The 115153-nt window shown below is 37.4% G+C and carries 109 protein-coding genes, 6 pseudogenes and 3 riboswitches; of the genes and pseudogenes, 87 read left to right on the top strand and 28 right to left on the bottom strand.

The genetic code is table 11. The features are described 5' to 3' along the window. The 3 genes from EM808_RS29765 to EM808_RS11490 all read left to right on the top strand — a co-directional run. A partial coding sequence (locus EM808_RS29765; RefSeq protein WP_164849636.1) for an IS3 family transposase occupies positions 1-109 on the top strand: 109 nt, incomplete at its 5' end. A 147-nt stretch (positions 110-256) separates the two neighbouring features. Further along, the gene (locus EM808_RS29100; protein ID WP_235856597.1) at positions 257-367 is read left to right on the top strand and encodes an HNH endonuclease; all 111 of its coding nucleotides are present in this window, start codon (positions 257-259) and stop codon (positions 365-367) included. Further along, the gene (locus EM808_RS11490; RefSeq protein WP_127738339.1) at positions 364-852 is read left to right on the top strand and encodes an SMI1/KNR4 family protein; all 489 of its coding nucleotides are present in this window, start codon (positions 364-366) and stop codon (positions 850-852) included. The genes EM808_RS29100 and EM808_RS11490 overlap by 4 nt, the downstream gene beginning before the upstream one ends. An 83-nt stretch (positions 853-935) precedes the next feature. Here the strand turns inward: EM808_RS11490 and EM808_RS29095 are convergent. Beyond that, positions 936-1055: pseudogene (locus EM808_RS29095) on the bottom strand (recombinase family protein); the annotation flags it as partial. 29 nt (positions 1056-1084) lie between these two features. Here EM808_RS29095 and EM808_RS11480 point away from each other — a divergent pair. The 9 genes and pseudogenes from EM808_RS11480 to EM808_RS11435 form a co-directional block, all read left to right on the top strand. Beyond that, a pseudogene (locus tag EM808_RS11480) lies at positions 1085-1397 on the top strand (HNH/ENDO VII family nuclease); the annotation flags it as partial. Positions 1398-1426: 29 nt separating this feature from the next. Then, positions 1427-1954: pseudogene (locus EM808_RS11475) on the top strand (suppressor of fused domain protein). Between the two features lie 22 nt (positions 1955-1976). After that, positions 1977-2072: pseudogene (locus EM808_RS11470) on the top strand (endonuclease V); the annotation flags it as partial. 102 nt (positions 2073-2174) lie between these two features. Continuing rightward, a complete protein-coding gene (locus EM808_RS11460) occupies positions 2175-2645 on the top strand; it encodes an SMI1/KNR4 family protein (RefSeq protein ID WP_127738338.1) in 471 nt (156 codons plus the stop codon). 398 nt (positions 2646-3043) lie between these two features. Then, positions 3044-3265, top strand: a complete 222-nt coding sequence (locus EM808_RS11455) for a recombinase family protein (RefSeq protein WP_412973742.1) — start codon at positions 3044-3046, stop codon at positions 3263-3265. Continuing rightward, positions 3255-3638 (top strand): immunity 22 family protein, encoded by a 384-nt coding sequence (locus EM808_RS11450; protein WP_127738337.1) that lies wholly within the window; start codon positions 3255-3257, stop codon positions 3636-3638. Before EM808_RS11455 ends, EM808_RS11450 begins: the two co-directional genes overlap by 11 nt. Before the next feature lie 249 nt (positions 3639-3887). Further along, positions 3888-3995, top strand: a pseudogene (locus EM808_RS29090) (TIGR01741 family protein); the annotation flags it as partial. Positions 3996-4467: 472 nt separating this feature from the next. Then, positions 4468-4953, top strand: coding sequence for an immunity protein YezG family protein (locus EM808_RS11440; protein WP_127738336.1), 486 nt, complete (start codon positions 4468-4470; stop codon positions 4951-4953). Positions 4954-5445: 492 nt separating this feature from the next. After that, positions 5446-6726 (top strand): SGNH/GDSL hydrolase family protein, encoded by a 1281-nt coding sequence (locus EM808_RS11435; RefSeq protein ID WP_127738335.1) that lies wholly within the window; start codon positions 5446-5448, stop codon positions 6724-6726. A 280-nt stretch (positions 6727-7006) separates the two neighbouring features. Beyond that, a riboswitch (cyclic di-GMP riboswitch) is annotated at positions 7007-7088 on the top strand. Positions 7089-7400: 312 nt separating this feature from the next. Here the strand turns inward: EM808_RS11435 and EM808_RS11430 are convergent. Together EM808_RS11430 and EM808_RS11425 are read right to left on the bottom strand one after the other, a co-directional pair. Further along, complete coding sequence (locus EM808_RS11430; protein ID WP_164849635.1) at positions 7401-7880, bottom strand: hypothetical protein; 480 nt, start codon at positions 7878-7880, stop codon at positions 7401-7403. Positions 7881-7917: 37 nt separating this feature from the next. Beyond that, complete coding sequence (locus EM808_RS11425) at positions 7918-8133, bottom strand: hypothetical protein (RefSeq protein WP_127738333.1); 216 nt, start codon at positions 8131-8133, stop codon at positions 7918-7920. Between the two features lie 135 nt (positions 8134-8268). Here EM808_RS11425 and EM808_RS11420 point away from each other — a divergent pair, with 135 nt between their 5' ends. Beyond that, positions 8269-9138 (top strand): PhzF family phenazine biosynthesis protein, encoded by an 870-nt coding sequence (locus EM808_RS11420; RefSeq protein WP_127738332.1) that lies wholly within the window; start codon positions 8269-8271, stop codon positions 9136-9138. A 24-nt stretch (positions 9139-9162) separates the two neighbouring features. On the opposite strand, the gene EM808_RS11415 is transcribed toward EM808_RS11420, so the two are convergent. From EM808_RS11415 to EM808_RS11405, 3 genes are all read right to left on the bottom strand, one after another. Then, positions 9163-9465 carry a hypothetical protein gene (locus EM808_RS11415; protein ID WP_127738331.1) on the bottom strand — a complete coding sequence of 101 codons (303 nt, stop codon included), beginning with the start codon at positions 9463-9465 and terminating at the stop codon, positions 9163-9165. Positions 9466-9627: 162 nt separating this feature from the next. Continuing rightward, positions 9628-11307, bottom strand: a complete 1680-nt coding sequence (locus EM808_RS11410) for a methyl-accepting chemotaxis protein (RefSeq protein ID WP_127738330.1) — start codon at positions 11305-11307, stop codon at positions 9628-9630. A gap of 537 nt (positions 11308-11844) precedes the next feature. Further along, positions 11845-12621 (bottom strand): SGNH/GDSL hydrolase family protein, encoded by a 777-nt coding sequence (locus EM808_RS11405; RefSeq protein WP_127738329.1) that lies wholly within the window; start codon positions 12619-12621, stop codon positions 11845-11847. Between the two features lie 241 nt (positions 12622-12862). On the opposite strand from EM808_RS11405, the gene EM808_RS11400 reads away from it, so the two are divergent. The 16 genes and pseudogenes from EM808_RS11400 to EM808_RS11320 all read left to right on the top strand — a co-directional run bounded on the left by EM808_RS11400 (position 12863) and on the right by EM808_RS11320 (position 29306). Then, positions 12863-13594 (top strand): YveK family protein, encoded by a 732-nt coding sequence (locus EM808_RS11400; RefSeq protein ID WP_127738328.1) that lies wholly within the window; start codon positions 12863-12865, stop codon positions 13592-13594. After that, on the top strand, positions 13595-14299 hold the full coding sequence (locus tag EM808_RS11395; protein ID WP_127738327.1) for a CpsD/CapB family tyrosine-protein kinase: 705 nt from the start codon (positions 13595-13597) through the stop codon (positions 14297-14299). Positions 14300-14375: 76 nt separating this feature from the next. Next, a complete protein-coding gene (locus tag EM808_RS11390) occupies positions 14376-15140 on the top strand; it encodes a tyrosine-protein phosphatase (RefSeq protein ID WP_127738326.1) in 765 nt (254 codons plus the stop codon). A 61-nt stretch (positions 15141-15201) separates the two neighbouring features. Further along, positions 15202-15867 (top strand): sugar transferase, encoded by a 666-nt coding sequence (locus EM808_RS11385; RefSeq protein WP_235856600.1) that lies wholly within the window; start codon positions 15202-15204, stop codon positions 15865-15867. Positions 15868-15896: 29 nt separating this feature from the next. Continuing rightward, complete coding sequence (locus tag EM808_RS11380) at positions 15897-16901, top strand: glycosyltransferase family 2 protein (RefSeq protein WP_127738324.1); 1005 nt, start codon at positions 15897-15899, stop codon at positions 16899-16901. Positions 16902-16944: 43 nt separating this feature from the next. Beyond that, complete coding sequence (locus EM808_RS11375) at positions 16945-18033, top strand: EpsG family protein (RefSeq protein WP_127738323.1); 1089 nt, start codon at positions 16945-16947, stop codon at positions 18031-18033. A 17-nt stretch (positions 18034-18050) separates the two neighbouring features. Beyond that, on the top strand, positions 18051-18998 hold the full coding sequence (locus tag EM808_RS11370) for a glycosyltransferase family 2 protein (RefSeq protein ID WP_164849634.1): 948 nt from the start codon (positions 18051-18053) through the stop codon (positions 18996-18998). Between the two features lie 43 nt (positions 18999-19041). Continuing rightward, positions 19042-20160 (top strand): glycosyltransferase family 4 protein, encoded by a 1119-nt coding sequence (locus EM808_RS11365; RefSeq protein ID WP_127738321.1) that lies wholly within the window; start codon positions 19042-19044, stop codon positions 20158-20160. A gap of 21 nt (positions 20161-20181) precedes the next feature. Then, on the top strand, positions 20182-20664 hold the full coding sequence (locus EM808_RS11360; RefSeq protein ID WP_205685845.1) for an acyltransferase: 483 nt from the start codon (positions 20182-20184) through the stop codon (positions 20662-20664). Between the two features lie 38 nt (positions 20665-20702). Then, positions 20703-21968: a glycoside hydrolase family protein gene (locus tag EM808_RS11355; protein WP_127738320.1), complete on the top strand. Its 1266-nt coding sequence runs from the start codon at positions 20703-20705 to the stop codon at positions 21966-21968. Positions 21969-22005: 37 nt separating this feature from the next. Continuing rightward, on the top strand, positions 22006-23052 hold the full coding sequence (locus EM808_RS11350; protein WP_127738319.1) for a polysaccharide pyruvyl transferase family protein: 1047 nt from the start codon (positions 22006-22008) through the stop codon (positions 23050-23052). After that, positions 23049-24371 (top strand): lipopolysaccharide biosynthesis protein, encoded by a 1323-nt coding sequence (locus EM808_RS11345; RefSeq protein ID WP_127738318.1) that lies wholly within the window; start codon positions 23049-23051, stop codon positions 24369-24371. The genes EM808_RS11350 and EM808_RS11345 overlap by 4 nt, the downstream gene beginning before the upstream one ends. Before the next feature lie 354 nt (positions 24372-24725). Further along, positions 24726-26264 carry an IS21 family transposase gene (istA, locus tag EM808_RS11340; RefSeq protein WP_127738317.1) on the top strand — a complete coding sequence of 513 codons (1539 nt, stop codon included), beginning with the start codon at positions 24726-24728 and terminating at the stop codon, positions 26262-26264. After that, positions 26257-27009 carry an IS21-like element helper ATPase IstB gene (gene istB, locus EM808_RS11335; RefSeq protein WP_127738365.1) on the top strand — a complete coding sequence of 251 codons (753 nt, stop codon included), beginning with the start codon at positions 26257-26259 and terminating at the stop codon, positions 27007-27009. Before istA ends, istB begins: the two co-directional genes overlap by 8 nt. Before the next feature lie 77 nt (positions 27010-27086). Next, positions 27087-27923 (top strand): annotated as a pseudogene (locus tag EM808_RS29515) (transposase); the annotation flags it as partial. 195 nt (positions 27924-28118) lie between these two features. Beyond that, the gene (locus EM808_RS11320; protein WP_127738314.1) at positions 28119-29306 is read left to right on the top strand and encodes a nucleotidyltransferase domain-containing protein; all 1188 of its coding nucleotides are present in this window, start codon (positions 28119-28121) and stop codon (positions 29304-29306) included. A 46-nt stretch (positions 29307-29352) separates the two neighbouring features. Here the strand turns inward: EM808_RS11320 and EM808_RS11315 are convergent, their stop codons facing one another. Both EM808_RS11315 and EM808_RS11310 read right to left on the bottom strand, forming a co-directional pair. Continuing rightward, positions 29353-30288, bottom strand: coding sequence for a phosphoenolpyruvate carboxykinase (ATP) (locus EM808_RS11315; protein ID WP_127738313.1), 936 nt, complete (start codon positions 30286-30288; stop codon positions 29353-29355). Between the two features lie 74 nt (positions 30289-30362). Continuing rightward, positions 30363-30554, bottom strand: a complete 192-nt coding sequence (locus tag EM808_RS11310; protein WP_127738312.1) for a hypothetical protein — start codon at positions 30552-30554, stop codon at positions 30363-30365. A gap of 332 nt (positions 30555-30886) precedes the next feature. Between EM808_RS11310 and EM808_RS11305 the strand changes: the two genes are divergently transcribed. The 11 genes from EM808_RS11305 to EM808_RS11260 all read left to right on the top strand — a co-directional run bounded on the left by EM808_RS11305 (position 30887) and on the right by EM808_RS11260 (position 40414). Beyond that, positions 30887-32383, top strand: coding sequence for a BglG family transcription antiterminator (locus EM808_RS11305; protein WP_127738311.1), 1497 nt, complete (start codon positions 30887-30889; stop codon positions 32381-32383). Between the two features lie 30 nt (positions 32384-32413). Continuing rightward, a complete protein-coding gene (locus EM808_RS11300; protein WP_127738310.1) occupies positions 32414-32890 on the top strand; it encodes a PTS sugar transporter subunit IIA in 477 nt (158 codons plus the stop codon). A 15-nt stretch (positions 32891-32905) separates the two neighbouring features. Next, positions 32906-33223 (top strand): PTS fructose transporter subunit IIB, encoded by a 318-nt coding sequence (locus tag EM808_RS11295; RefSeq protein WP_127738309.1) that lies wholly within the window; start codon positions 32906-32908, stop codon positions 33221-33223. A gap of 16 nt (positions 33224-33239) precedes the next feature. Further along, positions 33240-34325, top strand: coding sequence for a PTS fructose transporter subunit IIC (locus EM808_RS11290; RefSeq protein WP_127738364.1), 1086 nt, complete (start codon positions 33240-33242; stop codon positions 34323-34325). Positions 34326-34343: 18 nt separating this feature from the next. Then, a complete protein-coding gene (locus EM808_RS11285) occupies positions 34344-35198 on the top strand; it encodes a class II fructose-bisphosphate aldolase (protein WP_127738308.1) in 855 nt (284 codons plus the stop codon). A 29-nt stretch (positions 35199-35227) separates the two neighbouring features. Then, positions 35228-36127 carry a ketose-bisphosphate aldolase gene (locus tag EM808_RS11280; RefSeq protein WP_127738307.1) on the top strand — a complete coding sequence of 300 codons (900 nt, stop codon included), beginning with the start codon at positions 35228-35230 and terminating at the stop codon, positions 36125-36127. Between the two features lie 606 nt (positions 36128-36733). Next, positions 36734-37300, top strand: a complete 567-nt coding sequence (locus tag EM808_RS11275) for a hypothetical protein (protein ID WP_127738306.1) — start codon at positions 36734-36736, stop codon at positions 37298-37300. Positions 37301-37380: 80 nt separating this feature from the next. After that, a complete protein-coding gene (locus EM808_RS11270) occupies positions 37381-37677 on the top strand; it encodes a hypothetical protein (protein WP_127738305.1) in 297 nt (98 codons plus the stop codon). Positions 37678-37904: 227 nt separating this feature from the next. Further along, entirely contained in the window at positions 37905-38051 is a 147-nt protein-coding gene (locus EM808_RS28555) for a hypothetical protein (RefSeq protein WP_164849632.1), read from the top strand. 518 nt (positions 38052-38569) lie between these two features. Further along, entirely contained in the window at positions 38570-39748 is a 1179-nt protein-coding gene (locus EM808_RS11265) for a processed acidic surface protein (RefSeq protein WP_127738304.1), read from the top strand. Between the two features lie 3 nt (positions 39749-39751). Continuing rightward, positions 39752-40414 (top strand): class D sortase, encoded by a 663-nt coding sequence (locus tag EM808_RS11260; protein WP_127738303.1) that lies wholly within the window; start codon positions 39752-39754, stop codon positions 40412-40414. A gap of 119 nt (positions 40415-40533) precedes the next feature. Here the strand turns inward: EM808_RS11260 and EM808_RS11255 are convergent, their stop codons facing one another. From EM808_RS11255 to EM808_RS29760, 4 genes are all read right to left on the bottom strand, one after another. Continuing rightward, a complete protein-coding gene (locus tag EM808_RS11255) occupies positions 40534-43617 on the bottom strand; it encodes an Ig-like domain-containing protein (protein WP_235856596.1) in 3084 nt (1027 codons plus the stop codon). 156 nt (positions 43618-43773) lie between these two features. Continuing rightward, positions 43774-44196, bottom strand: a complete 423-nt coding sequence (locus tag EM808_RS11250) for a hypothetical protein (protein WP_127738302.1) — start codon at positions 44194-44196, stop codon at positions 43774-43776. 62 nt (positions 44197-44258) lie between these two features. Beyond that, complete coding sequence (locus EM808_RS11245) at positions 44259-44741, bottom strand: competence protein ComK (protein ID WP_164849631.1); 483 nt, start codon at positions 44739-44741, stop codon at positions 44259-44261. Positions 44742-44900: 159 nt separating this feature from the next. Continuing rightward, positions 44901-45104, bottom strand: a complete 204-nt coding sequence (locus EM808_RS29760; RefSeq protein ID WP_412973743.1) for a helix-turn-helix domain-containing protein — start codon at positions 45102-45104, stop codon at positions 44901-44903. A 319-nt stretch (positions 45105-45423) separates the two neighbouring features. On the opposite strand from EM808_RS29760, the gene EM808_RS11235 reads away from it, so the two are divergent. Continuing rightward, on the top strand, positions 45424-46275 hold the full coding sequence (locus tag EM808_RS11235) for a hypothetical protein (RefSeq protein ID WP_127738299.1): 852 nt from the start codon (positions 45424-45426) through the stop codon (positions 46273-46275). A gap of 37 nt (positions 46276-46312) precedes the next feature. Here EM808_RS11235 and EM808_RS29510 read toward each other — a convergent pair whose 3' ends face one another. Further along, complete coding sequence (locus tag EM808_RS29510; protein ID WP_268926504.1) at positions 46313-46441, bottom strand: hypothetical protein; 129 nt, start codon at positions 46439-46441, stop codon at positions 46313-46315. 373 nt (positions 46442-46814) lie between these two features. On the opposite strand from EM808_RS29510, the gene EM808_RS11230 reads away from it, so the two are divergent. The 5 genes from EM808_RS11230 (at position 46815) to EM808_RS11210 (ending at position 52316) form a co-directional block, all read left to right on the top strand. Then, the gene (locus EM808_RS11230) at positions 46815-47792 is read left to right on the top strand and encodes a glycosyltransferase family 2 protein (protein ID WP_127738298.1); all 978 of its coding nucleotides are present in this window, start codon (positions 46815-46817) and stop codon (positions 47790-47792) included. A gap of 30 nt (positions 47793-47822) precedes the next feature. Beyond that, positions 47823-48911 (top strand): polysaccharide pyruvyl transferase family protein, encoded by a 1089-nt coding sequence (locus EM808_RS11225; protein ID WP_127738297.1) that lies wholly within the window; start codon positions 47823-47825, stop codon positions 48909-48911. A 12-nt stretch (positions 48912-48923) separates the two neighbouring features. Continuing rightward, positions 48924-50450: a lipopolysaccharide biosynthesis protein gene (locus EM808_RS11220; RefSeq protein WP_127738296.1), complete on the top strand. Its 1527-nt coding sequence runs from the start codon at positions 48924-48926 to the stop codon at positions 50448-50450. Positions 50451-50465: 15 nt separating this feature from the next. Further along, positions 50466-51788, top strand: a complete 1323-nt coding sequence (locus EM808_RS11215) for a glycosyltransferase family 2 protein (protein WP_164849630.1) — start codon at positions 50466-50468, stop codon at positions 51786-51788. Positions 51789-51977: 189 nt separating this feature from the next. Next, positions 51978-52316, top strand: a complete 339-nt coding sequence (locus EM808_RS11210; RefSeq protein ID WP_127738294.1) for a hypothetical protein — start codon at positions 51978-51980, stop codon at positions 52314-52316. Between the two features lie 366 nt (positions 52317-52682). Here EM808_RS11210 and EM808_RS11205 read toward each other — a convergent pair whose 3' ends face one another. Beyond that, entirely contained in the window at positions 52683-54071 is a 1389-nt protein-coding gene (locus tag EM808_RS11205; RefSeq protein ID WP_127738293.1) for an amino acid permease, read from the bottom strand. A 536-nt stretch (positions 54072-54607) separates the two neighbouring features. Here EM808_RS11205 and EM808_RS11200 point away from each other — a divergent pair. Continuing rightward, a complete protein-coding gene (locus EM808_RS11200) occupies positions 54608-55885 on the top strand; it encodes an ATP-binding protein (RefSeq protein WP_225314734.1) in 1278 nt (425 codons plus the stop codon). A 42-nt stretch (positions 55886-55927) separates the two neighbouring features. On the opposite strand, the gene EM808_RS28550 is transcribed toward EM808_RS11200, so the two are convergent. The 5 genes from EM808_RS28550 to EM808_RS11180 form a co-directional block, all read right to left on the bottom strand. Further along, the gene (locus EM808_RS28550) at positions 55928-56065 is read right to left on the bottom strand and encodes a hypothetical protein (RefSeq protein ID WP_164849629.1); all 138 of its coding nucleotides are present in this window, start codon (positions 56063-56065) and stop codon (positions 55928-55930) included. Positions 56066-56146: 81 nt separating this feature from the next. Then, the gene (locus EM808_RS11195) at positions 56147-58090 is read right to left on the bottom strand and encodes an ABC transporter permease (protein ID WP_127738292.1); all 1944 of its coding nucleotides are present in this window, start codon (positions 58088-58090) and stop codon (positions 56147-56149) included. Then, positions 58080-58841, bottom strand: coding sequence for an ABC transporter ATP-binding protein (locus EM808_RS11190; protein WP_127738291.1), 762 nt, complete (start codon positions 58839-58841; stop codon positions 58080-58082). Before EM808_RS11190 ends, EM808_RS11195 begins: the two co-directional genes overlap by 11 nt. Positions 58842-58968: 127 nt before the next feature. After that, a complete protein-coding gene (locus tag EM808_RS11185; RefSeq protein ID WP_127738290.1) occupies positions 58969-59973 on the bottom strand; it encodes a sensor histidine kinase in 1005 nt (334 codons plus the stop codon). Further along, positions 59970-60659 carry a response regulator transcription factor gene (locus EM808_RS11180; protein ID WP_127738289.1) on the bottom strand — a complete coding sequence of 230 codons (690 nt, stop codon included), beginning with the start codon at positions 60657-60659 and terminating at the stop codon, positions 59970-59972. The genes EM808_RS11185 and EM808_RS11180 overlap by 4 nt, the downstream gene beginning before the upstream one ends. A gap of 129 nt (positions 60660-60788) precedes the next feature. Here EM808_RS11180 and EM808_RS11175 point away from each other — a divergent pair, with 129 nt between their 5' ends. The 3 genes from EM808_RS11175 to EM808_RS11170 all read left to right on the top strand — a co-directional run bounded on the left by EM808_RS11175 (position 60789) and on the right by EM808_RS11170 (position 62055). Further along, the gene (locus tag EM808_RS11175) at positions 60789-61610 is read left to right on the top strand and encodes a methyl-accepting chemotaxis protein (protein WP_164849628.1); all 822 of its coding nucleotides are present in this window, start codon (positions 60789-60791) and stop codon (positions 61608-61610) included. A 76-nt stretch (positions 61611-61686) separates the two neighbouring features. Beyond that, on the top strand, positions 61687-61863 hold the full coding sequence (locus EM808_RS28545) for a hypothetical protein (protein ID WP_164849627.1): 177 nt from the start codon (positions 61687-61689) through the stop codon (positions 61861-61863). Continuing rightward, positions 61864-62055 carry a YwbE family protein gene (locus EM808_RS11170; protein ID WP_127738288.1) on the top strand — a complete coding sequence of 64 codons (192 nt, stop codon included), beginning with the start codon at positions 61864-61866 and terminating at the stop codon, positions 62053-62055. It abuts the gene before it with no gap. A 47-nt stretch (positions 62056-62102) separates the two neighbouring features. Here the strand turns inward: EM808_RS11170 and EM808_RS29755 are convergent, their stop codons facing one another. After that, positions 62103-62396 (bottom strand): UPF0715 family protein, encoded by a 294-nt coding sequence (locus EM808_RS29755; protein WP_225314751.1) that lies wholly within the window; start codon positions 62394-62396, stop codon positions 62103-62105. On the opposite strand from EM808_RS29755, the gene EM808_RS29505 reads away from it, so the two are divergent. From EM808_RS29505 to EM808_RS11145, 5 genes are all read left to right on the top strand, one after another. Continuing rightward, entirely contained in the window at positions 62350-62478 is a 129-nt protein-coding gene (locus EM808_RS29505; RefSeq protein ID WP_263642182.1) for a hypothetical protein, read from the top strand. The two genes, EM808_RS29755 and EM808_RS29505, sit on opposite strands and share 47 nt — an antisense overlap. Before the next feature lie 237 nt (positions 62479-62715). Then, complete coding sequence (locus EM808_RS11160) at positions 62716-63330, top strand: PH domain-containing protein (RefSeq protein ID WP_127738286.1); 615 nt, start codon at positions 62716-62718, stop codon at positions 63328-63330. 167 nt (positions 63331-63497) lie between these two features. After that, on the top strand, positions 63498-64304 hold the full coding sequence (locus EM808_RS11155; protein WP_127738285.1) for an alpha/beta fold hydrolase: 807 nt from the start codon (positions 63498-63500) through the stop codon (positions 64302-64304). A gap of 19 nt (positions 64305-64323) precedes the next feature. After that, on the top strand, positions 64324-65526 hold the full coding sequence (locus EM808_RS11150; protein WP_127738284.1) for a SpoIIE family protein phosphatase: 1203 nt from the start codon (positions 64324-64326) through the stop codon (positions 65524-65526). Positions 65527-65637: 111 nt separating this feature from the next. Beyond that, complete coding sequence (locus EM808_RS11145; protein ID WP_127738283.1) at positions 65638-66798, top strand: MFS transporter; 1161 nt, start codon at positions 65638-65640, stop codon at positions 66796-66798. A 364-nt stretch (positions 66799-67162) separates the two neighbouring features. Here the strand turns inward: EM808_RS11145 and EM808_RS11140 are convergent, their stop codons facing one another. Both EM808_RS11140 and EM808_RS11135 read right to left on the bottom strand, forming a co-directional pair. Then, a complete protein-coding gene (locus EM808_RS11140; RefSeq protein WP_127738282.1) occupies positions 67163-68884 on the bottom strand; it encodes a sensor histidine kinase in 1722 nt (573 codons plus the stop codon). Then, positions 68885-69586, bottom strand: a complete 702-nt coding sequence (locus EM808_RS11135) for a response regulator transcription factor (protein ID WP_127738281.1) — start codon at positions 69584-69586, stop codon at positions 68885-68887. Positions 69587-69737: 151 nt separating this feature from the next. Between EM808_RS11135 and EM808_RS11130 the strand changes: the two genes are divergently transcribed. From EM808_RS11130 to EM808_RS11095, 8 genes are all read left to right on the top strand, one after another. Beyond that, on the top strand, positions 69738-69920 hold the full coding sequence (locus EM808_RS11130; protein WP_127738280.1) for a hypothetical protein: 183 nt from the start codon (positions 69738-69740) through the stop codon (positions 69918-69920). Between the two features lie 65 nt (positions 69921-69985). After that, positions 69986-70675: an ABC transporter permease gene (locus EM808_RS11125; RefSeq protein WP_127738279.1), complete on the top strand. Its 690-nt coding sequence runs from the start codon at positions 69986-69988 to the stop codon at positions 70673-70675. Continuing rightward, positions 70675-71577: an ABC transporter ATP-binding protein gene (locus EM808_RS11120; RefSeq protein ID WP_127738278.1), complete on the top strand. Its 903-nt coding sequence runs from the start codon at positions 70675-70677 to the stop codon at positions 71575-71577. The genes EM808_RS11125 and EM808_RS11120 overlap by 1 nt, the downstream gene beginning before the upstream one ends. Before the next feature lie 317 nt (positions 71578-71894). Further along, positions 71895-77009 carry a PA14 domain-containing protein gene (locus EM808_RS11115; protein WP_127738277.1) on the top strand — a complete coding sequence of 1705 codons (5115 nt, stop codon included), beginning with the start codon at positions 71895-71897 and terminating at the stop codon, positions 77007-77009. Between the two features lie 183 nt (positions 77010-77192). Further along, positions 77193-77294: riboswitch (purine riboswitch) on the top strand. Between the two features lie 118 nt (positions 77295-77412). After that, positions 77413-78021: a xanthine phosphoribosyltransferase gene (locus EM808_RS11110; protein WP_127738276.1), complete on the top strand. Its 609-nt coding sequence runs from the start codon at positions 77413-77415 to the stop codon at positions 78019-78021. Continuing rightward, positions 78021-79316, top strand: coding sequence for a nucleobase:cation symporter-2 family protein (locus EM808_RS11105; RefSeq protein ID WP_127738275.1), 1296 nt, complete (start codon positions 78021-78023; stop codon positions 79314-79316). Before EM808_RS11110 ends, EM808_RS11105 begins: the two co-directional genes overlap by 1 nt. Positions 79317-80051: 735 nt before the next feature. Beyond that, complete coding sequence (locus EM808_RS11100; RefSeq protein WP_127738274.1) at positions 80052-81233, top strand: NupC/NupG family nucleoside CNT transporter; 1182 nt, start codon at positions 80052-80054, stop codon at positions 81231-81233. 143 nt (positions 81234-81376) lie between these two features. Continuing rightward, on the top strand, positions 81377-82435 hold the full coding sequence (locus tag EM808_RS11095) for a M42 family metallopeptidase (protein ID WP_127738273.1): 1059 nt from the start codon (positions 81377-81379) through the stop codon (positions 82433-82435). A 23-nt stretch (positions 82436-82458) separates the two neighbouring features. Here EM808_RS11095 and EM808_RS11090 read toward each other — a convergent pair whose 3' ends face one another. Further along, positions 82459-82965 (bottom strand): sigma-70 family RNA polymerase sigma factor, encoded by a 507-nt coding sequence (locus EM808_RS11090; protein ID WP_127738272.1) that lies wholly within the window; start codon positions 82963-82965, stop codon positions 82459-82461. A gap of 311 nt (positions 82966-83276) precedes the next feature. Here EM808_RS11090 and EM808_RS11085 point away from each other — a divergent pair, with 311 nt between their 5' ends. After that, positions 83277-84602 carry a UDP-glucose dehydrogenase family protein gene (locus EM808_RS11085; protein ID WP_127738271.1) on the top strand — a complete coding sequence of 442 codons (1326 nt, stop codon included), beginning with the start codon at positions 83277-83279 and terminating at the stop codon, positions 84600-84602. A 31-nt stretch (positions 84603-84633) separates the two neighbouring features. Here EM808_RS11085 and EM808_RS11080 read toward each other — a convergent pair whose 3' ends face one another. Beyond that, positions 84634-84840 carry a hypothetical protein gene (locus tag EM808_RS11080; protein WP_127738270.1) on the bottom strand — a complete coding sequence of 69 codons (207 nt, stop codon included), beginning with the start codon at positions 84838-84840 and terminating at the stop codon, positions 84634-84636. Between the two features lie 216 nt (positions 84841-85056). Between EM808_RS11080 and EM808_RS11075 the strand changes: the two genes are divergently transcribed. From EM808_RS11075 to EM808_RS11055, 5 genes are all read left to right on the top strand, one after another. After that, positions 85057-86769, top strand: a complete 1713-nt coding sequence (locus tag EM808_RS11075) for a spore germination protein (protein WP_127738269.1) — start codon at positions 85057-85059, stop codon at positions 86767-86769. After that, entirely contained in the window at positions 86766-87980 is a 1215-nt protein-coding gene (locus EM808_RS11070) for a Ger(x)C family spore germination protein (protein ID WP_127738268.1), read from the top strand. The genes EM808_RS11075 and EM808_RS11070 overlap by 4 nt, the downstream gene beginning before the upstream one ends. Next, on the top strand, positions 87977-89089 hold the full coding sequence (locus EM808_RS11065) for a GerAB/ArcD/ProY family transporter (RefSeq protein WP_127738267.1): 1113 nt from the start codon (positions 87977-87979) through the stop codon (positions 89087-89089). Before EM808_RS11070 ends, EM808_RS11065 begins: the two co-directional genes overlap by 4 nt. A gap of 269 nt (positions 89090-89358) precedes the next feature. Further along, positions 89359-89739, top strand: a complete 381-nt coding sequence (locus EM808_RS11060) for a VOC family protein (protein ID WP_127738266.1) — start codon at positions 89359-89361, stop codon at positions 89737-89739. 103 nt (positions 89740-89842) lie between these two features. Beyond that, entirely contained in the window at positions 89843-90313 is a 471-nt protein-coding gene (locus EM808_RS11055; protein WP_127738265.1) for a hypothetical protein, read from the top strand. Positions 90314-90451: 138 nt separating this feature from the next. On the opposite strand, the gene EM808_RS11050 is transcribed toward EM808_RS11055, so the two are convergent. Together EM808_RS11050 and EM808_RS11045 are read right to left on the bottom strand one after the other, a co-directional pair. After that, the gene (locus EM808_RS11050; protein WP_205685844.1) at positions 90452-91114 is read right to left on the bottom strand and encodes a methionine ABC transporter permease; all 663 of its coding nucleotides are present in this window, start codon (positions 91112-91114) and stop codon (positions 90452-90454) included. After that, on the bottom strand, positions 91111-92130 hold the full coding sequence (locus tag EM808_RS11045) for a methionine ABC transporter ATP-binding protein (protein ID WP_127738264.1): 1020 nt from the start codon (positions 92128-92130) through the stop codon (positions 91111-91113). The genes EM808_RS11050 and EM808_RS11045 overlap by 4 nt, the downstream gene beginning before the upstream one ends. A gap of 376 nt (positions 92131-92506) precedes the next feature. Here EM808_RS11045 and EM808_RS11040 point away from each other — a divergent pair, with 376 nt between their 5' ends. From EM808_RS11040 to EM808_RS10995, 10 genes are all read left to right on the top strand, one after another. Beyond that, complete coding sequence (locus tag EM808_RS11040; protein WP_127738263.1) at positions 92507-94036, top strand: glycosyltransferase family 2 protein; 1530 nt, start codon at positions 92507-92509, stop codon at positions 94034-94036. A gap of 209 nt (positions 94037-94245) precedes the next feature. Then, a complete protein-coding gene (locus tag EM808_RS11035; protein ID WP_127738262.1) occupies positions 94246-94977 on the top strand; it encodes a ZIP family metal transporter in 732 nt (243 codons plus the stop codon). Positions 94978-95054: 77 nt separating this feature from the next. After that, positions 95055-95906, top strand: a complete 852-nt coding sequence (locus tag EM808_RS11030) for an NAD(P)-dependent oxidoreductase (protein WP_127738261.1) — start codon at positions 95055-95057, stop codon at positions 95904-95906. 148 nt (positions 95907-96054) lie between these two features. Continuing rightward, positions 96055-96876: a MurR/RpiR family transcriptional regulator gene (locus EM808_RS11025; protein ID WP_127738260.1), complete on the top strand. Its 822-nt coding sequence runs from the start codon at positions 96055-96057 to the stop codon at positions 96874-96876. A 140-nt stretch (positions 96877-97016) separates the two neighbouring features. Continuing rightward, positions 97017-97463 carry a VanZ family protein gene (locus EM808_RS11020; RefSeq protein WP_127738259.1) on the top strand — a complete coding sequence of 149 codons (447 nt, stop codon included), beginning with the start codon at positions 97017-97019 and terminating at the stop codon, positions 97461-97463. Positions 97464-97688: 225 nt separating this feature from the next. Then, positions 97689-99893 carry a GAP1-M domain-containing protein gene (locus tag EM808_RS11015; protein WP_127738258.1) on the top strand — a complete coding sequence of 735 codons (2205 nt, stop codon included), beginning with the start codon at positions 97689-97691 and terminating at the stop codon, positions 99891-99893. Positions 99894-100047: 154 nt separating this feature from the next. Continuing rightward, positions 100048-101658 (top strand): gamma-glutamyltransferase family protein, encoded by a 1611-nt coding sequence (locus EM808_RS11010; RefSeq protein ID WP_127738257.1) that lies wholly within the window; start codon positions 100048-100050, stop codon positions 101656-101658. A 244-nt stretch (positions 101659-101902) separates the two neighbouring features. Next, positions 101903-102826, top strand: a complete 924-nt coding sequence (locus EM808_RS11005; protein ID WP_127738256.1) for an LCP family glycopolymer transferase — start codon at positions 101903-101905, stop codon at positions 102824-102826. 369 nt (positions 102827-103195) lie between these two features. After that, positions 103196-104629, top strand: coding sequence for an NAD-dependent succinate-semialdehyde dehydrogenase (locus tag EM808_RS11000; RefSeq protein ID WP_127738255.1), 1434 nt, complete (start codon positions 103196-103198; stop codon positions 104627-104629). A gap of 161 nt (positions 104630-104790) precedes the next feature. Beyond that, positions 104791-105405 (top strand): cysteine hydrolase family protein, encoded by a 615-nt coding sequence (locus EM808_RS10995; protein WP_235856595.1) that lies wholly within the window; start codon positions 104791-104793, stop codon positions 105403-105405. Between the two features lie 79 nt (positions 105406-105484). Here the strand turns inward: EM808_RS10995 and EM808_RS10990 are convergent, their stop codons facing one another. Next, entirely contained in the window at positions 105485-107185 is a 1701-nt protein-coding gene (locus EM808_RS10990; RefSeq protein ID WP_127738254.1) for a HAMP domain-containing methyl-accepting chemotaxis protein, read from the bottom strand. Positions 107186-107435: 250 nt separating this feature from the next. Between EM808_RS10990 and EM808_RS10985 the strand changes: the two genes are divergently transcribed. The 7 genes from EM808_RS10985 (at position 107436) to galU (ending at position 113648) form a co-directional block, all read left to right on the top strand. Continuing rightward, entirely contained in the window at positions 107436-107945 is a 510-nt protein-coding gene (locus EM808_RS10985; protein WP_127738253.1) for a cupin domain-containing protein, read from the top strand. A 121-nt stretch (positions 107946-108066) separates the two neighbouring features. Continuing rightward, on the top strand, positions 108067-109803 hold the full coding sequence (locus tag EM808_RS10980; protein WP_127738252.1) for a phospho-sugar mutase: 1737 nt from the start codon (positions 108067-108069) through the stop codon (positions 109801-109803). A gap of 222 nt (positions 109804-110025) precedes the next feature. Continuing rightward, complete coding sequence (gene ssb, locus EM808_RS10975) at positions 110026-110370, top strand: single-stranded DNA-binding protein (protein ID WP_127738251.1); 345 nt, start codon at positions 110026-110028, stop codon at positions 110368-110370. A gap of 31 nt (positions 110371-110401) precedes the next feature. Then, complete coding sequence (locus tag EM808_RS28540) at positions 110402-110566, top strand: hypothetical protein (protein ID WP_164849626.1); 165 nt, start codon at positions 110402-110404, stop codon at positions 110564-110566. Positions 110567-110877: 311 nt separating this feature from the next. Further along, positions 110878-111753 (top strand): ABC transporter permease subunit, encoded by an 876-nt coding sequence (locus tag EM808_RS10970; protein ID WP_127738358.1) that lies wholly within the window; start codon positions 110878-110880, stop codon positions 111751-111753. Further along, positions 111746-112666 carry an ABC transporter permease gene (locus EM808_RS10965; protein WP_127738250.1) on the top strand — a complete coding sequence of 307 codons (921 nt, stop codon included), beginning with the start codon at positions 111746-111748 and terminating at the stop codon, positions 112664-112666. The genes EM808_RS10970 and EM808_RS10965 overlap by 8 nt, the downstream gene beginning before the upstream one ends. 73 nt (positions 112667-112739) lie before the next feature. Beyond that, entirely contained in the window at positions 112740-113648 is a 909-nt protein-coding gene (gene galU / locus EM808_RS10960; RefSeq protein ID WP_127738249.1) for a UTP--glucose-1-phosphate uridylyltransferase GalU, read from the top strand. 135 nt (positions 113649-113783) lie between these two features. On the opposite strand, the gene EM808_RS10955 is transcribed toward galU, so the two are convergent. After that, positions 113784-113939 (bottom strand): anti-repressor SinI family protein, encoded by a 156-nt coding sequence (locus EM808_RS10955; protein ID WP_235856594.1) that lies wholly within the window; start codon positions 113937-113939, stop codon positions 113784-113786. Between the two features lie 27 nt (positions 113940-113966). Then, positions 113967-114054: riboswitch (cyclic di-GMP riboswitch) on the bottom strand. A gap of 226 nt (positions 114055-114280) precedes the next feature. Between EM808_RS10955 and EM808_RS10950 the strand changes: the two genes are divergently transcribed. Further along, positions 114281-115039: a WecB/TagA/CpsF family glycosyltransferase gene (locus tag EM808_RS10950; RefSeq protein WP_127738248.1), complete on the top strand. Its 759-nt coding sequence runs from the start codon at positions 114281-114283 to the stop codon at positions 115037-115039. Positions 115040-115153: the final 114 nt, after the last annotated feature.

Raw genomic sequence — 115153 nt, 5'->3', positions numbered from 1 at the left:
AGAATTCAGTGACTATGTTAACTGGTATAACAAGCTTCGAATCCATGGAACACTAGGTTATGTAAGCCCCATTGACTACAAACAATCGTCCCTTAAAAAAGCTGTTTGATTTAATGTTGACAATCCATGATACTCAATTTAAAGAATGTATAAAGTTATTAAAAGAAGCGATTAATCAAGGAAAGGTTATCTAAAGAATTATTCCCTTCAAAAACAACTTAGGGATATTGAAAATGGGGAAGCTAGAATTAAAGGCTTGAAATGGAATCATCATCAAGTGCTTGGTAAGATGCAACTTGTAGTATCTAAAACGCATAAAGTTAATCATTTAGGTGGGAATAAATTATGGGGAGATGGTATTAGATGAGTAATGTAAAATGGAGATCATGGGACGAACCAGTGACTAAAAAGGAAGTGGAGAATGTTGGAGAAACATTAGGAGTGAAATTTCCCTTAGATTATATAGAAGTTGCTATGAACTTCAACGGTGCACATGTTAGCCCTGAAATATTTCAAGTCGAAGGAAAAGAAAAGGTCTTCGGAACATTATTAACATATGACAGTGAAGATGATGAACATATTGTAGAAGTCTTCAATGATTACAAGGATACTCTTCCAGAGAAAATAATACCTTTTGCTTTTGACCCAGCAGGAAATTTAATATGCTTTGATTATAAAAATCATGAAGATAATCCAATTGTTGTCTTTTGGGAACATGAGAACGCTGCTGAAAAAGAAATGTTAATGGAAGAAGAAGGATTAACAGAAGAACAGGCTGAAGAGCGTGCAAGAGAAAATGTATTTTACGTTGCAGCAACATTTACAGAATTTCTGGATAAACTGCATGACTAAAATTGAAATAAGATAAGGCAAAATGTATTAATAATAGTCACAAAGGGTTGTTATTTTCTTGCTGTGATATTAAAAGCATCGAGCAGCCATTTTACAGTATCCTGCTTTCTGTAACCAAAAGTTGTCCTTCCTCCTGCATATCCACCTTCCTTTGCCTTCTTGTTTCTTCCCCTAGTTAGTTTAAGGGCGATTTCAAGCCGTTGAATTGATTAAGGGTAAAGGTAATCTTGATAAAAAATATAAAAGACCTTCTGGATATAGAAAAGGCGTTAGAGATGAAGTCTGGGAAAAAGCTAAAAATACAGATGGTAATGTAAGAGACCCACTTACTGACACACTTATGAATAAAGATGAGCCGTGGGATATGGGGCACAAACCAGGTTATGAATATTGAAAACACCAACAAAGTGCAATAGAACGAGGTATATCAAGGAAAGAATTTATAGATGAACATAATAATCCAGGGCCATTATTATCCAGAATTGCCTTCCTCAAATAGAAGTCATAAGGGAGAAGATTTAACAGATGATTATTTTGGTGATTAATAATTAATTATGATTGTAGGAGGTTTAGTATGAAAGTTACTAAAGCGAACAAAATTATTGCAAGAACAGCTTTAGAGCATTTGGGGGAAAACCTATTGTCTTAAAGTATTGGGATGAAGATAATGTGAGCAATGTTGATATCTTATCGACTATAGATAGACCTTATGAGGGTGTTACTTCTTATTCTACAATTGGTTTATCTGATTATTCAATTGGATACTCAATTGATGAAAAACCTTTGCGAGTGGAAATTGTGGGGGCTAGTGCAACCATGTTTGAACTCTTTCCGAATGTATTATCTACATGTGCTTTCAATATAATAAATACAAAGTTGCCTATCATACATGATGGAACATATATTATTTACTTCACCTTTTTTATGGGAAAAACTTATCTCCCTAGACTTTATAGATAAGAAAGTTACGTGGTTACTCGCAGTACCAATTTCTACAAAAGAGTTATTATTTGCTGAGAGATAAGGAACAGATGCCTTAGAAGACCTATTTGAAGAAAAAGACATAGATATATTTGATATAAGTAGAAATTCAGTCATATAACTATTATCTAACTCTGAATAGCCTTGCTTATCGTGAGTTGCCATTAGTAGTTGAAGCAGCAATGAAACTAGCAAATGAAACTGATTTGTATATGTTTGATGGAAATGGATATCTGCATTCCTCTTGGTATACACAATATTACTATTCATAATGGCGGTAGATCTACCGGAATGTGGGCAGATGTACCAAGATAGGATAGTCTAAAGAAAGGGGGAAAACAATGAAAATGAAACATGATACTATAGTTACGCCATTGCCTTCAGAAGAACTGATTAAAAAACATGAAAAGTTTTGGCGGCTGAGATTACCAGAGCCTTTTGTGAATTTTGTGAAGTTGTATAATGGAATAGAGGTTGAAGAAGCGACATTTGAATGCAACAATCGTGGTTATGCAATAGAAAGGTTTTTATGTATTCTTGATGATATAGAAAATAACACCAAAGGTATATATGACATAGATGTTGTGTTTTCTCAAATTGGTGAGAGATTAACCGACAATGAAGATTTGGTAGGAGCTGAGGTATTGCCTATCGCTAGTGTATTTGCGGGTGACTTCGTGTGCTTAGATTTTAGGCACAATAAAGAAAATCCATCTGTATGCGTGTGGTCTCATGAGGAATCAGGTGAATTTGAACCTATAACATTTAAAGTGGCAGATGATTTTGAAGAATTTTTAAAGTTCCTTGATTAGGAATAACATAGCATGATATTTTATAGCGCTTGATTGCATTTAAAGCATTAAGTGCTTTTTTGTGTGTAATATAGTTAATTGAGCGCAATAAATTATACCTGCTTGAAATAGAGACCCCATGGTGGCTATACCATCATGGGGTACGGTTGTAATACTTTAACTATTGAAAAAGTGCGAGAAACGAGGGAGATGACATTTTATATGGCAGGGATACTTATGATACTGCAAAGCACTTAAACTAACGAGATGACAATGCTCGTAGCGATAAACAATGGATAATTCAAAAGGTGATATTAACCAAACAGAATAAATATAAAGGGTTATTATTTTCTTGGAGAGAATCGTATAATACTCGCTATTCGCTAAATTGTAATTTTCGTAACGGAAGGGTGATGAAATTGAACGTTATTGGGTATATACGAGTTTCAACACAAGGACAAGCGAGAGATGGATATAGTTTGAAATATCAAGAAGAGGATATTATAGCATATTGTGATGAAAACAACTTGAACTTGATAAACGTTTTTAGAGATGAAGGAATCAGTGGTGCAAAACTGAATGAAGAATGGTGTTATGGATTTACTAGAGGGCTTAAGGAGGTAATAAATTATGAAAAATGATGTTTCTTTGTGGTTAGGAAACTTTCAAAACTTTGATGAGCTAGAAAAGTATACTGAAGTAAAATATGATGAAGATGGAGATAGTATTCCTTCAACTTTTGAAAAGGAATTTAAATTAGGCTATTATGATAGAGATTTAATAGAGAAGGATTGCATACCAGATGCTGAAGATGATATAGAAAAGCTTCTAATAGATTTTTCATATGATGATCAGCTGATAAAACAGTTTATAAATGTTAAATTAATTTCTAAGTATAATACCATTATTTTGATTTACAACTACAATTATGCTAACGATGGTAAAGCTATAAATTCAGTAAGCAATAATGAATACGAACTTAATTTTATAGGTACAGCTGAATATGTAGACTAGATTAATACATCTTCTTCGTACTATAAGGCACTTGGTTGTTAATACAACAGGTGCTTTTTTATGGCTAAATACGCAAATGGTAATTTACAATTAATTAAAAGAGAAAATAGACCTTCTCATAGTAGGAACACACTAGAAAAAGAAAAAGGAAAAGAAAAATACTATGAAGGAATTTGAATATATATTTAGTGATTTGCAGTAGATATAATTTCCATATGTATCGAATATGTGGGGCAAAAAGCTGATAAGGAAATGATTATATGGAAAAATAAATATTTAGGTGAGATTCCAACTGATGACAATTATAAAGCATTAATTGATAAGTATCATAGTGAATTTCCGAATAATCCTATTTAATTTAACAAGTAAGTTGGAAAAAAATAAATGGCTATATTTGCTCGTGGGTTTAAAGAAGGAAAGATTTATTATATATAGCAAACCATAAAGCGCTTGATGTTGCCGATTAGGTAACAAGTGCTTTTTTTATTAGACAATTATGTTTTGGGTAACATGAATGATGCTGATGCTATATTGAAATTCATAGCTCATAAAGGTAGAACCGCCTTGGAGTATTGATTTTATATTCGGATTTTGTGAGATGTACGATAAACAGAGAAGACGTTTTATATAGCGAGAGTAGTTATGACAGGGAGTTAACAAACCAATGAGAATGACAAAGCTTGTGGCGAAGAACAATGGGTAAGTTAAAGCGGCGTTGTTTTATTGTGTAAGAAAATTAATTCTGTAAGGCCCGTTACTTTAACATAAAATATAGAATTGATGGGAAAAAATTATAGCCAGTTTGAAAAATGTATATGGAGGAAAGTAAATGAATACAGAGAACTTGGAAAGTATTTATCAAAAAGTAGCTATGCAGTTAAACATTATTATTCCAGAACCATGGGAAAAAGTAATCGTATACTCTGAAGTTGATGAATATAGTGATTCGACGGTTTTTTTCTACTATCCAAAAAATAAGCAGGAACCGATATACAGTTTAGATATTGAAGATATGGAAGGGATTGATGAAGACGAGACTGATCGTCAATTAAATCTTCTTGACAGTATTTTTAGAGATCTATGGGAAGAATTTAAAAGAAATAAGCAGGAACCTTGGACTAATTTAACATTTGAGTTATATTCTACGGGTAAGTTTGATGTTGAATTTGATTATACATTATTAGCCGAAGAAAATAATTATAATCATTATGAGAGATTAATTATATGGAAGTATAAAAAGTTAGGAGTTTCTCCTGATGAAAAGAGAGAAAGTGATGTGAAACTTATTAGAGAATATATTAATAAACAAAAATGATCTCTACTAGAGTTAAAGATATAAGGTGTGTGAAAATAAAACTTCAAATGAATTCAATTGTCGATTTAACTAGTATCTATGGATGTGAATATTTGTTAGAAAACAGATAAATGATTTGTGTTTAATAAGTAAATGTTAATAGCTTTTGTAGTGATTTTAGCTTAATTTGAAAAAAGAGCAACTTTTCCCCTCTATAAATTAGAGGGTTTTTTGTATTTTATGGTGGTTACATATTCCGCTGTATCGGTATCCAAATAGTATTGGAAAGATTCTTAGTTACAAGTGAATTAGAAAAATAAAAAAAAAGATATGTCCGGAAAACTAATTTATTACTATGAGAAAAATACTTAGCCACCACTTAGAATGTATATTATCCATTGAGGGCTAGGACTAAAAGGCTGAGAGGAATCATATATTAGTTAAAATGTACTATACATATATTATGTCCGTGTGTTAATATCTCCAAGATAAGATAGAATAAGGGAGCAATATATGGGGAGAATTAAAGTAAATAAAACTTTATGGATACTACTGACATTATTCATAGTATTTGTGGCTGTACTCTGCCTTGGAATAAAATATCAATCACACAAAACAAAAGAAGTAACAGCAATTAATATAAATATTGAAGCAATTAATGATGAAAGAGCTAATAAAGATAGATTGCTGGAAGAAAAGATTAAGTGGATAAATCAATATATCGAGAACGAAAATATTGATCAACCTAAAAAAGAAATGACAGAGGCTGAATTTTTTGTGTTACTCTCAAAGGCTTATGGTGTTTCTCCCACGGTTACAGATACTTCAGAATATTGGGCAGCCGGATATTATCAGAAAGCAGTAGAGGAATATAAATATAAATCTCTAGATGTAAAACAAAGTAATAAAAAAATTAACCATTTACGTGCTGCAGAAATAGTAAATATGGTTCTTGGGGAAAAGAACAAGGGGAATGATAGCATCAATTTCCTTAACCAGAGTGGTTTTAATGACTTATTCGATCAAAATGCTCTATATAACAATGTAACTAGAAAAGAAGGAATAGAAATTATTAAGAGAACATTAGAAAATGGGTTTTACACTTTTCAAGAGCTTAATGAAAATAATAAAAGGACATTCATTTTTTTGGGAGACTCCATTTCATTAGGATGGAATGCTGATACTAATTCTCCAAAACATATGCCAACTAAGTATGGGTTTCCATACATAATCGGTAATCAATATGAAAATTTTCATATTGTTAATTTGGCGTCTCGTGGTGCAACTACTGGAAATTTATTGAATGATTTGGACAATCCTATCTATCAATCAAAAATCAGAAAATCTGACTTAATCTGCATTGATATTGGGAGTGTGGACCTATTAGGGGCTGCTAATGATTTTTTAGAAAAAGTACGAAGTGGAAACGGAGCATTACCTACAGTGAAGCAGATTAGTGCAATACAAGATGCCGCTAATCAAGCGATGATTAACTTAGATAACATAGTTGAGACGATTAGAAATAATACTAATTCACCAATATATATAGTGGGTTTATATAACCCAATCCCTGCAGGTACAACAGGAGATGAATTTGGTGATTTAATTATTAAAAAAATAAATAAACATTATGAGAATATAGCAATGAAAAATAAATCGGTGATGTACATTGATAGCTTCAGTACATTTAATGGGAAAGAAAGTGATTATGTAATTAGTGGAGAAATTCATCCAACCTACGAAGGGCAAAAAGTTTTAGCTACTTTGCTTTCTGAGGAATTACCTAAAGAATAATAGATTAATTAAGAAATTTATTAACATAAAAGACTAATGATACATAACTGTAAGTTCCCGCAAAACAATAGTACCCAACCCAAATCTATTGTTTTGATGTCATAGTTTTCTTTTCTAACCTTAAAAGCCCGATGTTCAATGGTGCTTTTAAGGTTTTTTTATTTTTTGAACACACGATGAACTACTAACTAGTTCTTATTATAAAGTTAACAATACTGTAATCTCTTGTTAATGGTAATAATATCTTCATAGTGTTAATATATCCATATTATCTTTCCAATCCAGACAAAGGCAAACCATATTGAAAAGATGGGACGCAAAGTCACAGGTCTAAGGAATTCTATGATGGCTGGACTACCTCGATTGAATAATCATCAAGGGGAGTGTCAACATGTTTTTCAAAGCGATAATTTGTCTATGTAAACGTAGACATAAATTCAGTTATTATACTGATAAGTGTGTTCGATGTGGAAAGAAGAGAAAGATCTCATAATAAGTTTAATGCCCATCTACTTTAAGAGAAGGGCTTTTTTTATTTTTTTTGAAAGACTGGGTTATATTACCACTATGCCTTAAGTATAGATGGTAATATAATACCATTTATAGGTCTTAAATCCTATCCAAGGTATCTTATGTTAAACTCACACACCGTTAGATACCTTGGTTTTAAATTTTCAAGAGGAATACTCCTGAAAAAGTCTTCTTAGAGATTCCTTCTTAAAATGAGAAACTGTAGGCTTTGCTTCTGTGTACAGCAGGAGTTCTGTATAAACAGCAAAAGGATTTTCATCAAGCAGACCGATTAACTCATTTAGGTCTTCCCTCACAATAACGGAAAAAGTAACAGCAGTCTGTTCCTTGAATTCTACTAAGCTGACACTGATATGCTCTAAAACCTCTATGTCTTCTTCAGCCATTGGTTCTGTGATTACTGCCTGTAACTTTATTATATTTTCAGATGTATCAAACTCTTCTGGTGTGTCTTTAAAAACCTCTTCTAAAAAAGGATAATCCGAAATCCTGCTTTTTCTATTGCAATCTTCAATAAGTAGAAATCCAATAACATAGTTCCAGCCATCTTCCTTTGTTTGCATAAGACGAAAAATTTCAAAGTTTTTCATCCTCAGCTCGCCAATTAGGTATACCTCTGGCATTTTCAAAGTATTACACCTTCTTTTTTTAGAATTTAATCTACTCGTAAAATGCTCTTTTGAACTGAAATGACAATCTAATAATATAGGCTTTGTCCACTTCATTGTCATAGTATCTTGAATATTCCCCTAAAACAGTCACATATCCTTTTTTGAAATGATAGATGAGCTGTTTATCATTTTCTTCACTTTCATATGCTAGTAGGTCATTGTGTAAGAATGCCTTTTTAGGTTTGTCATATAATAACGCGACCACCTATCTCCTTAAGGTTAAAGATAATAATAACAAAATAACAAATTGGTGTCTTCAAGGTAGTGAATAAATCAAAAACAATCTAAAATAGAAGCTAACGAGCATACAGGAAAGATAACTAAAGAGAGGTATAAAAAGATGAACATACAAGTATTTGTAGTAAATGCCTTTACGAAAAACAAAGCAGGAGGCAATCCTGCCGGAGTTGTAGTAGCGGGAGACGGACTGAGTGCCGGTGATATGCAGTACATCGCTACCGAAATGGGATTATCTGAAACTGCTTTTATTCAAAGCTCCGCAGCAGCTGATTATAAAATTAGATACTTCACACCAGCAGCAGAAGTAGATTTATGCGGTCATGCCACAATCGCAAGCTTTGCCCTTTTGGTACAAAAAAATATCATAAACAAAGGCAGCTTCACAATTGAAACAAAAGCTGGCATTCTACCAGTAAGAGTGGAAGGAGAAAAGGTATTTCTCACACAGAATAATCCTGAATTCAGCCAACAGTTGGACAAAAAGGATATTGCCCTGTCACTTAACATTTCAGAGACAGATATTATGGATGACCTGCCAATTGAAGTTGTCTCAACAGGCCTAAAGGATATCCTGATTCCAATCAAAAATAATGAAGTGCTGCAAAGCCTGCAGCCGGACTTTTATAAAATTGAAGAAATAAGTGCAAAGCATCAAGTTGTGGGCTACCACGTCTTTACATTAGATACTAATACAAAGGCAACAGCCTTTTGCCGTAATTTCGCACCACTCTATGATATTAACGAAGAAAGTGCAACAGGCACAGCTAGTGGAGCATTGACAGGCTATCTACATAAACACAGATTAATAGATCCAGCCAGCACAAGCCTAATATTTGAACAAGGTCATGCGATGAAAGCTACATCTGAAATTATCTCCCGTTTTAATGTGGATAGTCATAATAAAATACAAAATTTGGAGGTTGGGGGAGAGGGTATCTATATATCTTCTAAGTGGATAGAACTGCAATAAAAATAGGAGGGGGAGTCTCCCTCCTTAAGCAATAAAGTCATTAGGATAACTAGTCTGAAAATGATTGAGCAAAGAAGGCAATTGCTTTTGGAATGCAAGGCAGATCTGCTGTCCGGCAGGGTAAGGATAAATTGTCTTATTGCAAAAAATACAAATATCCTTTTCTTTAAAAATATGCATAACGTTTAAAGGGAATGGCCTCTTTTTGTTTCCCACTAGAAACTGATATAGATGATCATTAATGCGGAAATTTATTTGATAACCATCGAAGGAGCTTAAGTTGCTGATTTTTACGTCTTGATATGGTAACCCTTTAACATTTTGCATAAAGTGCATCTCCGTTTCCTCTAAGTAAGATATTTATATTTATTATATTATCAAAAGTAAGCGCGTTCAATTATTGTTAATTATGTTGTTTTTTTTTCTGTAAATGAACTTGAGATAAATAGCAAAAAGCCGCTTATCAGCGGCCTTCCTATTTTGAGTGTATTACAGTTTAAATTTGTCCATCGTATCATTGAGCTCTTTTGACATCTCATTAAGCTCATTAATCAATCTGCCGACTTGTTCATTAGTTGTAGTTTGGCTTTCAGAAGCAGAAGCGACAGCATTAACATGGTCCACATTTTCACTTGCGATTGCAGCTAATTCTTCAGAAGAGGCTGTTATTTCCTCAACACTTGCAGATAGCTCTTCAGAAGTAGTGGATATTTCTTGAATTTGAGCAACAATATTTTCAATGGAAGCAAGAATGTTTTTAAAGGCTAGTCCAGCATTATTAGCAGAGAACAAGCTGCTTTCCATTTCACTTTTACTTTTAAGAGTCGAAGTGACCGCAGTTTCTGTATCATGTTTAACTGCTTGAATCAAATCAGCAATTTCCTTTGCAGATTCCTTCGAGTTCTCCGCCAGCTTTCTAACCTCTGTCGCAACAACAGCAAACCCTTTACCGTGCTCACCAGCTCTTGCTGCTTCAATTGTCGCATTAAGAGCAAGCAGGTTGGTTTGCTCAGCAATATTAGTGATAACCTCCGAAATCGCGCCAATTCTGTTCGTTCTTTCTCCCAGGTTTTCCATAACAGATACTGTTTCAGTGACAGTTGTGTTAAGACCTTTTAACTCATCCAAAGTATTTTGGATAACTTTATTGCCTTCATTAGCAGCGTCATTCACACGTATAGAATAATCAGCGACAGATAACGATGAGCTTGCAATAAGTTCAATGCCTTTTGCCCCTTCAGCCATCGTAGCTGCCATATCATTAGCAGTATCCTTTTGAAGTAAAGAACCAGTTGTTACTTGTTCAAATGATTCTAAAATTCCCCTTGATTGTGCCTCTAAATCCTGTCTTGCTGTGAGCAATTGACTCGAAGTATCTAATAATCTACCTTCTGTCGTTTTAATGCGGTCAATCATGCCAACTAAGCTTGCGACCATTGTATTAACAGCAATGGCCAGCTGCTGGAACTCATCTCTGCTATTGAAATGAAGTGGTTCACCAGATAAATCATTATCACTGATTTGTGTAAGCCTTCCTTCAATTACTTTAATTGGTTTAACAACCGTATAGATTAACCAAGCTGCTACAGCAAGCGCTATAACAGCCGTCAAGACCGCCATAACCATAAATACATTCTTCTGGGCATGATTCTCAGAAATGATGTTATCACCAGTATTCGTTAGTTGCTGATCTACTGAATTCTTAATCTTGTCCCAAGCATCCATTGCATCTGACGACCAAACTTGGCAATATTGTTCCATTAACGGAATTGCCGCATCGAAACCGCCCTCTTCATATGCAGGAATTACTTGGTCGGTAATAAGATTATTCCATTTTTCCGTTTTAGCCACAGCATCTGCATAATCCGCATTATCTCCTATTAAATTTTCCATTTCCTCCATTAAAACAGCAGATTCTTTTGCATTCTCAGCAAACTGAGCTTTATAGTTTTCATCACCATATAACACATAACCACGAGCCATAATGACACGTTGCGATAAATTTTCCTCAAGGGTATTTGCTAAAGAAACAAGCTTATAATCTTTATCAATCAATTTGGTCATCTGATCATCGGCACGATCATTCCCCCAGTAACCGACTACCGCAAACCCTATAATAAACAATAATATTGCACCAAACCCAATAAACACTTTTCTTCTAATTCCCATTTTTGCCCCTCACGATACTTTTATTTGTATTTTTTGATTTTAAGAATTTTTAAACTGAGATATATCGTATAAAAAACGTCCTAATCGATAACGCTTCAAAGGACATTAAAGAAAGGTTATTCTTATGATTAAAGTCCTGTTTACCACCTCTTTTATTTCTTGAATAGATTAAGAAAATAATATAATAATGACTAAATACCCAAGTATTTCAGACTACAAACCTAAATGTAAGGTTTTTATAAAAAAATTTATTAATGAATTACATTTTATGTGGGAGTATAACGAGAAAGTGAGGATAAAGTTATATTTGTGTAACATAGCAGCGCTCAGAAAAAAATAGTGATATGTTTATATAAACATCATTTAAATAGTTGTATATATAATAGAAGAAACTAGGAAGCGTTTACATAAAATAGAAGAAAAACTGAGAATAAATTTACAAAAATTCTATTTACGAAAGGTTTTTATGATGTTATTATAAAACAAAACGTGCGTTATATAGAACAAAAAAGTCGATAATAGCGAGCTTTAAGCTCGCTATTTAGAAATAAGATACTCAGAGAGATAATCGCTCCAAAGCTTAAATCCAGAGTCATTAGGTCGTGCATCAGCATTCAAATAATCGTTTACTGTAATATCATTACCTGCTGGCCAAACTTCCCAATGATTTAAATATGTAAGGTTTTGATCAGCTGCATATTCTTGCAATGCAGCGACTTGCATAGGATATAGATTTGCATCATATATTTGATTTGGCGGTTGCAAAATAAATGTAACATCAGGCAGAGCCGCAGTTGTTTTTTCTATAATGGAGGAAATATTTGATATAGTGTCAGGGATTGCTACGATATTATTATCATTTAAAAGAAACGGTTCAAAAATAACCATATCAGGTTTTAAATCAACTAGCTTTTCACTTTCATGATTAAGTACATAATCAGTAGTTGTGTTTTCATAAACAATACTTTCTAGCTCTACATGTTTTTCATATTTTTTAAAAAGAGCTTCTTTTAACTTATCATTCAAACCTAAAGTATCACTGCCGATTGAATTAGAGCCAAGCAACACAATTTTGAATGTTTTATGGCTATTTAATTTGTTTTTTAATTGTTCCCTAGCTTTCTCTGGCCATTTAGCAGCAAGCTCCAAATAAAAATCCGTGTCTATTTCAGGCTCATGGTCTGTATTATTTACTGAATTGGTGACAGCTGGAGTAGAAGCTTGTTCAGGACTTTTGGAATTCCAATGAATATTACCAAATACAAGAACAGCTGCAAGTATTAAAGCAAGAAAGGTGACTATTAAAGTTTTCATTATAACCTCCAAACAAAATTAGGATATTTTAATTATGTAAAAAAGAAAATGAAAGGGAAATCCCTGTATTTTTAGGGAAAAATTTCCCAAGTTTAAATTAATACTATTAAAATAACAAAATCCTTGATAAAGTAAAAGAGCAAATGTAAGCAATCTACTAAAAGTATGTCAAGAATCGACAAATTTAGCAATTAATTATGGTATAATAATTCATGTTTTTATATTTTTATAGGAGGAAGCTATGGAAGAAACTATTAGTATTAAAGAATTATTTCAGACGTTAAGAAAAAGAATACTTTTAATAATAAGTGTAACTTTAATTGCAATGATTGTAAGTGGAGTTATTAGCTACTTTGTATTAACGCCTGAATACAAATCGTCAACGCAAATTCTTGTTAATCAATCTAAAGAAGATCAATCTGTTTATAATTATAATGAAGTTCAAACGAATGTTCAGTTAATTAGTACTTATAGTGTGATATTAAAAAGTGCAGCTATTCTTAATGAAGTAAAAAAAGAACTTAACTTAGATATAAGTGTTTCGGAGTTGAACAATAATATCTCAGTGGAAAGTACACAAAACTCTCAAATTATGACTGTTTCTGTTATTGATACAGATCCAGTTAATGCATTAAAGATTGCTAATATGGTTGCAGAAGTTTTTGAGAAGGAAATAAAAGAGATAATGAATGTAGACAATGTAACAATTTTACCACTAGCAAATGATCAAGAAAACAAGTCGCCTATAAGTCCAAATCCACCGTTAAATATAGCTATTGCTGCTGTAATTGGCCTGTTTCTCGGAGTGGCTATAGCATTATTGCTTGAATACTTAGACAATACTGTGAAAACCGAACAGGATATTGAAAAATTGCTTGGAATACCTGTACTTGGTGCTATAACAACAATTGATGAAAATTTTGATGCTAAAACAAGAGAAAAAAATAATGGAAGAATGAGAGGTGCTAGTTAATTGGCAACAAGTTCAAGTGGAAAGAAAAGACTGTTAGATAGTAAAAGAAAACTAGTGGCAAAATTTGACCCCAAGTCACCTATCTCAGAGCAATATCGTACTATTCGTACAAATATTTTATACTCTAGTGTGGATGAAGAAATCCGGTCTATAATGATTACTTCTTCAGGACCAGGTGAAGGGAAATCAACTACAACTGCAAATCTTGCTATTGTTTTTGCCCAGCAAGGGAAAACAGTTTTATTAGTAGATGCTGACTTGAGGAAACCAACTGTTCATTATACTTTTAAATTAACAAATACAACGGGCCTAACATCAATATTAACAAACCAAACAGAATTAATGGAAGCTGTCAATAAAACAGATGAGAGTAATTTGTTTGTATTACCAAGTGGTCCAATCCCACCAAATCCGTCTGAATTGCTAGGTTCTAAATCAATGCAATATTTTATGGAACGAGCTTTAGAGGAATTTGATTTAATTATTTTTGATACCCCACCTGTACTTGCCGTTACTGATGCACAAATATTAGGGAATTTATGCCAGGGTAGTGTTTTAGTAGTTAGTAGTGGTAAAACAGAAAAGGAAAATTTACTAAAAACAAAAGAACTTTTAACAGCTACTAACGGGCGTCTTTTGGGAGTCGTCTTAAATAATAAGAAGATAGATAAAAAAGGTAGTTATTATTATTATGGAACAAGTTAAAATATTTCGAGTTTTATTGTAATATTTATACTATTATATGAGCTAAAGAAATTAGAGGGGAAAAGGGTGTACAGTTATGATTGATATTCATTGTCATATTTTGCCGGGTGTAGATGATGGTCCAGTAACTACGGAAGAAAGTTTATTAATGGCAAGGGAAGCAGTAAAGGAAGGAATAAAGACCATAATTGCTACACCTCATCACCGAAATAATAAATACGAAAATAAGAAAGTTGATATACTAAAAAATGTAGACAAACTTAATAGGTTATTAAGGAAAGAAAATATTCCACTTGAAATTCTTCCAGGGCAGGAAAATCGAATTTTTGGGGAGATCCTAGAAGATTACCAAAAAGGAGAAATCCTAACACTTACCAATTCCAATTTTTTGTTTATCGAATTTCCAACAGCAAGTGTACCAAGATATGCTGAAAGATTACTATATGATATTCAAACTGAGGGTTTAACTCCAATTATTGTTCATCCAGAAAGAAATAAAGAGTTACTTGAAAATCCATCTATTTTATACAATTTAGTTAATAATGGAGCTCTTACTCAAGTAACAGCTGCCAGTGTAGTCGGATATTTTGGGAAATCTATAAAAAAATTTGCTTATCAATTAATAGAACATAATCTTACTCATTTTGTAGCATCTGATGCACATAACACTATTAATCGTACATTTAAACTAAATGAAGCTTTCGATATAATAGAGAAAGACTTTGGGACCGACTATGTTTATTTATTTGCGGAAAATTCCGAAAATGTGATTACTAATAATATAATTATTAAAGAAATTCCTTATCAAATTAAAAGAAAAAAGTTTTTGGGAGTCTTTTGATAAACTCTTTAAATCCTAAATAATAAGAAAGCGGTGTAATAGAATGTCATCATCTCCAAAAATGAATGAGTCGGTTTATAATATTGAAAGGTTAAAACCATTAGAGGTTAGTAATAATTACCTAGTAACAAAAAGGATATTTGATGTCTGCGCTTCAATAGCTGGATTAATAATTACAGCTCCGCTTTTTTTGCTAATTACCATTTTATATATGTTCGGTGATCAAAAAGGACCTGTTTTCTTTAAACAAAAGAGAGTTGGAAAAGATGGTGTGGAATTTTACATTTATAAATTCCGATCAATGGTTGTAAATGCAGAAGAAAAGTTAATTGCAAATAAAGCATTGTATGAAAAGTATATAGAAAATAGTTACAAACTTGAGCCTGATGAAGATCCTAGAATTACATCAATTGGAAGATTCCTAAGAAAAACTAGCCTTGATGAATTACCCCAATTAATAAATATATTAATTGGAAATATGAGTTTGGTTGGCCCAAGACCTGTAATAAGCGAAGAATTAAATGAATACGGTGATAAAAAAGACTTGTTTTTATCCGTAAAACCTGGAGTTACTGGCTTTTGGCAGGTTAGTGGAAGAAGTAATATAGGTTACCCGGAAAGAGTAAATCTAGAATTACATTATGTATATAATAAATCTTTATTCTTTGATCTTAAGATAGTATTCCTAAGTTTTTATTCAGTAGCCCTAAAGAAGGGTGCGTATTAATAATAAATAAATGATTCAGGGGTTGAATTATGACAGGTATAAGTGTAATAATTCCAATTTATAATGTAGAAAATTATTTGGAAGATTGTTTAAATTCTTTAATAACAAGCAGTAAGTTAGTAGATGAAAATAAATTTGAAGTTATATTAGTAAATGACGGTTCAACAGATGGTTCGGGTATTTTAGCAGGAAAATTTGCAGAGCAAACTCCTAACTTTCATTATTATGAAAAAAGCAATGGGGGCTTGGGTGATGCTAGAAATTATGGCTTAACAAAGGCTAGATTTGAATACATAGCATTTATTGATAGTGATGATAAAATTTCTGAGGACTTTTTAGAAGTTGCACTAGATGAGGTAGAAAAGGATCCAGATTTAGTGATATTTGACTGGTTTGATTACTATTCAGATGAAAGCACCACTATAATTAAAGGAATAGAAAAAGATAGTGAAATTTGGACTGTTCAACCAGCAGCATGGAATAAAATCTACCATAAAAGATTGTTTGAAAATACACAATTTCCTATAAGAAAATTATATGAGGACGTTGGAGTAACGTATAAAGTAATCAGTCAAATAAAGAATTACAAATACATAAATAAACCCTTATATTATTATCGAAGAAATCGGGAAGGCTCAATTTTAAATACTGTTAATAATAAGATTAATGATATTTATGATGTTTTAGATAATATTAAAGATTATTATAAAAAAACAGATTCATTAAATAATAAAAATTATGATGGTCTTTGTTATCAATATCTAAAATTACTGATGTGGTCTAACATGTATAGACAAATTAAATATTACCGATTTAATATTTTTGGTTTTTACAGAAAAATGAAGAGCACCAGAAACGAAATATATAATTTGTTTCCTGATTGGAAAGAAAATTTATTTATAAAAAATAACGAGAGTTATTTTTTGGATAGGTTTGGAGAGAAATATATTGAAAGATTAGATGGTTTAGGTAAAAATTTAATTAGTACGCTTAATATTTATTTTATATTAGTTTTTAAAAAAATTAGAAATTGATTAATTTTTATTTTAATTAATTTGGAGCAAAGAGGAAAATATAATGCTTTTTTATATTGTATTATTTTTATTTTTATTAATAATTGGAATTTATACAGATAAAGAAATTATTAGTATAAATGATAAAACAATAATTAGTCAAAAATTTTATGCAAAAATAATGTGTTTTATCTTATTAATTATTGCTTGTATTAGATATAACATAGGTACAGATTATGATTTATATCAAGGGATTTATGAGAGTGGTATCGAGAAACAGTTAGAACTTGGCTGGTTATATTTCTCTATTAGTAACTTACTTAGAAATATTGGTTTAGATTACCAGTTCTTATTATTTCTTAATTCAGCAATATTTATGATTGCAGTTTATTTTCTAATTCAAAAGTATTCACCTTATAAATATATATCAATATTAATTCTATTAGGATCATACACATATTTTTCTAGTTTAAATACATTTAGGCAGTTTAGCTCAATATCATTAATCATTTTGGCATTAATTTTGTTTTACAAATATAAGAAGATTATTTTTGCTTTTTTGATTATTTTATTGGCCATTGGATTGCACAAGAGTGCTATTGTATTCTTACCCCTATTTATTTTTAAAGTAATTAAAATAAGACTGACTGTATATCAAATATTATTATGGGTATGCTTATGCTCATTTTTCTTGTTATCAGAAGAATTGAAATCGCTGATTTTTAATCAAGTTCTTAATATGAATGCATTCTTTGGAGAAAAATATACTGGATCAGTTTTTATAGCAGATAACAATAGAAGTTTAGTAAATCAAATCTTCTATTTATTTTACTGGATTGTAACTTTTACATTTGTGCAACAAAAAAAGAATAGAGGTGAGAAATTAGACTGGATAGAATCATGTTTCTTATTATATTTTATATTAAATAGCTTTCTGCCATACTCAACTCTTGTAATACGCCTTAATTATCTCTTCTCACTTTTGTCAGTAATTATTTTTCCGCGATTTATTTTACTACAAAATAAGAGCGGTACAAGAAACATAATAAAGATTATAATTATTATTATTTTCTTCATCAGAATGATTTCCGTATTAATGAACAACGGTGATGGTGTTGTTCCTTACGAAACCATTTTTAATAACTTTGAATGATAAGGAAGGTCTCCATTATGAAACCATTAGTCTCAATTATCATACCAGTGTATAATGTACAAGATTACTTGGTGAGATGTTTAGATTCTGTAGTTAATCAAACTTATAATAATATTGAGATACTTATTATAAATGATGGGTCAACAGACAATTCGAAAGAAATTATACAAGACTACAAAGAAAAATATAGTAATATAATTTTTTATGATCAAATAAATGCTGGGCAAGCAAGTGCAAGAAATAAAGGTATTAAAGAATGTTCGGGAGAGTACATTTTGTTCGTAGATAGCGATGACTGGATTGAGTTAAATTGTGTTGAAGAATGTGTTCAAGCATTAATCTCATCTTACTCTGATTTGGTGATATTTGATATTAATACTATTAAATCAAATACTATAATTAAACAAGTTACAGGTACAAATATCTTTGATAGTGAATCAGTTCCTTGGAATAAAATGTATAAAAAGGAGCTTTGGGAAGGGTATCAATTTCCTGAAGGCGTTTGGTATGAAGATTTAGGTGTTGTTCCTGTTATAGTGGGATTAACTTCTAAGAAAGTAAAACTCAATAAATCACTTTACAATTATAATTTTACAAGAAATGGGTCACAATCCCACCAGATAAATAATGATAAGAATATGGATATTTTAAAAATGCTACAAATTGTAGATGTGTTTTTAAAAGGTAATGTAAATGAAAATGAACTGGAGTTTTTGTTTATAAAACATATTGTAAAGAATCTAATCATTAGAAAGTTATTAGTTTCTAATAACATTAACAATGAAAATATACTAGAAGCTATTGAATTCATTCAAACTAGATTTCCAAGATGGGAGAACAATTCTTATTATAATAGAAGAAGAGGTATTACTTCGTATGTGGAAAAATTCACATGGAAGTTGGTGAAATATAAACGATTTAAGGCAGCAGGAGCATTTTGGAAAATCGCAACTAACTTTAACTAACATAGTTCTGCGTGAATATATTAAATAATAAGGGTATGAGAAAATGAAAAAAAAAACAATTGTTTTTATTTGTGAGGCTTTAGGTGGAGGAGTAAGAAAACATCTATTAGATTTGTTAGAAAACTTAGATCAATCTAAATTCAATATAACGGTAATTCATGGAACTAAAAGAATGGATACAGTGTTTACAAACAGAATAATAAACATGGATAATATTAAATTTTATCCAATTGAGTCAATGGAAAGAGAAATTAATCCTATTAAGGACTTGGTATCCTTCATAAGAGTTTTTAACCTTCTAAAATTGATTAAACCAGATATAGTACATTGCCATAGTACTAAGGCGGGAGTACTTGGTAGATTTACAGCTAAGATGTTAAAAGTAAAATGTATAGTATATACACCTCATGGATATATAGTACAGAATCCTAATATTAACAAAGTTAAAGATTTGATATTTACAAATATCGAGCGAGTACTTGCGAGAGGCTTTACAAGCCGTATTATACACGTTTCAAAAGGCGAAGAGGAGTTCTCTATTTCAAAAAATATTTGTAAAAGAAAAAAATCGAAAGTTATATACAATGGCATTTCAATAATACAAGAGGATGAGAAATACACAGCGGAAAAGATATTTAAAATTGTTAGTATTGCAAGATTGGATTATCAAAAAAATCCAATGGAATCTATAAAAATTATCGAGGAGCTTATTAATGAATTTCCGAATATACGTTACACGTATATTGGGGATGGGGAATATTACAATGAAGTAGTTAATTACGTGAACAATAATAAACTATCTGATGTAATAAAGTTACCTGGGTTTTCAGATTCTCCTTCAATGTTTTTAAGGGATGCTGATCTCTTCTTATCAAGCTCGTTGTATGAGGGCTTACCATATTCACTTATAGAAGCAATGGCTTTTAAGCTGCCAATAGTTTGTTCAAAAGTAACAGGTCATACTGAATTAGTAGTGGATGATTTTAATGGGAATCTATATGAATTACATAATTTAGACGTTGCCATTAGAAAAATCAGAGATATAATCAATAATCCAGAAAAGCAAAAAAAAATGTCAACTAACTCATATTGTCATTATACTAACAACTTTACTATAAATAAAATGATTAAGGAACATGAAGAGTTATATTTAGAAGTTTAAGGAAGGGGGTTATGAGCTGATTTGTTACTTATAAGGATTGTTAAAAATATAGGAATGACTATTTTGTATTATCTTCTAAATTGCGTAAGAATTAGTCTAATAAAAAGAGGTTCAAAAACAAGGATTTATCATAATGTATATGTTAAAGAACCAAAAAATATAGAAATAGGGTATAACACATTTATCAATAATGGGTGTTTTTTGTGGGCAGCTCCCAAAGGTAACATAATTATAGGTAATAATGTACTTTTTGGACCCTCAGTGAAATTAGTTGCGTCTAATCATGGTACATCAAGAGAGAATTTGATTATGGAAAATGAATGGTTTGATGGTGACATTATTATCGAAGATGATGTTTGGTTAGGTGCAAATGTAGTGGTTCTAAAAGGTGTTAAAATTGGAAAAGGGTCAGTTATTGCTGCTGGATCAATTGTAAATAAGGATATAGATCCATACACGATTGTAGGAGGTATACCAGCAAAAAAAATAAAGGATCGTGTTTAGTTATTATCAAAAAATTATTCTGAAAAAGTGTGTGAAATATGTACAAATATAAATATATACCAATAATTTATATATTAATCATTTTATTATTTTTACAAAGTAACACAAGAATAACTGAGCAAAAGTTTGCTGGTCAAACATCCACGACTATCCCAAATAATATTGGTATTCAAACTCATATGATTAATAGTCCAGTAAATGTAAATCTTATAAAAGACAATGGATTTAAAATAGTAAGAGAGGATATCAGATGGGCTAATGTCGAAAAGTTAAAAAATAATTATGATTATACTATATACGATAGCTTTAATCAAAATTTAGTTAAAAATAACATTAGACCTTATTATACGTTGGGTTTTAGTAATCCATTGTATGAGGAGAATAATTCTATATTAACTGAAGAGGGAAGAAAAGCCTTTGTTAAATTCGTGGAAAAAACAGTCAAAAGATATAGTAATCAAAATGCAATATGGGAGATTTGGAATGAGCCTAACATTGAGAGCTTTTGGAGTCCCAATTTTACTAGTATAGATGGTTATTTAAAACTAGTAGAGGAGACAGCTACTGTTATAAAAAAATATGATAAAAGTGGAATAATTGTTGCTCCAGCTTTATCTGGAATTAGTTCTCATTCATTATTATGGCTAGAAGAAAGCTTTAATAAAGGTATATTAACGTATATAGATGCAATATCCGTTCATCCATATAGATCGGAAAATCCAGAGACAGTTATAGAAGATTATAAAAAATTAAGAAAGTTAATATCGATTTACTCTGACAAACATATTCCGATCATTTCAGGAGAATGGGGTTATTCAACTGCATTAGCTTGGTATGGGAGTAAATTAACTGAAAAGCAACAAGCTGAATATCTAGTAAGAATGTTATTAGTGAATTTGTATAGTAATGTTGAAATTAGTATCTTATATGATTGGAAAAATGGTGGAGATAATCCTGACGAGGGAGAACAGAATTTTGGAATAAGAAAATATAATGAAAATACCACAAAAGAATCAGCAGTGGCATTATATAATTTTAGTAAAACTTTAAATGGATATTATTTTTCTAAGCGGGTTAATACTAATAAAAATTCTGATTATATCTTAGAGTTTAAAAATAATAAAGATGATAGTATTTATGTTTATTGGACTGAAAGTGAATCTCACCATTATAATTGGCCCTTTTTAGAAAATTTAAGCTGGTTTTATACAAATATTAATGGTCAAAGTAATAAATATTGGGAGAAAGGGAATTCTGAGTTATGGTTTTCTAGTAGTCCTGCTTATATAAAGATTGAGAAGTAGTAGATAACCTATAAGAATTTGTAATGGTGTGTATAAGATGAAAATTTTAGTAGACGCATTTATAGAAAAAAACTTTGGAGATGATTTGTTTCTTAAAATAGTATTTGAAAGGTATTCGGAAACTATTGAATGGTATGTAATCACTGACTCTGAAGAAAAATTAGATGCTTTTAAAGCTTATAAGAATGTTTATTTATATAATAGGAAAAAGCATAACATTTGGAATTTTGATGGTGTTCTAAATATTGGTGGTTCTATCTTTATGCAAAATGGTAAAAGGTGGATTAGGCAATTAGTATCAAGATTGAGATATGCTTTACCAATGAAATTGAAAGGTAAACCAGTGTATATATTGGGTTGTAATTATGGCCCTTCAAATAGTAACTTAATGTATAAAACTAACAAACTATATATAAAGCATTTTGTTAAGGATATATGTTTTAGAGACAAAGAAAGTTATGGATTATTTAAAACAATTAAACAAGCAAGGGTAGCGTCTGATATAGTATATAGTCTAAAATGTAATCATCAAAATATCAATGAAGATAAAAAAATAGGGATTAGCATAATGAATTTTGATGATCAACAAGTTAATAAAGATTTAGTAAATAAGTTAGTTGATATTTCAAATCATTATATTTCAAAGGGCTATTCTATAGATTACCTAGCATTTTGTGAGAATCAAAACGATGTAGAAACTTATAGAGCAATTGAACAGAAAATAAGTGACACATCTAAAAAAAATATAAACCTTAACATTTATCAAGGGAACATTGATAATTACTTAAACTCTATGCAAAACCTACAATATATCATAACTCTTAGGTTTCATTCTCTTATATTAGCTCAAGTATTAGGGAAGAACTATTACCCAATTGTTTATAGTAAAAAAACTACAAACATTTTAATTGATCAAGAGTATAAAGGTCAATTTACTAAAGTAGAGGATATAGCTCAATTAAAACTAAGTGATGTGGTAGCAAAATTAGAAAAAAACAAAATTCCCATTAAACAAAGTATTGTTGATCAAGCTAATTCGCATTTTGAAAAGTTAGATGAATATATAGGGGAATTTTCCTCATGAAGAAGAAGTTAGTTATTTACTTTTTCGGGAATATTGGAACTAAGTTAATTTCACTTATTATGGTTCCTTTATATACATCTTACATAAGTCCATCTGATTTTGGTTATTTTGACTATTGGCTGACAATAATAAACCTATTAATAATTGTTATTAGTTTACAACTATATGAGGGAACATATACAAATTTATTGAAGATAAAAAATGGTAACGAAGATAATAAGGAAGTGCTTCAAAATAAAGAAGTTTCCAGTATCATGAGTATTATGATATTGCAAATATTCCTAGCATTAATTATTATAGGGATTTGTTTTATACTTGAATTTAAATTCGCTTGTCTATCATTGGTAATAGTAATACTAAATATAATCTTCAGTACGCTTAATAATGGAATAGCCAGAGGTTATGAAGAAAATAAGCTAATGGCTATTAGCGGCTTTATATCTGCTTTATTTATTTTGACCAGTACTTTAATCCTGGTTAAATATCCAGAGCTGTTAGGTATAGAAAAAGTGATTGGATTATTTTTAGGGCAAATAATAGGTTTAAGTATTGCGATAATTTTTTTGTTAATAATCCTATTTAAAAAGAAAATAATTAATAAAGATTCGTTTAGAATAAATTTTTCTTTAAATAATGTTCATTATAAAAAACTACTGATTTTCTCACTTCCTCTTGTACCTAATACAATTAGCTGGTGGATTATGAACGTTTCTGATAGATTTTTAATTATTGAGTTTCTATCGAGTGCTCACAACGGAATTTATGCAATTGCAAACAAGTTGCCTGCTCTTATATTTATGGTGAATGCCATTTATAATCTAGCTTGGCAAGATGAGGCAATAAAAACAGCAAAGAATGAAGCTGCAAATATAGTTTATAAAAAACAATTAATGATATATGTATATTTACAGTACTCATTCTTAATTCTATTTACTATATTTCTACCTTTATTTTCACCACTTATAATTAAAAATGATTTTTCTGAGGCAAATATATATATTCCCTTGTTAACTTTAGCTGCTGTTTTTTCAGGTATAAGTAGCTTTTATGGTACATTTTACTTTTCTACTGGGAAAACTAAAGGGGCATTTTATACCTCCCTTTGGGGAGCATTGCTAAATATAATATTAAATGTTTCTTTAATAAAATATTTGGGTTTATTTGCGCCTGTGATTGGTACTATAGCGGCATTTCTATTAATGCTGATTTTGAGAGGCATTTCGTTTCAGCGTATACTATCTGTAAGATTTCCATATAAAACAATAATAATTTTAACTAGTCTATTTTTGGCGGTATATTATTTAATATATTTGTGGTGATTTCAAAATTTAAATGTAAAATTTTTTTCTAAATATAAATATGGAATAATTGCACCTCCCTGGATAAAGTGGAGGTGTTTTTCATGAATTAGAATTAAAATAGTATTTGCCCTCCCTCCAATAAGGACACAAAATCCACCCCAAAATTGTAATTGTGACAGAAAAAATGGAGAAGTCCAGTGATGCCAACGAACGCAAACAGTGGCGTGAAGAACGAAAAACACCGAAACAACTCCTAAGACAAGTGTAACCGCTAAAATAAAGTGAACAGTTTTTGCTCACTTCCAATGAACACTTTTCGCCTAATAAATTCATTCCTGTAAACTGGGTTTATCAGTTTGTAGGAGGAGCAAAATGGAGGAAAAGTTAATGATATATTTAGAGATTCACCAATTAACTAAACAAAGATTAAGAGTTTCTCAAATTGCTAAAAGATTAAAGATTTCCCGAACTACTGTGTATAAATATTTGGAAATGACTTTTGAAGAAGCTGTAAATGAATTTGATATTGGTGAACGAAAAAAGATATTGGATCCCTATCGGGATTGGATTGTCAATTGGCTGAAGGAATATCCCTCCCTCAGTGGAGCTCAGATTTTTGATTGGCTACAGGAAAGGTTTCCAAATATTAAAGTCGGAGAAAGCACAGTGCGACGCTATGTAAATGAAGTAAGAGAACTGTATCAAATTGAAAAGAAAGAAGAATCACGTGAATATGAGTCTGTCGATGAACTACCACCAGGAAAACAGCTGCAGGTTGATTGGGGACAAGCTGTCCAAAAGGATATATATGGTAAGGAAATACGCCTCTATTTCATTGCGTTCGTACTAGCACATTCCCGGAATAAATATATGTGGTGGCTCAACAGACCCTTCACTACCGAGGACACTATGCGCTGTCATGAACTAGCTTTTCAATATTATGGTGGTGTCCCTGAAGAAGTTGTATATGATCAGGACAATTTGATTGCGGTAAGTGAGAATGCAGGAGACCTAATCTTGACTAAAGGATTCCAAAAATATATTCAGCAAAGAAAGTTTCGAGTGTATCTATGTAGAAAGGCTGACCCTGAATCTAAAGGGAAAGTCGAGAATGTCGTAAAATACATAAAGAACAACTTTGCCAAGAACCGAGTGTATTCTACACTGGAAGATTGGAACAACCGTAGCCTAAAATGGCTTGAAAGAACCGGAAACTTCAAGGTGCATAATACAACTAAAAAGAGACCTTGCGAAGTGTTTCTCCTGGAAAAGCAACACTTGCGAAAGATCTCTAATCCGCTTTCTTACGAAAGCAACTATACTGAAATTATAACAAGGAATGTCCGTAAGGACAATACGGTGCACTTCAAATCGAATCGATATTCTGTACCTGTGGGTACATATACTAGACAAGCAATAGTCCATTTACACATCGCTGACTATGTACTGAAGATTTGTGACCCTTCCACAGGAGAAATTATTGCGGAGCATTCTATCTCTCAAGATAAAGGGAGACTAGTCAAGAATAGGAACCATTCTCGTGAGCGGTCCAAGTCGCTCGACTTATTAAGACAAGAACTGATCGCCCTTCTTGCCCATGATAACGCGACAAACTACATAGATAAAGTCAGCAAAGACTATGGACGTTATCGACGAGACCAATTCACACTGATTAAAAAAGTGGCTCAAGAAAACAAGGAATGGGTCCACTTAGCGCTTGAGAAGTGTATAAATGAAGGTCTGTACAGCGCCAATAGCTTTCGTGATGTCGTGGGATTTCTCAAGCAAACATCACTTGATCAGCAACATAGAATCATAGAGGAGAGCGACAAAATCCCAGTAGATATAGATGTTCAGACTAGAGGAATGGATCAATACCTCCAATTGATGGGAGGAAAATATGGTGAGTAAAAGTGTCATGGAAATCCAGCAATCTTTTCGACAGTTAAGGATGGTGGAAACTGCAGATGGTCTCACTGATCTCCTTCGCAAGGCGGAACAGAAATCTTGGACCTATCTCGAGTTATTAGAAGAATTAACCACGTTTGAACTTAAAAAGCGAGAAGAGAAAAGTATTGAAAAGCGATTGAACTGGGCACGATTCCCTTACCATAGACCGATTCATATGTTCCGAGTCGAGGAACAAGACGCAATTACTGAAAGGCAATTAAAGCAGCTACGTGAATATGAGTGGCTTGAACAAAACTATAATCTCATACTACTTGGACCGCCAGGTGCAGGCAAGACGCTACTTTCCGTGGGACTTGGTATTGAAGCAATCAATAAGGGATTTCAAGTATATTTCATAACAATGGGTGAGTTGATTCAGTTACTTAAGACAGAGGAGTACGTAAATAAATCTAAGATCCAGTTGAAGCGCTTGCGCGCTTCTGATCTGGTTATAATTGATGACATCATGTATATGGCAATGGATCAACGAGAAGCTACCCTTTTCTTTCAATTAGTCCACCAACTATACGAGCAAAGTTCTTTAATTTTGACATCCAATAGAAGTCCTGAAGAGTGGACAGAGATTGTCGGAAATCAAGGAATGATGACCGCAATATTGGATCGATTATTGCATCGTGTCGAGGTTATTCATATGAATAATGAAAGTCATCGACTGAAGAATCAACAAAGGATTTTTAAAGATTAAAAAGTGTTCAGCGCTAATGAGCAAAAAGTGTTCAAATGGGGTTGACGGTTACAACAAGTGAAGGAATGGATAGAGCGAAAAAAAAATATCAGAAGGACTTTGAAATATTTGGTACTCGTAATAGCTACTCGAAAACAGACCAAGATGCGACCTTCATGCGTATGAAAGATGATTATATGAAAAACGGTCAATAAAAGCTTGGTTATAATCTTCAAGTAGCGTCCGAAGGTCAATATATGCTTGCGTACGGCATTTTTTCTAATCCAACGGATACTAAAACACTAACTTCATTTCTTAATCAAATAGAAGATCATTTCTTTACATTACCGGAATATATTGTCGCAGATGCCGGTTAGCGCAGTGAACAGAACTATGAAGACATAATAACGAAGTGCCGACGTACTCCACTGAAACATATGGTCATTATGTAAGGGAAGAGAAGAAAAAATATAAAACGGACCAATTTAAAACAAGAAATTGGTTGTACGATGAAAAAAGGGACACCTATACTTGTACCAATCAACAAGCAGTAACATTCAAGTACACGTCTACTCGAACAGATTCCACAGGATTTATACGTACCTTCAAGATTTATGAATGCGAGGACTGTACGAATTGTCCATTTCGGATGTCTTGTACAAAGGGAAAAAAAGCACTAACCGTCAATTGAGGGTCAATGAAAAATGGAACAGCAAAAAGAGCATGTAAGAGCGAAGCTTTCAGAAGAAAAAGCTGATTCTATCTATCGTCAACGAAAAGTGGATGCGGAACCTATTTTTGGATTTTTGAAAACTAATTTAGGTATCATACGATTTTCTGTTCGTGGAAAATCGAAAGTAGAAAATGACATCGGTCTAGCATTAATGGCTGTAAAGGGTTGCCCGAGTTCACTTTTTTCATTTATAAGAAACTAGTTATGTCCCAGCCTCATTTATTTAAATTATTATAATAAAGTTATTGATAAAAAGAGCTAAATAATGTACTATTGTTCTTGATAGAGAACATTAATAATAGATATAAAAAAAAATTAAAAACTTTTTAAAAATGTTAATATATTATCTTATGAATTCTAATTTTTACTCAAAGCGAAGGGGTTGAAGAAAAAGCAGATGGTGAATGTAAAATATAAAAACAATAATTTTTCCTATCAATTAACAGAAGAATTGAAGTTACTACTAGCAATTATCCGGGATAATGCAACTAAAGAAAAATTAGAAAGATGGGAAAATAGAAATATTAACTGGAAGACATTTATACAACTAGCATTACACCATCGAGTATATCCATATGTGTATTGGAAGTTAAATATGATGAAATTGAATTGGATTCCAGATAGTGTGATTGATATCCTTAATAAAAGATACCAACAGAATGTATTCTTTATGTTGCAATTAACAGCAGAAATGGAGGCATTAGGAAAGCTATTAACAACCAACGATATACAAGCATTATTTTTAAAAGGACCTATTCTTGCGAGTGATCTATACGGTGATTTTTCTTTACGAACTTCTAAAGATTTAGATATCCTTATATCTTCTCATAATATAAAAGGTACAGATGAAATCTTGAGTGAATATGGATATATAAAAATTGAAGAGGATAGTATTTTAAATGAAGATAGGTGGAGAACTCATCATTCATTGTATATTCATCCAAAAACAAAATTTTCGATAGAAGTTCATTGGAGATTAAATGATAAGCCAGATAAAGAACCTGATTTTAATTTGTTATGGAAAAGAAGAAAAATAAGCACTATAATGGGTCAAACTATAAATATATTAGGAGAAGAAGATTTACTCCTATATCTAATATCTCATGGAGCAAGACATGGATGGTTCAGGTTAAGGTGGTTATTAGATATTGATAGGATAATACAAAAAGAGGTAAAGTGGGAAAGAATTAATCAAATAATAAAACAGTATTCAAATGAGCATTTAGTTGGCCAATCACTAATCTTAGCAAATAGGTTATTAGATACACCTATCAATAAAGAAATATCTTCTTTATTAATTGATAAATCTTATAAATTAGCAGATGTGGCAACTATTTTTATTCAAGGTAGTGATATTGATCAGCCCTTTCCAGAAGTGCTAAAGCCTCTTCTTCGAAGTTATACTTGGGATCTTCAAAAAAATTTAATACAAAGAATTAAGTATTTTTTTGTTCTGGCGTACCCATCATACAAGGATTTTCAGGTGTTAAGACTTCCTAAAAAAATGCACTTTTTATATTTCCCGCTTCGGCCATTTTTATTTGCAGGAAGAAAATTGAAAATATTGAAGGTAAATGAGAATTAAAAAAGGCAATATTGCCTTTTTTAATTTTCATTTATTATAGATAAAATTAGATAACAAGTACTTTATTATTATCATTGATTTCAAGAACAAAATCAACCAACTCCCCAACACTAAACCCCAACCCAGGCCTCCGCAGCTGATAAACATCCACATGATTAATCACCTTCACCGCAGATTGAAAATGCCATTCTCTCAAGTTCATATCGTCAATAAAATTATTGCGGTATGTATGGTTAAAGATGGTCTGCAGTCGATCGAGCTTTTGAATTGGCATTAGTGTTATATGGTCTTCCTTTGTTTTTACTAGTTCAAAGATTCCTGCTAGTGGGAGTGGTTTGTCGGAAAATTGGTTTGTGACTGGTACGGCGAATTTTGTTTTTCTGTTGATGAGTGGCTTGTAGTTTGATGAATCGTGTCCAAAGTGTGCTAGGCTTTCCTGCCACAGTTTCTGCTGTGGGTATGTCGGTATTACGGATGGTTTGCCTGACTCCTTGGAAAAGGTTAATGGAATGATGTCATCTGTTAACAGGTCATATCCTTCTTCGATAAAGGCAGAGGCTAGTGTTGATTTGCCTGCACCTGAGTGACCGACTATCGCGTATGCTTTGCCGTCAATAGCAATAGCACTGCCATGGAGAGGGAAGACCTTTCGCTGCATCAGTATGGCGCCCATACAAGATCCTAGTATATAAAGGCGCAGCTGTGATTCTTCTGTTCCTTCCATTGGTGATACGATTATTTTATTGCCGTTTTCTATGCTGTAGATGGCGATATGTGCTAAATGGAACATGATTTGCTGTTTGGATACGAAGAATCGGTTAGAAGGGGTTGAAACAGAATTCCATGCTTCTGTAAGGTTGCCGAATTCAATTTCAATATCAACAGTGTCTAAGGATGAGGGCATGCTTTTTAGTTCTGGTAATGCGATGCTGCTTTTTATAGTAAATCCAAATGCTTTATAATAATTTGCTGTTTCTTTCATGTTTATCAACCTCTCTTATTGAAAAATAACAGCCCTTCTTATAATAAAGAAAAGGGCTGATTTGCAGTTAAAAATTAGGAGTCTAAGATTGGATCGTTGTCAGTGTCATTGCAGTCGTCATCATCCCAATGCCACCAATCATGCCCGTTTCCATGACCTTTATCCTGTCCATGGCCAGTATTATGATGCCAATTGTCTTTCATATGACCAAAGATTGATCCTAAATCTAAATGCTCTAAAAATGGAATTTCCCACAGTTTTTTCATTTCTTTTCCCCTCCGACTAGAATGCTGAAAATACGTTATATTCTATTTAAAGAACAAAGTTATAAGGTTTTGCTTATTATAACTCTAAAATGTTCTTTATAAAGAACTTATCATTATTCTAGTAGATACAATAATAACTGTCAACTAATCTAACAAAATATTTGTATTTAATCAGATATCTTAAATGAAGCTCTTCATTAAAGATAAAGAACTAGTTTACTATATCGAACATCTCCCTCCAATAAGGACACAAAATCCACCCCAAAATTGTAATTGTGTATCCGCTTACACGTTGGTAAGATAAGAGCATAGAAACGAGGTGATGGAAATTCATGAATAAGCGTCAATGTGAAATCATTGATATTTTGCTTGGGGAAAGGAAGTTTGTGACGGCTTCTGAATTGGGAGTGAGGCTGTCTGTGTCGAGGAAAACGATTTATCGTGATATGCAGGATATTGCGGATAATTGCTCTGATTACAGGCTGACGAAAAAGGAGAATAATGGCTATTTGCTTGAGGAAGTGGATAGTGTTTCTCTTAGTGATCAGTTTGAGCATCCTGATGAGAGGCGGCTGGATTTGCTGTTGTTTCTTCTTTCCATCGCTCCTTGTAAGACCTCGATTCAGAAAATATCGGAGCGGTATTTTGTCAGCCAAAGCTCGATTTTGAATGACTTTAAGCATATTGAGAGGAAGCTGGCTCCTTATAATATCAAGCTGTCGCGCACGAACGAAGGAACCTTTATTAATGGTGATCAGTTCTCTCTTTACCGGCTGATGGCTGTTATTATTGAAAGCTATTTAACGCAAATAGGTGATCTCTTTTGTCAGTATGATATTCCTGATTCCATTAAGGACATCCAAGTGAGGAACAGCAAACTGGGTGAAATTAAGCGAATTCTCCATGAGTTTCAGGAGGAACAGGACTTGCTGTTGGATCAGCCCTATTATTTAACCTTATTTTGTTCGCTATTAGCTATTGTTGAAAAACAGACACACCAGCTTCAGCCGTTTCCGAATGAAGAAATGATTTATGAACTAATAGATACTAATTCTGCCATTTATCCGATGACTATCGCATTAGCCCGAAAGCTAGAAAAGCAGTATTCCTTCCAATTGAAGCAAAATGAAATGCTGAATCTCTACTATATTTTAAAAGCGTATAAGCTCAACTCCCGCTTCCTGCTTAATCAGCAAACAGAGGTTGTCTTGAACAGCCAGGTTATTACCTTGGCAGACCAGCTGATTTTAAGGGTTGCGAAAAATAGCGGCTACCGGTTTACAGAGGACAGGGACTTGCGGGAAAGATTGACGATGCATCTTCACTCCATGGTTTACCGACTTAATCATCAAATTTATATTATTAATCCAATTTTGAAATCCATTAAATCAAACTTCTCGAATATCTTTCAGCTTGTTAAATTTTCGGCTAATGAGCTAATGGAAGAAAGCATTTATGATAAGCATTTAACAGATGAAGAGATTGGCTATATTACTCTCTATTTTCAAATTTCCTATGATGACCGCTTTGCGAACCAGATTCCGATTCTAATTGAATGCACGAGTGGAGTTGGCACATCTCATTTGCTGAGTGAAAAAATCAGGAAAAACTTTCCGAATATTCACATTAATAAAATCATCGCTCAAGAGCGCATTAAGCAGTCTGATTATGATGATGTTGAGCTTGTCATCTCAACAGTCAAGCAGCATAGCATCAGCGACAAGCCGACCATTCTTGTCAGTCCAATATTAAATGAAGATGATAAGTACAAGATTGACCAGTTTATTAAGGATTACTATAAAAATCAGGTGATTATCTGTAATAGATGATGACAGTACTCAAGTAATAGGAGGATTAAGATGGATGTACAAATGGATGATCTAGATTTTACGAAGGTAGTGACAGAGGATTTAATCAGTCTCGACTTGAAGTCGACGACAAAGATTGGCGTCATTGCAGAATTAACCAATCTACTATTTGTAAACGGTTGCGTGACAGATGAAGCAGCTTTTATAGAGGATGTCCTTTACAGGGAAAGTGCTGGACCGACTGGCTTAGAAAAAGGCATTGCCATTCCTCATGGCAAATCGGATTCCGTCCAGAAAACATCGATTGCGATTGGCAGGACAAATAAGGAAATAGAGTGGGAGTCTCTTGATGGAGGACCAATCAATATTATTATTTTGTTTGCTGTCAAGAATAGCGACAAGACAACAACGCATATTAAGCTGCTTCAAAAGGTTGCTGTGCTCCTTGCTGATGAGGAGAAAATTGAAAAGTTTCAAACGCTGCAGACGAAAAGGGAGTTCATTGAAATCTTTGCTGAAAACAATTGATAGGAGGAATAGGTTATGAATATTGTTGGAATTTCTGCTTGTACATCTGGTATCGCTCATACGTATATCGCGAGGGAAAAGCTGATTAAGGCAGGGCAGGAGTTTGGCCATAAGGTCCGGATTGAGACACAAGGTACAATCGGAATCGAGAATGAGCTTACTGCAACAGAGATACAGGAGGCTGATCTTGTTATCATTGCCGCAGATATTAAGGTAAGTGGAAAGGAGAGGTTCAAAGGCAAACGAATTATCGAGGTGCCGACACATATTGCCATAAAAGCACCAAAGCAGTTATACAAAAAGATTGAAGCTGAATTAAACAAAAACCAGTGAAGGGGTCTTTTCTATGCTGAAAAAACTGCAAATTAAAAAGCATGCATTAACTGCTATATCCTATATGCTTCCATTAGTAGTAGCATCAGGGCTGCTAATTGCCATCGGAAATCTGACAGGCGGGACAGTCATTGAAAATTACCAAGCAGCATTTTCAATCCCGTCTGCTCTTGTCTCTTTAGGTGTTTTAGGAATGGGCTTGCTTGCTCCGGTCATAGCTGGGGCAATTGCCTACTCCATTGCAGATAGACCAGGGATAGCACCAGGCCTGCTGATGGGTCTTATCGCAAATGCAATTGGTGCTGGGTTCTTGGGTGGTATGCTTGGCGGTTTTATCGTTGGTTATTTCGTTCTCTTCTTGAAGAATAATTTGAAGGTGCCGAGATGGGCAGAGGGACTTATGCCGATGATGATTATTCCGCTCATCTCAAGTCTGGTCGTTGGTCTCCTTATGTTCTTCGTGCTAGGGGTGCCAATTGTCTGGGCGACAGATGGACTGACAGCATTCTTAACAAGTATGCAGGGCTCGATGCGCTTCTTGTTTGGAGCAATCTTAGGTGGCATGGCAGCCTTTGACTTCGGTGGTCCAGTCAATAAAGTCGCTTCCCTTTTTGCCGATGGTCTGTTACTTGAAGGAATATACGAGCCAGAGGCAGTTAAAATATTAGCATCAATGGTGCCTCCATTCGGTGTGGCGATTTCATGGGTATTATCTAAAGCCTTGAAAAAGAAAAAATATACGAAATCAGAAGAGGATAATATTAAAATCGCCTTTCCAATGGGAGTTTGTATGATTACAGAAGGTGTTATCCCGATTGCTGCGGTTGATATTGTCAGAGTCGTAGTTTCCTGTACACTCGGGGCCGCTGTTGGCGGGGGATTCTCGATGCTGTGGGGTGTGGGCTCACCAGTGCCATCTGGCGGTATGTTCATCGTACCGGCAATGAATCATCCAATCCTATTCTGTCTGGCATTGCTGATTGGTTCTGTCGTAACAGGCTTGATGCTGTTCTTCTGGAAGAAGGAGCCTGTTGAGAAAGCGGAAGAGGAAACAACAGAGGAAGAGGAAATGGATTTATCTGATATTAAAATCTCATTCTAATCAGGAGGGAAAAAGCTTATGTATGTTTCCATGAAAGGCATGCTGGCGCGTGCCAACAAAGGAAAGTACGCGGTGATGGCCATCAATTGCTTCAATTTAGAAACAGCAAAGGCAGTTATACTTGCTGCTCAAGAATTACGGGCGCCTGTCATCATTGATCTGCTGCAAGACCATTTGCAGGCACATCTTGGCAGTAACCTGCTGACGCGTCCAATCATTGAAATGGCTCGGAGTGCAAGTGTGGAGGTTGCTGTTAATCTCGACCACGGCAAGGATGTAGGCTTTGTGAAAAGATGCTTAAGAGATGGCTTTTCAAGTGTCATGATGGATGCGTCAGCATATCCTCTTGAACAAAACATTGAGATTACAAAAAAGATGGTTGAGTTTGCTCAAACCTATGATGCTAGTGTAGAAGGGGAAATTGGCAATATCGGCTCTGTTTCCCGCAATAATCTGACTAGTGATGAAATGTATACAGATCCAGATGCAGCGATTGAGTATGCAAGACGGACAGGAATTGACGCACTGGCGATTTCTTATGGCTCAAGCCACGGCGACTATCCAGATGGCTATGTACCGCCATTCCGCTTTGACATTGTCGAGAAAATCAAGGCAGAAACAAATATTCCCCTTGTTCTGCACGGTGGGTCAGGCTGCGGGGAAGCTAATATAAAGAAGTCGATTGCTCTTGGCATCAACAAAATTAACGTTGGCTCTGACTTTATGAAGGCACAAGTAAATAGCATCCAAGAATACTTGAAGGATAATGAAAATATCGATTATGTCCGCCTTATACAAGGAACAGTCGATGCTGGCAAGGAAATGGTCAAATATTATATCGACATGGCTGAATCTACAGGTAAATCATTATAAAAAAATTCTAAACGGAAAGAGGAGAGGCAATGTTAGTAAACATGAAGCAGTTATTAGAAGTGGCACAGGAGCATCAATTTGCGGTAGGAGCCTTTAATGTGGCAGATAGTAATTTCTTAAGAGTTGTTGTGGAAGAGGCAGAGAAGAACAATTCGCCAGCTATTATCGCAGTCCACCCGACAGAGCTTGATTTTACAAAGGATGATTTCTTCCATTATGTGCTTGCGCGCATTAAAAATAGCCATGTCCCATTTGTACTTCATCTCGATCATGGAGACAGTGTGGAAAATATCATGAGAGCAATCCATGTTGGCTTCAGCTCTGTTATGATTGACGGCTCCCTTCTGCCACTTGAAGAGAATATCAGGATTACGAAGCAAATTGTCGATATCGCCCATCCCCTTGGTGTTTCTGTAGAAGGAGAGCTTGGAACAATCGGCAATACTGGCACAACGATTGAAGGCGGCGTGACAGAGGTTATTTACACAAGACCAGAGGATGCAAAGGAATTCGTGGAAAGCACTGGTGTAGACACATTGGCAGTCGCTATTGGAACTTGCCACGGCATTTATCCGAAGGACATGAAGCCACAGCTGCACATGGATATTTTGCGCCAAATTAAAGAGGTTGTTGATATCCCGCTCGTACTGCATGGCGGCTCTGCCAATCCAGATGAAGAAATCGCCGAAGCTGTTAAAATCGGTATTCAAAAGGTCAATATCTCATCTGACTACAAATATGCTTTCTACAAAAAATGCCGTGAAATACTGGCAGAAACAGAGCTATGGGATCCAAACGCGATTTATCCTGATTGCATTGATGCGGCAAAAGAAGTTGTTCAATATAAAATGAATTTGTTTCAGTCAGTGGATAAGGCAGATGTGTATAGAACTGAAAATGTACTTGCGTGGAGAACGGCCCAGCTTTAAGTAATAATAAAAGGACTTATATAAAGTGACTAACATTTGTGAAAAAAGTCACAAAAATAATAACAGTAAAAGCAGGAGATAATCTTCCTGCTTTTTTCAATGCGTTATGAAACATAAATAAAAAAACTCTCCTTTCCTTATGGAAGGGAGAGCAAGCAGTTGGTGATTGACTATTATGCTAAAAAGAACCTTAAGAAGGTTTAAGTATAGTGAGAATCTTTCTAATATTATCTATGGACATACCTATCTCCTTAGCATATGTAATCAATTCTATCCAATCGGTATCTAGCTCTTGATTGTCTTTTATAGAATTCAACATATAATCTCCTATAGGTATTTTGTCACAGTATTAATCATACGTTAAATAGTTACTTAGATAAAGAAAAAAAGTTCGACATTATTCTACAGAAGCATGGTAGCATAGTAACCAATGTCTTTATTAGCATGCTTTATATTGGGTCGCCAGTAATAAATCGTCCAACATATAATCGCATGACTTTTTAGTTTAATAGAAGGAGAAATCAAATGAAGAAACGATTACAAAAATGTTATAATTTGTATTAAGTTCAATATTCTACTAAAAGTATAAACGCAGGAGGTGGTAAATTGAGAAAAATGAGATCCTATAAGGGATATGCAATTATTTTTACTCTTCTTTTATGTTGGATATGGATGCTTTTTTACATACTTAATGTATTAGTTGGCGGAATAGTTGGCGTTGTAGTGGCTTGTCTAGCAACACTATTAACATGCTACATAGTGAAGGAAAGAATAGAACGACGAATTTTTATCCAGTTTTTAGAAGTGTCTAAAGAAAGATTGCATGTTCTTGAAGAGCTAATCGATACATCTGAAAATATTTTAGATGAGATTGCTAACATAACAGAATCTGATGTGAAATGCTCTGTTAGGAATTCGCAAATACAACAAGATTTACAGCATTTTTATCATAAACTAGTAAGCTCTGATTTAGAAATTGTATATAAATATATGGAGTATGATTCCATTGTTAGGGTGAAAAATAAGTTATCATCACTTAAGGAACTATCTGAAAAGGCATCCTTTAATGATGTAGATGCAGTGAGTGCCGTAGAAGATATTAGCGAAGTCTATATTATATTTGATACAAATAGACAAAGCGTGGAAGAAATATTGAAAATAAAAATTAATTAATAAAATTTAAAGCAACTAAGGAAAATCTCCCTCAAACCCAACATACAATGAATGAACAATATTATTGAGGGTGATGGAAGATGAAAGGCTTCAGCCGTCTTGGAGAGCTTTGGTGGCAGGGCATCACTTTACAGCATGTCTCACATAAAGGGATTATCATCCCGTACTTGGCTTTTCTGTTTGTTGCCTTATTGTTTGAATTGTTTTTAGCTGTGCTTTTCGTTGTGTCCTGTTTTATCTTCTATGTAAACCACTACTGGCCGTCTGCCCCATTTTATATTGGTGCTGCCGTTCTTGCATTGTTAATTGGCTTCACCATTTCCTCTGTACTTGTCATTCTTCAACGGAAAAAAAGTCACCTAAAAAGCAGCAAATAACTACCCGCACCATTAAGCGGCAATTATTTGCTGTTTTTTTGCTTGTATTTGAGCAAGCTACCAGTTTAGCAGCCTAGAAATATGGGAAAGAAAAAGGGAATTAGGCACATTGTTAAAGGAAAGGGCTTATCACAAGATAACGTTCCGCTTGTAACGGGCATATGATATTAAATATTTACTGTTTAGACCTGCCTTTTGAAATAAATAAATCAAAATGGAGCGATCACATGGCTGACAATAAAGAGGAATTCAAGACATTATTGCTGAGTGTATACAATAAAGGCAATGAGGGTGCAACAATGAAGGAATTGATGAGCCTGTTAGAGTCTGAATTGGCAAAGCTGAATAGCAATGTAGGGCAACGTATCCGGTAGAGGGTTCCTATGTACTTTGGCGTTATTTGCCTATGCCCAGGATGTATTCTATGTCATTTTGGCGTATTAGGTGCAAATATTTTTTTGAGAAGCTCCGAGCATTTTGGGGGCTTTTCTTTATGCTCAAGAGTTAGAATATGCTTGGTTGTCTGAAAATGTTCAATGCAACTAAAAGAAAAGTGTTCACGGAGTAGTTGTGCTGATATGGTAAATTGAAAATGTTCAATGAAAGAAGTATATACTTACTAAAATGATGGAGATTACAAATGCAGGCAGTCAAAACAGAAGCTACTAGATTTACCTCTGACCCTGACTGGATTTCCTCGCTTTTTAAACAATAGGAAAAGGATACTCTTAAGGTTGTTTTTGTAAAAAATATACTTTTTTTACTTGGTATGGAACTCTAGTAAAATTGCAACATAAATATTTTATTTTTACAAATTATTTTTATTCCTATTCCCTTTTTCTGCAAGTATAATAAATTGAATACAAAAATATAGATTATTCAGGGGGAAACAATGAAGCGTTTACTATGTTTATTAACGGCTATTTTGTTGGCTTTAAGCCTTCAGCCTGCGGCTTCATTTGCGATGGGATCTAATGATAAGGATTTCGAAGCATATTTAGCAGAAATAGGCTGGGAGAAACAAGATTATCTTGATTATTTGAAAAGCAAAGATTGGTCTATGAGTTATTTCGAATCTGTTGATGAGCTGGGAACACCGTTAACAGAGGAATCTATTAAACCGATTATGACAGACTATGATTTAACAAGAGAGGAATTAAATGAGCTTCTTGTTGAATATGGTGATATAGAAGAGGGACAAGACGTTCTTGATAGTGAATATTATATTTTTGCTGAAGAACTTTATGAGACTGTAGGCTATTATTTAGAAGATGACTATGGTACGCCAATTACTGATGAAAATCTTCAGCAGCTGTTGGATGATTATGGCTTTGCTTCTAAAGCAGAGTTAGAAGAATATCTACAGCAGTTTGACGAGTCTATTGACTACTATGATTATATCGAAGATCTTGACTACACTGTTGACTATTACATCAATGGCGGTGCAGATTTAGAAGCAGAAATGGATGAGCTGTTCCAATCTTTGCAGCTTACAGATGAAGAGATGGAAAGATTGTTTGAGCATTTCATGACAGTTTATGAGAACAACCCAGATTTTGAGGATCAATTATTAGCTTTAAGTGATAGAATGATGGCATTTGCTGACTTCGAATCTGCGGACGAGCTGACAGCGGAGCAAATTGCGGAGCTTTTGGATATTTCTAACGATATGCTTGATATCTTCCAGCTTGATGTGAAATATTATCTTGTAAAGGATGGTGTGAAGCAGCCATTATCTATTCAAGCAATGATGACAATGACTTCAACAAACGGAGCAGACTTGCTTATTGAGTTATACAATAAACAAGGAGATTTCCTTGCTGATGTTATTCTTACTAAAGAATTGTTTGGTTCTGATTTAATCAATGAAACAGGTAAGGACCTTCAGGAAGCAGAAAAGATTGTGAAGGAAACACCTGTTAAAGCTTCTACAAAAGCTGTTCAAAAAACAGTTAAAGGCGGAAAGCTGCCAAACACAGCATCCGACTACCTGCAAAACACAATGATCGGACTTGTGATTGTTCTTGCTGGTGTTGTATTGTTTAGACGTGTTTGGGTGAAAGGACAGTAAAAAATGCGAGCAGCCAATAAAAACAGAAGAGGAAATAGTCGCAAGCAATGGATTCTTCTTTCATTGACTGCTGCTGTCATATTAATTGGAGTCTGGGTTGCCAGCTCCAATTTTTATCCTTTCTTAAAAGGCTATTTCCTTTATAAGACAGAGCAAGTGAAGGCAGATGATTTGCCGAAGGAAGAAAAAACTCCTCCACAGGAGGAGGAAAAAGAAGAACCAGCTAAAAGCGAACCACTTTATACAGAAATGCCGGCAGTAGGGGAGAATATGGGGGAGCTCATTATTCCGAAGCTTGATGCTGTTTTGCCGATTATTCACGGAACAGATGAGGACGAGTTAGAAAAGGGTGTTGGTCATTTTGCCGGCAGTGTAATGCCTGGTGAGAATGACAACACTGTTTTGTCTGGACACAGGGATACTGTGTTCAGACGGCTTGGCGAAGTCGGTAAAGGCGATCTGCTGACAGTGAAGACATCTGCTGGTGAATTCACGTATAAAGTGAAAAGGGTAAGGATTGTTGATAAGGATGACCGTACTGTTATAGTGCCAAAGCCAAAAGCAACCTTGACCGTTACAACCTGCTACCCGTTCAACTATATCGGTGACGCACCTAGACGATATATTCTTGTTGCTGATTTAGTAGAGGAGGAGCTTAATAGCTGATAAAAAAACGAAGCTTCTAGCAGAGAGGCTTCGTTTTTTGCTGGTCAGGCAGTATTAATCAAACGTTTGTTTAAAAGTAAAGAAAAGGCGTTCTGAAGCTGTTTTCAGAACGCCTTTTTCTATTTTACTTTGATTGTCCGGTAATTACTTTTGTTGCCTGCCTTGTCTTTTGCGTACAGCTTCAAGGTGGTGCCTTTTTTCTGCTTGCTGATTCTTACAGTATAGGTTCCTTTGGAGCTGACAGAGGCTTTCCCTAAATACTTGCTGCCTCTGTATACATATACAATCGCATATTTCTCCGCACTGCCAGAGATGCTCGTCGATTTATATGTGACTGTTTTTGCACTTGGTATGCCAGGTGCTGTTTTGTCTGCTACCTTAATAGATACGGAACTGCTTTTATTATAAGCAGCATCCTCTGCGTACACCGTTAAATACGTGCCAGCCTTTTGTTTGGCTATTTTAACTTTATAGGCGCCCTTACTGTCTGCCGTTGCACTTCCAAGTGTTGTGCTGCCTCTTTTAACATACACCTTTGCCTTTGCTTCTGTTTTGCCTGTCACATAGGTTGTTAAATCACTTATCGAGGTAACACTTGGCTTGCTTGGTGGTGTCTTGTCCAAAACGGTGACAATGGTTTCCTCACTCTTATTGCCAGCTTTATCCGTTGCACTGACAGAAAGCTTTGTACCTGCCTTCTGCTTTGCAATCGGAACGAGATAGCCGCCATTTGCACTAACTGTTCCTTTTGCCATTATCGTATTGCCTGACCGTATTTGTATGATAGAACCTGCTTCGGCACTGCCAGTCATCGCTGTTGATGTATCAATAACAGTTATCACCTTTGGCTTTGCAGGTGGAGTCTTGTCGATAACCGTGACTGTTGTGTCCATTCCTTTATTACCAGCTTTGTCTGTTGCATTCACATATAGCTTTACGCCAGCCTTTTGCTTGGAGATAGCTACCTTAAACACACCCTTGTCATCTGCTGTTGCCTTTCCGATTGTCGTATAGCCTGAACGGACTTGTACAGTGGCACCTGCCTCAGCGGTTCCTGTAACGGCTGTTTGGGCATCGCTGACAGAGCTAACGTACGGCTTGGCAGGTGCTGTTTTGTCTTGCACAGCAATAACTGCCTGTGAACTGCTGCTGCCCGTTGCATTGACCGCATAGACCGCAAGCTTTGTGCCAGCCTTTTGCTTCGGAATCGTTATTTGGAAGATGCCATTGCTTGCTGCTGTACCGCTGCCAATAAGGCTGCCATTTGCTGTGATTTTAATCGTGGTGTACGGCTCGGCAATTCCACTTAATTTCGTATCCGTATCTGCTATTGCATAAACAGTTGGTGTCGTCGGTACGGCTGAGCTGTTTCCGCTTGTCAGCATGGTATAAGTTATATCTCCACCCTTTGCTGTTGGTACAACAAAGTCCTCTGGCGAGCTTAGCGCCATAACAACAGCACCGCCGCCTTTTAAGGAAAGTGTCCCTGTGTCGCTGTACAGCTTCACCTTTAGTGCATCAAAAGCAGGGACACCGTTAAAGCCATACGGACCAGAATCCTTCTTTAATACAAGTGCAGCCCGAAAGTTCGTCATAAATTGACCGAACGACAAACTTGGGTCGATGTATTTATGGATGATATTCTCAACAGCTTTGTAACTGCTGTTTGTGTCTGCAATGATTTCCTTAAAGATGCTGTCACCTTGTCCTGCCTGGTATTTCAAGTATTGCAGGAACAAGTAGGAGAGGGAATAGTTTGCTAATGTGTCTCCATAATAATCCCAGTTAAGTAAGGACTGTCCTGCTGTAATGCTTGTGCTGGTGTTATAATAATCAATTCTGCTTTGCAGGACATTCTTTGAGTACATTTGCTCTGCTGCCATCGACATGCCTTCATCAAGCCATGTGTCTAGCTGTGTTGTTCCTTGAACGAACACGTTTTGATTATAGCTGACCATATGCTGGAACTCGTGGGCAAGTGTCATATAGGCTTCTGAGACATCTGGTTCACCGCCGGATTTTTCCATGAGCGGGTACGTATCAAGGTAGAAAATCTCTGACTTATTTGAGTTTGTGTAATTATATAAATCGACAGGTGAAAAGTAGCCTGCAACAAAACCGCCTGTGCCATCAAAGCCGTCCTGAATATCAAATGTAAGAATGTTAACCTTTCCATCATTATTAACATCTGATTCGTTCCCAAAATTAGCTGTCACTGTACTGTGAATAGAATCATCAAATTCCTCGCCAAGCTGTGCAGCCTCCTCCGCTGTTATCTCATTATTGTATACCCATACATTATTGTGTGTGCCGCTGTACAGGAGTTTTGCTGTTAGCTGGTAATTTTGCTCTGTTTCCATATTTGTGACCCAAAAGGATTTACTGTCACCTTCTTCATAGGAGGCAAGAACGGATCTATTATTGCGTGCTGTTACTTTATCTGCATCCTCTGAATCGAATGGAATAACATAATCAAGCATATACGCTTCTTTGCCGTGATTTCTGTTAAGCGAATATTCGTCATTGTTTATTTCCAATGAGCCTGTACTTTCACTCACATAGGCATTCGTCGATTCATTGTTGATTAAGCTGTAATAGCTTGTCCCGTTGCTGGTGTTCAACGCTGTTCCAGTATAAAAAGGATTTGTTACCTTAAAGTAAATAGTGTCCGTATAATATAAATCAGACGGGGTCTTGGAGATACCAAGCCGGATGTATATATAGGGACTATCATGATAAAGCGATTTAGGAACACTAATATCGAGCTTCATGTTTCCGAACGAGGAAGACATGTCCTTTGAAACGCCTCCAATATACGACATTGAACCGTTATTGTTTGTATAAAATTCAATTGCCAGAAAGTCGTCCTTTATCGTACTGTCGTTTTGCAGAGAAAGATGCATATCCATCGCAGAATCCATTGTTTCAGACGAAGTTACACCAATATAAGTAATCGCATTCATGCTGCCGCCACTGTCTGTTAAGCTTCCAACAACTGCACCATCTCTAATGAGCGGATAATCCTCAGCACTGTCAAAATCAAAGCTTTTGCTTGTATCAAGGCGCGGAATCATATTCCTGTTCAAGCTAGTGCTAACAGCCGCCACTCTCAAGGAAGTTTCCTCAGAGGATTGGGCAAAAGCACTGCAAGGCACGGAAAAGAGTAAAAAAATCGCAGACACCCCAGAAATTATTTTCCTCAATTGTCGTTCATCCTTCCTGAATAAAACCAAATAAAAACTTGTTTTCTATTCTATCGGAGGATTTTAAATAGATTGTAATAGTAAAAGATTCCTGATGGATTAAAAAAAGCACTTTCACTTAAAATTCAAGTGAAAGTGCTTTTTGGGCTTTTATACTTATGGAGATCTTCTCGTCCGCCCAGCCTTTGCCTTTTTCGTTGATGCTCTCCTAATAGCAAAAGAGATAATTCTATATATCACATATATAGCGAAAAACAGTAAAAACCCGTAAATGCCGACAACTGCATCTTGGAATTCCATATTGCCTCTGCCTGTGATGCCTTGCTGTATTTCGATTGCGAAGACAAGGACTAGGATGAGTGTGAAGGTATAGATGAAGGAAATGATTGTGATGCTCCATTTGGCGAGCCTTTTGAAGATAAAATGAACAATGAAAAAGGAAAGGATACCGATGATGCCGATAATCCAAAGATGCAAATCCTTATCTGTAGCTTGTAAGCCAAGATGGACGGCTGCATTCATGATTATGTCATGTATTTCGTTCATAATTGCTGCGATAAACCGAATAATATCTGCCATATATTCCTCCTAATCAACACTTTATACCATTAATAACTGATTTTATTATGGTTGGCAAGGAATTATGGCATTACAGGGAGATCGCCGCTCAGTGCTTTCACACACATCCATGTTCTGTACATCTGCTTATCAAGTGTATGAGGGGATGCCTTTAGCTGCAGTTTTTGGCCATTTTGAAACAAAACCGTCGTCTCTTTATTTGTAACAGAGGCAGCAGCAGAAATAAGATTTACATGGGAGAAAAATATCCAGTGGCAGTCCATTTGACTTGGTGACTGTGTCGGGAAGGCATAGATGTTTTTACGGGGGTTAATGGGGATAGGGACCTTTCTTTTTATCCCTGTCAAAAAGGACATAGAAGAGCGCCGTCCATCGTATTCTGCTCCGCCGATTAACGCTGCGTGCTTAATCAGCTCCAGCGGCGTTTTCTTAACGTAGTATTCCTCTTTTCCCTCCATGGCAATTGTGCCGTACTCCAGGTTGTATGCAGGTATTAGGGCAAGTGTTTTTTCACTGATTTCATAATCATTGCAGATCTTTTCCATAGCCATACACTCCTTATTTGGGATAAAAGGGAGGTTTGTATGCAGCAAGCTCTAAGAAAGAGAAAAATTTTTTGCGGAAGGTATTCTCTTGTATTTCTTGGATAAAGTAAAAAATACAGGATTGGAGAGGATTTAAAGGGGAAAGGAAGCTCGAAAAGACTAAAACTGTTCCTTGTACTCCTTTTCTGCCTGTATGAAAAGAAAACTAGGATTGATGCCGAGTTCCTTGCATAGCTTATATAATGTAAAGGATTTTGGGATAGATGTACCTCGTTCGATTCTGCCGATGAAATTTGGGCTCATGCTTGTCCGTTCTGCAAGCCCTTCAAGGGATAAGCCCCTTTTCATTCTCGCATAGCGGATTTGTTTTCCTAATGAACTCGCAAAAAATTTCTCATTAACATGTCAAACCTTCTTTTAGCATTATTATCCATTAAAAAAGAAGGCGTTTCCACAACCGGGAGTTAGTGATTTTACATTAATAGTAAATAGTTTGTGGAAAAAACTTGAACGCACATTTTCTAATGGAAATCTCATTATGGCACGTTTCGACATGTACGTCTTCGGCATTTCGCATCATTCTTTAAAAAAAGTTTGTAAGTGGAGAGTTTTTTGGAAGGGAAAAAAGAAATAGAGGTCGAAATATTTAGGAGAGCAATACTTTTTTTAAATTCTTGAAAGGGTGATTTTTATTGTTATTCAATCAGCAAAACTAACCAGTCTAGCTAAAGAATGTTTAGAAAACTACGAACTGAAAAAAGATTTATCCTATGTTGTAAAAACTTCTATGCCTATTTTGTATTTTGGCAATATCAAAAAATATTTTGATTCCCCGATCCGTATTGTTACAGTCGGTTTGAATCCTTCCAAGAAGGAATTCCCTGACCCTGACCCTTTCCTACGCTTTCAGTCAATGAAAAAAGACCAATACTATGATTTCAATCAGCAATATTTGGCTGCCCTAAACAAATACTTCCAAGATAAGCCTTATAAAGAATGGTTTGATCCAGCCTATGAGCCGTTATTGAACGGCCTTAATGCCAGCTTCTATGGAAGCATGGAAAATACGGCCATTCATACAGATATTTGTTCGTCCCTTGCGACTACTCAAACTTGGGAAACGCTCAGTAAAGAAGAGCAACGCAAGCTAGAGGCTGACAGTGTCCAGCTTTGGCACAAGCTTATTGATTATTTGGAGCCAGATGTTATTCTTCTGTCCGTTGCAGGGGAGCATCTTTCCAAAATCCGTTTTGAAACAATTAATGACTGGGAAACAGTCTATACGACACAAATGGATCGTCCGTATTTGCTGAACAGTAAAAGAATAGCCTTAAGCAGCGGCAAGCAGTCATCCATCTATTTCGGAAGAGCAGCAGAATTACCGTTTGGGTTTATTTCAAGTGAAACGAAATATTCCATTGGTAAACATCTGAAGAAGCTGACAGAAAAGCAGGAATACAACCCAGCCTTTGGTCAAGCCTATATGTTCTCTGCATTGAATATCGACCAAAACGACAGCGAGATTTTTGGTTAAACAAGAAGTAAGCCTCCAAGCTTTGGAGGCTTATTTTTTATTCGTTATCCTTTTGCTCATCAGATTCTTTTTGATCTTCTTTCACATTCTTCACTTGTTCTTCGACTTTCTTTTCATCAAGTGGACGGTCCACTGTTTTGTCTTTTAAATCATTAGGTTTAACCATTTCGGACAGCCTCCTTTAAAAGTTTGTACTATATATATAGACGCTGTGGAAAATTTTAAACCCATATCTGAAAAGTAGATGCACTGCAAAGCCTGTGTAAATTTCTATGCTGCCTTTTAAGTAGATATTATGGTTATGTGGACAAGAGCAGGAAAAACATTAAAAGCAACAGGAGAATTTTTAATTTAGTGTAAAGAATTATGTTGTTTATACTAAAAAAATTCCATTTCCGTTTTTGCTTTTATAATTGTTTGTATAATAGATTGGTAATCAACAAGTAGTGCTTTCTAATGAAAGAAAAATTCTGCTAGACGGCAAAGAAACGCTGCAAACTGGACGAGAATGTACAAGCTAGTGGAGGTTAAAACAATACATGACTAATCCGTTAATAAGCATTATCGTACCGATTTATAATGTGGAGGCATATATGGCAAGATGCTTTACTTCTATTAGTAGCCAGTCATACCGAAATATCGAAATAATCGCGGTAAATGACGGCTCAACAGATAACTCCTTCCGTATGTTAGAGGGGCTTGGGAAAGAGGACAATCGAATACATATTTTACATAAAGAAAATGGCGGGCAGGCAAGTGCCCGCAATCTTGGGATGAGTGTGGCCAAAGGTGATTATTTCATGTTTGTCGACAGTGACGATTTTATGGACAGCAATGCTGTTCAAGCTTGTGTTGATGCCGTAAACAGTCAGCCTTGTGATTTAGTTGTGTTTGACTATTACAAGCATAATAAACAAGGTCAAAATGAGCATGTCCACCTTGGCAAAGAGCTGCATAGCAGCACAACAGCACCCTGGAACAAGCTTTATAGCAGAAAGCTATGGGAGAATCATCGTTTTCCTGAGGGCTATTGGTATGAGGATCTCGGCATCATACCAGTGGTAGTGGCGAACGCTAATAATGTAGTGAAAATCGATAAAGCACTCTACTATTATGACGTTTCAAGGAATTCCTCACAGACAAACACGATAAACCCTTTAAAACTGAAAGATAAGATTCATATGGTTGAAAATGTTTATCGGGAATTAGAAACTCAAGGGAAGCTTAATAAAAATATAAACAAGGTTGAGCAATTGTTTATCGATCATCTATTAAATGGACTATTATTTAAGCTCATGTATGTGGAGGATATGTCGGTAAGGCTGGAAATATCCCGTAGTATAAGAAGCACGATGGATCGCTACTTTCCAAAATGGAGGAATGCTGTGAAGCATAATAATAAAGGCATGAAGAAAATAATGAAAAGAGTCGTTATCCATCAGTACTTGAAGGGGCAGTTTCTGTTAGGAGATATGTTATTGAAGTATCCGAAGCAAATGAAAAAGAAGAGTATGTAAGGTGGAAAACTGAAAAAATGAGGTGCTTCTTTGAAAAAGGTTTTAATATCAGCATATTTAAACAATAACTTAGGAGATGATTTGTTCGTTAAAATCTTATGTGAAAGATACCCTCAAGCTCAATTTTATATTTATGAAAATAAAGCAAAGCTTCAGGCTTTTACTGACATAAAAAACTTACATGTCATTTATCCGAATACGCTATTTAAGCTGATCGATAAAATTCCCAATAAGCTTTTCAGCAAGTCGTTAGTTAGAACAGTGATTGGTTTATTTATGGATGCACATGTATGTATCGGTGGCTCTCTTTTTATCGAAAATAAGAATTGGAAAACAAAGATAAACAAGGATAAAGGAAAAATAATCAATAGTAAGCCTAATTTTTTGCTAGGGTGTAATTTTGGACCATTTGAAGAAACACAGTTTTACGAAAGCTATCAAAGCATCTTCTCGAGATACGACGATGTTTGTTTTAGAGATAAGCAATCATATGAGCTGTTTAAGGAGCTGCCAAGTGTCCGCTTAGCTCAAGATGTCGTGTTTAATTTGGAGTATCACGGAGAGGAAGCGTCTGAGAAAACGGTTGGTATCTCCTTGATAGATGTGAGTAACAGAGAAAATTTAGCGCCATTTAAAGCGGCTTATTTACAGAAGATGAAGGAGGTTTGTGAGCACTATCTCAACAAAAACTATCAAGTAGCATTATTCTCCTTTTGTAAATATGAAGGCGATGAAAAAGCGATAGCTGAATTGCTGCAGTTACTAGACACTAATTATAAGTCTAAAGTGAAAGTAGTTCCTTATGAAAACAATTTAGCCTCGGCATTAGCGGAACTGAATAAAGTGGAAATAATGTATGCTACAAGATTTCACTCCATGATTCTTGGCTTTTTATTTAATAAAAAGGTTTTTCCAATCATATACAGTAAAAAAATGACCAATGTTTTGCACGACATTAATTTTCAAGGGAAGTATTGTGAAATCAAGGATATAGCCAAGCTTGATATTTCGGAATTGGATCATTTGGAATATAAAGAGCTCGATATGCAGCATATTATCAAGGATTCCAACCAACAGTTTCTACAGCTTGATAAATACTTAGTGAATGACTGGAAATAAAAAGGAGTCAGTATGAAAGCGAAAAGAAGTTTAATAAATTTAGCCTTTGGATTGATTAGCCAAGGATTAATAATCGCATTAGGTATCTTAATCCCTCGTTTACTTTTAGTGAATTTTGGTTCTGAGGTGAATGGGTTATTATCCTCCATCGGGCAAATTATTATTTATATGTCTCTTCTAGAAGCAGGAGTTGGGGCCGCCTCATTACAAGCATTATATAAGCATGTGGCAGGCAGCAGTAAAGAAAATATCAATTCTATTCTTTCTGCTACTTCAAGCTACTACAAGAAAACAGGGATTTACTATTTTATCTGTATCATTCTACTGTCGGTTATCTATCCGCTTTTTATTGATTCATCGATTGATAAAATGACCATCATGTTCGTCATTCTCGTTACGGGGATGGGAGGAGCTATTAACTTCTATTTCCAAGGGACCTTTAAAGTCTTCTTAGTTGCAGAAGGAAAAAGCTATATAGATACCTCCATCACAACGCTGATAAATATCGTCATAAGTGGTCTTAAGATTATCTTTATCCTTAAAGGCTATAATATTATCGCAATTCAAACGACACATTTTGTATTAATGATTGTACAAATTATCATTTATCAAATTTATATGAAGAGAAATTATAAATGGTTAGATTTAAAGGTTAAGCCTAACTTTGATGCCATTTCACAAAAAAAATCAGTGATGGTTCACCAAATTTCTTATTTAATCTTTAACAATACCGATGTTCTCATTCTTACTATCTTTACGAATCTGAAGGTTGTTAGTGTATACGTGCTGTACAATATGCTTTTTTCTGTTCTTGATAAAGTAATCAGTACAGTTAATAGCAGTGTCACATTTGCCCTTGGACAAACATTTCATGAAGGCAAGGAGAAGTTCATAAGCTTGTACAATGCGTACGAGGTCTTCTTCATGTCCTTTGTGTTCTCGTTATTCACGGTGGCGTACATCTTCATTTTACCTTTTATGGAGCTGTATACTAGCGGCATTAAGGATATAAACTATATAGATTTTTGGATTCCAACATTATTTGTCATCATTAAATTATTAGTGAATGCGCGAGCGACCTCTAATAATGTTATAAATATTGCAGGCCATTTTAAAAAGACGCAAAACCGTGCCATATTGGAATGTATTATTAACCTTGTTTTCTCTATTACTCTCGTTCAGTTCCTTGGCATATATGGTGTATTGCTTGGCACGATTGCAGCACTGCTCTATCGATCAATCGATATCGTTTTATATGCAAATAAAAAAATACTCGAACGAAACGCGTGGATGACGTTAAGAAGATGGCTCACAAATATTGTCATATTTTCACTGATTGTAGCAGCGGCAAAAACAGTTAATATTTATCCGACTTCTTATGTAACTACGATAATGAGTGCTATTTTAGTTCTAGCCATTTCAGCAGTTATTTTTGTCGTTGTTAACGCACTCCTCGACAGAGAGGTTTATCACTACACGAAAGATATTATTGTTAAAGTGGTTCAGAAACAGAAGCGGAAAAAGGCTATTTCAACATAAGAGAGGGGGATGAATATGGATTTAGAGCATGAATTAAAACAAGCGGGAGTTTTGATTAATACCTGTTTTCAAACTCATTTTAGCGAAATGAGTGAAATAGATAGTGCAACTGATCTTGAAGGGTTTCTAACGGGGAAATTAATCAGTAACCGCACTTCTTCACAAAAGCATTATCTGGAGAATTTTATTCGGGTAATATCCGCTCTTTTAAAAGGAAAGCAGTCTGCAGAGGTTTTTCAATTCTATGTAGAAGCACAATTTTTTATGGAGCGGAAGGATGCTCAACAATTACTCAACCAGATAACCCATTTAAACGCTTTTAATGAAGGCTCTCTTAATCAGCGAATTACGTTCCCTGACACTGACAAGACTCCTAAAGTGAATGTAATCATCACAACCTATAATAGAGAAAGATATTTAGAGCAAGTCATTGATAGTATATTGCAGCAGGATTATCCGAATATCGAACTAATCGTGATAGATGATAACTCAAAAGACGGAACGCATTCGTTAATGGAGCGAAAATACGCTGACGCTGCAAATGTCATTTATATCAGAAATGACAAGAATGAAGGACCTGGGACGAATCGCTTAAAAGCCTTTGTGACACATGGAGATGGTGAGTATATTCTGTTTTTGGACGATGATGATTATCTCATTGATACAAATTATATAAGCAGAGCAGTCGATTTTCATGAGAAAAATCCGCAAGTGTCGTTTGTGGCAGCGAATGTGTTTATGGAAAAAACGGGAGCGAGTGAATTAGCTCTTTCCGATTTGAAGCTAAGCAATGTTGTAAAAAAATATGATTACTTCATTAACTTTCAGAAAAAAGGCTACCCAAAGCCAGCCTCCACCTTAACAACGGTCTTTAAGCGCAAGGCGTTAATAGAGATGGATATTTTAAACATGAAAATGGTGAATGATTCAGCCATCTATTTAAGGTCATTACTCGTTGGCGATGCCGGATTTATTGATACGATTGCTGGTGTTTATAGAATCCACGGCAATAACATCACCTTTAACCTGAAAAGTGATTTTATTATTGAGAATTTAAGAGAGAAGCTAATGATAAAAAATATGGCTGTAAATCGCTTTAACTATGATGGTGAAGCAGTGGAAGCATGGTTTGGAAGCAGTGTGTATGTCACCATCATGTACTACTTAAAATACTCTGCAAAAAACAAAAGTGATTATAATGCTATGTTTACTTGGACGAAGGAAAACTGTCCAACTATTTATAACAAGCTAAAATATGATGCGATGAAATTTTTCGTGATGAGAGGCTTGTCCCGACTTCGTAAATTTGGCCGAAGTGCAGTTATGCAGAAAAGCTAGAGATTAATCAAAACAGGACTTACTGTTGTTTCCAAAACAAAAGTGAGTCTTTTTTTTATGTTTATTAGAGAAATATTACTATGTGGTTTTTAATGTGAATAGCCTATTTTTCATGACCATTTTGTGAACTAACAGGAGGGTGAGAGTACTAGCAAGAATTCCAAAAAAAGAAAGGAGAGGTGTGTAATCGTGGTGGATTTTCCTGGAAGTGTTAGTGATTACTTCTATGAACCTTTTTATGTGGCTGTATTGTTATTATTGTCAGGATTACTCTATTTTTTACTATTTTTATATTCTGCTGTAAATGTAAAATTCACTAAAATCGGCTATTGCTTGCTGGCAATATCATTAATCACCTATTTGCTTGTCGGCATCTATATGGTTGGCAATGGTTATTATTATGATACAGACCCAAGAGAAGGCCATATTTTTCGAAGTATGGGGTTTTTAGAGCTAATTCTATTAACATACCCATACATTTTCCTGACTCTTGCCTGTTGTATAGGTCAGAAAAAATCAAACCAATGAAAGAGTGTAGTTAGGATATGTGTAGTTAAGTCTAGGTTAATACTAAACTAATTAGCAGCTATCGATAAATAGTTTGTTTTTTAATTTGGTATTTTTCTGGAATGGAACGGAGGCCACTCGACTGTTGCGGGAAATAGAGGATAGGATGAGACCCCGCAGGTGACAGCGCAATGAAACGACCTCACTTTAAAGGAATACTTTACATATATTCTAAAAGACTAAAGGTTTAAAGGAAGATGAAATTATTATTGTTCGTGGCTAGGCAGGAAATATTTTATTTTTATTCCACCTAGGTCCTGTAATCTCAAAAAAACAGCACTCCTTTTTGGTTATATCCACCAACAAGGAGTGCTGCTCTTTTTATATTTAGCGTTTCACAGCTGTTGTACTGTCTTGTTTTTCTGGGCGTTCCTTGCCGATGCCAAAAGCGAAGAAGCTGATGACAACTAAGATAAGGAAAATAATTCCGACAACAAGGGAAACTTGTGTGTCTTTGTTGAAGCCCATGCCGACAAGGACGAATAATAAAAATGCAATCGATGCGTAATTTGTGAACGGAGCGAATGGCATCTTAAATGGATGGTTGCTCATTGCAGCCGCGTTTGCTTGTCTGAAACGGATTTGGCTGATTAAGATAATAAACCATGGCACCATTCCTGGCAGTACGCTTGCACTATATACATAAACAAAGATGTCTGCTGGTGCTATATAGCTTAAGATAACACCGACTAATAAGCCGACCATAACGCCGATTGTACTGAACAATGGTACGCCGTTTGATGTCAGTTTTCCAAAGAACGCAGGAGCTTGCTTGTTCATTGCTAATGTGTACAGCATGCGGCCAGCACTGTAAATACCGCTGTTACAGCCTGACATGGCAGCTGTAATTACAACAAAGTTGATGATACCGGCAGCAGCTGTGATGCCGACTTTAGCGAATGTCGCAACAAATGGGCTTCCAACAGAGCTAAGCTGATCCCATGGATAAACAGTAACAATAACAAAGATTGCGCCAATATAGAAAATAAGAATACGCCAGATAATGCTGTTAATGGACTTTGTCAGTGTTTTCTTTGGATCCTTCGCTTCACCAGCAGTAATACCAATTAATTCAACCCCTTGATATGCACCGATGACAAGAGAAAGGGCAAAGAAAAATCCTGAGAAGCCACCTGAGAAAAAGCCGCCGTGTGCCCACAGATTGGAAAATCCGATAGCTTGTCCACCATTTCCAAATCCGAAGATGATAATACCTAAGCCTGCCACAATCAATAGGACGATTGTAATTATTTTAATCATCGCGAACCAAAATTCAAATTCGCCAAAGGATTTAACTGAAACTAAGTTAGCAGCGCCAAGGATTGCCATCGCGATTAAGCCTGGAATCCATGCTGGCAAGTCAGGGAACCAATAGTTCATATATTCTCCGACTGCGATAATTTCCGACATTCCGACGATTACCCACTGAAACCAGTTGCTCCAAGCAGTCATATAGCCTGCTAGTGGGTGGATGTATTTGTGGCCGAATGTTGCGAATGATCCTGTGCTTGGCTCTAAATAGAGCATTTCTCCCATTGCACGCATGATAAAGAAGACGAAAATTCCTGCAATGGCGTATGCGAGTAAGACAGAAGGTCCTGTCCAGCCAATTGTTTTGGACGATCCAAGGAATAATCCGACACCGATTGTTCCGCCAAGTGCAATCATTTGGATATGGCGTGATTCCAAGCCTTGTGACAATTTATTATTTGACATGTATATTCCCCTCTTTCACGATTAAGCAGCCGTATTTTTTATAAGTAAGAAAAGCTCATGCAGTAGTTATTCGGCAACGAAATGATGAAGACGGAGTGAAATCTATCTCCTAAAAAAAACTTCATTTCCTGCAGTATATGAGTTGCATCTTGTAAGCTGATATCTATAAATGTTCATTTAACTTAACCTATCATAATAAATTTATCTAGAAAATACAATTGTATTTGTGGGGGAGACATAAAGAAAGGGTTTTCGTGAACAGGTATTCCTTATTTTTCAATAGTGTACTAGAATGGTAATAGCTTGCTAAACCTTATAACAACAGCAAATAGGAAAAATAATGCTATATAACAATAAAAAAAATTCCTGCTAAAAATTTCTTGTAATTTTTTAGAAATGGACAGGGGAAGCAGTGTGAAAAAAACAATATTAAAATTTTTCCAATTCCATGGTATAGTTGGTAGCATATAGAGAAGTTTTGATAATAACAGCATAAGAGAGTTAATAATTAATTTGAGATACAGGAGACAATGGATATGGTGGTGAAATCTCCAAAAATGAGAAGAAGAGGACAAGTCGTGTTAGTGCTAGTTTCGATCATTTTTACTTTGTATCAATATCTAGTAGACAATGAGTCTTTTTTTACGTTAGACTTCTTTATTTTTACAGCCATTGCCTGGTTTGTCGGTTTCCAAATTGACGTAGGCAGCTATTATGAGCAGAAAGCCCGTTTAAGTGAGGAGAGCTATCGTCTGTTAGTAGATTCCTTGCCAGAGCCGATTTTTATCCATCATAAGAATAAAATTATTTATGTGAATAAGGCAGCGGTAATGATGATGGGGGCAAATTCTACACAAGAGCTGATTGGCAGGTCCTTCGGAGAGTTTATTGCACCTGAGCATAAAGAGCGCTGGGAAATGCGGATGGGACTCGTTAAGACAGAAAATAAGCCGCTTCACCACATAGAATATAAAATGATGCGCCTTGATCAGTCGATTTTTTATTTCGAAGTGAGCTGCTTGGCGATTACTTTTGACGGTAAAAACGCTGTCCTTGCCCTTGGTACAGATATAACAGAGCGAAAAGAAATCACGAGCCAATTTGTCCAGAAGTCCGAGAAGATGGCAATGCTTGGGCAAATGTCTGCAGGAATAGCCCATGAAATCCGCAATCCACTGACAGCGATAAAAGGCTTTATCCAGCTGTTAAAGTCTGATGATGATAAGAATGAGTACTTAGAAATAGTGTTGTCTGAAATTGAGCGGATAAATACAATCGTGGGAGAGTTTCTGTTTCTAGCCAAGCCGACAGCAGATGTGTTTCAAAAGAAAAATATAAAGAACATTATTAATGATGTGGTCACATTTATTAAAGCACAGTCCAATCTTTACAATACCCAAATTTACACGATGATGGAAGATAGCATTCCGATGATTTTCTGTGAAGAAAACCGCTTGAAGCAAGTATTTCTCAACCTCCTGCAAAACTCGATTGAAGCAATGCCAAACGGTGGGATTATTGCAATAACAGTAAAGATGATCGAGGGCGAACAAATTTCCATCCAAATCGCAGACCAAGGGATGGGTATTGAGGAAGAAAGATTGGCAACACTCGGTGAACCCTTTTATACGACAAAGGAAAAGGGTACAGGACTTGGGCTGATGACATGCTATAAAATTATTGAAGAAGGCCACCGTGGCCATATGAGCATTGAAAGTACTGTCGGTAAAGGAACAACCGTGCAAATCATTCTGCCAAGCCTAACACAGGAAATGCTTGGGACAAGCATACATACGAAATTTGCAAAAGAATAAACAAAAGGCAGGCCGAGTGAAAATGGCCTGCTTTTTGTTTGCTTATTTATTAAATTTATTCTTCATTTTATCCTTTAACTTTTCGCCAATATCTCTTTCTTTATCTTGAACCTTTTCATTCCGTTGGGCTTTTTTTGCAGCATCCATTGCTTTGTCTTTGTATTGGTCAAAATTACTCATTTCTATCAGCCTCCTAAGAAAGTTTATATGATATATATAGACTTTCTTATGGAAGATAAACTGCCAATAATAGGTAAGCCTTTAAAGGGCGCTATTAATCACTTTTTTATAGTATAGGACGGATAACAGTCCAAAGATGGAATAGAGAAGGGTGTAGACAACCATAACAGTCAGCATTGGTGTCCAAGCTGTTCCGAAAAAGAACCAGCCTGATTGGACGGCAAAATAGCTGTGTGCAAGACCGATCGCAAGAGGGATTCCAAAGCTGAACAGCTGCTTGCCTTGAATGCCGCGAAGCAGGTCGCCCTTCGTATAGCCAAGCTTTCTTAAAATTGTGTAGTTATGCTTTTCTTCTTCGCCTTCATCCATCTGCTTAAAGTAAAGAATACAGCCAGACGTGATGAGGAAGGTAAGTCCTAAAAAGCCGACGATAAACATGGTTAGTCCCATATTTGCTTTGTTGGTTGTGGCCATGTCGAGACGGGAAAGGCTGAATTCATGCTCATCTAGTTTAAGGTCCTGGTAAATATCATTAGCCTTGTCAATCTCTGTGTTCTTGTTAATATCAACTCCGAAATAGGTGCTTGATGGGAGCTGCAGTTTGTCATTTTTGTTCGTGCTGAGCTGGTCATAAACTTTGTTGTCGACAATCATTGTCGGCATCCCGCCAGCTGTGTACTTATAGGATACGACTGGCACGTCATCTAATCCAATGAGTCGCAACGGGATTGATTTGTCCTTTGTTTCAAGCGTCACCTCGCCAGTGTTTTTCATTGGCATAAACTTTTTTAATGCACCATCATAGTTTGTAAATAATGCTTCATCTTCCTCTAAGTCTACGCCTTTAACACTGTTTTCGCTCACAACAGCAAGTGTCGTCATATTCGGGTCGAAGTTAAGATTGTTGAAATCCGCCTCCAAAATTTTGCCGATGTTAATATCAGCCATCACGACATCTATTTTTGTTTCATCATAGGCTATCTCGTTTTTTGTTAATTCATCTGTGAATAACGTTGCTTCCTCGCTCGTTCCGAATGCAAAATTGGCAGGGATGCTAGTCTCTGCATTTTTCTCTGCAGAATAGTAGGAGATATAGCTTAATGACAGCAAGGCGATCGCAAGTGCAGACACGGTTGTGATAATTGTCAGCAGGAGCGAATTGGATTTCATCTTGAACATGATGCTCGATAAAGACAGCACTTCATTAATGTTCAAATAGCCATTTTTACTTTTGCGAACAAGATTAAACAGAAAGCTGACAGAGCCCTTGTAGAAAAGGTAGGTGCCAAGGATGACAGCACCTAATATAAAGGCCATGGCTCCAAATAACTCGGTCATGGTTTGGAAGTCTCCATCAAATAGTTTTGATGAAACATAATAACCTAAGCCGATTCCAGTTAAACCGATAATGCCAATAATAATTTCCAACACAGACATTTTTTTGACTCTGCTTTCAGCAGACGAAGTTACTCTGAACAGGTTTAAGATTGTTTGTCTTTTAATGAAGACATAATTCATCAGCATAATAAAGACATAGATAACTGCAAACACAAGAATTGTCTGTACTAATGCCTCAGTTGAAAAATGAAGCTTTGCAATACCTTTTACGCCGGTGATTTTGAACAGTACTAAAATAATCAGCTTAGAGAAGCTAAAGCCGACAAAGGTGCCGATGAATAACGCCCCAAAGTATAAGATAAAGTTCTCCACACCTAAAATCCAAAAGATTCTGTCCTTCGTCATGCCGATTAACTGAAATAGACCTATTTCCTTACTGCGTCTTTTAATGAAAATGGCATTCGCATAAAAAAGGAAAATCGCGACAATTACAATCAGCAAAATGGAGGTAACTCGGATTGCAGCTCCGCCCTTGATCGTTCCTTCCACAGCATCCATCGATGGATCATATTGAAGAGTAACGAAAGCGAAATACAAGCAAACACTGAAAATCAACGCAAAAACATACAGGTAATAATGCTTGATGTTTTTGAGGAGATTACGAAAAATGAGCTGATTAATGTTCATATTGCACCCCGCTCAAAATTCCTTGTGTTTTCATAATATCCTGGAAGAAGTGTTGTCTGTCTTGTTCGCCTTTATTCAATTGTGTATAAATCTGTCCGTCCTTTATAAAAATGACTCTGCTGCAGTAGCTTGCTGCAAGTGGGTCATGCGTGACCATCAGGATGGTTGCCGCAAGTGTTTCGTTCAAGCTGCTAAGCTTGTTTAACAGGTCTGAGGCGGATTTACTGTCAAGCGCGCCTGTCGGTTCATCTGCGAAGATGATGCTCGGTTCATGGATAAATGCTCTTGCTGCAGAGGTCCGTTGCTTTTGGCCTCCAGAAATTTCATTTGGATATTTGTCTTTTATCTCATAAATGCCAAGTTCATTTGCAATCCTTGTGAAGCGGCTTTCTGCTTCCTTTCTTGGCGTCTTCGTAATGGATAGGGGCAGGAGAATATTTTCTTTCACTGTCAGTGTATCAAGCAGATTATAATCCTGAAAGATAAAGCCAAGATTATTTTTGCGGAACTGTGCAAGCTGCTTTTCCCTCATTCCAGTTATTTCACTGCCCTCAATCTTAATGGTGCCATTACTGACTTTGTCGATGGAGGATAAAACATTAAGTAAGGTAGTTTTTCCAGAACCGGAAGCTCCCATAATGCTGACGAATTCGCCCTTTTCAATCGAAAGGCTGACACCTCTCAGAACCTCTTGTTTATTAAATTTGTTTCCGTAGCTTTTTTGAATTTGATTTGCTTCAAGTATGTTCAAACTAATTACAACTCCTTTTGCCTTGTTATTTATCTTCATTATAGGTATCTGAGAGGATTCCATCCTTCGAATCAGCGAACAAAACAGAAGAAGCATGTGACAGTTTTGTCACATGCACGTCATAAGGCTATCTGCTTAACAAATGGACAAAGTCATTCTTTTTCGGAAAGGTTAACGTGAATACCGTCCCTTTTTGCTGGATAGAGTCTGCTTCTATTCTAATATGCAAAGCATCTGCCGCTCTTTTTGCTAAATAAAGTCCCATTCCTGTCGCATGATTGTTTTGGTGGTTTGCTGTTGAGGTGAATCCTTTTTCATAAATGCGGGACAGATCCTGCTTGGCAATCCCAATCCCAAAATCTTTAATTTGTAAACAAACCTGATCATATTGGATACTGCTCGTGATGACAATATCGGAGGCTTCGCTGTACTTTACGGCATTTGTCAACAGCTGTCTAAGAATAAATGAAAGCCATTTACTGTCTGTCAGTACCTCGGACTCTGAAAGCTCCACCTCAAATCCGATGCCCTTTTGGATACACCATGTTTGCAGTGTGCGAATTTCATCATATAAAAGTGGTTCTATTGAAATCTTTTCGATATATAAATCATTTTGCATAAACGGGAGCCGTTTGGAATGAAGCTGCTGGTCAAGCAGGTGATGAATGCGCAGCCATTCATATGTTAAGCTGCCGCGCATTGCTTTATCCTCCAGCCTGTCAATTAACAGGCGCAATGTTGTCATCGGTGTCTTCACTTCATGAATCCAAGATAGAAGGTCATCCTTTTCCTGCTCTAATGCGACTGTATTTGTGAGCATTTCCTTTTTTAACAGCATCGTCTGCTGGTGCAGACTTTCTGAAACGATTTTCTCAAATGGACTTTCAGGAGATGCGATAGCCGACAAATCAAGATTATCCTCCCGTTCTGTTAAGGACTTATAAAACGGGGTTTCCTTATGATAGCGCCAAAACAGAAACAGCAGGAAGATCAGTGAGGATAAAAAGACTGTGTACAGAACAGATGTGAAAGCAATTGTTTCATCAAGTGCTGCCACAATAAGACTGAATGCCTGCAGGAATAAAAACATAATAATCCAGCTTCGTTTTTCAGAAATAAACTTACCAATCATGACAGCTCCTCATCAATGGCAATATAGCCTTGTCCGACCTTTGTCTCAATAAACCTGCCAATACCGATTTCATCGAGCCGTTTGCGGAGACGATTAACATTGACAGTAAGTGTGTTATCACTGATGAAGCGGCTGTCATTCCAAAGATGCTCGATGAGTGTGTCGCGGCTGACGATTTTATTTTTGTGCTCGACAAGCAGTCTTAATATAAATGCTTCATTTTTTGTCAGCTCTATTGTGCCATTTTCATTAGCAACTGTATTTGTTTCATAGTCAAGGGTAGCATTACACCAAGTCTTCTTCTCTGTTTGCTCAAGGCTGTAGTTGTATACACGGCGGAGAATTGCCTGTATTTTGGCAATCAGCACCTCGAAATGGAAGGGCTTTTGAACAAAATCATCTGCACCGAGCTGCATGGACATCACCATATCTGTTGGGTGATCTCGTGATGATAAGAAGATAATCGGTACCTTTGATTGTGCTCGAATCATACGGCACCAATGGAAGCCATCAAACTTTGGAAGCTGGATGTCAATGATGACAAGATCAGGCTTCACCTCATTAAAGTCCTCCATCACCTTTGCAAAATCAGTAATCCCATATACTTCATAGGACCACTGACTAAGCCGATCCTTAACTTCTGCGAATAATGTTACATCATCTTCAATTAATAAAATTCTAAACAAAAAATCACCGCGCTTATAATTGGTTATATTTGTATTATAAACTTGTTGCATCTAAAAAGGGTAGGAATGTTTAGTAATTCCTTGCTTTAGTGATACTAATAGTAACGAGATCGGAAGGGAGCTTGAGATGTGTTAAACAAAGCAGAATCATTAGAGAGTATTATCGCGATCATCCCAATCATGAAAATAGCCATTCCGATAGACTTGTCGATTGCCATTTGTGATAAAGAAAAGTTTATCGCCTATTTTCCTGGCGATACAATTGATCTGAACATAAAAGTAAACCAGCCACTTTCAAAGGAAGAGCCTCTTGCTGTAGCTTTAAGTCAGAAAAAAACACTCAAGGCTTTTGTTCCAGCCGATTACTATGGTTTTGAATTTACAGGCACAGCAACGCCAATTGTGAATAATAGCAATGAGGTGATTGGCGGTATTGCTGTACAGGTACGCAGGCAAACAGAGCTGAGGGAAATCGTTCAGCAAATTCAAGACTCCTTGTCACAGGCAAATGAAAGGATAGTCAAAATGACAGGCAGTTCAGATTCATTGACTGATTCCTCACAGGATCTTCTTCATCAATCAAAACAGACGGAAGAAGAAGTTAATAAATCGACAGAGGTGCTGTCACTCATCAAAAGGGTAGCAGATCAGACAAACCTGCTTGGCCTTAATGCGGCGATTGAAGCAGCAAGAGCCGGAGAAAAAGGGAGAGGCTTTGAAGTTGTTGCAAATGAAATCAGAAAATTTTCGAAAGAAACAGTGCAATCAACCCAAAAAATCAACCAGACGATGGAGCAGATAAAGGAAGCAACAAGCAGGATGAATTTGTCGATAGAAAGAATCGCATCCATTGGGCAGTCACAGGCTGATTCTGTTAAAGAAACAAGCGCATATATGGAGAAAATTCAGGAAATGGCGGTAAAGCTAAATCAATTTGCAAATGAATTGTAGAGAATGATTTCTTCCTATATAGGTGTGTGATATAGTAGCAATAGCAAGTCCAGAAAATGTAGTGGAGGTAACAAAAATGTCAGAACAAGAAAAGAAAAAAGTAAGTTTAAAGGATGCAATGAAGCAGCAGCTTGCCAATAAAAAGCAACAATCTCAACAAGGTCAAAGCCTGAGCGGCAATACAAAAATGCAAAAAATGAACAGCCAGCAAACGAAAAAGACGAATAACCAAAGAAGAAGAATGGGTGTATAAATGAACGGTCAAAACAGGAAGGACATCACAGCTGGTTTAACGGTCGAAATCGTTTTGAAGGCAGACCAGAAAACCGGGAAAAGGACAGTTGGAGTCGTAAAGGATATTCTAACGAATTCCTCCTTCCATCCACATGGAATTAAAGTAAGATTAACAGACGGGAAAATCGGACGAGTGCAGGCCATTCGCTGATTTTCTTTTTTTGTGGAAAGGAAGAAGCTATGCTGATAACGCAAGAACTAGCTTTCTTCCTTCTTTTGCAGCAAAACGGAGTCAAATATCCAAAAGATAACCGCAGACATGCCAACGTGTATATAAAATTCCACTGAGGTAAAAGGATTCGCCTGTCCATATAACATAAACAGAGCTGTCACCACAGCAGACGCCAGGCAATAGGTAAAAAGATACACAATGCTAAAGCTTTTAGGTTTCTGATTCAATTTAATTTGCAACGGTGTGGCAATAAATAGATAGAATAAAAAGAAAATGAATGAAAAAATGGCAAGCATAAAAAATGAGAAATCGGTAGATATAAATAAAGAAACAAGACTAAGCGTAATGGCTGAAAGAAGAGAACAAATGAAAGACCTGCCGATTAAATCGGAGTCCATATAAACTTTTTCCAAACGGAGCACCTCAACTGACTATGTAATTAAATGACATAAATTCCTTTATTATTAGTATATGTTTCAAAGTGTGTGTTTGTAAGAATCTTTTTTCCTAAGTAGCTAGTAGGACATCCAGTCAAAAAATAGATGCCAACATTGGATTGATTCGGTTAAACTAAAGGTAGTTATTGTAAAAAAGTAGATTAATGTACTAGCAGATTCCAACTGAGGAGGAAGTAATCCAATGTTTAAAAAAATCGCGTCAGACGCATTAGGTTTAAGTGATGTCGGCAGTGTTATCCACCCATCTGATTATGATAAAGTAGATGCTGATGATTATATCCTGCATGAGGATAATGAAAAGATTTACTTTTTGATTAAATCAAAATCAGATGAATATTGTTTTACAAACAGAGCGTTAGTCCATCTTGATGGAACGAGTGCGCTCAGCAAAAAAAGAAGCTTGAAAAGATATTCGTACAAAGAGCATGCGATTTCTGATGTGCTGATGGAAACAGCTGGAACAATTGATCTTGATGTGGAGATTAAGTTCTCTATGGGCTCTGTTCCGTTCAGCATTGATGTCCATAAAAACCATATTGAAGCAATCAAAGACCTATATAAAGCATTAATTCGAATAAGTGAACTGACACATGAGAATGAAATTTCAATGGAATATGCAAAGGAAAGTCTGCAAATCACATCAAATACTTTAGTGCGTGCATCTATTCAAGAGGGAAGTGTTTCCGATCATTTCCGTCACATTAATGACCATGTATTTAACTGGCTTATGAACAGCCGCAAGAAATATAATGTGAAGGATTTCGGCTTCGTTTTTGAAAAATATATTAATAATTAATAGTAGTAGGGCATCTTCATGGAGGATGCCTATTTATTTTAGACGAAGCTCGAAGGGTACGGATATTTCGATTTCAAACCATATTGTTTTAATTTTTGCTTATTTCTATCATATAATTAACATAACAAATATAATGAAAGAAAACGATTTCTTCTGAGGAGATTTGAATGGAACGGACAATAAGGCAGCGCAATAATGTTAAGATTAGTGGAGACGGGACTAAAACAATAATTTTTGCTCATGGTTTTGGATGTGACCAAAATATGTGGAGGTGGACGGCTCCCGCTTTTGAAAAAGACTATCGAGTCGTCTTATTTGATTATGTTGGCTCAGGCCAATCCGACATTTCCAAGTACGATAAGGTTAAATATGACAGCTTGCAAGGCTATGTACAGGACGTTCTTGATATTTGCGATGATTTGCAACTGGAGGATGCTGTGTTTGTCGGTCATTCTGTCAGTGCGATGATAGGAATGATGGCTGCGATGGAAAGGCCTGAAAGCTTTGATAAACTGATTATGATTGGACCTTCTCCATGCTATATAAACAAACCGCCATACTTTGGAGGGTTTGAGAAGGAAGAGCTTCATGGGTTAATCGATTTGCTCGACAAAAATTATATTGGCTGGGCTAAGGGCTTTGCAGCAATGGTCATGGCGAATGAGGAACGCCCCTCTCTTGCACAAGAGCTGATGGCGAGCATTTGTTCAACAGACCCTGTCATTGCCCGCCAGTTTGCAATCGCCACCTTTTTCTCTGATTATCGCCATGAATTACAAAAGGTATCAGTGCCTGCTCTTATTATTCAATGTTCTGATGATATGATCGCACCAGCAGCTGTCGGTGAATATGTTCATCAGCATATCCCGAACAGCACGCTTAAAGTAATGGATGCTGCAGGGCATTGCCCTCATTTAAGTCATCCGGAAAAGACAGTGGAACTCATAAGAGAATATTTAGAAGCATCATTGTAGGAGAAGGGACTGTTGATTTTTGGATAGACAACTGGACGAGGTGCCTTGCGGGTATTTGCTGCTCTCGGATGAGGGCGAAATTCTGTCAGTTAATAAAACATTGCTAGAACTGTTAGGAAATGAACACGCTGATTTAGTGAATATGCATTTTCATCAAATACTGACGAAAGCCTCAAGAGCATTTTGCCAGCTTTATTTTTTTCCGCTTTTGAAAATCGAGGGAAGAATTGAAGAAATGCACTTTTCCCTTCAAAAAAAGGATGGGACAGAGGTTCCTGCCCTTATTTTTGCGCGTCGAAAGACAAAAGAAGGCAGAGTTACAAATGAATGTATTATTGTTCCAATGCTTCAACGGCTTGAGTACGAAAGTCAGTTATTGAAGGCGAGGAATATAGCAGACGATGCTTTAAAGGAAGCAGCAGCGACGAATGCAGAGCTGACAAAGGTTCTGGAAGCGTTAAAGGTGAAGCAGAAAGAGCTTGTCAAACTGAATAAACAAAACGAGGAATATCAGGAGCGGATAACAAAGGAGCTGGAGCTAGCGAAAAGCATTCAAGGCATTTCCCTGTCAGTACCTTTTTGTAATGAAGAAATATCTATTTCTGCTTACTATCAGTCCTCTACCGAGCTGTCTGGTGATATGTACAGCTTCTATAAAATTTCCCCGGGGAAGTATGGGTTTATCATTTTAGATGTAATGGGCCATGGCATTTCATCTGCATTAATTTCCATGTCATTACGTTCCTTGTTCCAAATGCTGATAATGAAAAAAGCTTCAGCAGCAGAAATCATGAGAGAGCTTGATACACAGATGCATCTTCTGTTCCGAAATGGAGATGGTATAAAGCATTATTGTACAGCCATCTTTTTGACAATTGACACGAATAAAAAGGAGATAGAGTACATAAATGCTGGCCATCCACCTGCTGTATGGATTGGACCTGACAACGAAGTGATGGAATTTAAAGCAACGATGCCTCCAATCGGCATGTTTGAGGATTTGAATTTCCCCCAAAAAAGTTTTTCTTATCAGGAATCTGGCAGGCTGTACTTATATACAGATGGAGTAACAGAGGCAATCTCTTCTAAAGCTCTTAATCTATTGTTGAAGGAAAAAGAACCTAGTGAAATGACAAAGGATAAAATTGTCCATTTTCTTGAGCTTGATGAAGAAATGGCAATAAAGGTCGATGATCGTTGCTTTCTGCTTGTTGATTTGTAGAGAGCAGCGCATACAGCGGCTCTTTTTTATGTTTTTTTATTTAGATTGCAGCCACAGCTTTTGTTTTTTCGTTATAATGGTTTTTGTTTAGTATTTAGAAAGGGGAAATATATGAACAAAAAATATCCAGTAGCATTATGGACATTAGTAATTGGCGCATTTGCTATCGGCATGACGGAGTTTGTCATAATGGGGCTGCTGCCAGAGGTGGCTCGAGATGTTCATTCATCCATTGCTGCAGCAGGCCAGCTGATTACTGGCTATGCCCTTGGAGTCGCGGTTGGCGGACCGATTCTTGTCCTTATCACATATAAAATGTCACAAAAGAACTTACTAATGTTGTTAATGTTAATATTTATTCTTGGTAACTTAATGGCAACAATTGCTTCAAGCTATGGTGTCCTGATGGCTTCTCGTCTGCTGACGTCATTAGCTCATGGATCCTTCTTTGGAGTAGGAGCAATTATGGCAGCAAGCCTTGTGGAATATTCCCGCCGTGCGAGCGCAATGGCATTAATGTTCACTGGCTTGACTGTCGCTAATATTATTGGCGTACCATTCGGCACATTTGTTGGACAGCAGTTCGGTTGGAGAAGCAGCTTCCTTATTATAGCAATCATTGGTTTCATAACACTTATAGGAATATATATGCTCGTCCCGAAACCGAAGGAACAGAAAAGCACAGACCTAAAGAAGGAGCTTGCCGTACTCAAGAACAATCAATTATGGCTTGCCCTTTTGATTGCAATGTTCTGTTTTGGCAGTGTGTTCACATTATTTACGTATATCACACCAATACTGACAGACGTAACAGGCTTTCAGTCTAATGCCGTCTCATGGATGCTCGTCGTCTTTGGCCTTGGTGTAACAGTCGGTAATATCCTCGGCGGAAAATTGGCTGATTGGAATATTAACCTGTCCTTGCAGTATATTTTAGTTGTTTTCATTCTGTACTTCTTTGTTTTATATGTACTGCAGTTCTCAATGATCTTAATGATTCCAGGTATATTTATATTTGGTGTTCTTGCCTTTTCGATGGTGCCAATGCTTCAATTCCGAATTCTCGGTCTTTCAGCAGAAGCACCAACAATTGCCAGCACACTGAACCAATCAGCAATGAATCTCGGCAACGCAGGCGGAGCATTTGCAGGCGGCTTGTCTGTAACATATTTACCGCTTCATGATCTTGTTTTGGTAGCCCCGATTATAACTGTAATCGGCTTTATTCTTTTGTTTGTTCAGATGAGAGGAGTTAAGGCGAAGGCAGCTTAACTATGTTAAAGAGGCTGGGACATAAGTATGTGAACCAGCGTAAAGACCGAACTACTTAATCAACTATTGATTAAATGGTTCGTTTTTTTTGTTTTTAGTTTAAATACAAAAATTAGAAATTTTAGTGGAATGGAGCGGAGGCCACTCGACTCCTGCGGGAAATAGAGGAAAGGATGAGACCCCGCAGGCAAAGACGAGGAGGCTCATCTTCCTCCCCGCGGAAAGCGAGTGGGTGCAGCGCAATGAAACGAACTCACTTTAACTCGAAATTCTATTTAGACAGAACCTTCATTTTTCAAATTTAGTTGTAATTCTATTATTCGTGTTTAGAAAGCTTATCTTTTGTTGTGTCCCAGCCTCTTTTTTAATCTCCGAGCAATGGCAATAAAATTCGAATGCATGTGCCTTGTTCTTGTTCGCTTTTCACATTGATGGAACCTCCGTGGAGCTCGATCAGCTTTTTCGTAATTGCCATACCAAGCCCAGTTCCATTATTGGAGCTGCTTGTATTTGTTCCTCTGTAATAGCGCTCAAATAGTCTATTTAATGTTTCTGTATCCATGCCAACACCGTTATCCTCAATCGTAATTGTCAAAAGATACTGGTCAATTAATCCGGTTGCTACCGTAATAGTCGTTGCAGGAGCATTATATTTGATTGCATTTTCAATCAGATTTTCCATAATACGCCGGAACCATTTAGGGTCAACTGCTGCGTTAATCTCACCATCAAATGGCTGGAACACAAATTCATTTTGAGTTCCTGTCGGACTATTAATATAGTGAATGATAATACGTCTAATCTGCTCATTTATTTCCACTTTTTCTTTGGCAATAGGGAATGCATTGCTCCTAAGCTGGTAGGTTAATGTTAAGTCTTCTAAAAGCTCCTTCATGTACTGAGACTTTTCTGCAATTGTTCCGGAGAATGTCCGGATTTCCTCCTCAGACCACGAATATTGGTCAGACCGAAGCATTTCTGCATAGCCTCCGATTGTGGCAAGCGGTGTTTTCAAGTCATGTGATAGTCCGCTGATCCACTCATCTCTTACTTTAGTTGCTTTTTTTCTTGCCTGTTTATTTTTTTCTAAAGTTTCCGTCAGTTCGGTTAGCGTTGTAATCAATTCCTTGTAAATCCTATATTTCTTTTTTAGCTTGCCTTTTTTGTTGTGCAGGATGGAGCGGTTATTAGAACCTTGCTCATAAAGTCCATTCCCTAAATCACCAATCCATTTAATGATTGTCACAAGTGGAGCACCGAATTTATAACCATACCAAAGCGTTATTGTTAGTAATAGAAGGAGGATAACGACAAAAATGATGAAGGCAGTGCTTCCAACGGTTTTTAATAACTCGTTCGTGATTTGCTCATGATTTGTTTTTTCGGTGCTAACAAGAAGAACCTGGCCTGTCTGTTCATGGTAATAGGCAGCGGAATCACTGTTTTCCTTATGAGTAAGCTCAAGCAGGTCTTTAAGTGAATAGTTCGATTTTTGTTTATCTGCCAAATAACCGTCCTGACTTGTACCATTTTTGCCGACAAGCTGTATCCAGCCTTGGCTGCTTTTTATTGTTTCCTTTGCAGTGTCGGAAAGATTTAACAATCCTTTTTCCCAATTCACAGCTTCTTTAACAGTAGATAATATTACCTTGCTGCTAGTCTCCGTTCCGAAAATAATAATTAGTGGCTTTTTCGTATCTTCCCTTATTGTCCAAACTTTATAATCATACGCCACTGGGTCATTATTAGTAAAAAGTGCGCCATAATCATCCTTTGTAAACGTGAATTTAGCTGGTGTGTTGTATGTCTTCAAAAGCTCGCCATCCTTAGAAAGTACAGCAAGCCATCCGTCTTGTTTCTTCGTCAGATTTTTCATATCAGAATCAATCTTTATTTCCCCGTTGTTTACTGAAAAGGAACTTTCTATTGAAGATGCATCTGCTGTTGTTAAGTCACTAGATACTTCAAAGTTTGTTAAAGAGTAGCCGACAAATATCCAAAAGGTAAGAAAAATAATAGCTAAAAAAAAGGACACAAGCAGAAGCTGAATAAAATACTGCAAAAAAAATCGTTTTGGCATATTCATTTAACGGTGACCTTCTGTTGCTAATTTATAGCCGAGCCCTCTCACTGTTACGATATATTGAGGCTTACTTGGAACTGCCTCAATTTTTTCCCTTAGTTTACGAATGTGAACCATAATTGTATTGTCTTCACCGAGAAAGTCTTCTCCCCATACATTTTCGTAAAGCTGAGCCTTGCTAAAAAGCTGATTTGGATGCTTGCAGAAAAACAGCAATAGCTGATAAACCTGTGCAGGCAAATTAATCTTCAAGCCTCTTACAAACACTTCACCAGAATAACTATTAACTACCAAGTCCCCATAATGAAAGCTGCCAGTTTCTCTAACAGTTGTGCCTATATGTCTTCTTAAATGGGCTTTGACTCTTGCTACTGCTTCAAGGGGATTAAACGGTTTTGTAATATAGTCATCGGCACCTAATGCGAAGCCGGAAAGCTTATCAAGATCTGTTGACCTTGCTGTTAAGAAGAAGATGGGGGCATTTGTTCTTTCTCTTATGAGGGGACAGATATCAAAGCCGCTTCGATCTGGAAGCATCACATCAAGAAATATCAAATCATAGCTGTTTGCCATACAAAGGCGGAGTGCTTCCTCTGCTGTTTCTGCAGTATCAATCCGCTGAAATCCTTCTTTTTTCAAGATGACCGTCAACATTTGGTGAATCGCCTGCTCGTCATCCACAATTAAAAGCCTTTTATTTTCCATATATATAATCTCCTAATACAAAAATATATAAAAATATCATATCACTTTTTTAGTAATAATTTTGAAATTAAGGAAGAATTAAGGTTCTGATTCTAAAGAGGTAAGGTACGATAGAGATAATCCTTTATAGAAAAGGAGCAGGGGTGGCAATATGAAAAAAGTATTTAGCATTATGACATCAATAACTGCAATTCTCATGGTCTCCAAGCGTTTTGGCAATGACTTTGCAGAACAAAATTATAATAAATTAGCTATTGTCTTGATTATATGTTTATTAGGTCAAGGTATCTTTCATTTCTGGGGCAAAAATACCCACAGTCCTAAAGGAGATTAGGCCGTTTTGCAAATGATAGGAAAGAGTTTTATGGAGAAGATTCTACATGATGGAGGGAAGCTAACATGTTTGAAATAGGAAAAAGAGAGTTTTTACAGGTATTTAAAGGAGTTAAGTCAGTTCTAATTATATTGTTGTTTTTAGTGACTTCCTATTATTCTGCTAAGTTTGCAGAACCATTAGCCGAAATAACAGAGATGACAGCAAAGGAAGCGGCACAGGCCCATGTAGCAGGATTGATGTTTTTAATTATAGTTTTTGGTCAGCTTTTTGTAACAAGCTTGTCCCATGACAGCATTAATAGGGAAATACATGAACGAACAATGCGTTTTTTAGTTACAAAGACAACAAGGCAGTCCATTTTATTGGGGAAATTTTTGGGGATATGGATGTTTTGGTTTGTTAGTCTGTTTTTATCCTTTCTTATTATCAGTATCATAACAAAAAAGATAAGTATATTAATGTTTAGCCAGACAATGAGTCTGCTCACATTCCAGGTGGCCTTTGTACTCTTGTTGTCTGTATTGATTACAAAGCCTGGTATTACCATGTTTTTTGGAATAATAAGCAGTCTAATCTTTCCGATTATCGGAGGATGGTTAGTGCTTACCTCCAATCCGGCAATTAGCTGGTTAAAGTATATAACACCATATTATTACATGGAAAAGGAAGACTATAAATTTTTAGTTATTTTTGTATTTGCAGCTGTCCTGATTTATCTTGCTGATCTTGTATTTAAAAGGAGGGAATGCTGATGACGGTTATTAAAGCAAAAAAGGTAACAAAAGCATATAACGGAGTAAACGTTGTGGATGGCATTGATTTGACGATTAATAAAGGAGAGATATTTGGATTTCTTGGCAGAAATGGCGCTGGAAAATCAACCTTCATTAACATGCTGACAGGTATCATACAGCCGTCATCAGGTTCTTTTACATTGTTAGGTGGAGATGTGAAGCAAATAGATGTTAAAAAAAGAATTGGAGTGATGCCCGATTATTCCACCTTTTATGGCTCATCCACTGCTCTTCATCATCTGCGGTTTTTCTCTTCACTGTCTGGTAATCCCGCATCAAAGGAGGCATGTATAGAAGCATTGGACGCGGTCGGTTTGGCCGAACATGCCAATAAAAAGGTAGGTAAGTTTTCCTTTGGAATGAAAAAAAAGCTTGGAGTAGCACAGGCAATCATCCATGATCCTGAACTTCTGTTTTTAGACGAACCTACGTCTGGAATGGACGCTGAGTCAGCTATTCAAATCCAGCAGTTGATCAAAAATCTTCATAAAAGGGGGAAGACAATCTTTTTGACCTCTCATAATTTGGATGAAGTGGAGAAGCTATGCACGAGAATAGCCATTATGAAAGAAGGAAGGATAGTCAAGATTGGGACAATGGACGAACTTCGTGCCTATTATCGCACTACTATCATTGTCAAAATTAAACATGGTCCAATTCCATTATCAGAAGAACAAAAGCTTTATGATTGGCTTCAAGGGAAAGGGAAAGACATTCAGCTTGGAGAAAAATCACTTGAGATTACTGTGGATGAAGAGAGGAAAATTGCTGAAATCACAAGAGCCTTTACTGCCTGCAAAACAGATATTTATCGTGTGGAAGTAGAGGAACCGACGTTGGAGGAGATATTTTTAGAATAGTTAAAGGCCCCTCTGATGGAGGGGCTTTTTTTTTGTCTGCGAATAGAGTAGGTGACAAATGTCATTTCGAAAAAGCTAATTCGTCTAGTTCAATTCTTACCCCGAAATTTCTATTTTATTAGTAATATAAAAAACCCAAATCCTATCAATAAATGACAAAATAATGCAAAATATCCTATATCTTTACAAATTTCATAAGTAATTCGAACTATTTTGACAGAAGAACGAAAAGACTTATTAACAATTTTCGGGTAATATTGCATAATTATAGGGGGTTAATCGCTAAGACTATTTTATCAGACGAATCTTTTTAGGAGGTGCCTCGGATCAAGAAGTTTTTACCCATAACTATTTTGACTGCAGCGATAGGGATTTCTGGTTTTTTCCTTCCGGCGAGTCATGATGCAGAAGCAGCAACTGCTGCAAAATGGTCTGTTAGCTACTATAACAATACGGGTATGTCTGGAACTCCTGTGCTTAAAGAGGAGATTTCACAAAATGAGCTTGGATTGAAGGTAGATAACGGCAAAAATTCTCCGGCAACCGGAGTAAACAGTGATAACTTTTCTGCTGTTTATCAGTCCGATCAAGTGATGCCTGCAGGAAAATATATTCTGCGGACAAGGGCAGATGATGGCATTAGAGTATATGTGGATGGCAAGAAGATAATAGATGATTGGACTGCAAGCAGCTATTGGAAAAGTGAGAAGTCCAAAGTGATTACAGTCTCAGATCTGACTAACCAATCCAACAAACAGCTTCATCGCATAAAGGTAGAATATTATGATAAGACTGGCGGCAGCGGCCTTGAAGTTTATCTTCATCCATATGAGGATGAAACAGAGGACTCAAGCTGGCTAGGACTCTATTATTCTAATAAATCTTACTCTGGCACTCCCGCATTAGTGGAAGGCGGAGCTACAGCTGGCACAAAGCTGACACAGCTCCTTAAAGACTGGGGACGAGAAAGCCCGGCAGACGGTTTGCCTGCTGACAACTTTACGGCTACTTATTTAAAGAAGCTTGCTGGTGGTAAGGATTATTTTGTCCAATCCTATGCAGATGACCAGATTGAAGTGAAAATAGGAAACCAAACCGTCATTAAGCAGAACTACAACTCTTCTGGCGCCATTAATACTGGTGTCGCAGTCAATGTTGGCTCTGGTGAACAGACAATGAAGGTAAATTACCTTGAAGCGACTGGTAGGGCACGATTTGCTGCAGAAGCAGTTGAATTTGGCGACTGGATTGGCTGGTATTATGACAATACCTCGTTAAGCGGTACGCCAAAAAGACAGAATGTTATTCAGGGAGACGGTAAGTCTCTTAAAGTAGAAAACGGTTCAGGCTCTCCAATAAGCGGCATTGGCAAGGATAATTTCTCTGTCAGATATTCAACTGCACAGAGGATTAAAGCAGGTAAATATATTTTGCGAACGCGTGCTGATGACGGCATGCGCGTTTATATTGACGGCAAATTGGCTGTGGACGGCTGGAAATCAAGCAGCTATTGGAAAAGTGAACAAGTGCATATGATTGACATCAAAGATAAGAGCACGAGTGGTTCTAGCAAGGATGTTCATGAAATTACGATTGAATATTATGAGAAGACAGGCGGAAGCGGTCTGGAATTCTACTTGAATTCTATTCAAGAAGAGGCGGCAGCTAATAAATGGCTTGGGTTATATTATAACAATACTTCTTTAAGCGGACTTGCGGCAGTAATTGAGGGAGGCGCTACTGCAGGAACAAAGCAGAGTCAGCTTTTCCACAATTGGGATAAAAACAAACCGTACCCGAATGTAAATGAGGATAATTTCACGGCAAGCTATTACAAGCTCCTTGATGGAAGCAAGGATTACTTTATTCAGACATATGCGGATGACCGAATTCGGGCGAAAGCAAATGGCAAAACCATCATTAATCGCTGGACTAATTCCTCTGGAATAGTCGATTCAGGCATCGTGACTGATTTGGCAGCCGGAAATAATCTTCTTCAAGTTGATTATATGGAAGCAGGCGGCAGAGCAAGAATAGCAGGAGATGCCGTGCCACTTGGTAACTGGATTGCTTGGTATTATAACAATACCTCCTTAAGCGGCTTCCCAGCAGCACAAAACACAATTTCAAGTGATGGTACATCCTTGAAGGTTGAAAATGGCTATGGGTCACCTGTCAGCGCTGTTGGCGGAGATTATTTCTCTGCAAGCTATGCAACAGCACAAAGAATTAAGGCAGGAGATTATATTGTAAGAACAAGAGCAGATGATGGAATGCGTGTTTACATAGATGGCAAGCTTGCAGTGGACAGCTGGGAATCAAGCAGCTATTGGAAAAGTGAACAAACGCATGTCATTTCTGTTAAGGACCATACGACAGGCAATGCAGACCAAAAGGATATCCATACGATACGCATTGAGTATTATGAACAGACAAAAGGAAGCGGACTGGAATTTTATCTGCAGCCTGCGAGTGCAGAACTGGAAAAGGACAGCTGGCTGGAGCTTTATTACAATAATACCAATCAGTCTGGAACACCTGTAAAGGCAGTCGGGGGCGCAACAGCAGGCACTAAGGTGAAGGAGCTTCTTCATAATTGGGGAACAGGCAAGCCTTATGCAGAAGTCAACGCCGATAATTTCTCTGCTAAGTTCATGAAGCTTATTGCAGGCGGCAAGGATTATGTTTTGGAAACATATGCAGATGATGGAGTGAAAGCAACGGTAGATGATAAGAGTATTATCAACCGCTGGTCCAATTCATCAGGAAAATCAGATTTTGGGACAATCACAGGCTTAAGTGCAGGTGATCACCGTTTAACTGTTGATTACTTTGAAAATACCAACAATGCAGGAATTGCAGCAACAGTGGCACCATTCGGAAACTGGATTGCATCCTATTACAACAATACATCATTGACTGGAATGCCTAAGACCGTCAAAACGGTTTCCGGCAATGGAACAAGCCTGAAGGTGGAAAACGGCAATGGGTCACCGGCAACGGGAATCAATGCCGACAACTTCTCTGTAAGCTATAAAACAGCACAGAGAATCAATTCAGGCAGCTATATTTTGCGCACAAGAGCAGATGACGGTATTCGTGTCTATCTTGATGGCAATCTAGTTGTGGACAAATGGAGTCCAAGCAGCTATTGGAAGAGTGAATCTACTGACATTATTCAGGTGAAGGATCGCACGACAGGCTCTGCAACGGACAAAAATGTTCACACGATTGAAATTCAATATTATGACAACACAGGCAGCAGTGGTCTTGAATTTTATTTGCAAAATGCGGATAAAGAAGTAGAGAAGAACAGCTGGTTCGGCCAATTTTATCCGAACACCACTTTGTCAGGTAATTATGTAAACATTGTCGGCGGGGCGACATCTGGCAATAAGCTTGATACGATTCGCTACAACTGGGGAACATCACAATCAATTTCCGGGCTGTCTGCAGATAATTTCTCTGCTCGCTTTAGGAAAGTGATAACAGGCGGCAAGGATTACTTTGCACAGGCTTTTGCTGATGATGGTATCCGGATGAGCCTTGATGGCAGCAAGTTCATTGATAAGTGGACAAACTCCTCTGGCGATATTTACCGTGCAACATTGCCGGCGGTGGCAAGCGGGGATCATACCGTTACGGCTGAATACTATGAAAATACCGGCAAGGCTGCGGTGTTTGCAGATGTAGTGCCGTTTGGAAATTGGATGGTCTATTATTATGACAATACAGAAACATCTGGTGCACCTGTGAATGCAAAGATCATGGAGTCAAACAGCAACAACGGCTTTACAGAGGACTTCGGCTATGATGCGCCGATGGCTAATGTGCCTGCCAATAACTATTCAACGCGTTATGTTACGGCGAAGCGGTTGACTGCTGGCGATTATTACATCAACACGATTGCCGATGATGGTGTGCAGGTGCTTATTGACGGCAAGGTAGTCATTGACAGATATACTGCAGGCAACAGCAAAAATGATGCAGTCAAGTATTCTGTTAAGAATGGAGCAGAAGGAGATATTCATTGGATTGAAGTAAGATACCTTGAAAAAACAGGTAAATCGAATATCGACTTCTCGATAACACCATTTAAGGAAAGCAGCCTGATTAACAAAGATACATGGACGATTCAATATTATCCAAATGTCATCAATCCAAGCAACCCTGTATCATCTACAGGACTTGTGGAAATTGATCAAGAATCTGATGTTAACTTCAACTGGGGCTCAGGGTCTCCGGCAAGCTCTATTCCAAATGACAACTTCTCAGCAGTTATGAGCAAACAAGTCTATTTCTCAAAGAGCACGAATTATGACTTCTCTGTCAATGCAGATGATGGTGTTAAACTACTTGTAGATGGAAAAACAGTCATTGATTCATGGGTAGCGAAGAAGGGCTTAAGAGAAGAAAAGGCAAAGTATATGGATAAAGGCTATCATACTGTTACAATCCAATACTTTGAAAGCACAGGAAATGCGAGCATTAGCCTAGACATTAAAGAATCAGTGAAGCAGGAAGTTATTAAGACATACAGCGACTTCAGCCTTACACTTGACCAAATGACGACAATACAAGGCAATTCTGCCCCGAAAACAGATAAGCGTTATGACATCTATTTGCGGGAGGATGCTTTTTATACGAAGAGCAATGGCAAGTTAGCTGTTGAAGGCGGCTGGAATATCCGAACAGGACCTGGAACAAATTATGGTTCACATGATCTCCGTTTCCTAGCAGGAGACAGTGACTTTACAATCTTAAGCACAGTGAAGGGAACGGACGGCAAAAACTGGATGAAGCTTGGTGGATGGGTACCTCCATCTTTAGTAGATTTAAAGTACTACATCAATCCTGCCAATTTCCAAAATACGTTGAAGGCACAGCTTCAATTCGTTAAGCTTTCTGAACCAGGAACAATCAATGTGAATGAGGTAAATGAAAAGGTTCTGACCGGAAAAGGTATTCTTGCTGGAAAAGCAAGCAGCTATCAAAAGGCTGCAGAGCAATATGGTGTAAATGCTGTTTACTTAATGGCGCACTCTTTCTTGGAAACAGGAAATGGAACAAGCCAGCTGGCTAAAGGCGTCACATATAATGGTAAAACAGTTTATAATATGTATGGAATTGGCGCGACAGACAATAATGCCCTTTCAGGCGGATCTGCCTTCGCTTACAGTGCAGGCTGGTTCACACCAGAAGCGGCGATTATTGGCGGTGCTGAATTCGTGAGAAAAGACTATATTGACAGAGGACAGGATACTATATATGAAATGAGATGGAACCCAGTGGGCGCAGCTGCAAACGGCTATGCTACACATCAATATGCAACAGATATTGGGTGGGCTTCTAAGCAAACCTCCAGCATGTATAATATTTATAATATTCTAGAGTCATATAGTATTACGCTCGACATACCAAGATATAAATAAGAAAGAGCCGCCGAATTTTTGGCGGCTTTTTATGTGGTCATATTTTCCAGATGAAAAGGGGAAAGTCGATAAACACAATGCCAGCAAGGTGTTACCTGCTCTAAAGTAAAAATACTTTGTCGAAATATAAGACTTTATGCAAAAATTCAGTTTGCAAAAGTCAAATCTTCGGCTATAATTCCTATATAACAATTATATTCATCTCGTATAATAGCAGGGATATGGCCTGCGAGTTTCTACCAGATAACCGAAAATTATCTGACTACGAGTAAGCCTTATTAATATTAGGATACTATTTTCTTATTTTGGGAATAGTGTCGTTAATTATGCTGGAGACCAGCACGCTTACTCTTTTTTAAGTAAACGTGCTGGTCTCCTTTTTATTTTCAGGGGGATGAACGCAATGAAGCTATTAACAGACAAAATTGAAAGAGAAGGCATTGTGTTAGGCAACAATGTGCTTAAAGTAGATTCTTTCATCAATCATCAAATGGATCCACAGCTTATGAATGAAATTGGCTTAGAGTTCGCAAGAAGATTCAAGGACGCAGGAGTTACAAGGATTTTAACAATTGAATCTTCAGGGATTGCACCTGCTATCATGGCAGGATTGGCAATGAATGTTCCCGTCATTTTTGCAAGAAAAAGAAAATCACTGACATTAACAAGTGATTTATATACATCTACTGTTTATTCATTTACAAAACAGGAATCAAACGAGATAACTGTATCGAAGAAATATCTTCTGAAGGAAGACCGTGTTCTCATTATTGATGATTTCCTTGCAAACGGACAAGCAGCAATCGGGCTTGCTGATTTAGTAGAACAAGCAGGAGCTGAAGTGAGCGGAATTGGGATTTTAATTGAAAAGTCCTTCCAGCCTGGAGCAGATGAAATTCTTAAAAAAGGCTACCGTTTAGAATCATTAGCGAGAATCGCATCACTGCAGGACGGAAAAGTAAAATTCGCCGCTGACAGGGAAGTACAAAGCATCTATTCAGGAGGTTACTAATGAACAATTTAAAGACATGGTCAATTGGTTTTCAACACGTCCTGGCAATGTATGCCGGAGCAGTGCTAGTTCCCTTGATTGTAGGGGGAGCGCTGAACTTAACATTTGAACAATTGACGTACTTAGTCTCAATCGACCTGTTAACATGCGGTATCGCAACACTGCTGCAAGTTTGGAAAAATAAATTCTTTGGGATTGGTCTTCCTGTTATGCTTGGCTGTACATTTACAGCAGTAGGACCGATGATTGCAATCGGAGCAAACCATGGTGTGACAGCCATTTATGGAGCAATTATCGTTTCAGGTCTTATCATTGTTCTTATCTCTTCTTTTTTCAGTAAGCTTGTTAAATATTTCCCGCCTGTTGTAACAGGATCTGTCGTAACAATCATTGGTTTGACGTTAATTCCTGTAGCAATTAAGGATATGGCTGGCGGCGAAGGCAGTGCAGATTTCGGAGATCCGAAAAACTTACTATTGTCTTTCGGTGTATTGGTATTTATCCTGTTGTTAAATAAGTATGCAAAAGGCTTTATTAAAACGATCTCCATCTTAATCGGTCTAATTGTCGGCACAATTGTCGCAGCATTCATGGGCTTGGTTGATTTCGGAAAAGTAGCAGATGCTTCTTGGGTTCATGGCTTGAAGCCATTCTATTTCGGAATGCCAACATTTAATTTCTCTGCAATCCTAACAATGACACTTGTAGCGATTGTAAGTCTTATTGAATCAACTGGCGTGTATTTGGCGCTTAGCGATATCACGAAAACAAAGGTATCCGAAAAGGACCTTGCAAGAGGATACCGTTCAGAAGGAATTGCCAGTGTGCTTGGCGGGGTTTTGAACTCTTTCCCTTACACGGCATATTCTCAAAACGTCGGTCTTGTTCAGTTAACAGGAGTTAAAACGAAAAACGCGATTTTCTCTGCTGGAGTTATTCTTGTCATCTTAGGCTTCCTGCCTAAAGTAGCAGCAGTGACAACATTAATTCCAACAGCAGTTCTTGGCGGAGCATCATTAGCAATGTTCGGCATGGTGTGTGCTTATGGAATTAAAATGCTTGGACAGGTTGATTTCAATCAACAAGGAAACCTGCTTGTTGTCGCATGTTCAGTTGGCTTAGGACTTGGTGTTACAGTAGTGCCTGATATCTTTAAAGAAATGCCTGAAACAATCCGCATTTTGACAGAAAGCGGTATTGTTGCAGGAAGTCTTACAGCTATTATCCTTAATATTTTGTTTAATCTTCTGCCAAACAGAAAACCAGCAGTTAAAGCAGAACAAAAGGCAGCTTAATACGAGAGGCTGGAACATAAGTATGTGAACCAGCGTAAAGAACGAACTACTTAATCAACTATTGATTAAATAGTTCGTTTTTTTGTTTTTAGTTTAAATACAAGAAATTAGAAATTTTAGTGGAATGGAGCGGAGGCCACTCGACTACTAAGGGAAATAGAGGAAAGGATGAGACCCCGCAGGCGAAGACGAGGAGGCTCCATACCTCCCCGCGGAAAGCGAGTGGGTGCAGCGCAATGAAACGAAACTCACTTTAACTCAACATTCTATTTAGACACAACCTTCATTTTTCAAATTTAGTTGTAATTCTATTATTCGTGTTTAGAAAGCTTATCTTTTGTTTTGTCCCAGCCTCTTTTTTATTGCAGATGAAGAAGGGGTTGGAACTAGTTTCTTCCTTATAATATAGAAAGTGATTTCAAGGCTAATAGGAAGAAAAAATGGATTCGTGTATCTGCTACTAATTCTGCCCTTTTATAGAGATGTGAGTAATTGTTTTTGATGTTATAAACAAATGTTGAATAGAAATAACTATATAAATCTTGCGAATTTACTATACTTTTTAGAAGAATAGAACTTTTGTTTATTTATTAAAAAGCAGTGACATTCCCCTTTCTTTCCAGTATCATAAACCCTTGTGTACTATGTACGAAAACCGCCATTTAATGGCTTTTTTTGTAAGCTGTTATGCTTACAATCCAACATTGTGATTAAACATCCAGGAGGGAAAGGGAAATGTCTATTTTAATTGGAATAGTAGGGCTGCTTTTGACATTAGGCTTGGCATATCTTTTGTCTAATGACAAAAAAGGCATTAACTATAAAGCGATTCTTATCATGATCGTATTGCAGTTAGTAATAACTGTGGTTATGTTCAAGACAACTTTTGGCTTGAAGATTATTGAAGCTACTTCGAACGGTGTATCAAAGGTATTGAGCTATGGTTATGAAGGAGTAAGCTTCGTTACAGGCGGTCTTGTTGCTGACGGAGTTAGTGTGTTCTTCATCAATGTTTTGATGCTAATCATCTTTACATCAACATTATTATCTGTGCTGACACATATTAAAGTTCTGCCTCTTGCTATTAAGTATATTGGCGGAGCGTTGGCAAAGCTGACAGGTCTTTCAAAGGTTGTTACGTTCAACAGCATTAACTCCATTTTCTTCGGACAATCTGAATCTATTTTGGCTATTAAGGCACATTTAGATAAAATGAATGACAATAAGCTGTTTGTTGTATCTACTTCTGCAATGGCATCTGTGTCTGCATCTATTATGGGATCATATATGAACATGATTCCTGCAAAATATGTCCTTGTTGCGATGCTGCTGAACGCATTGTCTGCGCTTATTATCGCAACATTGGTTTGTCCAATTAAAAAAGAAGAAGATGAGAAAATTGATATTAAAGAAGTTGCCACAACTGATTCTATCTTTGGGGCAATCTCTGCTGGAGCGCTTGATGGCGGACGAGTTGCTTTAATCGTTGCAGCTATGCTTGTTGCATATGTTGGTTTACTTGCACTTATCAATGCTTTCTTTGCAGCAGTGTTTGGCATCGGCTTCACAGGAATTCTAGGCTATATTTTTGCACCGATTGCATGGATCATGGGAGTTCCGGGCAAGGAAATTCTCGATGCTGGTTCTGTTATGGGAACAAAGCTTGCAGCCAATGAGTTTGTCGCAATGCTCCAGTTTAAGGAAATGATTCCTCATTTGTCAGAAAAGACAGTTGGTATTGTGTCAACATTTCTTGTATCCTTTGCTAATTTCTCTTCTATTGGAATTATTTCTGGTTCTATCCAAGCAATCAACGGTGAAAAAGCAGGAATTGTTTCTAAATTCGGCTTGAAAATGCTGTTAGTAGCAACGATGGCATCTATGGTTACAGCTACAATTGTTGGTTTGTTTATATAAGAAGAAAGGCTGGTAGCAAACCAGCCTTTTTATTTTGTCAAAAACTCTATTGAATATTGATTTTTCTGAAAAATAGATTACGATAAAAGAAGTGGGATTATTTCGTATTCGGAAATAATATAAACTTCTTGGAGGTGGAACTATTGATAGAATTATTGAAAGAGTTAACAGAGTTACATGGACCATGCGGATTTGAAGATGATGTTGCTGCATTTATTGCAAGCAGGCTGCGCGGCCATGTTGATACAATCGATGTAGATGGTGCAGGCAATTTAATTGTTACGAAAAAGGGCAGTAAGCCTGGTCCCAAAATCGTAATCGCTGCACATATGGATGAAGTTGGCTTTATCGTCAAAAAGGTGGAGGATAATGGGCTGATTCGTTTTGAAAAATTAGGCGGGCATGATGACAGAATATTGCTGTCACAGCGTGTGCAAATTAAAACAAAACAGGGCATGCGAGCTGGAGTCATTGGCACGATTTCTGCACATATGGTTAAATTTGATGATGCACAAAAGGTTCGCACACATAAACAGCAATACATAGATGTTGGTGCTGCAAGCAAAAAAGAGGCAGAGGACCTAGGCGTTGAAGTAGGAGATTCTATCGTCTGGCATCCTCATTTCGATAAGCTGACAGAGAGCCGCTTCAGCAGCAAGGCCTTTGACGACAGAGCAGGCTGCGCCTGTTTGATTAAAGTACTAGAAGAGTTGAATGCAGATGACTTTGCTGGGGAAATAGTCGGTGCTTTCACTGTTCAGGAGGAAGTCGGTTTAAGGGGAGCAAGGGTTGTCAGCCATCAGACAGACGCAGATGTAGCGATTGCGCTTGATACAACGGCTGTTAGTGACACTCCTGAGGAGATGATGGACAGGACACTTGCCTTAGGTGCAGGCACCGGTATAAAAATTATGGACTTCAGTTTAATCTCCAATAGGAAGGTGAGAGAACAGCTTCAACTCCTTGCAAAGGAACAGAACATCCCTTATCAGCTTGAGGTGTTTCCTGGAATTGGCACAGATGCAGGAGAATTGAGCCTCGCAGGAAAAGGGATTCCAACAGGGGTGCTCTCCATACCATCGAGATATGCTCATTCCCCGAATGAAGTGATAGACATAATTGATTTCCAGGCAACAAAGGATCTATTGATAGTATTTATTCTGCACATGAAGAAGGCGGAAGAGTATAAGTTTCAAATTTAATAGCTTTACGGGGTGGGACGGCTTTAGGCTGTCCCATTTTTACTTGCAGCAAGCAGGAGCCTTTTCAGTTTTATTATTGCTCCTTTTTTCCAGCCCTTAACGGCAGACTTGCTAACATTCTCTTTTGCGGCAATCTCACTTATTGTTAATTGCTGTATAAATGTATAAATAACCCATTTTGCTTCCCTTTTGGTGAGCGATTTGCACAATGCTTGTATATATGGCTCATCGTCTGTAATAGTAAAAGCACTAGCAGCTGTTTCCCAAAAAGTCTCCTCTGGATAAAGAGTTCGCTGCTCTTCCTTTGAACGGCGCTTCAATTCATCTAGAAGCCGTCCTTTCATGTGCATATATAAGTAAGAGCTGAACCTTCCCTTTTCTTCCTTGTAATTTTCGTGTGCCTCCCAAATGCTGATTAACCCTATCTGCAAAAATTCCTCTTTATTCTTATAAATGGCTAGCTTCTTTAGCATATGATGAATCATCGGTGTATACTGTTCTACTAATATTCGATATTCACTGTCTATCATGGGAACTTCCTTTTCTTGAAAAAGCGCCTTTTCCTTGTTTTTTCCTAGGTGTTTTAACCATATAAGGAAGCTAAGGAAGAAGCGAACAGGGAAAATCTATGTTTCTCTTTCTATTAAAAGGGAATATATGGATAATACCTAAGAAACCGCCATTTACCCTTAAATAAACATTCATATTCATACAACCTTTACATAAGTGCCAAATTAGCTTAACATGCCGCTGCTAAACTATCTGGGAATGAATTGTATATAAAAATTCCCTTGCTTTTTTAGGGAATTTATCCAATAAAAAAGCAAGGGAGTTTAAGTGAATGGAGATTACAGTAGCAGGTACAGGTTATGTAGGTTTAGTGACAGGCGTTTGTTTAGCAGAGGCAGGTCATGTGGTGACGTGTGTGGATCCCATTCAGGAAAAGATTGACCTTTTGAATAAAGGAATCTCTCCTATATATGAGCCTCAGCTAGATGACCTGATTTCCAGAAACAAAAAATCAGGGAACCTGTTTTTTACAACAGACTATAAGGATGCATATGCGAATGCAAGTGTCATTATCATTGGTGTCGGCACACCGGAAAATGAGGACGGTTCCGCAAATCTTACATATCTTTACACAGTTGCAAGGCAAATTGCCGAAACAGCCGTAAGAGACTGTTTAGTTGTCATCAAGTCTACTGTTCCTATTGGTACAAATGACAAGGTAGAAGCATTTATGAGGGAGCATGTAAAACAGGGGATTAAGGTAGAGGTTGCGGCAAACCCTGAATTTTTGGCGCAAGGCACTGCTGTCAGGGATACATTAAATGCTTCTAGGATTGTTATTGGTACTGAATCAAAAGCAGCAAAGCAGCTTTTGACTGAAATTTATCAGCCGTTTCAGCAGCCAATTTTAACGATGGGCCGCAGAAGCGCAGAAATGGTCAAGTATGCATCAAATGACTTCCTTGCACTCAAGATTTCTTTTGTTAATGACATTGCGAATTTATGTGAGACAGTCGGTGCGAATATCGATGATGTGACGAAAGGAATGAGCATGGACAGCAGAATCGGCGACAAATTCCTTCAGGCAGGAATAGGGTATGGCGGTTCTTGTTTTCCGAAGGATACAAAGGCGCTGCACTGGCTGTCAGAGGAAGAAGGCTATGTTCTTCGAACTGTAAAAGCGGCAATAGAGGTTAATGAGAAGCAGAAATTCAAACTCATCAAGAAGGCAAGGAAAGACTTTTCAAGCTTTGCTGGCTTAAAGGTAGCTGTATTAGGCGTTACCTTTAAGCCCGGTACAGATGACTTGAGAGAGGCTCCTTCCATTCCGAATGTTCGCTTGCTTTTAAACGAAGGGGCAAAGGTGCATGTTTATGATCCTGTTGGCGAAAAGAACTTTCAAAAAATTTACCCGACAGAAGTGGAGTTTACCACAAGCATAGAAGAGGCCTTAAGGGATGCAGATCTTTGCTTTGTATTCACAGAATGGCCAGAGATTAAGAATATGCCAGTAACCAAGTTTGCAGAAAATATGAAAACTCCGTACGTATATGACGGCAGAAACTGCTATTCGCTTCATGCCGCGGAAAAGGCAGGAATTCATTACAGATCAATTGGCCGTCCTGCCGTGAACCAAAAGGTGCTGCAAAATAGTTAATTCACAAGTAAAAAAGAAAATGACGCAAGAATCACGATTCGAGATTCTTTTGCTTCATTTTCTTTTTTGCTTTTTGCTTAATTGTCTTTGCCCATTTAATCAGAGCTGTTCCATTCATCAATCCCCAAATGATTACAGGTGCAATAATATTCAAGCCAAGCACGACGTAAACAATCATCCAAATGAACCATTTCGCATTCAAGATATATTCATAAATCCATGTATGATAAAAATTCATTGGCAAATACTCCTTAATATAAATAAATTTCTATAATCTAACAATTTTGCTGTAAGGATTTATCTTCTATTCCTTTTCTTCAACATAATTAGTCAGCTTTATACATTTTTCGGCAAAAAGAATAGAACTGCAAATAGTTGGTTATGAAGGATAATGATGCCGTTTCAGCCGCTAAATGACTAACAAAGATTTTTTGCAGATTGAGGGTGAGGATTAATGGTATCAAACAATAGTACACAGCATGATTTCACGAACTCATTAACCTATAACAGCTCTATCATTAAAGAGCTTCTTTCAGGCAGTGCCGATTTTATTGAACGGAAAGTTACCTTTTTAGAAAAGAAGAATGTTCATGCCACTTGTTTTTATATCGATGGACTTGTGAACACACAGATTATTGAAAAGATTGTTCAAGCGTTGATGTTTGAAGGAAATGAAGTTATTCTCCGAAATGATCTTGATACGTTTAACATCGAGAGCCTTTTGGAGGAGCATGTTCTCATGAATACTAATTTCATTGAGACAACAGAGCTTGAAAGTGCTATTAAAGCGATTTTGTCTGGGGATACTGTCCTCCTTGTCGACGGCTGCAAGAAGGCCTTTCAAATACCGACAAAGGGCTGGGCTGCAAGAAGTGTGTCAGAGCCACAAGCAGAGCAGGTAGTACGTGGACCGCGGGATGGTTTTACCGAAACTATTCGCGTTAATACTGCGCTCGTTAGGCGAAGAATTCGGGACACTGGCTTTCGAATCGAAGAATTAAATATTGGCAAACGCACGAAAACAGACATTAATATTGCCTACATCAATGGTGTTGTCAAAAAAGGGCTAGTGGATGAGGTGAAGGAACGCCTTGAAAAAATTGATATTGACGGAATTTTAGAGAGCGGCTATATCGAGGAAATGATCAGAGATGCTCCATTATCACCTTTCACGACAATCATGAGTACAGAGCGCCCTGATAAGGTCGCATCCTCCTTGCTTGAGGGCAGGGTTGCAATATTTGTTGATAATACGCCATTTGTGCTTATAGTACCTACATATTTCTGGGAGTTTCTACAGGCAAGTGATGATTATTATTTAGGCTTCATGGCGGGCAGCTTTTTTCGAATCGTCCGGTACACAGCCTTTATTCTCAGTTTAACACTAACAAGCATCTATATTATGCTTGTCAGCTTTCATCAGGAAATGATTCCAACCCCACTAGCACTGACAATTGCCTCAGGTCGTGAGGTTGTTCCATTTCCTGTTTTGCTGGAGGCTTTGCTGATGGAATTAACGTTTGAGCTCATGCGGGAAGCAGGTTTGCGCATGCCAAAGCCAGTCGGTTCTGCAGTGAGCATCGTCGGTTCGCTTGTTATCGGCCAAGCCGCAGTTCAAGCGGGAATTGTTTCTCCATTTATGGTTATTATCGTCGCAACTACAGGGATATCCTCGTTTGTTATCCCGAACTATTCGGCTTCCTATTCTATTCGTCTTGTTAGATTTCCCTTGTTGTTAGCATCAGGAACACTTGGACTTCTTGGCTTTGCGTCCATGTTTGCACTTATCGCTATTCATGCCTTAAGCCTTCGCTCCTTCGGGGAATCGTATTTGTCGCCGGCTACTCCGTTCCAGCCGCAAGATCAGAAGGATACGGTTATCCGTATGCCGTGGTGGGCTATGAAAAAGCGGCCATCCATAGCAGACGGTGACACATCAAGGCTTGGGGAAGCCCGATCACCCCAGCCTCCTAAAGGAAAGGAAGAAGAGGATTCACAGACGAAGCAGGAGGAAGCCTCTGAACGAAATGAACCAGAAAGCCAGACGAAAAAGCAGTCAGGTGAAGATAGTAACAAGCAAAAGGCACAAAAGCAAGACACTGTTACAGGTGTTAAACAGCTAAAAACAAGAAAAGCGAAAAAAGGAAAAGGGGATGATACGGAATGAAGAAAATCATCCTTTTCCATGTGTTGCTGGCAATGCTTCTCCTGCTTGGGGCTTGCTCAGGAAAAAGAGAAATCAGTGATTTAGCATTAGTAATGGCAGTTGGAATTGATAAAGGAGAAAAGGAAGGAACAGTTAAGGTGACTGCACAGGTGGCAAGACCAGCAGATGCTCGTGGTCAGACTGGGGCACCGTCTGGACAATCAGGTGAGGCTGTTTGGTCTGTGGAAACAGAAGGTGAGTCCATCTTTGAGGCAATTCGCCAAATGTCTAGCTTTTCTTCGCGAAGAGTGTTTTGGGCCCATAACTTTATCATTGTTATTAACGAAGAAGTGGCAAAGGAAGGAATAGGAGATGTAATCGACTTTTTTACACGTAATCCAGAGCTGCGAATGAGGACATGGGTTGCTGTAACACCGCAAACAGCAAGTGAAGTCATCTCAACGGTAACAAGTCTTGAAATAATACCAGGTGAAGCACTTGCAAAGCTTTTTCGGTATACTACCATCTCTAATAAAGCTCCAAGAACAGTAATAATGGACGTTTTGAGTGCATACTTAAGTGAGTCAACAGAGCCGCTGCTTGCAAGACTTGATTTTGAAAAAAGTAAAATTGACAGCAAGGCACCAGATAAGGGAGCCCAAGCAAATCAGGTTGTTCTTGCAGGGGCAGGTGTATTTAAGGAAGACAAACTAGTTGGAATATTAAAGCCAGAAGAACTGAGAGGGGTCCTTATCTTCACGGAAAAGATTGATTCAGGTGTGGCTGTAGTCGACTGTCCAGATAATTCTAACGCTCCCCTCAGTGTAGAATTAACCAACCAAAGCTTTGAAGTAAAACCAAAATACAAGGATGGAAACATCAGCTACGATGCCGCTTTTGAAGCGAATATTCGTGTTGTGGAGGCTGGTTGTGCCTTAGATCTTTCCGATGAAAAACAAGTGAAGAAGCTTGAAAGCTCTGTTGAGAAAGAGCTCTCAAGCCAAATAAACACTACAGTTACTAAAATCCAAAAGGATTATAAGTCAGATGTATTAGAATTAGGAAAGGTTTTTCAAAATAAATACCCATATGAATGGAAGCATTATGCTAGTTCCTGGGAGGAGATCTTCCCTGAGGTGAAAATAAACTTGCAAGTAACGGCCAAGTTAGAAAGCGGATCACTTCTTTATAAACCGACAACGTCAGGCAAAAAGGGGAAAGAAGAAAAATGAAGGTACAAATAACGAATGGTATGTTCATGGCTTTAATTATTAATATGCTTTATGCAAAATCAATTGGCTTGACACAAGGCGTCATGGCAAGAGAAGTGGGCGGCGATATGTGGATTTCAACAATCATTTCCTCTGTACAGGGTATTGTCATTATGGCAGTTGTGATACTTGCTATTAAAAGACTGCCTAATGGAGATATGATTGATCAATATGAAAAAATCTTAGGTAAATGGATGAGCAAAGGTATCGCATTTCTTGTTTTTTTGTTTTTCTTAGGAGCATATGGTTCAATTATGGCGACCTTTGTTTATCATTTGAAGGATTACTTCCTGCCAGAATCAAATATCATTCTGTTCATTGTTGCCGCGTTTTTAATTGGCACATATGCGATCCATTTTGGGTTAGAGGTAATTGCGAGAATGGCACTGATCGGGGTGTTTTCTGTGATGGCCTTGAATATTTTACTTTTGGCAGGCTCCATTAGCGAGTTCGATATTAAGGAATTACAGCCGACATTTTCTTCCGGGTTTTTTTCTACCGTGTGGGCAAGCAGGCATCATGATACAGACTGGGCGATAGCAACAATGATGGCTTGCATGATTTTGCCGCTTGTAAGAGACAATGCGACTTGGATTAGATCAAGTACAGCTGGTCTGATTTTTAGCGGCGTGATTATTGTCATGTGGCCCATTTTGGAGGTTGGCGTTCTTTCACCAGAAGTTGCGGCCCAATATATTGTTTCGTGTATGCAGATGGCGAGAAGCGCAGAAATCGGCTTGTTTTTGCATCGCTATGAGATGATTATGATTGCCTTTTTTGCCTTATCAATATTAACGCAAATTATGATGACATTTTTATGCTCCTCCATCGCAGTCCAGAAGATTATTGGTCTGAAGGATTATCGGCCAGTCATTATTCCAGTTGGAATCGTCCTAAGTGCTTTCAGCTATTGGATGGTAGGAAGCCATCACAGGGCAATGGGAATTATTGAAAACGAATGGGTGCTTGTCTCTTTAAGTCTTGCAATCGGACTTCCAGGTATGCTATTTGTTTTGGGGGCAATCTTTAAGAAGAAGCTGAAAAAGGATCAGGAACCAAAATCAGTTTAATAGGTACGATTAGTTTATATAGATAAAGGATGGAAGTTCAGTGGAGAAATCATTTGCTTCAGGCTGCTTTTGGGGCATTATTATATCTATTCCAATATGGATTATGGTCATTTGGCTGATAACAAAGTTGTTGTTTTAGTCAGATAATATTTAAGGCTAGTCCTTTATGTTTTTTATGTAAAATTCAAGCATATATGCGCATATGATAGAAGACAGAAGGGAGGTTTTGAAGGGATTATACATAAAAATCGATACGGGGAGGAGATAGCTTGGGTGAAGTAATTCCAAAATCGATGATTAATGGCAAGGTTGTCATCTGGACATATGTCGAGCAGCTTCAAAGTTCTGTAGAATGGTATTCCTACATACTAGAAATGGAACCAACAGAAAGGCATGATGCTGCTTACTTCTTTACCATTAATGAACACACAAAATTGGCGCTATGCAACAGGTATATGAGGAATCCTAAGTATGAGCTGCCTGTTAATGACTGCTTGGACCTGCAGGCAGATGACATATTTGAGACACATCGCCAGCTTGAGGCAAAGGGTGTGCTTGTCGGTCCTATTGATAACCCATTCCCAACCTATTATGAATTTTATTTTGTTGACACAGAAAACAATAAAATACGAATCCATGGCTTTGAATAATAAAATGTAAGCGCTTTTAGTTATATTTATAATTCCTGATTTTTTGTCACCAATCTAGGCGGATTGCATACATTAAAGCATCAAAACCGAAAGGGGATTACGTATGTCTTATCCGTCTAATTATCCATATTATATTACGAATGACCAAAATCCATATCGAATAGGGGGAGGCTCATTTTTCCCGAATCCAGGCTCTCCAAGCGGTCCGCCGCCATTTCAACCAGGCGGCCCATCAGGTGGACCACCACCGTTTCAACCAGGAGGACCTTCCTTCCAGCCTGATTTTGGCGGAGGCTCAGGTGGAGATCAATATGGTCCGCCATCAGGCCCGCCACCGTCCTTTGTTCCACAGGCTCAGCAAATGCAAGGAGCACAAGCTTTTGCGATTGATCCTGGTGCCATGAGAAGATGCAGGTTCCGCTATACGTATGTTTGGCTGCGTAACGGCAGCTCCTTCTGGTTCTATCCAACCTTTATCGGCAGAACTTCTGTTGCAGGTTGGCGCTGGAGAAACAACCGCTGGGTTTACTACGGAACAGATGCAGACCGCATTGTGTCCTTCCAATGTACGTAAACATAAAATGAATGGTTAGTCGCGGCTTTCGTGGATTAGCAGTTTATTCTGCTCTTTTATGAAGGCCGTTTTCTATGATTAGGTATTTAAATAAAAAAACACCTCTTTTTGAAATGAAGAGGTGTTTCTTTGAAAAGTTTATCTTCTTCTAACTCTCCGGGCAAGATAAGTTCCTAATGACTGAATGACTTGAACAATAATAATAAGAACAATCACTGTTATTACCATAACAAAGGTATCAAATCGCTGGTAACCGTATGTTAGTGCAAGGCTGCCGATACCGCCGCCTCCAACTGTTCCTGCCATCGCTGTTGCTCCAAGGAGGCCGATTGCGGCTGTTGTTATGGAGAGGATAAGGGAACCGAATGCCTCTGGAAGCAGAAAGTACCAAATAACCTGGAAGGGAGTCGCTCCCATTGCTTCAGCTGCTTCAAGAATGCCAGGGTTTACCTCCAGGATGGAGTTCTCCACAAGTCTTGCAATGTATGGAGCGATATAAATAATCAGCGGTACAATGGCCGCTTCTGTCCCAATCGTTGTTTGCACAACAAATCTTGTGAATGGGATGATGGCAATCAGCAGGATGATAAATGGCAAGGAGCGGATTATGTTGATGATTGGATTAAGAATATTGTATAAAAGCTTGTTTTCCAAAACACCGCCCTTTCTTGTCACGACAAGAAGTATGCCAAGCGGACCGCCAATTAATGTGCCGATTAATAATGACCAGCCAACCATATAAAGAGTTTCAATGCTTGCTTGTATAAATAAGTCTGCAGTTATGTCTGTTTGAAATATCATGCAGATACCTCCTCAACTTGTATTCCTTGCTCCTTTAAATACAAACAGGCAAGTACAAGCTGTTCCTCTTTCCCGGTTAGGCTAATTGTCATCGTGCTAACAATATTTTCTTGAATTTCTACCATATTCGCAAACAGAATGGCAGGCTTCACCTCAAAACGATTAACAAGCTCATAAAGGAATGACTGTGTCATTTCACTTCCAAGAAACTCTAACCGAATAATCTTGCTTCCTGATGTATGGCTGAGTTTGCCTTTCATACTTAGTGGCAGCTCCTTTTGGACAATGGTTTTGACAAAGCTTCGTGTAGTCGGATGGGAGGGCTTCGAGAAAACCTGCAAAACATTCCCTTGCTCAATGATTTCTCCCTGTTCCATCACCGCAACCTTGTTGCAAATTTCCTGAATGACGGCCATTTCATGAGTAATAATCATAATCGTAATATTATACTCTTGATTGATTTTTTTCAGGAGCTGAAGAATGGACATCGTCGTTTGCGGGTCCAAGGCTGAGGTTGCTTCATCACATAATAAAACAGAAGGATTAGTCGCGAGTGCTCTTGCAATTCCGACACGTTGCTTTTGTCCGCCAGATAATTCACTTGGATACGCTTTTTCTTTATCTGCAAGACCGACAAATTCAAGCAGCTCTATGACACGCTTGCGGATATCTCCTTTTTTGCTTTTTTGCAAAATAAGGGGAATCGCAATATTATCAAACACGCTCTTCGATTCTAATAGATGGAAATGCTGAAATACCATGCCAATTTGCTTCTTCGCTGTCCGCAGCTGTTTATCTGTTAAAGATAAAAGGGAGTCTCCATTAACGATGACTTCTCCTGATGTTGGTCTTTCCAGAAGATTGACTAGACGGATAAGTGTGCTTTTTCCAGCACCGCTAAAGCCAATAACACCAAAAATATCTCCCTTTTCTACTTTTAAGCTAATATTTTTCAATGCCTGCACCTCGGCATCCTTTTTCTTAAAGGTTTTGTAAATGTTTTTTAACTCAATCATATGAAATCCTTTCATTTAACGGCATTTTATCCTGTGCTGCATTAATAATAATGAAATTGTGTTGGGAATACAATATTTAAGTGTAATAAGTATAGTAGATAAACACAGGTTCAAATTGTTCTATATAAAGAAAGTGTATAACTCGGTGCTATGGGAGTCATTGTAATAATTTTCAAGGCTTTTTTTGTCGATGTTTCATTTAAAATGAATTGACGGGAAAACATTTGGGTGTTAAGATGTTCTTAGTTAAGAACAAATGAATTGATGTTTGAAAAACAAACTGTTTCACCTATTTTTTTAATCATATTGTTCTATATAAAGAACAATAATATGGTAGGTATTCAATAAAACAACACGTAAGAGAGTTGGTGATTTTATGACATTGTTAGTGGAAAAAGAAGAGGGAAGAATGTCGATTTTTAGTATGCCTGGTGTAAAGAAGACATATATGAAGCCGCGTATTATCGCATTAATTCCTGCGCACAATGAGGAGAAATCGATTCGGGACTGCTTAGCTGGCTTAAACGACCAGCTGCTGCCAAAAGGTGTAGATCTTGATGTGTATGTCATTGCCGATAATTGCACAGACCGTACAGAGGAAAAGGCCATTCAAGCTGGAGAGGAATTCAACTTGAATTTAAAGGTAATAGTGACAGAGGGAAACAAGCTTCGTAAAGTAGGTGCGCTTAATTCTGGCTGGAAGCTATTATATGGAGATTTATTGGACATTTATAACACAGAGCTGACAGAATCACAAATCGTTTATAAACATAGTGTTAAAGCAGTGCTTGGAATGGATGCAGACAGCAGACTTGCTCCAAACTGTTTGAAGTATTTATGGGAAGGGCTGATGAGTGCCCGTAATATTGGCGGTGTTATGGCTAAGTATACGATGCGCATGCCAAAGAAAAAAAGCCAGCTCAGCAAAAGCGATGTATATTATGAAGAAAAAATTGCAAGCGGCGAATATGGCGGACCAATGTCAAGATGGTGGACACACCAGCAAAAGCAGGACATGGCAAGCTGGCTGCTTGACCTTCAATATCATGGCGGAAGCACTTATGTTCTTGGCGGCCAGGCAACCCTGTTCAGACCTGAAGCGTTACAAGAGGTTGTTAACAACAATAAGCTGGATGGACCGTGGCAGAATGATAGTGATGTGGAGGACATGCTGCTTACATGGCAGCTTCAGAAATCAGGCTGGAAGACGCTTGTAAGTCCTAAGGGAAGATGCTTTGTGGATGCAATGCGCTCTTACCATACTTTCCGAGAGCAACGAAATAAATGGAATTCAGGTACGGTTGAATTGCTGACAAATAAGGATTTGGATGTAAAGACAAGACATAAGGGGAAGATCTGGCGAAATCAGGTTAAGCTCTTTTCTGATTTGCTGATCCGTGTGATGTTCATCGTTTTACTTGCAGTTGCTCTTGCAACAGATCAGTATTATTGGTCATGGATTTGGCTGACACCAATTGCTCTCGCATCTGTTTTAAATATTATCTTAGCACTGAAAACACCGATGTATCGTCCGATTGACGTGATAATGGCAGGCTTGCTCATAAGTCCTGAAATGTATTTATGGGTAAACCTAATGACATTTGGTCAAGTCTGGCTTGGTAAGCTTTCTGCAAACAAGAAAGACGGATGGGCCAATCAATATGCTGCAGAATCAGGAAAAACACGAAGCAAACTCACACAAGGAATTTTACTTTGTTTATTGCTAGCAGCTGGAGGAGCATATCTGTGCTACAATTACCGGGATTTCCTTACAAGTGCTACCGTGCAAGGTGCAATCGAGCCATACTTGATGGGAGGCTGGGTCGTTCTGACTTATTTAACTATCATTAAGTCACTCATGATGGTTTATCAAATTTGGACACTTCGTGGCAGACACACAGCTTGATTTATAGAAAACTAGAAATAAAGGCTTTAAAAGTTGCAGGTTTAAGCCGAACAGAGAAATGCTATAACATAATATAGAGAATAGATAGAGTGCAGCAAGCTTAGCTGTGCTTTTTTTTTGAATTCCCCCCACACTAGAACTACCTCTGGTTTCAATAGAACAAAAAAAGAGAAAGATACAAAAGAAGAACAGAATAAGGAGGGATTCGCATGTGGTCTGCGGCGATGTGGGGAGGTATTTCCGGTTCGGCTGTTTTACTTGGTGCGTTGGCTGCGCTTCTGCTGCCGATTAAAAAGAGAATCATTGGTTTCATTATGGCTTTTGGTACAGGGGTGTTGATTGGTGCATCTACATATGAGCTGCTTGGTGATGCAGTTGAAAGCGGAGGCTTACTGCCGACAGGCTTAGGATTTTTAGCAGGGGCGGTCGTCTTTTTTGGGTTGGACCTGCTAGTGTCCCGCAAAGGTGCGAAGGACAGGAAAAGGTCGACAGGTGACAAAGAAGGCAATCAATCAGGTATAGCGATTTTTATTGGAACAGTCATGGATGCGATTCCTGAGTCGATTATGATTGGCGCAAGCCTAATCGGTCAAAATAGTGTGAGTGCGTTACTAGTAATAGCTATTTTTATAAGTAATATTCCAGAAGGACTTTCAAGTACAACTGGTCTATTGAAAAGCAATTATTCAAAAAAGAAAATTCTTGTGTTGTGGATTAGTGTTCTCGTAATCTCAACAGCGTCTTCCTTCTGTGGTTATGTATTTCTTGATCGTGCATCAGAGGAATTAATGGCTGCAATCGGTGCATTTGCTGGTGGAGGTATTATTGCCATGGTTGGATCGACAATGATGCCAGAGGCGTATGAGGAAGGTGGGTCAATAACAGGTTTGATTACAGCATTGGGTCTGCTGACATCTCTTATTCTTGATTATATGTCCTAAGAGGGTACAAAACTTGTCTGCACTATTTGGTATGGTAAAATGAAAGAAAAATTATCCATAAGGATGGTGCTTTAGTAATGAAGTTAGGTTGGGTCGGTTTAGGAAATATGGGAGTACCAATCTCTATGAACCTGTTAAAGGCAGGTTATAGTGTGACAGTATTCAACAGGACTGCATCAAAAACTACTGAGCTAGTTGCTGCTGGCGCTGTACAAGCAAAATCGCTGGAAGAGCTTATTCAAGAAAATGATGTAATCTTTACAATGGTTTCGGATGATGAAGCAGTTAAGGATTTATACTTTTCGAATAAGCTTTTAGAAATAGCTAAGCCTGGACAAATATTTATTGATATGAGCACAGTTTCACCAGCTACCTCAAAGGAGATATATACGGCAGCGAAGGATAAAGGAATCGGCTTTATAGATGCTCCTGTTTCAGGTAGTGTTGCTCCTGCAAAGGAAGGCAAGCTGCTTGTTTTGGCTGGTGGCGAAGAAGAAACATACAACAAGGTAAAGAAACTGTTTGAGCCAATAGGCAAAATGTCGATTTACTTAGGTGAAAGCGGATCTGGCAGCAACGCCAAGCTTGCGATCAACCTGCTTCTTGGCATTACTGTGCAAGGCATTGCAGAATCAGTTCTGTTCGCAGAGCAGCAAGGTATTAAATTAGCGGACATGCTGACTATAATTAACGAAAGTGCAGTTGGAACTGCCATTTCCAAAATGAAGACACCAGCAATCCTCGAGGACGAGTATCCAGCTGCCTTTGCCTTAAAGCATATGGCTAAGGACTTACGTCTTGCCAAGGAAACAGGAGAACTAAATGCAATCGGAAATTCTGCCCATCATACATATCAGGAGGCTCTGGCAAATCAGCTTGGAGACCTTGATGTAATGGCAGTAATTAAAGAGCTTCGCAGTAAATCGTAAGTGAAACGAGCTGTTCCTTTATTGGAGCAGTTTTTTGTTGTTGTCTATTAAAAGGCTTGCAATTTCCTCCTTGAAAAATCAAAATAAAACTAGGAAGGATGGCAGGGGTTCCATTAAAGATAGATACTAATAAGCAAGTGGTGATTAAATGAAAGATATTATATTTAGGCTATTAGATTTTATTAATAACCATAAGACGAGGGACACGAATTATACCATCGCATTGGCATTGCTGCGGGACGTTTATAAAATTCCAGATATGAATATAAGTGCATTAGCAGACTCCTGTTTTACATCCCCTGCTGCTGTTACGAGGTTTTGCCGAAGAATAGGTTATAAAAACTTTCAGGAGTTTAAGGATTATGCCAAAATAAGCGTGATGGATGCCGCACCAGCTTTCCAGCCTGGTCAAAAAAAAGAGAATTCAGAGCAGATTGGGGAATTGCTGCAAAAGGTTCTTTATGAAAAAATTGTCGGCTGGCTTAAGGCGTCAGAAAATGTTATTGATGTGCAGAAAGTACAAGAAATCATGGAGTGTATCCATCGTGCAAATAAGGTATCCTTTTATGGGACACAGCTATCACAGGCAATTGCACAGGATTTTCAATTCAGGCTTGTCAGATTAGGAAAATTTGTAAGCGCTTATTCGGATGTGCAAGAACAAAAGGCAGATATGGCCGATTTGGATGAATATTCTGTTGCGGTAGTTGTAAGTCCATCAGGGCGATTTATTGCAGGGAATGAGGAGCTAATGAGGCAGCTACTAGAAAGTAGGGCGAAAGTCATCCTTATTACACATAATAGGGATGCGAACCTTTTAAATAAAGCAAACATTGTTTATTATTTAAATGGCGACAGCCATGATAAAACAGGGTTTTCCTCAGAAAGATTTTCGTTAATGTATTTTTTTGATTTTGCTATCGCTTACTATCAAGAGCTTTTTTATAATAAAGAAACAAATGGAAACTAAGAATATACTAGCTGGGAAAGTGAGAGTCGTGTCTAATAAAAGGGCAAGCTCTCTTTTTTTCGTTAATTTTATGGAAATTTTGGAAAATGTGATATGATAAGCAAAACTCTTTTTAAGGGTCTTGGATATTGATGAAGTAGGTGGTCAAAATAAACGAAAAGAAAAGGCTAAATGGCATGCTGCTTGTTTCCGTATGTTTTATCTTTTACATGACGATGTTTCCAAACCGCTATTTAGGGATTGGAATTGAAGAAGGCGGTCATAATTTTATCCCTTTTTTGATGATAAAGGAAATGTTTGTGGATAGATCTTTTTTTACTTTTGTGGTCAATAATATTGGCAATATCGCTTTGTTTATGCCATTAGGTTTTTTCCTGCCGATGGCTATCCCGAAATTTAGACATGTCATCCTTACTACTGTAGCAGGCTGCTGCATATCAGCAGTAATTGAATCAATCCAATGGTTCATGAAATACCGGTGGAGTGATGTGGATGATATTATTCTAAATACGATTGGTGCACTTGCTGGCTTCGGAATTTATAGGGCAGTTTTAAAGGCAAAAGGTCATATTTCTATCTCGTTGTAGGCAGGCTCCATTATATGGACCTGCCTTTTTAGTGCGATATATAATTGCTCTGCAAACTTTCTTGCAAAACATTCTATTATACTAGTGATATTCCGTTTACGATAGTACTAATATAGTGTAATATTTGCATTATATGACAAATAAAAAACTAATTTGATAGAGAAGAACTAACATTGCACAATAAAGTAAAATTCAGCATGATTATACAAAAGGGAGGGGCGCTATGTGAGCAATAGCTTGATCCAGCAGTATATGTATAAAAAGGTCAAAAAAGGCTTGTTACTTGAGGGGGAAGGATCTGATGCAGCTTTTGGCACCCCGAATCTTGATGAACAATTTATCCAAACGAATCTTCAGCCTCTTTTAAGTGATGAGTTGAAGAAGGAAGACGATCCTCCATCCTTCCATTTGCTCCAGCCTGAAACAGGCGAGCTTGTCATTGGACAAGCCCAGTTACTGCTTTCAGAGAGGTCAGTTTTTACCCATCAGTATATTATTCCGACCGAGCGTAAGGAAGAGTGGTTAAGAAGTCCAGAAAAGATCTTCCAAACGCAGTTCGTAAGCAATTATGACGAAGGCAGAGAAATAGCTTTAGAAGAATTATCGGATATTCCACGTGAAAAAGCAGAAAATATATTCAGGAAAAAGCAGGAGTTGTTCTATAGCCTGAAAATAGATGAAAGCATCTTTAAAAAGCTGTTATATGCTTGTTTAGCAGCGGCAGAAAGCGCTAAAACCGTATATATATCGCTAGACATACCGCTTACAGAGCAAAATAGGCATGCAGTAGCATTATTAGAATTGCTGTACATACATTTGCCTTATGCTGCAAGAGAGGTTTTTGGCGCTGTTTCGTTCCAGAAAGCGGCAGCAAAACAAAAAAATGTTCACCTTATGTTTGTGGAGCAAGGCAGCATCCGGTTAAGAAATCATGTATTCGAAAATCAATTTGTTTTTGATTTTACAACGAAAAGAATAAGTGGTGTGGATATGGAAGGACAGAAACATGAATACCTCGATTTTGCATATGATGCCCTGCAGACAGCTTCTAAAATGGATGATTTTTTTCTTTTTGCAGAAAGGGCGCTTAAAGGGCTGAAGCTAAATGATCAGTTGAACATCAGCTATTATGACCGCTTATGTGCCATCTATCTGCTCGACGTGATGGATTATGATGGGTATGAACGGGATAAGCTTGGGATTTTACAGCTTTTATTAGCACTGCTCCAAAAAAACCATAAAGAAAAATCGGAAATAATCGAGATAGCGGGAAAGATCCTGCAACGTGAAAAGCTTCAAAAGGATGGAATGATTACGAAAGAGTATATGAAGGCAGTGTTTGATATCCATCAAATTACTGGTCTCGTTGAAGCAGTGGAGTTTACCGTACGAACATTGGCTTATTATCATGAGGAGCCATTGTGCAAGGAGCTTTGGTCCATGTTAGATAAATATCCACGCTTATATAAGCATGTTCTTACATTTATGGATGATATAAAGGGCTCCTATCAAGAAGTAATCTCCCTTCATTTAGACGATAAGCTCAGCCAGCGTCAATCATTGGAAGCTTATCTTTCTAATATGGCAAATCTTTTGCATGCCCATGTATTCTTTATTGATGACAAGGAATTCGTTAAGCGTGTGAAAAAACGGCTGCTAATTGAAGTGAAAATAAGCAGCAGACCTTTTGCAATCGCAGAAAAATTCTTTGATTTTTTATGGCAAAATAGCATTCATCCTGCATTTGTGAGGGCTGTAATGCCAGATATAAAACTCGAGCTTTTAAAGCTTGCTCAATTAGAGCGGCTGCAGCTAGAGGATGTCCGTATCTTTGGTGAGCTGTTTCTGTCTGCACATGCCATGGAGGATAGTGCTCTTTACAAAAAAGGTGTGGAGGGTGAGATATTTGGACTTCTACATGCTCTCCATGCTGCATTTTTTGAAAAAATAGATCATGTAGAGAGCTTAACAGAGCTTGTAGACAGCTACTTGCTGGAAGATACGAAACAAGCTGGCAAAAACATGATAAAAGAAGGTGGACTTTTCCAGCCATTTGAAAGGCTTGTCCTGTTCTTCCAAAGTAGTGAAGGACGCAGAATAGAGCATGATAAGCTTTTTGCCTTTCTTGCCATTTATAGCTCTGAAACACAGATGCTTGAGTATATCATGTGGTCTTACAAAAAATATGGAATGCAAGATGGCAATTACGTCCGTGCTTTAAAGGGATATTTGGTTGGGGACCGTAATTCGATTTGGAAGAATAAAGACTATCAGCGTAAATTAAAGGCAATCAGATCTCAATCATTCAAGAAACTTTTAAAGGAAGTGAAGCGAAAAAGGTCAGGTAAATTTTCACTTTTATTCGGCAAGTATGGTTTCTTTTTTGTTTTGCTTGTCTTGCTTGCAGCAGGAGGGTTTTTGTTTATTTAAAGCAGTAGTTTTGATGTGCAAACATCAAGACTGCGGCTTTTTTTTATTTTGTCATGTAGAAGTGGTGAATCTTATGTTAAAATAATAGAAAATTATAAATTTTCTTTACAAGACGGGACAACTAAGGCCCAATACATACATAACAGGAGGCACTATGCTAAATCACGATCCGCTTTATAATCCATACCCTTCAAAACGAAATACAATATATGCGAAAAAAGGGATGGTAGCTACATCCCAGCCCCTTGCAGCCCAAGCTGGAATTGATATTTTGAAGAAAGGCGGCAATGCAGTGGACGCCGCTATCGCAACAGCAGCAGCTTTAACCGTTGTTGAACCAACATCCAATGGAATTGGCGGAGATGCCTTTGCAATAATTTGGATCAACAATAAGCTGCATGGCTTAAATGCAAGTGGCCCTGCTCCAAATGCTATTTCAATAGATGCTGTGAAAAATGCTGGCCATAAGGAGATTCCTAAGTATGGTCTGACTCCGGTTACTGTGCCTGGCGCACCTGCCGCATGGGTAGAACTATCGAAGAAATTCGGAAAGCTGCCGTTATCAGAGGTCCTTCAGCCTGCCATTCAATATGCGGAGGAAGGATATCCTGTTTCTGCGACATTAGGACACTTCTGGGAGAAAGCCTATCAAGCATTTTCAAAATCTTGTACAGATGATGTGTATCAAAATTGGTTTGAAACATTTGCGCCAGATGGAAAGCCGCCGAAAATCGGAGAGATCTGGAAGTCTGAGTACCACGGCAAAACACTTCGTGCCATCGCAGAGACAAATGGCGAAGCGTTTTATAAAGGGGAAATTGCCGATAAGATTGACGCGTTTTCTAAGAAATATGGCGGCTACATAAGGAAGGAAGATTTGGAGTCCTATTCACCTGAATGGGTCAACCCGATTTCTGTGCACTACAAAGGCTACGATGTTTGGGAGATACCGCCTAATGGTCAAGGCTTAATTGCATTGATGGCATTAAATACGCTGAAAGATGATAAGCTTACAGCAAAGGAAATACCTGAAACATATCATCTGCAAATTGAGGCGATGAAGCTTGCGTTCACAGATGGACTTAAATATATTACGGAAGAAGACAAAATGAGCGTGAGAACCGCTGATCTTCTATCTGACGAATATGCTAAAGCAAGACGGGGACTTATTGGTGAAACAGCGATTGAGCCAGAGCCAGGCAATCCTCCTAAGGGCGGAACAGTCTATCTAGCGGCAGCGGACGAAGACGGTAATATGGTTTCCTTTATCCAAAGCAACTACATGGGATTCGGTTCAGGAGTTGTTGTACCTGAAACAGGAATAGCCCTGCAAAACAGAGGACATGGCTTCAGTCTTGATCCAGACCATGATAATGCCCTTGTGCCTGGTAAAAAAACATATCATACAATTATTCCTGGCTTCATCACAAAAGACAATGAAGCAGTCGGACCGTTTGGAGTAATGGGCGGCTTTATGCAGCCACAAGGACATTTACAGGTAGCAATGAACTTGATTGATTTTTCTCTAAATCCGCAATCAGCATTAGATGCGCCGCGTTGGCAATGGGTCGAGAAAAAGGTCGTGCAGATTGAACCATCCTTCCCAGAGCATATTGCACATGCATTGGCACGAAAAGGCCACGATGTGCAATGGGCACTTGACTCTGGATCATTCGGCAGAGGGCAAATTATTGTTCGTAATAAAAACGGCGTTCTTGCAGGCGGCACAGAGTCGAGAACAGATGGCTGTGTAGCAACTTGGTAATGGAATAAAAATACTAGCCTCAATCGAATTAGTTCGGTTGAGGTTTTTTCACATTGGGTCAAAGAACATGGGCAACATAAAGATTTCTTTGTGTATAATGAAGGCCATTATTTGCAAATACTTTATATAAACAGGAAATTGCCTGTTGATTAGCGTATTTTGGAGAAAATTGTCTTTTTTTCATTTATTTTTAATGTTTATTTGCTATGATGGTAAATATTTTGACGAGAAAGAGAGAAATAATATGAAGAAAAAAATCCTGATAACAATTGGCTCTATTATTGCCGTGCTTGTACTGGGAATTGGCGGATATGCGGCCTATCTTTATCATTATGTGCAAAAGACCGCAGATAAGATGTATGAACCAGTGGCGGAAGAGGATCAATCTGCGGCAAAACAGCGGGAAGAAAACCTCTCTAACAAAAAGCCTATATCGATTTTATTATTGGGTGTGGATGAACGAGAAGGGGATGTAGGCCGTTCTGACACGCTAATGGTAATGACAGTCAACCCGAAAACGGAAAAGATGCAAATCGTTAGCATTCCAAGGGACACGAAAACAGAAATTATCGGAGAAGGTAAAACGACAAAAATCAATGCAGCTTACGCCTATGGCGGTGTGAAGATGGCTCTTGATACAGTCGAGAACTTCACAAATATTGATATTAACTATTATGCACAAGTAAATATGGAAGCATTAAGCGACCTTGTAGATGCAGTAGGCGGAATTACTGTGAACAACGAACTTGACTGGATTGATGAGGGCTATTATAAAAAAGGCTATCATTATGAGGAAGGGAACATCCAGCTAGATGGTCCGAAAGCACTTGGTTATGTTCGTATGCGTCATCTTGATCCAAATGGTGATTTTGGTCGAAATGAGCGTCAGCGTAAAGTATTGACAGCAATTATTGATAAAGCAGCAAGTATTTCCTCTGTGTCTAAATTTGATGATATTTTAAATGTACTTGGCAGTAATGTTAAAACAAACATGACTTTTGATGAAATGATGGATATTCAAAAGAACTATCGTGGTGCAAGAAATAATATCGAACAGTATGAGGTCACTGGAACAGGTGATACTTCAACAGGCACCTATTACTTAGTCGTTTCAGATGAAGAAAAACAAAAAGTACATGATATGCTTGCAGATAATTTAGAACAGTAAAGGAGCGGGAAACCGCTTCTTTTTGTTATATTTAGAGTATTTAGCGCACGATTGTTGTAATTTTTGGTAGTGTGAGCATCTCCAAGGGGTGCTCCTCAGACAATCTGTTAAAATGGAACAGAACTTAATTAATCAAACAATTAAATAGACATTTAACAGGTGAGGCAGAGGGCTTTAATGCCTGCATTCTTAGCTCCTTGATGAGGGTAATTCCTAATTTGAAGGCGGTAAAGCAATAGAGGAGATGTAATTATGACCCTATTTGCAATAACGAAGGATTTTAGAAAAAGGAGCTGGATAAGGCGATTATAGCTCTCAATTCAAGTAAATCTTGAAGCTTGCCTGATAAGCTAAAAGGAGGATTTCATCATGTTATATATAAATGGAGAATGGGTTGAGGCAAATAGCGGTGAGACGTATCCTGTCCTAAACCCTGCAACAGGGGAGCTTATTAAGGAAACAGCAAAAGGCGGAAAAAGCGACGCGGAAGCAGCAATAGTTGCTGCAAAGGAGGCATTGTCTGCCTGGTCGAAGCTAACTGCAAAGGACAGATATTTATATATAAAGAAAGCAGCAGATATCTTACGCTCTCGTGTTGAATCATTGTCGAGAACGATTACGATGGAAATGGGGAAACCGTTAGCTGAAAGTGCTGGTGAAGTACAGCTTGCTGCAGAATATCTGGATTGGTATGCAGAAGAAGGAAAACGTATATATGGTGATACCGTTCCAGCTAGTTCACCTACGAAAAGAATTCTTGTCTTAAGACAGCCAATCGGCGTAGTTGGCGCGATTACACCTTGGAATTTTCCGATTGCCATGATTGCAAGAAAAATAGCCCCGGCACTTGCAGCAGGCTGTACGGTCGTGATTAAGCCAGCAGAGTCAACACCCTTGACTGCTATTGAAGTGTTAAAGGCATTTCATGATGCTGGATTGCCAAAGGGTGTGTTGAATCTTGTTCATGGTATGCCACAGGAAATTGGTGACGCTATGATGGAAAGCCCGGATGTTCGTAAAATTACATTCACAGGCTCCACAAAGGTTGGGAAAGAGCTTGCAAAGCGAGCGGCAGATACAATGAAAAAAATCTCCATGGAACTTGGTGGACATGCTCCATTCCTTATTTTTGAAGATGCGGATCTTGAAAAAGCGGCAGATGGAGTGATAGCAAGTAAATTCCGAAATGCAGGTCAAACTTGTGTTTGTACAAACCGTGTATATGTACAAAAGAACATTAGTGAGCAATTTGCAGACATCCTGACAGAAAAGATGTCAAAGCTTGTTGTTGGAAATGGTTTAGATACAGGCATTACAATTGGTCCGCTAATTAATGAAAATGCTGTAAAGAAGACGGTAGAACATGTCGAGGATTCCATTCAAAAAGGAGCAAAGCTGCTAGTAGGCGGTAAAAAGCCTGAAGGTGAACAATTCAAAAACGGCTACTTCTATGAACCGACTATCCTTGCACATGCAACACATGACATGAAAATAGCAACAGAGGAGACGTTTGGTCCTGTTGCGCCTCTTTTTGATTTTGAAACAGAAGAGGAAGCAGTAGCACTTGCTAACAATACTGTATATGGGCTTGCTGCTTATTTCTATACGAACGATGTTTCCCGGATTTTCCGAGTTTCTGAAGGCTTAGAGTACGGCATTATCGGCATCAATGATCCTCTGCCAACAGTTGCACAAGCTCCATTTGGAGGCGTAAAGGAATCTGGAGTTGGCCGTGAAGGCGGAAAATATGGGATTGAGGATTATTTAGAATATAAATACTTGTCACTTGAGTTAAATATATAAATTTTTAAGCTGGTTAAAAGACAATCGCAGCTTCCTTTGAAGAAGGCGATTGTCTTTAATTAGCTTATTTTTGTTTTGTGACTTACGGGGATACAGATTTGCCTTTAACAAATACTAAAAAGGAGCATTGCTCAAAATCTTGTAACGAAAGGATGAATAGGATGGGTGTAGAATGGAATCCAGCTCGAAGTGCGCTTGTGATTGTGGATGTGCAAAATGATTATTGTCATAAAGACGGCAGTATAGCCAAGCAAGGATTGGATGTTTCAATGGCTGAACAAATGCTGCCAAATTTAAAACAAATGATACGTACATGCAAGGAAAACAACGTGCCGGTTATCTACATTCAGACAATTCATGAAGACAGCACCGATTCAAAAACCTGGGTGAAAAGATTAAAGAACAAAAGCCAAAAGGATCTTTGCCGAAAGAATACATGGGGATCTGAATTTTTTCACTTGGCTCCAGAGGATGAGGATGTCATCGTTATAAAGCATCGTTACAGTGCCTTTATCAATACAAGATTTGACAGTGTTTTGCGTGCAATGGAGATTGATACATTGCTCATGGCAGGTGTAAGTACAAATATATGTGTGGAATCGACTGCACGGGATGGATTTATGCTCGACTATGATATTCTGTTATTGTCTGACTGCACAGGCGCTTTTACTCGTGAAGAGTATGACATGTCTTTAAAGACAATTGATAAGTTCTTCGGGAGTGTAACAAGCTCAGCAGAAATCATGGAAAGCTTGAAGCGGGAAGTTCAGGTTTAACCGCCTATCCTTTCTGGTGACAGCTAAGAAACAAGAAATAACCCACAAGGCAATTGCTTTGTGGGTTACCTTACATAAATTAGATTCTAAAACGTTTTACAACTGTCATCAGCTCTTCAGCCATGCCAGCCAATACTTGTGCGGAAGCCTTAATCTCCTCCATAGAAGCCAATTGTTCTTCGGTCGATGAAGCAACCTCTTCTGTATTACTGCCGTTAACCTTTGATAAGGAAGCAATCTCATCAGCAGATGCTGAAACACCCTGCACATATGAAGCAATTTGCTGGATTGTTGCAGTAACCTCTTTAATCTTTGGTGTAACAGATTGTGTGCTGTTCAGAATTTCTCCAAATGTATCAGCCGTTTCTGTTGAAATTTTGACACCATTCTCTGCTTGTGATTTTGCTTCGTTTAACAAATTCACTGATTCGGCTGTATCTTTTTGAATACCGCTCAATAGTCTGGAGATATCCTTTGCAGAAACTTGGGACTGCTCTGCAAGCTTACGCACTTCGTCTGCAACAACTGCAAAGCCTTTGCCATTTTCGCCTGCTCGTGCAGCCTCTATGGCAGCATTCAAGGCAAGGAGGTTCGTCTGTTCGGCGATATTGCTAATAATATCAATGATAGACCCAATTTCCTTCGATCTTTCTGATAGTGATGCAATGACAGTGTTGGAACGATTAACGGAATTAGAGATAGACTCCATTTGTGCCAAGCTGCTGCTAATAGAATTAGAGCCTTTTTCAGCATTATCTGAAGCAGTTTTAGAAAGCTCGGAAACAGCCTCCGTATCCTTTTCAATTTTCAGGATTCCATCAAGAATATTAAATAAGGAGCTTGAGTTATCATCTGTTTTCGACATAGTAATCTCTGTTCCGCTGGCAATCTGCTGTATAGAAGAAGTAATATTTTCTGCGGCCCGTGCAGATTGGTCTGCACTTGCATTTAGCTGTTCTGCAGAGGAAGCAACATGGTCTGCATTGCTTGCGATTTTCGTTATCATGTCTTTCAAGCTGTCTTGCATTTGTGTAAATGATTCATTTAAATGATATATTTCATCTTTATTTTTAAGCTGCATTGGCTCAGTATTTAAATCACCATCTGCAACCTTTTGCATTTTAGTTTTAAGCTTGCTGATTGGCCTTACAATAAACAGCGATTGGATAACACCAGCAGCAATGGCTATAACAGTTGCTGCAATACTGATAATAAGAATGAACAATGTACGATGCTGTGAATCTTCTTGAGCTGCCATCATTTTTGGTTCTAAAATTTCATTATTAAGCCATGTTATTAAGGAGGTTGTTCTATCTGTCAGGTTGTTCGAAATCGGTTCAAGTGCATCAAGTCCGTCGGCAACAGCAGCTGCCTTGTTTGTGGACGAGCTAGAAAGACTGTTCATGCTGGAATTAGCCTTCTGGAAGTAATCAGCGTTTAGCTCCTCGATTTGATTCAATCTATCCTTAGTTTCTTTAAGTGTTGCAAGCTTTTTACCCTGCTCAACAAGGTTCTTAATATTGCTGTTTGCACCGTTAAGCTGACTTTTTAACTCGGGAGTTTCATAAAGCATAAACCCTCTGTAGCTGGCTACCTGTGTTGCAGTATTTGTTTTGATTTGTTCGCTGATTGAACGTAGCTCTTCAACAGTGTTTATAAGATAAACAAAGGATTCCTCCGTTTTCTTGGAGCTAGTGTAAGAGTAATAGGAAGCAATGCTGAAGATGAGCGAAACGATGATAAAGCTTCCGATAAGTTTTTGTCTAATGCTTATATTCATAACCTGTCCTTCTCCTTTAAAATATGAAATCTGGGAAATGATAACAATCTGACCATCTTTAATTCAATTGGAAATAGACCGTTAGACACTTGTTTCATTTCTTTATTGTTCCTTCTATATCGGCAGAATTTCTGGAATTTTAAGCCTTTTTTTAATCAGAAAAAACAAAATATACAGAAGTATATTATTGAAGGAATTTTTTTTTGATAGAAAGGGTATAGAAGAGCTATAGAGGGGGAGTGGGCTAAAAATGGCAAGAGATGTTACATTGTATTATTTTGAACCAAGTGGCTTTATTCCTAATAATCCAACATTCCCTGTTCTTCACTATAAGCAGGTGTTCAAACATAATGAGCACAATATCGGCAAGATATTTCGCTCTCATAATTGGCGGAACAGCTGGGTGGATGGGATTTTTTCCTATCATCACTATCATAGTGATTCACATGAGGCGCTTGGTATTATGAAGGGATCTGCATTGTTGCAGCTTGGCGGCGAACATGGCAGCAAAGTGATTCTTAACGCTGGCGATGTGTTGGTAATCCCAGCAGGAACAGGGCATAAGAAGCTGTCTGGCACACCAGATTTGCAGGTGCTTGGAGCATATCCAAATGGACAGCATTATAATACAAAAAGGGATACAGAGGAAGATTTTCTTCATTCAACGGAAGAAATTATAAATGCCCCATTTCCTCTTAAGGATCCTGTATTTGGTGCGCGTGGTCCATTAACAGAAATTTGGAAAAGAAATCAGGAGTAAATACCTAATTAATAAAAGGGAAAACAGTTGTTTATACCCCTGATTTCCCTTTACATAAATACATAATTTAGGTAATGTTAAGGTAGGCAAAAATATTATTCAAAGGTGGGAATCTGGCTATATGGTGTATCAAGATATAGTAGAAAAATGGGCTAGCTTTCAAGATTTAGAGACAAACTTAAAAGCACAATTACAAGAATTGCAAAAATCTGAAAAACAGCTCGAGGATAGCTTTTACAAGCATCTAGAATTTGGCACTGGCGGTATGCGCGGTGAACTTGGACCGGGAATTAACCGTATGAACATTTATACAGTGCGCAAGGCTGCCCAAGGATTGGGGAAATACATACAAGAACAAGGCAAAGAGGCAATGGAGCGCGGTGTAGCAGTTGCTTATGACTCTCGCCACCAATCACCAGAATTTGCTTTGGAAGTTGCAAAAGTAGTGGGCAAGCTTGGTATCAAATCTTATGTATTCGAAGAGCTTCGTCCAACCCCTGAGTTATCATATGCAGTGCGTCACCTCAATACATTTGCTGGTGTTGTTATCACTGCAAGCCATAATCCGCCTGAATATAATGGCTTTAAAGCATATGGAGAAGACGGGGGACAACTGCCTCCAGAAGCTGCAGATGTTATTATTAAATATGTGAACGCAGTAGAAAATGAGCTTACGATTGAAGTGCTTGAAGAAAAAGAGCTACTAGATCAAGGTTTATTGACATATATAGGTGCAGACGTTGATGCAGCGTATGTGGAGCAATTGAAGACAATTCAGCTTAATAAGCTTCCAGAAGCTGAGGACTTGAAAATCGTCTTTACTCCATTACACGGTACGGCTAACAAACCAGTGCGTGCAGGACTGCAAGCATTTGGTTTCGGCAATGTAACAGTTGTTAAGGAGCAAGAGCTGCCAGATGCTAACTTCTCAACAGTAAAGTCACCAAACCCGGAAGAGCATGCTGCATTTGAGATTGCCATCCGTTACGGAAAAGAAATTGATGCAGATATCCTTTTAGGAACAGATCCAGATGCAGACCGTCTTGGTGTTGCAGTGAAGGACTTGAATGGTGAGTATACGGTTCTTACTGGTAACCAATTAGGAGCATTGATGCTGGAATACTTGCTTTCTGAGAAAAAAGCAAAAGGTATCCTTCCTGAAAATGGTATTGTTATTAAAACAATCGTAACATCTGAAATCGGCAGAACGATTGCAGAAGCTTACGGTATTCCGACACTTGACACATTGACTGGCTTTAAATTCATTGGAGAAAAAATCAAAGAATTTGAACAGACAAACCAGCATACTTTCCTATTCGGTTATGAGGAGAGCTATGGTTACTTGATCGGTGACTTTGTACGTGATAAAGATGCAGTCCAATCTGCTATTTTCGCGGCTGAGGTTGCAGCTTACTATAAAGCAAAAGGCATGACAATGTTTGAAGGCTTACTTGAAGTATTTGGTAAGTACGGCTTCTATCAAGAAGGACTTGAATCGTTAACACTTAAAGGTAAAGATGGTGCGGAACAAATTTCCTACATCATGGATACCTTCCGTCAAGATCCTATATCTGAAGTGAAAGGATTGCAAGTAGTTGCAATCGAAGATTATCAGACAAGCAAAAGAACAGAAAGCGTGAAGGAAATATTAATCGACCTTCCGAAATCTAATGTTATCAAGTACTATTTGGAAGATGGTTCTTGGTTCTGCTTACGTCCATCAGGAACAGAGCCAAAAGCTAAATTCTATTTCAGTGTTACTAGCCCATCACTTGAAGAGAGCCAAGCGAAATTAGCTGAGCTGAAGGCTGGCGTGATGGATAAAGTACAAGCGGTTATCGCATCATACGAGCAATAAGAAGAAGCGGATAAAGCCCACAGGCTTTATCCGCTTTTTTTGTGAAAAAAATAGAATGTTGATAGCTGAAATTTGCCTGTCATTACCCTTTCAAATTTAAAAAATCTATAAAAGAAACATGAGTTTCCAATTAGCTAACTTTTGCGTTTTTGATGATTGACGATTTTTCAATTAGCTCCTTATTTAGTATGATAAGCTTGCTAGGAAGAAAGGGGTGATCCATTGGTAAATCAAGTGACATTAGTTGGAAGATTGACTCGTGATCCAGAATTAAAGCTGACTCAAGCAGGTACTTCTGTCACTAATATTACGCTTGCAGTTAAGCGGAGCTACAGAAATCAAGCAGGTGAGTATGAAGCAGATTTTATTTCATGCATCTTCTGGAACAAGGCAGCAGAACATATTGCACATTATTGTCATAAAGGTTTGTTAATTGCCATTATCGGCAGTATCCAGACAAGGAATTATGAAAATCAAGAAGGGAAAAGAATTTATGTAACGGAAGTCGCTGCTGAATACTTTCGGTTTTTAGAGCCGAAAAGAGAAGAACAGCTCATTACCATTTAAATTTACTAAGATTAAAGTAGGAGGTGGCAAAATGAAGACCAGTAGTGACAACATGTCTGATTTGCTTTCAGCGCTAATATCGATGCAAGCAAAAAACATTAAGCAAATGGAACAGCAAAATGTTCGTATTCGGCAATTAGAATTTGTAATTCAAGAAGAATTCTCCAAAACTCAACGCTCCGTGCCAACACTCTAAATTAACTCTTTCCCAATTTAAGAAAAACAAACTATTTCCTCGTTTCAAAAATCTACGGAAAACATAGTCACTTTCTAGAAAGAATCAATCCAATTCCCCATATTCTCCTCACACTTAAAGCGTCCTGCAAGACGCTTTTTCTATTATATAAATATAATGCTATTTTTAGATTCGTGCTTTTATTCCCAATTGTTAAAATCTTTAATTGATATGGTGGAGAGTTATATGGTAGATTAGTATGGCTGGTATTTAGTAGAGCGAATTATATATGTAAATAGTATTTTATTTTGACAGGAGGGTTTCTTTTGAGGATGCTTAAGGGTCCTTTCATCCATTTGCTCAGCTTCTTCTTCTTGCTTTGCTTGGCTGCGTGTCCTCTTGTTTTGTCTAGTGCAGAGGATGGAAATATTTTATTTAATTTCTTAGGTATGTTTGCCATTATAAAAACATTTATTACTGGGCTTTTTACAGGAGACGCTTATTATTTTATTCAGGGAGATCGGACTGTATTTATATTTTCGGTGATAGGAGATAGTTTTGCTTCATCCTTTTATTACTTAATTATGGCAGGTATAGTTGTGCTCAGCCTAACCTTTCTGTTTGGAATTTGGTTTTGGAAGTTGAACGAGCGGTTTTTTGGTAAGATAATCAGCTTATTGGGGATATTGCCCGATTTTATTTTGATCCTGCTGCTGCAGCTTCTTGTTACGGTAGTATATAAAAGCTTTGGAATTAAGCTTGCGAAGGTTGCTTCCTTTGATTCTGATAATATGGCAGTATTGCTGCCAGTTATCACATTAATAATAATTCCACTATTGTATGCAGTAAAAGCACTAAATGAAAAAACAAAGGATGTGCTGACACAGGATTATATCCTGACAGCGATTGCGAAGGGAATTAAGAAAAAGGACATTTATCTTTATCATGTAACTACAAATGTTACTCCATATTTAAAAGCAGATATGCATAAAGTGCTAGCAATCATGATCAGCAACCTGTTCATTGTGGAATATTTATTTAATTTGAACGGTATTACCGCTCTTTTCTTTCAGACACAAGCTTATTTTGGGTATCAATATAATTTGGTCATTTTCTGTCTGGTTGCATTATTCCTTCTATATGGAGCAGTCTTTTTCTTATTGTACATGCTGATTATTCTGATAGAAAGGATTTCGAAATATGATTAAGTGGAATATACAGCTTGTTTCAGGAATTATTTTATTAGCCTTTTTTGTACTGATAGGACTTTTTGGTTCATACATTGCGCCATATCCTCCAGATTATAAGGTCAAGGTTGGCTATATGGAGACAGATAATGGAACAGAATTTGTCGCACCGCCATTAGCGCCATCTAAGGAATTCCCGTTAGGAACAGACAAATGGGGAAAGGATATTCTCTCCCTTATTCTGCATGGTGCGAAATATACTGTATTTACAGTTTTAATCGTTGCAGCAGTCCGGCTACTAGCAGGAGGAATTGCTGGTGTCTTCGGCGGCTTGGCAGCAAGCGGCAAAAAAAGAGGGAAGCAAGGGCGGATTACATTATTGACAAGCATACCACCGGTTATTCTTATCTACTTTATTATGCTTGGAATTAATATTAATCCAAGCCTGTCATCCTTTGCGCTTATTTTTATTCAAGGAGTGCTGATGGCCGCACTGGGTGTGCCTGGTGTATATAATGTTGTTTATTCTAAAACGGCGGAAATAAAAGAAAATCTATATATTATGGCCTCCGTAACCCTTGGCGGGAACAAAAGTCATCTTTTGAAAAAGCATATTTGGCCGATTCTTAAAGGTGATTTTATTATTTTGTATTTAAATGAAACGATACAAGTGCTTCATTTAATGGGGCAATTGGCGATATTTAACTTGTTTTTCGGAGGAACGGAATTCCAGCCAGACTTCTCTATCTATCTGTCTATGACAAATGAATGGTCTGGATTAATTGGACAGTCACGCTCATTCCTGTCTTATTCTCAATGGATTCTTATCTATCCTCTTATAGCCTTTATTCTGTTTTTACTTTCTTTTTATCTTATTTCGCAAGGCTTAAGTCAACAAAGCAGAAAAAGCCATCGGAAAAATACTTATATTTAATAGTGCTGGTGATAGTTTATCCTGACGGAAACAAGGGAAATAGACTCCTATAATCATTAGGAGGGAATACACCATGAAAAAAGTTAGGAAGGCTATCATACCAGCAGCAGGACTTGGAACTAGATTTCTGCCTGCAACAAAAGCAATGCCAAAGGAAATGCTGCCAATCGTTGATAAGCCAACAATTCAGTACATAGTTGAAGAAGCAGTCGCTTCCGGAATTGAGGACATTATTATTGTTACTGGAAAGGGAAAAAGATCGATTGAGGATCATTTTGACAGTGCCAATGATTTGGAATGGAATCTTGAAGCGAAGGGTAAGGAGGATTTGCTGAATAAAGTCCGATTTGCCTCCAATTTAGCTGACATTCATTATATTCGCCAAAAGGAGCCCAAAGGACTAGGACATGCTGTTTGGTGTGCAAGAAACTTCATCGGTGATGAGCCATTTGCTGTACTGCTTGGAGATGATATTGTCCAAAGTGGTATCCCATGCTTAAAACAGCTCATTAATGAATTCGAGGAAACACAATCATCCATTATTGGTGTTCAGCAAGTTCCAAAAGAGGTTACAGACAGGTACGGTATTGTTGATCCTGGAGAAAATAAGGGCAGAAGATATCAAGTGAAAAACTTTGTGGAAAAACCTGAAAAAGGAACAGCACCCTCCAATTTAGCTATTCTTGGCAGATATATATTAACACCGGAAATTTTTATGTTCTTGGAAAAACAACAGACAGGTGCGGGCGGTGAAATTCAATTAACAGATGCCATTCAGCAGCTGAACCAAATTCAACGTGTGTTTGCATATGATTTTGAGGGTGATCGTTATGATGTCGGAGAAAAGCTTGGATTTGTAAAAACGACAATTGACTTTGCATTGCAAAATGAGGAAATAAAAGATGAAGTGTATAAGTTTCTGCATGATAGAATTTCGAAGATGAAGGATGAAAAAAGAATAGATGTGGAGCAGTATGGATAAAAAGCACAGAAACGTTTTACAGGGCAAACATTTCAATTCTGAAATGTTTGTCTTATTTTACATAAACTGTGCTATGAATTTCACATATATCCAGTAAAAATGTTTTTAAAAGAATTTTCAGAAAGTTACGTTAAGCTATTTATCTGCTTGTTTTTTATCTGAAAGAAATGAACTTACTTGTTTACTTGTAAGACCTAAACGCTTGGCCTCAAGCACCAATTCTACCCATTCACTATCTAGTTCTGCTGGATCTCTAGTTTCTAGTTCTTTTACTGGTAACAAATTTAACACCGTAATAAAAACCTCCTTATATTCTCATAAGGTGACCCAGCCATCATAGCAGAAGAGCTGCCTTAGATCTGTAGCTTTGCGTCCCACTCTTTCAAATGGTTTGCCTTTATCTTGGATAATTTGTTTTGCTTGTTTCTCTTACTACAAGTTGAAAAGTCTTTTAAAAACATATATATATTTTACCACTTTTTGTTCACAATTTAAAAGTCTTTAGCAGTGTAAAGTTTCGACAAATTCCAACAATATCAAGCTTCTAATGAAAGAAACTAGACGATAATTGTAACATTAGCTAAATTTCTATATAATGAAGCTACATTATGCAAGGCAGGAGACTGTAACAAATGGAAAAGACGTGGATGGGAAATATCGGGGTGAACGTGCTTTATACAAATGAAGCAATCGTCGAAGTCATAAATAAATTAAAGTATAAACATAAATCAAATGTATTCTTTCTAAATGACCATTGTTATAACTTGGCACAGAAGGATAAAAGCTATTTAAATCTTCTCAATGATAGTGACTTTTTATTAAATGATGGCATTGGGATAGAAATTGGAGCAAAGCTGTTTGGATTTTCTTTTAAGGAAAACTTAAATGGAACCGATTTTATTCCAGCATTGTTTGACAGGCTTAAAGTGGAAAAGGACAGACAATATAATGTGTATTTACTTGGTGCAAAGCCTGGTGTTGCTAAAGCAGCTCTTGATAAGCTGCAGCAGCAATTTCCTCATTTAAAGTTTGTTGGGGAACAGCATGGTTATTTCGATGTGGACAGCAATGAAGCCGTCATTGCTGACATTAATAACAAACAAACGGATATACTGCTTGTCGGCTTTGGCATGCCGATACAGGAGAAATGGATTGCTGATAATCGGGAAAAGCTGAACTGTACGCTTACTTTTGCAGTCGGTGCTTTTTTAGACTTTTCATCAGGTCAAGCTGTAAGAGCTCCAGGGATATTTAGAAAGCTGCGGCTTGAATGGCTTTATCGTATGCTGAAGGAACCGAAAAGATTGTGGAAGCGTAATTTGGTTGGTCATCTTGAATTCTTTTATTATGTTTTAAAAAATAGGAGAAAGAAATTAAATGCTGCAGACTAAGAGGCTGGAACATAAGTAATAAACTCTCATTCAAAACCGAACTATTTAATCGTTTATTGATTAATGGTTTGGTTTTTTATGTTTTCCATTTAAAAAACAATAATTAAAAATCTT

This window comes from Niallia taxi (assembly GCF_004005475.1).
Classification (GTDB): domain Bacteria; phylum Bacillota; class Bacilli; order Bacillales; family Cytobacillaceae; genus Niallia; species Niallia taxi.
This window is presented reverse-complemented; position numbering and strand designations above follow the sequence as displayed.

Bases quoted from the DNA above. Each gene is read 5' to 3' on its own strand.
- EM808_RS11270 (WP_127738305.1), top strand. From the start codon at position 37,381: ATGAAAGGCTTCAGCCGTCTTGGAGAGCTTTGGTGGCAGGGCATCACT.
- EM808_RS11420 (WP_127738332.1), top strand. From the start codon at position 8,269: ATGAACATACAAGTATTTGTAGTAAATGCCTTTACGAAAAACAAAGCA.
- EM808_RS11045 (WP_127738264.1), bottom strand. From the start codon at position 92,130: ATGATTGAGTTAAAAAACATTTACAAAACCTTTAAGAAAAAGGATGCC.
- EM808_RS11090 (WP_127738272.1), bottom strand. From the start codon at position 82,965: ATGATAGACAGTGAATATCGAATATTAGTAGAACAGTATACACCGATG.
- EM808_RS29510 (WP_268926504.1), bottom strand. From the start codon at position 46,441: ATGGTTAAACCTAATGATTTAAAAGACAAAACAGTGGACCGTCCACTT.
- EM808_RS11260 (WP_127738303.1), top strand. From the start codon at position 39,752: ATGCGAGCAGCCAATAAAAACAGAAGAGGAAATAGTCGCAAGCAATGG.
- EM808_RS10965 (WP_127738250.1), top strand. From the start codon at position 111,746: ATGATTAAGTGGAATATACAGCTTGTTTCAGGAATTATTTTATTAGCC.
- EM808_RS11435 (WP_127738335.1), top strand. From the start codon at position 5,446: ATGGGGAGAATTAAAGTAAATAAAACTTTATGGATACTACTGACATTA.
- EM808_RS11440 (WP_127738336.1), top strand. From the start codon at position 4,468: ATGAATACAGAGAACTTGGAAAGTATTTATCAAAAAGTAGCTATGCAG.
- EM808_RS11140 (WP_127738282.1), bottom strand. From the start codon at position 68,884: ATGAATATGCCAAAACGATTTTTTTTGCAGTATTTTATTCAGCTTCTG.
- EM808_RS10985 (WP_127738253.1), top strand. From the start codon at position 107,436: ATGGCAAGAGATGTTACATTGTATTATTTTGAACCAAGTGGCTTTATT.
- EM808_RS11370 (WP_164849634.1), top strand. From the start codon at position 18,051: ATGAAACCATTAGTCTCAATTATCATACCAGTGTATAATGTACAAGAT.
- EM808_RS10995 (WP_235856595.1), top strand. From the start codon at position 104,791: ATGGGTGTAGAATGGAATCCAGCTCGAAGTGCGCTTGTGATTGTGGAT.
- EM808_RS11215 (WP_164849630.1), top strand. From the start codon at position 50,466: ATGGATTTAGAGCATGAATTAAAACAAGCGGGAGTTTTGATTAATACC.
- EM808_RS11375 (WP_127738323.1), top strand. From the start codon at position 16,945: ATGCTTTTTTATATTGTATTATTTTTATTTTTATTAATAATTGGAATT.
- EM808_RS11120 (WP_127738278.1), top strand. From the start codon at position 70,675: ATGACGGTTATTAAAGCAAAAAAGGTAACAAAAGCATATAACGGAGTA.
- EM808_RS11415 (WP_127738331.1), bottom strand. From the start codon at position 9,465: ATGCAAAATGTTAAAGGGTTACCATATCAAGACGTAAAAATCAGCAAC.
- EM808_RS11295 (WP_127738309.1), top strand. From the start codon at position 32,906: ATGAATATTGTTGGAATTTCTGCTTGTACATCTGGTATCGCTCATACG.
- EM808_RS11110 (WP_127738276.1), top strand. From the start codon at position 77,413: ATGAAGCTATTAACAGACAAAATTGAAAGAGAAGGCATTGTGTTAGGC.
- EM808_RS11050 (WP_205685844.1), bottom strand. From the start codon at position 91,114: ATGATATTTCAAACAGACATAACTGCAGACTTATTTATACAAGCAAGC.
- EM808_RS11160 (WP_127738286.1), top strand. From the start codon at position 62,716: ATGTTTAAAAAAATCGCGTCAGACGCATTAGGTTTAAGTGATGTCGGC.
- EM808_RS11385 (WP_235856600.1), top strand. From the start codon at position 15,202: ATGAATGAGTCGGTTTATAATATTGAAAGGTTAAAACCATTAGAGGTT.
- EM808_RS11195 (WP_127738292.1), bottom strand. From the start codon at position 58,090: ATGAACATTAATCAGCTCATTTTTCGTAATCTCCTCAAAAACATCAAG.
- EM808_RS11310 (WP_127738312.1), bottom strand. From the start codon at position 30,554: ATGAAAAAACTGTGGGAAATTCCATTTTTAGAGCATTTAGATTTAGGA.
- EM808_RS11320 (WP_127738314.1), top strand. From the start codon at position 28,119: ATGGTGAATGTAAAATATAAAAACAATAATTTTTCCTATCAATTAACA.
- EM808_RS11460 (WP_127738338.1), top strand. From the start codon at position 2,175: ATGAAAATGAAACATGATACTATAGTTACGCCATTGCCTTCAGAAGAA.
- EM808_RS28540 (WP_164849626.1), top strand. From the start codon at position 110,402: ATGAAGACCAGTAGTGACAACATGTCTGATTTGCTTTCAGCGCTAATA.
- EM808_RS11040 (WP_127738263.1), top strand. From the start codon at position 92,507: ATGACATTGTTAGTGGAAAAAGAAGAGGGAAGAATGTCGATTTTTAGT.
- galU (WP_127738249.1), top strand. From the start codon at position 112,740: ATGAAAAAAGTTAGGAAGGCTATCATACCAGCAGCAGGACTTGGAACT.
- EM808_RS11125 (WP_127738279.1), top strand. From the start codon at position 69,986: ATGTTTGAAATAGGAAAAAGAGAGTTTTTACAGGTATTTAAAGGAGTT.
- EM808_RS11365 (WP_127738321.1), top strand. From the start codon at position 19,042: ATGAAAAAAAAAACAATTGTTTTTATTTGTGAGGCTTTAGGTGGAGGA.
- EM808_RS11185 (WP_127738290.1), bottom strand. From the start codon at position 59,973: ATGATTGGTAAGTTTATTTCTGAAAAACGAAGCTGGATTATTATGTTT.
- EM808_RS11000 (WP_127738255.1), top strand. From the start codon at position 103,196: ATGTTATATATAAATGGAGAATGGGTTGAGGCAAATAGCGGTGAGACG.
- EM808_RS11030 (WP_127738261.1), top strand. From the start codon at position 95,055: ATGAAGTTAGGTTGGGTCGGTTTAGGAAATATGGGAGTACCAATCTCT.
- EM808_RS11105 (WP_127738275.1), top strand. From the start codon at position 78,021: ATGAACAATTTAAAGACATGGTCAATTGGTTTTCAACACGTCCTGGCA.
- EM808_RS11010 (WP_127738257.1), top strand. From the start codon at position 100,048: ATGCTAAATCACGATCCGCTTTATAATCCATACCCTTCAAAACGAAAT.
- istA (WP_127738317.1), top strand. From the start codon at position 24,726: ATGGAGGAAAAGTTAATGATATATTTAGAGATTCACCAATTAACTAAA.
- EM808_RS11490 (WP_127738339.1), top strand. From the start codon at position 364: ATGAGTAATGTAAAATGGAGATCATGGGACGAACCAGTGACTAAAAAG.
- EM808_RS11230 (WP_127738298.1), top strand. From the start codon at position 46,815: ATGACTAATCCGTTAATAAGCATTATCGTACCGATTTATAATGTGGAG.
- EM808_RS10980 (WP_127738252.1), top strand. From the start codon at position 108,067: ATGGTGTATCAAGATATAGTAGAAAAATGGGCTAGCTTTCAAGATTTA.
- EM808_RS28555 (WP_164849632.1), top strand. From the start codon at position 37,905: ATGGCTGACAATAAAGAGGAATTCAAGACATTATTGCTGAGTGTATAC.
- EM808_RS11390 (WP_127738326.1), top strand. From the start codon at position 14,376: ATGATTGATATTCATTGTCATATTTTGCCGGGTGTAGATGATGGTCCA.
- EM808_RS11155 (WP_127738285.1), top strand. From the start codon at position 63,498: ATGGAACGGACAATAAGGCAGCGCAATAATGTTAAGATTAGTGGAGAC.
- EM808_RS11100 (WP_127738274.1), top strand. From the start codon at position 80,052: ATGTCTATTTTAATTGGAATAGTAGGGCTGCTTTTGACATTAGGCTTG.
- EM808_RS11005 (WP_127738256.1), top strand. From the start codon at position 101,903: ATGAAGAAAAAAATCCTGATAACAATTGGCTCTATTATTGCCGTGCTT.
- EM808_RS11410 (WP_127738330.1), bottom strand. From the start codon at position 11,307: ATGGGAATTAGAAGAAAAGTGTTTATTGGGTTTGGTGCAATATTATTG.
- EM808_RS11055 (WP_127738265.1), top strand. From the start codon at position 89,843: ATGTCTTATCCGTCTAATTATCCATATTATATTACGAATGACCAAAAT.
- EM808_RS11350 (WP_127738319.1), top strand. From the start codon at position 22,006: ATGAAAATTTTAGTAGACGCATTTATAGAAAAAAACTTTGGAGATGAT.
- EM808_RS11400 (WP_127738328.1), top strand. From the start codon at position 12,863: ATGGAAGAAACTATTAGTATTAAAGAATTATTTCAGACGTTAAGAAAA.
- EM808_RS28545 (WP_164849627.1), top strand. From the start codon at position 61,687: ATGTCAGAACAAGAAAAGAAAAAAGTAAGTTTAAAGGATGCAATGAAG.
- EM808_RS11305 (WP_127738311.1), top strand. From the start codon at position 30,887: ATGAATAAGCGTCAATGTGAAATCATTGATATTTTGCTTGGGGAAAGG.
- EM808_RS11315 (WP_127738313.1), bottom strand. From the start codon at position 30,288: ATGAAAGAAACAGCAAATTATTATAAAGCATTTGGATTTACTATAAAA.
- EM808_RS11405 (WP_127738329.1), bottom strand. From the start codon at position 12,621: ATGAAAACTTTAATAGTCACCTTTCTTGCTTTAATACTTGCAGCTGTT.
- EM808_RS11220 (WP_127738296.1), top strand. From the start codon at position 48,924: ATGAAAGCGAAAAGAAGTTTAATAAATTTAGCCTTTGGATTGATTAGC.
- EM808_RS11250 (WP_127738302.1), bottom strand. From the start codon at position 44,196: ATGGCAGATATTATTCGGTTTATCGCAGCAATTATGAACGAAATACAT.
- EM808_RS11280 (WP_127738307.1), top strand. From the start codon at position 35,228: ATGTTAGTAAACATGAAGCAGTTATTAGAAGTGGCACAGGAGCATCAA.
- EM808_RS11205 (WP_127738293.1), bottom strand. From the start codon at position 54,071: ATGTCAAATAATAAATTGTCACAAGGCTTGGAATCACGCCATATCCAA.
- EM808_RS11065 (WP_127738267.1), top strand. From the start codon at position 87,977: ATGAAGGTACAAATAACGAATGGTATGTTCATGGCTTTAATTATTAAT.
- EM808_RS11070 (WP_127738268.1), top strand. From the start codon at position 86,766: ATGAAGAAAATCATCCTTTTCCATGTGTTGCTGGCAATGCTTCTCCTG.
- EM808_RS11035 (WP_127738262.1), top strand. From the start codon at position 94,246: ATGTGGTCTGCGGCGATGTGGGGAGGTATTTCCGGTTCGGCTGTTTTA.
- EM808_RS11075 (WP_127738269.1), top strand. From the start codon at position 85,057: ATGGTATCAAACAATAGTACACAGCATGATTTCACGAACTCATTAACC.
- EM808_RS11430 (WP_164849635.1), bottom strand. From the start codon at position 7,880: ATGCCAGAGGTATACCTAATTGGCGAGCTGAGGATGAAAAACTTTGAA.
- EM808_RS11380 (WP_127738324.1), top strand. From the start codon at position 15,897: ATGACAGGTATAAGTGTAATAATTCCAATTTATAATGTAGAAAATTAT.
- EM808_RS11025 (WP_127738260.1), top strand. From the start codon at position 96,055: ATGAAAGATATTATATTTAGGCTATTAGATTTTATTAATAACCATAAG.
- EM808_RS10990 (WP_127738254.1), bottom strand. From the start codon at position 107,185: ATGAATATAAGCATTAGACAAAAACTTATCGGAAGCTTTATCATCGTT.
- EM808_RS11170 (WP_127738288.1), top strand. From the start codon at position 61,864: ATGAACGGTCAAAACAGGAAGGACATCACAGCTGGTTTAACGGTCGAA.
- EM808_RS28550 (WP_164849629.1), bottom strand. From the start codon at position 56,065: ATGAGTAATTTTGACCAATACAAAGACAAAGCAATGGATGCTGCAAAA.
- EM808_RS11265 (WP_127738304.1), top strand. From the start codon at position 38,570: ATGAAGCGTTTACTATGTTTATTAACGGCTATTTTGTTGGCTTTAAGC.
- EM808_RS11245 (WP_164849631.1), bottom strand. From the start codon at position 44,741: ATGGAAAAGATCTGCAATGATTATGAAATCAGTGAAAAAACACTTGCC.
- EM808_RS11135 (WP_127738281.1), bottom strand. From the start codon at position 69,586: ATGGAAAATAAAAGGCTTTTAATTGTGGATGACGAGCAGGCGATTCAC.
- EM808_RS11300 (WP_127738310.1), top strand. From the start codon at position 32,414: ATGGATGTACAAATGGATGATCTAGATTTTACGAAGGTAGTGACAGAG.
- EM808_RS11145 (WP_127738283.1), top strand. From the start codon at position 65,638: ATGAACAAAAAATATCCAGTAGCATTATGGACATTAGTAATTGGCGCA.
- EM808_RS10950 (WP_127738248.1), top strand. From the start codon at position 114,281: ATGGAAAAGACGTGGATGGGAAATATCGGGGTGAACGTGCTTTATACA.
- EM808_RS11285 (WP_127738308.1), top strand. From the start codon at position 34,344: ATGTATGTTTCCATGAAAGGCATGCTGGCGCGTGCCAACAAAGGAAAG.
- EM808_RS11355 (WP_127738320.1), top strand. From the start codon at position 20,703: ATGTACAAATATAAATATATACCAATAATTTATATATTAATCATTTTA.
- EM808_RS29505 (WP_263642182.1), top strand. From the start codon at position 62,350: ATGAATGAAAAAATGGCAAGCATAAAAAATGAGAAATCGGTAGATATA.
- EM808_RS11085 (WP_127738271.1), top strand. From the start codon at position 83,277: ATGGAGATTACAGTAGCAGGTACAGGTTATGTAGGTTTAGTGACAGGC.
- EM808_RS10970 (WP_127738358.1), top strand. From the start codon at position 110,878: ATGCTTAAGGGTCCTTTCATCCATTTGCTCAGCTTCTTCTTCTTGCTT.
- EM808_RS11450 (WP_127738337.1), top strand. From the start codon at position 3,255: ATGAAAAATGATGTTTCTTTGTGGTTAGGAAACTTTCAAAACTTTGAT.
- EM808_RS11080 (WP_127738270.1), bottom strand. From the start codon at position 84,840: ATGAATTTTTATCATACATGGATTTATGAATATATCTTGAATGCGAAA.
- EM808_RS11130 (WP_127738280.1), top strand. From the start codon at position 69,738: ATGAAAAAAGTATTTAGCATTATGACATCAATAACTGCAATTCTCATG.
- EM808_RS11345 (WP_127738318.1), top strand. From the start codon at position 23,049: ATGAAGAAGAAGTTAGTTATTTACTTTTTCGGGAATATTGGAACTAAG.
- EM808_RS11200 (WP_225314734.1), top strand. From the start codon at position 54,608: ATGGTGGTGAAATCTCCAAAAATGAGAAGAAGAGGACAAGTCGTGTTA.